Here is a 109,176-nt window from a genome sequence, read left to right as displayed (position 1 = left end):
AGCGGCGCTCGCTACCGCCGCCCCGACGTCCCGCGCCTTGCCGAATTCGAAGGCCGCGGCGTCTGGTACTGGGCCTCCGCCATCGAGGCGAAGATCTGCGCGCAGCAGGAGGTCGCGCTGGTCGGAGGCGGCAATTCGGCCGGACAGGCCGCGGTGTTCCTGTCGCGCCATGCGGCCAAGGTCAACGTGCTGGTGCGCGGGCCGTCGCTCGCTGCCAGCATGTCGCGCTACCTGATCGACCGGATCGAGGCCACGCCCAACATCTCTTTGCAGCCGCACACGGAACTCGTGCGCCTTCATGGCGGCTCCGACGAAGGCCTGACCGGCGCGACATGGCGCTGTCACACCTCCGGCAAGGAACATGACTGCGCGGCACGCAACATCTTCCTTTTCGTCGGCGCAGAGCCGGAAACCTCGTGGCTCGAAGGCTGCGGCGTGGCGGTCGACAAGCATGGCTTCGTGCTGACCGGCAACGCCGCCAGCCGCGGCTTTCCGGCGCAGCCATCCGCGGTGCTCGAGTCGAGCGTGCCCGGCGTCTTCGCCGTGGGGGATGTGCGCTCCGGCTCGGTCAAGCGCGTGGGCGGCGCCATCGGCGAAGGCGCCGCCGCGGTCGCCCAGATCCACCAGCACCTTTCGCAGGCCTCGGCAGTCGCCTGACGGGCGTCGGCTGCACACAAATAGAGAAGAAGGAGTTCAAAGTTGTCCATCAAACCCTGTGACCACGTGCCTGCCGAGATCGCGCAGCCTCATGCGCAGCAGCATCGCGGCTGCGAAGACTGCCTGAAGACGGGCGACACCTGGGTGCACCTGCGTCTTTGCGCGCACTGCGGACACATCGGCTGCTGCGACTCGTCGAAGAACCGTCACGCGACGCGGCATTCGCATGCCGAAGGCCACCCGGTCATCCAGTCGCTCGAACCCGGCGAGAGCTGGATGTGGTGCAACGCGCACCAGCGGCAGGTCGGCTGAGAGCTCCCGCATTTCGCCAGCCACACCGCAAATTCCCGCGCCTGCACGCGCCTGGATTCGCACGTATATGCTGCCGGGCTCGCATCCAACACATCCCGCACCGGAGAGCCAGACAACATGCCCACATCGCCCATCGACGTCTATTCCTGGCCCACACCCAACGGCCACAAGATCCACATCATGCTGGAGGAGTGCGGCCTGCCGTATCGCGCGCACCCCGTGAACATCGGCAAGGGCGACCAGTTCGCGCCAGACTTCCTGCAGATCAGCCCCAACAACAAGATCCCCGCCATCACCGACCCCGATGGTCCGGACGGCAAGCCGATCTCTCTCTTCGAGTCGGGTGCCATCCTCGTCTACCTCGCGGGCAAGACCGGCAAGTTCCTGCCGAACGGTGACCGCGAGCGCTACGAAGTGCTTCAGTGGCTGATGTTCCAGATGGGCGGCGTCGGTCCCATGCTCGGACAGGCGCATCACTTCCGCATGTACGCCCCCGAGAAGATCGCCTACGCGATCGACCGCTACAGCAACGAAGCCAGGCGCCTGTACGGCGTGATCGACAAGCAGCTGTCGCGGAGCAAGTTCATCGCCGGCAAGAGCTACTCGATCGCCGACATCGCCATCTTCCCGTGGCTGCGCAGCTGGGAAAACCAGGGCATCACCCTCACCGACTTCCCCCACCTGAAGGATTGGTTCGACGGCATCGCCGCGCGCCCGGCGGTGCAGCGCGGGGTGAAGGTGCTCGCAGACCTGCGCAAGCCGATCACCGGCGACAAGGAGCGGGAGATTCTTTTCGGCAAGACTCAGTACGAGAAACGCTGAGAGCCCCTTTATCCGGGCTAGAATAGAAGGCTTGTCGGGGTGTAGCGCAGCCTGGTAGCGCATCTGGTTTGGGACCAGAGGGTCGAAGGTTCGAATCCTTTCGCCCCGACCAAAAAATCGAAATGCACACAGTCACATTGCGGGCTGTGTGCATTTTTCGTTTGTATCTGCGCCGCGGGATGCGCGCGAAGGTGCCCCTGAGGGGATGCGGAAGGCCGATGACTCACCCGCACAGGCCGGAAGCCAGGAGCTGGAACTGTGCGGGATGAAAGTTGGCCTGCCCGGAGGGGATCGAACCCCCGACAACCTGCTTAGAAGGCAGGTGCTCTATCCAACTGAGCTACGGGCAGATTTGAGGCTGGAGAGAAGCCAGCAAAATCAATGACTTGAGCGTGAATGCTCTCACGGACGAGCGCGGATTCTACCGAGTTCCGCGTCTTGGTTCGGCGGGCAGGATGCATTGCGCTGCACGCCATCGGGCCCGTCAGCCAAGCGCGACAACCGTCTCCCAATTCCAGCCCAACTGACCGGATAAGCTGGATTTCATGCTTGCCGGGAGCGGTCCGACCTGCAGACGATCCACCGGCAAGATGCAGCCACCACCATCGCCGACCTCGCCCCGAGACGCCGCAGCCACCCCGCCGAAGGATCCTGAACTTGCTCGACGCACTCCGCGCCCTCTGGGCCGCACTGGTCGCCATCGGCCGGTTCCTGGCCTGGCTGCTGAACCTGCTTTCGTGAGGCCGATCAGCTGCTTGCGGCCTGCTGCGGCTCTCCGAGCGAAAGCATCAGCCGGTTCGCCCAGTTGAAGAAGGCCGCGCCGTGGATGACGTCGGCGATCGCGAGATCATCGAGCCCCTGCGCGCGCAGTTGCGCCACATGCTCCACCCCGAACACTGACGGCGTGGCGGACAGCGCGACCGAAGCCGCCACGATCGCGTTCCAGCGCTCGCCCAGGTCGGCCTTCACTCCTTCGTCGAGCAGCTTCTGCACGTCTTGCGTGCGCTGCGAGAAATGCGAGGCGAAGCGCGCGTGCACCGATGCGCAATAGATGCAGCCGTTGTAGCGCGAGGCGGCGGCGGCCGAGAGCTCGCGCTCGGCGCGCGGCAGGCCGGCTTCGGGGTTGTAGAAGATGTCCTTGTCGGTGCGCGTGCGTGCGCCGAGGATGTCCGGATCGCGCGCCAGCAGGCGGAAGTACGGCGACTTCGCGCGCGATGCGTCGACCAGCCCTTCGAAATGCCGCTCGGTCAGCTCGGCCTCGGGCAGCGGCTCCAGCCAGGGCAGCCATTCCAGCTGCGCCTGCGTGAAGGCGTTCGGATGGGCGTTGTCGGGATGGGTCAGCACGGTTTCGTCGCTCATGGTGTTTGTCGCTCTCTCTGCCTCAATGTCTCTTCGTCTCGCTTGCTCAATCGACGGCGGTGACGGGATGCTGCGCCAGCGCCCTCAGGCCGGCCACCACGCGGATCTGGAACGCGATGAAAGCGACGAGCTGCGACAGCGTCACGATCTCGGTGCTGGTCCATCCCGCATCCAGCAGCGATTTCAGCGCCGCGGCGCTCGCATCGCGCGGGTGAAAGACGAGCAGGTGCGCATGCGCGAGCGCGGCGGAGAGCTTCTCGCCCAGCGCCGCATGCCCTGCTTCGCTCACCGCGTATGAAGGGCCGGCCGCGTCCTCCGCGCTGAGCGGGCCGGCGGGATACCGGCCATAGGGGCCTTGCGCAGCGCCTCGCTGCGTCTCGCTGGCGATCGCGTCCGCCACGCCGGCGCGGGCGCCCTTCTCTACCAAGGCATCGGCATAGAAACGCGCCACCTCGGCCTGCCCGTGCAGCCCCGCGACGAAGGCCGCGACGGCGAACCGGTCCGCAACTTCGAAGTGCCCGAACACCGGAGGCGTCGGCGCGAACAGTGCGAGATAGCTCTGCTGCGCGTGGGTGCGTGCCTGCTCGCGATGCGCGCGAATGCGATCGAGGTGGCTGCCGGGCTCGATGCCGACCAGCCGATCGATGACGTCGAACACCGCCGGGACAGCGGAAGAAGAGACGATGGCGTTCATGAAGGGGAGGAAGAAAGAAAGGAAAAAGGCAAAAGGGGGAGGCGCAGCTACAGGAGTGCGAGGGATTGGAGGTCCTTCGCTTCTTCGGCGCCGCTCGTCCAGCCCAGGGCCGGCGCAACCACGGTGGCAGTCAGTTCGATGGAGCGCAGGATCGCCTCGTGCGGCGGATCGACGGAGTGCACCTGGCAGACCAGGTCGGTCACGCGCGCGAGCGTGCTGTCGGCGCGCAGGGAGGCGATCACGTCGTCGGGCGAGCCGACGTGCACGTCGTAGGCGGCAATCAGCTGTTCGAGCGGCGCCTCGGGCCCTGCGCGATCGGCGAGGCCGGACTGTCCCGCGGCAGCGAAGCGCGCGGCCGAGCGGCGCAGGCCGATGTCGGCCAGGCGCAGCGCCTCCTTGCGGGTGTCCGCCACGAACACGCTGCGCGAGCCCACGATGCGCGGCGTGCGCCCCGGAGGCAGCGCGGCCAGGTAGGCATCGACGATGGGGTTCTGGATCTCGGCGAGCGAGGCATGCGGCGCCTGCTCCGGACGCGGCTGGGTGCGCGAGAGCATCAGCCCGTCGCCGGCCTCCCCTGCCCGCGTGCCGCCGCCGACCGAGAAGGTGGCCTGCCAGATGCGGCCGAGCAGTTGTTCGCCCGAGGGGTACAGCGTGTCGCCGCCCTCCAGCGCCCGGCCGGCCCAGGCCGACCGCACCGCGGCCAGCTGCCTGGCGAAGATGGCCGAGCGGTCGTTCCCGTCCAGCCCGAAGGCTGCAAAGGATTCGGGCGTGCCGCCCGTCCCGACGCCCACCTCGAGCCGGCCGCCCGAGAGCAGGTCCAGCACGATCGCGTCCTCGGCGACGCGCACCGCGTTCTCCAGCGGCAGCGTGACGATGCCGGTGCCCAGGCGAATGCGCCGCGTGCGCGAGGCCACGTACGACAGAAAGACGAATGGCGAGGGCAAGCCACCCTCGTGCTCGTGGAAATGATGCTGCGCGACCCAGGCCGAGTCGAAGCCGAAGGCCTCGGCATGGGCGATCTGTGCCGCGACGAGGCGGTAGCGCTCAGCGGCGGGCGCATCGTCGAGCAGCCGGCTGAAGAAGCCGAGCCGAAGCGGGCGCGATGATTTGTCGGAAATGCCGGGCATCCGGAAAAGAAGGCAGTGTTGTGGCGGGCCTTCGAGTCTTGCCCGGGACGCGGCCCGAGGGAAATCCGGTTATCGCGCTTGCTTATGCGCTTTGCGCGTATCGGCGTGCGACCGGGCGTTCAGTCCGCAACGCGCTCGGCGGCCGTACAGACACGGTTGCGCCCTCCCATCTTGGCGGCGTACAAGGCCCGGTCCGCGGCCTGGATAAGCTCCTTAGGCGGCTGCCGCGTCTCGGCGGGACTCAAGGCATCCACACCGGCGCTCAAGGTGACGAAACCATCCGGCGCGCCTGCATGCACGATCTTCAGGTCGCGCACCGCGCTGCGGATCTTCTCCGCGAGCGCGGCCGCAGCCGCCACGTCGGTATTCGGCAGGAGAACGGCGAGTTCCTCTCCGCCGTAGCGGGCGGCCAGGTCGCCAGGGCGCCGGGCCGCAACGTCGGCGATCGTGCGGCCGATGGTCTGCAGGCATTCGTCTCCGGCCGTGTGGCCGTAGATGTCGTTGTACTGCTTGAAGCAATCCACATCGAGCAGGATCAGCGCCAGCGTGCTGGCGTCGCGCATGGCGCGGCTGAATTCGCTGTCGAGCGTCACGTCGAACTGCCGGCGGTTCGCGAGGCCCGTGAGGCCGTCTTCCATGGCAAGGGTGTTCAGCGTCTTGTTGAGCTTCTCGAGCGCGTCGCGCGCGCGCCGTAGTTCGGCCTCGGTCTTGTTCTGCAGCTCCATCTGCCTCACCAGGCGCCAGCCCACGAAGCCGACGATGGACACCAGAAGAATCACGCCGCCCGTATGCCTGAGCGTCTCGTCCCACCACGCAGCCAGGATCTCGTCCTTCGACAGCGCGGCCCCGACGAACAACGGATAGTTGGCAAGCCGCCTGAAGCTGTTCAGGCGCGTGACGCCGTCCTGCGAAGACTTGATCTCCGCCGTGCCGACCGGCCCCAGTGTCTTGTAGGCCCGGTAGAGATCGGTCTCCAGCATGTTGCGCCCGACCATCTCGGTGCTGAACGGGCGACGGGTCATCATCGTGCCGCTGTCGAGGATGAGTGCGACGGCGCCCGCCTGGCCGATGTCGAGGCTGTCGTAGAAGCGGGTGAAGAAGTCGACCTCGATGGTGGCGAGCGCGACGCCGCCGAAGCTGCCGTCGGGGTTGTCGATGCGCCGCGACACGGGAACCAGCAGCTTGCCGTTGGTGCGGCTCTTGACCGGTATGCCGATGTGCGGCCCGCGGTCGTCGTGCTCGCGATGGAAGATGAAGTATTCGCGCTCGGCGTTGTTCAGGTTCTGCGGCCGCACCTCCCGCGAGTTCACGATCCAGCCGCCGTCCTTGTCATAGACGTGGATCGCATCGAGCTGCGGGAGCGCGGCCACCCGCATGGCGAGCACCTTGTGAAGCCGCTCGACGGCCGCCGGCCCCGTGCCGTCGTGCTCCACGCGCTCGACGACGCCGATCAGCGCGGTGTCGGTCTCCTTGATCGTATCGTCCGCCTGCTGCGCCATCGCGCGCGCCAGGTTGGCCGTGGCGACGCTCATCTGCCTGAGCTGGACCGCACGCGACTGCCAGCTGTTCCAGCAGTCGAGCGCAACCAACGCGAGGCAGACGACGGTCACGAAAACCGTGGTCCGGAAGGTGATGGAGGGTCGACGAAACACTATCTGCTTTCGAGGCGTCGATGTCTGAAGCGCCTCGCAGACTTTGACACATCTGCGGCCGGATCGGCAGCGATCCGGCGACGCAGCAAGGCCCCGTTTCAGACCGGACGCACGTCGAAGAACGCCTCGTCGGTGTCGCCCAGGTCGCGAAAGCCCGCGGTGCGCGCCGCGTCGTAGGCCCTCGCCCAGCGCTTGGCCAGCGCGATCTCGGCCTTCGACAGATCGCTCTCGCTCGATTCGCTCGCGTTCTGGAAGGCTCGCAAGGCCTCGACCACGTCGCCGCCGAGCTGCCTGTCGATCTCGCGCCTGAAGCGCTGCTCGGCCACCTTGACCGCATCGGCCACGGGGTGGGAGTAGTCGGCGAGCCGGACGGTGTATGCGACCCGGTCTTCCACTTCGACGTTCTCGAAACGGAACGGCTCCTCGGGCGCAGCGCCTGGAAACGATGGCTCGGGCAGCACCATCGCCTCATGTTGCTGCGACAGGGCCATGGGAAAGGCTGATGCTGCCGCGGCAGCACCTCTGGGGAAGAAAAGCTCGAACTGGTTCATGGTTCATCGCCCCGGCACGCAGTTGCGCACCGATCCGGGCTCGTGGCCAAAGACTGGATGAATATACAGTCTTTGGCGACTCTTAACCAGCCCGCGGCGGGCCGGCGCCGCCGCTTGCGCTCAGCGGCCGTCGTAGATCATCCGCCAGACATTGCACCCGTTCGGGCACGCCGCTCTCGCCGGGCTCGGATTCGCCTGGGTGGCCGCGACTGGCGCGACGGGCGATGCAAAGAGGGAAAGATCGGCAGGATCGCTGCCCGGCGACGGAGTGCCGCCGACGACGAGTGCAGTCACGCTGACCGCCACCACTTTTGTAACCATCAACATGATCGTCTCCAGCAGTTGGTCACCAATCCAAGATAGACCTGCCGAAGACAAAAATCGCGAGGATTTACCCTCAAGGGATGTCGGGCGCGGAACGTTGGCCGGGAGACAACGAAGATCCAGGCTCCGCCGCCTCCCCCGCCTCCACGTAATTCAGCTCGACCGGATGCACGATGGAAGCCGCCGGCTCGCCATCGAAGCGCACCAGCAGGTACTCGCCGCTCGCGCCCGTGATCGCCCCGAACCTTCCTCGAAGCTCTACCCTGCCGCCGCGGCGTGCAGGAACCTTGAAGCGCAGGCGGATGTATGGAAGGCCCACGCGGAAATACTCGACCATGCGAACTCCCTGAATTGCCAATGCGGTCGTCGACGCTGCGGCGGTCCCACCGGGGCCGCGCAATGTCGACAACCGCTCGTTGCAATTTCCTCGCAGCCGGGTCGGCTCCTTGTCAGCCGGAATCGCTCGCCGCTGACAGCCACGGGTCATTCGGCAGGCACGCCGAAGCCGCTCAGCCGGGGTTGCCGAAGGCGTTTTCCTCTTCGGCCCCGATGTCCCCGTCGACCTCCTCACGGGGGCCGACGTTCAGGTCTTCCGAAAGCCCCTTCAGCACGACGTAGCCCGCCTGCAGTGCCTCGGCATAGGTAGGGAACCCCTTGGCCGCTTCCATCAAAGGCTCGAACTCCATGGAGTTGTCGAAGGACTCCAGCAGCACCCAGAAATAGTCGCCCTCGTCGTGCTGGTCGACGGTCAGGGCGATGGAGATAAGTTGACCGGCCATTCCGCGCATGGTGGCCCGCTCAGGTGACAGGCCCAAGTAGCGGCGATGAACATTCGGCTTCGTGCATGAGTGCTCGAAAACACTACGTCCCTTCACGCAACAAGCCTTCACGGCGTCACGGCGGATCGGCGATGCTCGGGGCATGCCCGCAGCAAATTCACGTCCACCAGTGCGCCGCGGATGGCGCGCCGCCGCGCTGACCTACACGGTCGCCGGCGTCGTCTGCATCCTGGGCTGCGCCATCGCGCCCGACAGCGAGCTGAGCCTGCTGGTCGCCATCGCGGGCGGGTTGCCGTGGTCGCTGAGCCTGCTGACGCTGGGCCTGTCGCCCGGCGTGGCCAACACGGCGCTGCTGATGCTCGCCGCAAGCTGGACGGTCAATGCCGCGCTGCTGTGGTGGCTGGCGCTGCGCCGCCCCGGGCGGCACGGCACTTCGCATCCGGCCTGACGAGGTCGCCGCGCACAGTCATTGCGCCGGCGCATCACAGATATATCGCCCGCCCCCTTCCGGCCTGGCGGCCGCGCGCGCAAGCTCCTTGCGACCGTTCATACAACCGGATTCACAAGGAGCTATCCGATGTTCGCGATGCAGTATTCGCACAGGCTTCCCGCCGACTACGACATACAGATCATTCGCCAGCGGGCCGCACGGCGCGGCCTGCTGTGGGACGACACAGAGGGACTGGCATTCAAGGCCTTCGTCTCGCGGGAACGCGGCCGGCACGGGGCCGTCGGGCATGTCTACGCCTCGATGTATTTGTGGCTCGACGCCTCGGCGGCGGCGCGCTTCCTGATGGGGGAGCGCTTCCAGTCCGTGATCGATTCGTTCGGGCGGCCTCGCGTGGAGACATGGCTGCCGCTGGATGCGCGCGCCGGCACCGGCAGCACCCTCAAGGCGGCATGGCTGCTGCGCGAGGAGCACCCGCTCGACGCAGGCGTCGACCGCGCGATACTGCTCGCGGCGCAAGCCGAGGCCAATCGGCAGTGCGCCGCCGGAGCCGGAACGGTCGCGGTCTGGACGGCGCTCGACCTCGACGCGTGGCGGCTGGTCCGCTTCACTCTCTCGGCGGATGCGCCCGAAGCCTCCGGGGGCGGCACGCTCTACGAAGTGCTGCACCTCGCCCGGCCGGGCATCGGGGCTCTGGCATGAAGCCGCCGCGCCCCTCGGAGATGTGGCTGGCGCACCTGGCAGCCGTGTGCATAACCGGCGCCCTGCTGTGCTGCGCGGCCGTTCTGTCAGCCGCCGTGATGCACCGCCTTGCCGCTTCGTAGATGGCAGCCGGCGGCTAGACCGCGGTCGAGCGGATCGCCGCCGCCAGGGCGCCCAGCGCACCGCGCGCCTGCGCATCGGTCGCGCTGGCATGCATCACCACGTCGCGCGAAGGCAGGGGCGGCAGCCCAAGCACCGGCCCGACGTCGGCAGTGCCGACCGGCGCCACGCGGCGCCCGAGCGCAGCCACCGCAAGCCCCGCCGACACGGCCGCGCCCACCGTCAGCACGCCACCGCCCACGAATACCTCGGTCCAAGGCACGCCGCCTTCGGCCAGCGCGGCCACGGCCATGCTGCGCACGCTGCAGGGCTCGGCCTGCGTGGCCAGGCGCAGCGGCTCGCCGGAGCGATGCACGAAGTCGGGCGCGGCCATCCAGCCGAACTGCTCCTTCAGCAGCACCTCACCATCGAGGCGGCGGCTGTCGTGCCGCAGGATGACGACCGCATCAATGGCGCCACGGTCGAAGACGTCGAGCAGTTCGCGCGAGGTGGAAATGCGCACTTCCATCATCACGCCCGGCTCCGCCTCCTTCACCTGCCGCAGCAGCAGGGGCAGTTCTGCGCCGACGATGTGATGGCTGATGCCGACCACCAGGCGGCGCCGCTGCGCGCCGAAGGATTCGAGCGCACCATGGTGCGCCGCCAGCAGGAGCCGCGCAGACGGCAGGAAGGCCAAACCCTCCGCGGACAGCCGCACCAACCGCGGCGTGCGCTCGAGAAGACGGCGAGCCAGCGTCTCCTCGAGACGCTTGACCTTGAGGCTGACGGCCGACTGCGAACTGTCCATCGCCTCGGCCGCGCGCGTGAAACTTCTGAGATCGGCAACGTGCACGAAAGCCTGCACCGCTTCGATGTCGAGCGCCTTCATCCGGCGCCTGCCATTTGGGAAACTACGATGGATCGGTCTGACATTTCGATGCGATCATTTCACAGCGTCGGCATTCGCGCATCGCCCGCGTCGCGGGCAAGCCCTCGCGAAAACCATTCCACGACTCCACTCCACAACTTCCAACAGAGGTTCCTCTCGATGTTCCAGGACCAGCAAGTCAACGCGCCGCTGATCGGCGTTCCCGGCGGCCGCCATCTGCTCGACACCCCCGCCCTGCTGATCGACCTGCCCGCGATGACGCGCAACATCGAGCGCATGGCCGCCTTCGCCAAGTCGCGCGGCGTGAACCTGCGCCCGCACGTGAAGACGCACAAGTCGGTCGAGATCGCGCGCCGCCAGGTGGCGGCCGGCGCCATCGGCGTGAGCTGCGTCACGCTGGGCGAGGCAGAGGTGATGGTCCAGGGCGGCATTCCGGGCGTGCTCATCACCTCGCCGGCGGTCACGCCGAGCAAGATCGCGCGGCTCATCAAGCTGGCGCAGCAGGCGCGCCCGGGCGACGTGATGATGGTGGTCGACAACCCGCAGAACCTCGCCGAACTTGCGCGCGCCGCCAGCGAGCTCACGCATCCGCTCGACGTGCTGGTGGACTACGGCGCAGGCTACAACCGCACCGGCGCCGCCACGCAGGCCAAGGTGCTCGAGCTGGCCGCGCTGGCCGCCGCCGAGCCGCGCCTGCGGCTGCGCGGGCTGCAGGCCTATGCGGGCAACCTGCAGCACATCGTGGCGCGCGATGAGCGCAGCGCGGCCGCCGCGGGCCTGCGCGAGACGGTGGCGGGCATCGTCGCGGCGGCGCGGCGCCAGGGCCTGAACTTCGACATCGTCACCGGCGCGGGCACCGGCACGCACGACCTCGATTCGCAGGAAAACGCGTTCACCGAACTGCAGGCCGGCTCGTACGTTTTCATGGACGCCGAGTACAGCCGCGTGCTGGCCGACGGCGACCGGCCCTCGCCCTTCGAGACGTCGCTCTTCGTGCAGACGGCCGTGGTCAGCACCAATGCAACCGACTGGGTGACGGTGGACGGCGGCACCAAGTGCTTCTCCACGGACAGCGGCGTGCCGGTGGTGGCCAAGGGTGCGGATGCCGCGAGCCGCTACGCCTTCTTCGGCGACGAGCACGGCAAGCTGATGCCGCCTGCGGGCTCTCAAGCCTCGCAGGCCCCAAGACCCGCGCTGGGTGCCCGGGTGGAGTTCGTCACGCCGCATTGCGATCCGACCGTGAACCTGCACGACGCCTACCACGTGGTCGAGGGCGGCACCCTCGTCGCGATCTGGCCGGTGGACGCGCGCGGCAGGCGATAGCCGCCGAGCGCGGCCGGAAGAAGCCATCGGCATAAGAAAACGCGAAAAGCGTATTTCACAAGCGCCGCGCCGCGGGGGACAGTCGGGCGCTGTCCCTCTTTTCCCGGGCGTGCCTTCAGGCCGCCCCGCCCCCATGGAATCCATCCAAGCCAAGACGCGCCCCGCGGCGCAAGCGCCGCTCGCACAGGCGCCGTCGTTCCAGCAACTCGCTGCCCGCTTCCGCCCCGTCTTCCAGCGCATCGCCGAGCGCTCCGCCCAGCGCGAGACCGATCGCGAACTCGCCTACGAACCCGTGGCCTGGCTCAACGCCGAGCGCTTCGGCGCGCTGCGCGTGCCGCTCGAGCACGGCGGCCTGGGCGGCTCGGTGGAGCAGCTCTATGACCTGCTCATCGAACTGGGCGAGGCCGACTCCAACCTGCCGCAGATCCTGCGCGCGCACTTCGGCTTCATCGAGCGGCTGCTGGCGGAAATCGACCCCGCCCTGCACGGCCCGTGGATGCGCCTTGCGGCCGAGGGCGTGATCTTCGGCAACGCCACCACCGAACTCGGCGACGGCTCGCTCAAGACGCTGCAGACCACCTTGAAGCGCGACGGCGACGCCTGGCGGCTCGACGGCGACAAGTTCTACAGCACAGGCACGCTGTATGCCGACTGGATCTCGGTCTCGGCCCAGCGCCTGAACGACGACGGCAGCAGCGACCGCGTGATCGCGCTCGTGCCCGCCGAGGCGCAGGGCGTGGAGCGCGTGGACGACTGGCGCGGCTTCGGCCAGCGGCTGAGCGCATCGGGCACCACGCGCTTTCGCAACGTGCGCGTGAAGCCCGAGAACGTGCTGCTGTACGTGCGCGACCAGCCCACCCCGCTGACAGCGCATTTCCAGCTCACGCACCTTGCAACGCTCGCCGGCATCGCGCGCGCCATCGTGCGCGACGCGGTGGCCTTCGTGCAGCCGCGCAAGCGCGTCTACAGCCATGGCAGCGGCGACACGCCGCGCGAAGACCCGCTGGTGCAGCAGGTCGTCGGACAGCTCGCGAGCACCGCATTCATCGCGACCTCGACCGTGCAGGCCGTGGCACGCGGCCTGGGCGAGGTCGACCGCTTCCGCGAGCGCGGCGAGGCCGTGCCCGAGAGCCTGCTGTTCGAGGTGGAGCTGAACACCGCCAAGGCGCAGGCCGGCATCGTCGATGCGGTGCTGCAGGCCGGCACCCGGCTCTTCGACATCGGCGGCGCCTCGGCGCTGCAGGGAGACCGCCAGCTCGACCGGCACTGGCGCAATGCCCGCACGCTCGCCTCGCACAATCCCACGATCTACAAGGGACGCGTGGTGGGCGAATACCTTCTCAACGGAACAAGGCCGACTTTCTACTGGGCCGTGGGGAGCGCTTAAAGTCGCGGGTTCTCCAACGGACCTGCTTCTTCCATGCGCCGACTGCTGCCAGCCCTTCTCCCACTCGTCGTCCTCGCCGGCTGCGCGGCGCCGCAAACCGGCGTGCTGCGCCTCAACGACGGTGTATTCAGGGCGGCGAGCGAGCAGGAGGCGCAGGCCTATTGCCGCATCGATGGGAACCCGATCCGGTTCCTGCAGCCGGCCGACGCACCGGCCACAGCGGCTACAGCGGCCAGCGGCGTGCTCTTCAGGTGCGACTGAAGAAGACTCGGGGAGTCAGGGGCGTCGCCTCTTCAGACGCGCGGGAGCGCCGCAAGGAAGGTGGACACGACGATCGCGGCAGCGCGGTCCAGCTGCAGGATGTCAGCGACGTCGAAGGCGTGCGGCGCGGTGCGTCCGCTCGAGCCGAGCGGCTTGCGGATCTCGACGAGGACTTCGGCCGCCAGCTCGCGGTCGCTGCGGGGCCGGCCGTCGGGGTGCATCACCCATTCATCGACCTGATCGAACGGAATGCTCCGAAAGACTCCCACGATGGGGACGTACTTGTAGCGATCCTCGCCCACCAGGATGGGCACGCTGAGGTTACAGAAAAACGTGGTCGTCGACATGCAGGATCGCCGTCGCTAGGCAAAGCATTCAATTGTTAATGAGTGAGCTGTCCGGAGCCATCCTCTGAGGGAGCCGTGACGGGGGGAGACGTGACCTTCTGCACACAAATTGCCTCCATCCTTGTCCATTTGGGCTACAAAACAACCACTTTATTCTTACATAAAGATACACCGAACGGGATTCTTTGATGTTTTCGGCTGGTCGAGCCCCGAATTGAAGGCCGCTGAAGGGGCGCTCTTGTAAACACGCGCTGGCAAAACCCGGCACGCGAAGGCCGGCGAAGAGTGGCTGCGGCGCCCGGGCGGGCGCCCGCCTCGCTCACCTCGCAGCGATGGTTTCAGCAGGATCGGCCGCAGCGCGGCCCCGTCACACCCAGGCGGCTGTCAGCCCGGCGTGCCGAAGCGCGGTGCGCGCCGCTCGATGTTGGCCTTCACGGCCTCGACCTGGTTGGGGCTGCCGATCAGCGCCTTCTGCTCCACCGATTCGGCCAGCAGCAGCTCGGCCGCGCTCTGCGAGAGCGATGCGTTCAGCAGGCGCTTGCCCGCGCGGATCGCGTCGGGGCTCTTGCCGGCGATCTCGTGCGCCATCTGCAGCGCCTCGGCCAGCGGGTCCGCGCTGACGCGGGTGGCGAAGCCCAGTCGAAGCGCCTCTTCGCCCGAGAAGATGCGCCCGGTGAAGGTGAGTTCGCGCACCACGTCGCTACGGGCGAGTTCGCGCATCAGCACCATGCCGGCCATGTCGGGCACCAGGCCCCACTTGATCTCCATCACCGACAGCTTCGTGTCGGGCGCGACGATGCGGATGTCCGCCCCCAGCGCCACCTGCAGGCCGCCGCCGAAGGCCACGCCGTGCACAGCGGCGATGACGGGCACCGGCACCTCGCGCCAGACCATCGCGACCTGCTGGGCGGCATTCGCGATGCCGTGCGTGCGCACGACCAGGTCGGCACCGGCGGCGCCCTCGCCCAGCACGTCGGCGCCCGCGCCCTGCTGCTGCATGCGCTCGAAGGAGGCCATGTCGAGCCCCGCGCAGAAGGCCTTGCCGCGGCCCGAGATCACCACCGCCCGCGCCGTCTTGTCGCCGCGCAGGGACTCGCCGGCCTCGATGAGCGCATCGAACATCGCCGGATCGAGCGCGTTCATCTTGTCGGCGCGCGAGAGATGCAGTTCGACCACGCCGTCGGCGTGGCGGGTGCGTTCGATGCGGTCGGTCATTCGATGTCTCCTGGGCGGTTGCTGCGCCAGTATCGCCGGGCACGGGCTCAGGCGATGATGGCGGCTGTCGCCAACACAACACCGAAGCCATGCCCCTGGACCGCCGCCATTTCCTCATTCAATCGGGTTCCGCCGCCGCCGTGGTCGCGCTGTTCGGTCAGGGCTGCGCCTCGACGCCAGCGCCTCCATCCGCCGGACCCGGCGAGACGCTGGGCTTCACCGGCGTGCCGGCGTCCCTGCGCGACGGCATCGTGGTACCGCCCGAGTACGAATGGCAGTTGCTCTACCCCTGGGGCTCCCCCACCGGCGTCGCCGGCCGCATGCCGACCTTCGCGCCCGACGCCGGCAACAGCGCCGACGACCAGGCCGTGCAGGCCGGCATGCACCACGACGGCATGCATTTCTTCGCGCTCGACGTGGCCGGCGAACGCGGCCTGCTGGTGATGAACCACGAGTACACCGACGAGCAACTGCTGCACACCGATGGCGTCAAGGAATGGACTGCCGGCAAGGTCCGCAAGTCGCTGCACGCCATGGGCGTCTCGGTGATCGAGATCCGGCGCAGCGGCCAGGGCTGGCAGCAGGTGCTGCCCTCGCCCTTCGCACGCCGCGTGCACGGCAACACGCCGATGCGCATCGCCGGCCCCGCCGCCGGCACGCCGCTGATGCGCACCGCCGCCAATCCTGCCGGCGACGCGGTCTTCGGCACCTTCGCGAACTGCGCCATGGGCGTCACCCCGTGGGGCACCTACCTCACCTGCGAGGAGAACTTCCACGGCTATTTCGGCGGCCCGAAGGACGCGGCCCGCAACGCCACGCCGGCCCAGCGCCGCTACGGCACGGTGGCCGGCTCGCAGTGGGTCGAGTACTGGCGCTTCGACGAGCGCTTCGACCTCAGCCGCCATCCGAACGAGCCCCACCGCTTCGGCTGGGTGGTCGAGATCGACCCGTTCGACCCCACGGCCACGCCCGTCAAGCGCACCGCGCTGGGCCGCAAGCGCCAGGAAAGCGCCACCTGCACCGTCGCGAAGGACGGCCGCCTCGTGGTCTACATGGGCGACGACTCGCGCTTCGAATACATCTACAAGTTCGTCAGCCGCGACAAGGTGCGCCCCGGCACCGACGCCGCCGCGCGCGCCGCCAACCGGCACCTGCTCGACGAAGGCACGCTCTATGCCGCGCGCTACGACGCCGGCGGACGCGGCCAGTGGCTCGAGCTCACGCACGGGCGCAACGGCCTGGACGCGGCGAACGGCTTCGCCGACCAGGCGGAAGTGCTGATCCACGCGCGGCTGGCCGGCGACCAGGTCGGCGCCACGAAGATGGACCGGCCCGAGTGGATCGCCATCCACCCGCAAAGCGGCGAGGTCTACGTCACGCTCACCAACAACAGCCAGCGCGGCGACGCCGGCAAGCCCGCTCCCGATGCGGCCAACCCGCGCGCCAACAACCTCTTCGGCGGCATCCTGCGCTGGCGCGAGGACGCGGGCGATGCGGCCTCCACCGGTTTCTCGTGGGACCACTTCGCGCTCGCCGGCGACCCCGCGCAGCCCGGCAGCGGCGCGCGCTATCCCTCGGCCGGCGCCGACGCATTCGGTGCGCCCGACGGGCTGCACTTCGACCGCGGCGGCCTGCTGTGGATCCAGACCGACCTGAGCGGCCAGGTCATCGGCAAGCCGCCCTACACCTCGCTGGGCAACAACCAGATGCTGTGCGCCGACCCGGCCTCCGGCCGCATCAAGCGCTTCCTCACCGGGCCCAACGGCTGCGAGATCACCGGCTGCGTGGTCACGCCCGACCGGCGCACGCTGTTCGTCAACATCCAGCACCCGGGCGAGGCGCGCGACGACGGCGACACGAAGCACAACAGCGCCTGGCCCGACGGCACGACGCCGGGCAGCGCCCGGCCCCGCTCGGCAACGCTGGCCATACGCCGGCGCGATGGGGGTATCGTCGGCACCTGAGACAGCCAACAGGCGCAAAAAAATGAGAAGGGCCCCAGCATGAGCATCCGCATCGTCCGCCTCGGCACACCGCGCGCGCCCGACGAGGGCCTTCGCGTCGGCACCGTGCGCCGTCCGCCGCGCGGCGTTCCGAAGACCGAATTCGCCTCGCAGGACTGGTACGACGTGTGGTATCCCAACCTCGCCCCCTCGGTCGAGGCGATGAAGCAGGCGCAGGAAGCCCAGAAGGCGGAATCGCCCGCGCAGTGGAATGCCTTCGTGCGCAAGTTCAAGGCCGAGATGGCCGAGCCCGATGCGAGCCGCAGCCTCGACCTGCTGGCCGCGCTGTCGCATGGCACGTCGCTCTCGGTGGGCTGCTACTGCGAGGAGGAATCGCGCTGCCACCGCTCGGTGCTGCGCAGCCTGCTGGCGGAGCGCGGCGCGAAGATCGTCGACTGATTCCGCTCAGACCATCGGCGCGCCGACGAAAACCGGCAGCCGCTCGGCTTGCGCGGAGTACGCGGCCAGCACCGGGAAGTCGGTCGGCGAAATCGCATCGGGCGTCAGCAACTGCGTGAACGCCCAGGCCACGGCCGTCGAGACGCCGGCCTGCGTCATCGTCTCTTCACTGGCCGACAGCGGCTCGGCAGCGAGCTCGCCTTCGAGCGCCGAATACGCAGCGGCGAGCTGGCCCCGCACACGGTCCATCCACGGCTGGTGCAGCTTCTCGGCCGGGCGCAGCTGGCGCTCGTAGACGATCTGGACCGTCTTCTCGCAGGCCGCGAGCGCGAGCCCCGTGAGCCGCAGCTCGCGCAGCCGCCGCGCCGGGTCCGGCGACAGCAGGCTGCGCCCGCTGAGCGCCTGGGCGTAGTCGATGACGAGCGTCGAATCCATCAGCACCGAACCGTCGTCGCAGACCAGCGTGGGCGCCTTCACCACCGGGTTGATCGCGCGGAACTGCTCGAAGGTGCTGAAGACCGAGATCGAGCGGTGTTCGAAGGGAACGCCGAGCAGGCGCATCGAGATGGCGGTGCGCCGCACGTAGGGCGAGTCGAGCATGCCGACGAGTTGCATGGATGTTTTCTCCTGGAAGACGGCCCACGATACCCGCCGCAGCGGCAGCGCCGAATGGCAAGGCATCGAAAATGGCGGCCGCAAACCGATCAACCATCGGCGGCCATGCGCCTGCCCTCTTCCGCTCATGAACATCGACAAGAAAGACCGCCTGATCCTCGAAGCACTGCAGACCGACGCGCGCCAGAGCCTGGCCGCCATCGGCAAGCGCATCGGCCTGTCGCAGCCGGCCATGAGCGAGCGGGTGCGCAAGCTCGAGGAAGCAGGCGTGATCGAGGGCTACGGCGCGCGCGTCAACCTGCGCGCGCTGGGCGTGGGGCTGCAGGCCATCATCCGCATCGACACCACGCATGCGGGCATTGCCAGGTACCTGAAGCTGTTCGACTCGATGCCCGAGGTGCTGAGCGCCGACCGCGTGACGGGGGAAGACTGCTTCTTCGTGCGCTGCGCGATCGCCGAGCCGGCCGACCTGGAGCGGGTGGTGGACGCGCTGGCGGTCGATGGTTCGGTGACCACGTCGCTGGTGCTGTCGAGCCCCGTGAACAAGCGGGTCACCGTGCACGCGGCCAGGCCGCCGAAGAAATAGGCGGCAGCCTTCAGCGCTGCGCCTTGTCCTTCTGGTTCTGCGCCTCGATGCGTTCGCGCGCGGCCAGCCAGTCGGCGTCGCTCCACTGGCGCAGCTCGTAGAAGTTGCCGCCGGTGGCCAGTGCGTTGCCGCCGTCCATCATGATGCTCTGGCCGGTGAGCCAGTCGCACTGGCCCGGCGCCATCAGGAAGGAAGCCAGGTTCTGCAGCTCGCTCATGCGGCCGGTGCGCGCCATCGGGTTGTTCTGCTTGCTGCGCGCGCCGGGCTCCTCGCCGGGGTTCAGGCGCTTGCTCATGCCTTCCGTCGGAATCTCGCCGGGGCCGACGGCGTTCAGGCGGATGCCGTAGCGCGCCCATTCGACCGCGAGCGACTTGGTCATGACCTCGATGCCGGCCTTGCTCATGGCCGAGGGCACCACGTAGGGGCTGCCGTTGTCGACCCAGGTGACGATGATGCTCATCACGCTGCGGAAGGCGTCTCCCTGCTTCCATTCGCCCGACTTCGCCTGCGCCACCCAGCGCTTGCCCACCGCCTGCGTCACGTAGAAGCTGCCGTGGAACACGATGTTGGCGATGGCGTCGAAGGCGCGCGGCGAGAGGGCCTCGGTGGGCGAGACGAAGTTGCCTGCCGCGTTGTTCACCAGCCCGGTGAGGCCGCCGCTCTGGAACAGGCTCTCGACCATCTCGTCGACCTGCTGCGCGATGCGGATGTCCACGCCGAAGGTGTCGATGCGCCGCTGCGGAAACTGCTTGCGCCATTCGGCTGCCGTCTCCTCGCAGACCGACTGGCGCCGGCCGCAGATGGCCACGTCGGCGCCGAGGCTCAGGAAGCGCTCGGCCATCGCCCGGCCGAGGCCGGTGCCGCCGCCGGTCACCAGGATGCGCTGGCCGCTCATGAGGGAAGTCTCGAACATGAATCGTCTCCTTGGTCGATGGAAAGGCGGCACCCGCCGCCACCGGCACATGCTACGCGCGCGGCGCCCTTGCGGCTTGCGTGAGGTGGTTCCGTCCCCGGGGCGAGAATGCGCGAAACGAAATTTCCGGAGACGACGACCGATGCCCAGCCCCGCCGACGACCAAGCCTTCGCACCGCTGGAGGGCGTTCGCGTCCTCAGCCTCGCGCTGAACCTGCCCGGGCCCGCCGCGCTGCTGCGCTGCCGCCGGATGGGCGCCAACTGCCTGAAGCTGGAGCCGCCGGGCGGCGACCCGATGGCGCTCTACAACCGGCCCGCCTACGCCGCGCTGCACGAGGGCATCGAGATCCGTACCCTCGACCTCAAGACCGAGGCCGGCCAGCAGCAGCTGCACGCCGAGCTGGCATCCACCAACGTGCTGCTCACCTCGTTCCGGCCCTCGGCGCTCGCCAAGCTGAAGCTCGACTGGGCCACGCTGCAGGCGCGCCACCCTTCGCTGTCGCAGGTGGCCATCGTCGGCGCGCCCGGCGAGCGTGCCGAGGAGCCGGGCCACGACCTGACCTACCTGGCCGAAAGCGGCCTCGTCACCGGCACCGAACTGCCGCCCACGCTCTACGCCGACATGGGCGGCGCCCTGCTCGCGAGCGAGGCGGTGCTCAAGGCCATGCTGCTGCGCTCCCGAAAGGCTGGCGGCGTTTACCTGGAAGTGGCACTGAACGCCTCGGCCGACTGGCTCGCCCTGCCCCGCACCTGGGGCCTGACCCAGCCCTCGGGCGCGGTCGGAGGCGCGCATGCGGGGTACCGCGTCTATCCCTGCGCCGATGGCCGCGTGGCGGTTGCGGCGCTGGAGCCGCATTTCGCGAAGCGGCTCTGCGAAGCCGCGCAGATCGCCCCGCACGACATGCTGGCGCCGGCCACCCGCGAGGCACTGGCGGCCTGGCTGCTGACGCGCACGCGCGCCGAACTCGATGCGATGAGCCGCGAGCGCGACGTGCCGCTGCTCACGCTGGCTGACTAGGACTCAGCGAGCGGGGCCGTCGCGCTGCCGGTCTTCGCGCTTGAGCGCGAGGTAGGTGTCGAGATCGATCTCGTGCAGCTGGCGCGGGTACTGTTCGGCGCCCGCGAACCATCGGCGCTGGCGGCGCTCGGCCTGATCCGGCCCCGGTGCCGAGAGGTAGGCGTCCAGCGTCAGGAAGTAGCGCATCGCATTGCGCTCCACCAGTCCGCGCAGGCCTCGGATGTAGTCGGGCTGGCCCTCGGGCGTCTTGCCGACAACGGTGAAGCCCACCTTGTCGCTCCCGAAGGTCGCCAGGTAGGCCATGGTGCCCAGGCGCACCATGGTGTTGTGGTCGTAGCTGTAGCTGAAGTGCAGGAAGCTCTTGTGTTCGTCGAGCGCCACGGCCTCGAGCGTCACGCGATAGTTGCTGGTGCCCAGGGGGCCGCTTTCGGCGGAGAGCTCCACAAGCAGGTGATCGGGCGAGCTGCTGCTGACCCGGTAGACGAAGGGCAGCTCGAAGGCCTGGTCCACGGGCTTGTCGTAGCGTCGCACCACGTAGAGCGTGAGCATCTCGCGCCCCTGCGGGCCGCTGGAGGTGCGGCAGCGCCGGTTGTTGACGTGCAGGGTCAGCACGTCGCACCAGTGGGCCGAGCCCTTGAGCGCGGTCGCGATCTCGGAGAGCGGATGCTCGACCACTGCATGGACGTCTCCCTGCAGGCCGTCGGCAGTCTCCATCGAGTCCAGCTGAATGGCCCGGCCGAAGCCGCTGTGCGCGAGCTTGTCGCTCATGCGCTGATGGACGTCGCGCAGCGCCTGGGCGGAGGAGCTCTCCCCGGAGGCGGCCGCGAACGCCTGCGCCGAGGCAAGCACCAGCGACAACGCTGCCGCCAGGATGCGCATCCACGAAACCGGCGAGTGGGGCGAACTGCTCATGGGGCCACACCATACAACGGAGCGCCCCACCCTTGGCATCAGTCGGACTGTACCGGCTTGCTGCGCCGCACCAGCAGCAGCATCGCGCCGGCCAGCAGCAAGGCCCCGGCCCACTGGCGCGGCGTCATCGCCTGCGAGAACAGCGCCGCAGCCAGCAAGGCCGCCACCAGCGGCTCGATCAGCGTACCGACCACCGCCGCCGTCGGCGACAGCCGCCGCGCGCCCCAGGCGAAGGCCAGATAAGCCACCGAGGTCGTCACCACGCCCGTGTAGCCCACGCCCAGCCATTGCGCGCCGCCGGCCGGCCAGGTGATGCCCGCGGGCACGGCGACGGCCAGCATGCACACCGCCGCCGCGGTCATCCCCCAGGCCGAGGCCGTGACTGCCGGCACCCGCGCGGGCATGCGCGCGTTGCCCAGCACCACCATCGCGTAGCAGAAGGCGGAGCCCAGCGACCATGCCACGCCGGCCGCATGCCCCGGCGCCAGCGGGCCCCATCCTCCCGCAGGCATCACCAGCAGGAGCACGCCCGCCAATGCGAGCATCAGCCCCGCGACAAGCTTCGGGCCGAGGCGCTCATAGCCGCGCAGCACCGACACCAGCGCGACGATCACCGGCGCGCAGCAGATCGAGATGACCGTCGGCAGTGCCGCCCCCAGGTGCACGATGCCGGCGAACCAGCAGCTCACGTTGAGCGCCATCGCGGCGCCCGTGGCCAGCATCTGCAGCCGCTCGCGGCCGCCCAGGTCAGCCCAGCCGGTCCCCGGTATCGCAGGCGCCCGCCAGTGCAGCCACCACAGCAACGGCAGCCCGAGGGCGAAGCGCGCCAGCGACAAGCTCTGCGGCGCGATGCCGCCATCGATCAGGAATTGCGCCACCAGCGCACCGCCGCCCCAGAGGGCGCCGGCCAGCAGCACGCCGCCCCAGGCCAGGGCGGCAGACGTTCTTGCGTTCATTGATGAAAGTTCTTTCTCCATGACGCCCGCCATGGCCTATGGCCGATCGCTTCAGGATCGGGGTTCAGGCAGCGGGCGTGACCATCCGAGCCGCCGGCCGGCCCTTGGGGCACGGCTGGCGGCAACCGCTTGGGTCCGAGCGCGAGCGCGCTTCAGCAGCGGACGGCGGACGGGGGAGAAAGATGGCGGGCCATGTCGCGTATCTTATGCGCCCAAGACTTTTTCGAGGAACGGCCCATGCCACTCGTGCGAATCGACCTTTCCAGCGACACCCCCGAAACCCTGGGCCCGGCCATCGGCGACCTGGTCTACCAGGCCATGCGGGACACCATCAACGTGCCGGAGCACGACAAGTTCCAGGTCATCACGCGGCACGCCCCGCAAGAGCTGGTGCATCCGGCAAGCTACCTCGGCGTGTCGTATTCGCCGGGTTTCGTGCTGATCCAGATCACCCTGAACCAGGGGCGCACGACCGAGATGAAGAAGGCCTTCTACAAGCGGGTGGCCGACGACCTCCACGGCCGCCTGGGCATCCGGCGCGAGGACGTGTTCATCAACCTCGTCGAGGTGGCGAAGGAGAACTGGTCGTTCGGCAACGGGGAGATGCAGTACGCATAGCGGCGAAAATCCTGCCGATGAAACGCCAGGGCACGCTCGTTCGATGGGAGAAAGACCGGGGCTTCGGCTTCATCCGCTGCCCCGAAATCTCCGCCGATGTCTTCGTGCACCTGCGCGACTTCGCAGACCGCGGCACCACGCCGCAGGTCGGCATGCGGCTGGACTTCGATGAGATCCATGTGGGCGGCAAGGGTCCGCGCGCGGTGGCGGTCCGAGCGGCAGGCGCTCCGCAGCAGCGTCCGCAAGGGCGCGTGAAGCAGCAGCCCCCGCGCCGCGGCCCTGCCCCTTCGTCTTCAGGATCGTCATCACTGCCGATGGCGCTGCTGCTCGTCGGTTACGCGGTGCTGCTCGGCCATGGCGTATGGACCGGCCGGATCCCGCCGATCGCCCTTGGCGTGTTGCTGCTGCTGAGCCTGTCGACGCTGTTCATCTATGGCTTCGACAAGAGCGCGGCTCAGGCGGGCCGGTGGCGCACTGCGGAAAGCACCCTGCACATGCTCTCGCTGGCCGGCGGCTGGCCGGGCGCGTGGATCGCGCAGCGGCTGTTCCGCCACAAGGTGAGCAAGAAAAGCTTCATGGCCGTCTACTGGGCCACCGTGCTGGCGCACATCGCTGCCGTCGGCGCCTGGGTCGGCCGGCTCGTGCCGGCCCTTTGACGGACTCTGACCCGGCTCAGCGCGGCTTGCGGATGTTGCCGCGCACCGGGCCGGCAGGCTTGCGCCCGGCCGTACCCGTACCCGAGCCGTTGTCGCGCGGCGGCAGGCCGGTGTGCTGCGTGAGGATGCGGCCCTTCGAGGGCTTCACCGGTGCCAGCCTGACCGGTGCGGCCTTGGCGGCAACGGGTGCCGCCGTCGAGTTCTTGCGGCGCGCGCTGGTGTAGCCGCCGTCGGTCATCGGCTGCCAGGTCGGGATGAGGTGGTGCTTGCCGTTGCCGATCAGGTCGGCGCGGCCCATGCTCTTGAGGGCCTCGCGCAGCAGCGGCCAGTTGTTGGCGTCGTGGTAGCGCAGGAAGGCCTTGTGCAGGCGGCGGCGCTTGTCGCCGCGCACGATGTCCACCGTCTCGCTCTCGCGCGTGATCTTGCGCAGCGGGTTGCGGTTGGAGTGGTACATCGCGGTGGCGGTGGCCATCGGGCTCGGGTAGAAGGTCTGCACCTGGTCGGCGCGGAAGCCGTTCTTCTTGAGCCAGATCGCGAGGTTCATCATGTCCTCGTCGCTGGTGCCCGGATGTGCGGCGATGAAGTACGGAATGAGGTACTGCTTCTTGCCAGCCTCGGCCGAGTACTTCTCGAACATCTGCTTGAACTTGTCGTAGCTGCCGATGCCGGGCTTCATCATCTTCGTGAGCGGGCCCTGCTCGGTGTGCTCGGGCGCGATCTTGAGATAGCCGCCCACGTGGTGCTGCACGAGCTCCTTCACGTACTCGGGCGACTGCACCGCCAGGTCGTAGCGCAGGCCGGAGCCGATCAGGATCTTCTTGATGCCCTTCAGCGCACGCGCCCGGCGGTAGATCTTGATCAGCGGGTCGTGGTTGGTGTTGAGGTTCTGGCAGATGCCCGGGTACACGCAGCTGGGCTTGCGGCAGGCGGCCTCGATCTCGGGCGACTTGCAGCCGATGCGGTACATGTTGGCGGTGGGTCCGCCGAGGTCGGAGATGGTGCCGGTGAAGCCCTTCACCGAATCGCGGATGGCCTCGACCTCCTTGATGATCGAGTCTTCGGAGCGGCTCTGGATGATGCGGCCCTCGTGCTCGGTGATGGAGCAGAAGGTGCAGCCGCCGAAGCAGCCGCGCATGATGTTCACGCTGAAGCGGATCATCTCCCACGCGGGAATCTTGGTCGCGCCGTCGTGGCTGCCGTTCTCATCGGCGTAGCGCGGATGCGGGCTGCGCGCGTACGGCAGGTCGAACACGTGGTCCATCTCGGCCGTGGTGAGCGGAATCGGCGGCGGGTTGATCCACACGTCGCGCGCCGTGGTGCCCTCGCCGTGCGCCTGCACCAGCGCGCGGGCGTTGCCGGGGTTGGTCTCCAGGTGCAGCACGCGGTTGGCGTGCGCGTAGAGCACCGGGTCGCTGCGCACCTGCTCGTAGGACGGCAGGCGGATCACCGAGCGCTCGCGCGGAGGCACCTTGGTCTTGCCCTTGCCCTGCAGCGCGGGGTTGGGCACGAAGTTCAGCGGCTTGATGGCGGGGTTGACGGCCGCAGAGCCCGCCGCCTCGGCTGCCTTCGCGACTGCCTCGGCCTCGTCTTCCTTTGCGCAGGTGGCGCCGTGGGCCTTGGCCTGGTCGGACACCATGAGGTACGGATTGACGTGCGCCTCGACGCGGCCGGGCTCGTCGACGCTGGTGGAGACGATCTCGAACCAGCCTTCCGGCGTCTCGCGCCGCACGAAGGCGGTGCCGCGCACGTCGGTGATCTGCTGGACCGGCTCCTTGGCTGCGAGGCGGTGCGCGATCTCGACGATGGCGCGCTCGGCGTTGCCGTACAGCAGCAGGTCGCACTTGGAGTCGACCACGATGGAGCGGCGCACCTTGTCCGACCAGTAGTCGTAATGGGCGATGCGGCGCAGCGAGCCCTCGATGCCGCCGAGGATGATCGGCACGTCGTTCCAGGCTTCCTTGCAGCGCTGCGAATACACGATGGCCGCGCGGTCGGGGCGCGCGCCGCCCACGTCGCCGGGGGTGTAGGCATCGTCGCTGCGGATCTTCCGGTCGGCCGTGTACCGGTTGATCATCGAATCCATGTTGCCGGCGGTGACGCCGAAGAACAGGTTCGGCTTGCCCAGCGCCTTGAAGGGCTCGGCGCTCTGCCAATCGGGCTGCGCGATGATGCCCACGCGGAAGCCCTGCGCCTCCAGCATCCGGCCGATGACCGACATGCCGAAGCTGGGATGGTCGACGTAGGCATCGCCGGTGACGACGATGATGTCGCAGCTGTCCCAGCCGAGCGCTTCCATCTCCTTGCGCGAGGTCGGCAGGAATTTCGCCGTGCCGAAACGGGCCGCCCAGTACTTGCGGTAGCTGGTCAGCGGCTTGGCGGCACGCGCGAAAAAGGAGACGTCGACGGGAGCGTTCATCGGTGGGAGTTGACAGCGCCGCGGGAGCGCCGTTGTGGGCAACCCTCGATTTTAGGGTTTTCCACCATGCCTGTCGCCCTGCGTTACCTGTGACCGGACTTTCCCGAAGGACTCATGCGCCGGCAATTTGATTGCCAAAGTCAACCAACCGAATGACAATGGCAACCATGTCCACGACTTCGCCTCCCATAGATACCGCCGCCGTCAAGGCGATCCGCCAGTTCAACCGCTTCTACACCCGCCGTATCGGCGCGCTCGACCCCTACCTGGGCAGCGCCATGTCGCTGACCGACGTGCGTGTCCTGTACGAGCTGGCGCACCGCGAGGTACCCGTCGCCAGCGAGATCGGACGTGACCTCGGGCTGGACGCGGGCTACCTGAGCCGCATCCTTCGCCGCTTCGAGAACGAAGGCTGGCTGGTGCGCGAGCCGCATCCGCGCGACGCGCGCCAGAGCGTGCTGCGCCTGACCGAGGCGGGCCACGCCGCTTTCGCGCCGCTGCAGCAGAAGTCGCGCGAGGAGGCAGCCGCCCTGCTCGCCTCGCTGGCCCCGGCGCAGCGCCAGCAGCTGGTGCACGCCATGGGAACGGTTCAGTCGCTGCTCGATCCCCAGGCGCCGCCGGAGAGGCCGCAGGCCGCCATCCTGCGGGAGCCCGGCCCCGGCGACATCGGATGGGTGGTGCAGCAGCACGGCGAGATCTACGCGCGAGAGTACGGCTGGAACAGCACCTTCGAGGCGCTCGTCGCGAACATCGCGGGCGAGTTCCTGCTCAAGTTCCAGCCCGAATGGGAGCGTTGCTGGATCGCCGAGCTCAACGGCGAGCGGGTCGGCTCGATCTTCGTGGTGCGCAAGTCGGCCACGGTGGCGCAACTGCGGCTCCTGATCCTCACGCCCGGCGCGCGCGGGCTGGGCCTGGGCGGCAAGCTGGTGGACGAATGCATCGCCTTCGCGCGCCTGAAGGGCTACCGCAAGATGGTGCTGTGGACCAACAGCTGCCTGACGGCCGCGCGCGGCATCTACGCCAGCCGCGGCTTCCAGCTCACAGGTTCCGAGCCGCACGAGGGATACGGCACGCCGCTGGTGGGCGAGACCTGGGAATTGAAGCTGTAGCAGGCCCTGCCTGACTGGCCCCTCCCCCTCTGGGGGAAGGTTGGGATGGGGGCAGGCAGAGCTTTCCATGGATACGCCGCGTGCCCCACCCCGGCCCTCCCCCAGAGGGGGAGGGAGAAGGCTCACTGCATGAACCAGCCGTGGCTCACCACGAGCGATTGACCCGTGAGCGCATTGGTCGGGAACCCCGCGAACAGCAGCGCCACACGCGCCACGTCTTCCGTGGTCGTGAACTCCCCGTCGACCGTCTCCTTCAGCATCACGTTCTTGATGACCTCCTGCTCGGTGATGCCCAGCGTCTTGGCCTGCTCGGGAATCTGCTTTTCCACCAGCGGCGTGCGCACGAAGCCCGGGCAGATCACGTTGGCGCGCACGCCGTGCTTGGCTCCTTCCTTCGCGACGGTCTTGGCCAGGCCGATGAGGCCGTGCTTGGCCGTCACGTAGGGCGCCTTCAGCAGCGAGGCCTCCTTGGAGTGCACCGAGCCCATGTAGATCACGCTGCCGCCGCGGCCCTGCGCGTACATGTGCTTCAGGCAGGCCTTGGTGGTGAGAAAGGCGCCGTCGAGGTGGATGGCGAGCATCTTCTTCCAGTCGACGAAGCTGAACTCCTCGACCGGATGCACGATCTGGATGCCGGCGTTGCTGATCAGGATGTCGATGCCGCCGAAGGCCGCGGCGCCCTCTTCCACCGAGGCGTTGACCTGGTCTTCGTTCGTCACGTCCACGCCCACGCCGATGGCCTGCGCGCCCGTGGCCTTGAGTTCGGCCGCGGTGGCGCCGGCCGCTTCCTTGTTCAGGTCGGCGATGATGATCTTCGCGCCTTCCTGGGCGAACAGGATGGCGATTTCCTTGCCGATGCCGCTGGCCGAGCCGGTGATGTAGGCGACCTTGTCCTTGAGTTGCATGGTGATGTCCTTGAGGGTTGAGGAGAGAGAAGGATGAATTCCTGCGCCGTTTCCGAATCGGGAGACACTGCGGATCCGGCTTGGCCGGGCCGCAAGTGTCGCGCCCGGCGAGGGGATTGGCGAAGCGACACGAAGTGCGCGCAGCCTGGGGCCGTGCTCATTTCATGTAGTCGTGTTCCACGGTGCCCAGCGCGAGCGTCATGTCCGCGATGTAGTGCACCGCCGACTCCACCTTGCGCACCGGCAGGTCGGCCACCGGCGCCAATGCGTGCGGATGCAGTTCGAGCGAGCCGGGCCCGCCCCACGCGCCGTGCAGCGTCACGTCGACCATGTGATAGCGCACCAGCTCGCAGATGCGCGCGGTGCCGTCGACGTGCGGAATGATCTTGAGCAGGAAGTTCGGCTGCGCGATGCCCGCGAGGATGGGCGCCGGATCGAGCGTGCGGTGCTTGAAGCCCATCGTGGCCTTCGCCACGCGCACCTTGCCGTAGTCGAGCGTGCCGACCACCACGTCGGTCTCGTAGTCGAGCACCGGAGATGCGAGCTTCTTCGGGAAGCCCCAGAGCTCGCGCCCGCCTGCAATGGGCGGATGGTCGTTCAGGTACATCGCATGCACGTAGGCGCCCTTCTCCACGCCCTTGTCGGTGCGCAGCTGCACCGGAATGACCTGGCCCGACTCGGTGTAGTCGCCAAAGCCGGTGGAATCGGGCATGCGGATGAACTCGTACTTGACCAGCGGCTCGACGACTTCGAGCGGCTCGGGCACCACCGCGCGCAGAGCCTCGATGTCGGTGCGGTACGTGATGATCAGGAATTCGCGCCTGATGAATCGGTAGGGACCCGGCGGAAAGGCGGGGCTGGTCAGCGGCATCGCGAATGCCGTTCGTCGCACGTCTTCAATGTTCATGATGCAAACATTTCCTCCTGGTGAAGCTGAAGCGTTGAATTGACGGCCCAGTCTCGCGCTGGTTTCTTAGCCGGGGCTGAATCGCCGCTCGCCCAGGCGGCTCATCGCGACAGCCCCGGCCGCTTGACGCGCCCCGAGCCGTGCTCGCCGAGGTCGAAGGTGGTCACGCCGTTCACGGTCGCATCGGCGCGCAGCGTCTCGGGGTGGGCCAGGGTCACGCGCATGTCGCGCGCGCCGGTCTCCCAGTGCTCTTCGACCGCGGCGCGCGAGAACTCGTAGTCCTTCGATTCCAGTTCGTAGGGCTTGTCGCGGTAGATCAGGTGGAAGATGTCGATCGGCTCGTGCGTGAGCTGCGACTGCACCTCGTGGACGCTGGGATCGTTGCGCAGGTTGGCGGGCAGCTTGGAGATCAGGTCTGCAATGGCCTGCTGCAGGTTCATGTTGGCGGCCAGCGCGTCGGTGTTCATGCGGGTGCGGCTGGAGTAGGTGATGTCCTTCTGCCGCTCCATCACGCCAGCCATGTTGCGGGGCATCTCGCCGCGGGCGTTGAACAGGTCGACCTGCAGCACCACCAGTGGCTCGTTGCGCGGGTGCGTGTCGAGCACGTACTGCAGCGGCGTGTTCGAGACGATGCCGCCGTCCCAGTAGTCGTCGCCGTCGATGCTCACCGGCGCGAAGCCGGGTGGCAGCGCGCCGCTGGCCATGATGTGCTCGGGCCCGATGCGCTGGCGCGTGTTGTCGAAGTACACCGAGTTGCCGGTGCGCACGTTCACCGCGCCCACGCTGAAGCGGGCCTCGCAGGCGTTGATGCGGTCGAAGTCGACGAGGCGCTCCAGCGTCGACTTCAGCGGCGAGGTGTCGTAGTAGCTCAGCAGCGGCGCGGCGCCCCCGAGCAGGAAGGCCGGCGAATAGCGCGGCTCGAAGAAACCCGGAATGCCCACCAGGGAAGCCATGGTCGCGCTGTACTGGTTCTGCATGGCCCGGTCGCCCAGCCATGAAGGCAGCCGCTGCGAAGGCCCGGAGGACACGAGGTGCCAGAACTCGCGCAGCCGGTCGACCCGTTTTTCCTGCGCGTTGCCTGCGATCAGCGCGGCGTTGATGGCGCCGATGGAGACGCCGGCGATCCAGTGCGGCTGCAGGTCGGTCTCGCTGAGCGCCGCGTACACGCCGGCCTGGTAGGCGCCGAGCGCGCCGCCGCCCTGCAGCACCAGCGCCTTGCGGGCGGTACGCATGTCCTCGCGGCGCGAGGCGAAGGGGTCGAGGGGCTTGGAGGCGGCACGGGTTTTCTTCTTCGGGGGTGTCGTCGTCATGCGTTCATTTGACACCACTCCCGATACAAAAACCTGACCAGGGGTCGCCGCCCCCGGCACGATCTCACATCTTCGGCAGCAGCTGCCCGCGGATCTCGCCGCCGGGGTTGGCGGCCGTGTGGACGTTGGCGTACCACTTGCCAGCCGACAGGTCCGCGGCCTGGGCCGGCGTGAGCGTGGCCTGGCCTTCGATCGGGCTCGCCGGGTTGGCGAAGGGCAGCACCACGCCCGCATTCGCGCCCGCCGCGGCCGGGCCATGGAAGTGCGCCATGGTGGCCGGCCCGCTCAGGCCCGTGTAGGTGATCTTGTACTTGAGCACGTTGGTGTCCCGGTCGAGCCAGGCCTCCGCCATGCCGCTGCCGCGGGTCATGTTCGGCGGTACTTCGCTGGCCGCGTTCATCGCACCGCTGAAGCTCGCGACGTTCGACTTCGACATCATTCCGCAGCCGGCCAGCGCGGCACCGGCAACGCCGGCGACGAGCGCCGCACGCAAAAGAGAGCCATATTTGGTCATGAGCGTGATCTCCTGGTTGTGAATGCGACGACAGCATAGGCAGCTGCACGGGATCTGTCCTGTCGGCCATCGCCCCGACTTGGGGCTGCGCGCTCGACCTGAAAGAGAATGTGTCGATGACCTCCCCCGCTTCCACGACCCTCTCCAACTCGCTTCCCCCGGCCCGCGACGTCGTCGATTTCTGGACCGAAGCGGGCCCCGAGCGCTGGTTCGCCAAGAACGACGCCTTCGACGCCGCCTTCATCTCCCGCTTTGCCGACGCCCACCAGGCCGCAGCCCGCGGAGAACTCGACCACTGGGCCGCCGACGGCCAGGGCGCATTGGCGCTGATGGTGCTGCTCGACCAGTTCCCGCGCAACGCCTGGCGCGGCAATCCGCACATGCTGGCCACCGACGGAAAGGCCCTGGCGGCGGCGAAGCAGGCGATCGAGGCAGGCTTCGACCGGGAGTGCGACCCTGCACTGAGACGCTTCTTCTACCTGCCCTTCATGCATTCGGAAGTGCTGGCCGAGCAGGAGCGCTCGGTGGAACTCAACGCCGCGCTCGACGACAACACCCAGCGCTTCGCCGTGCTGCACCGCGACATCGTCGCGCGCTTCGGCCGCTTTCCACACCGCAACAGGATGCTCGGGCGCCCCAGCACGGCGCAGGAGCAGAAGTTCCTGGACGAAGGCGGCTTCGCGGGCTGACCCGCGCAAAGCGTAGAGGTGGCGCTCAGTCGTCGTTGTGCGGCAGCGGCAGCTCGCGCGTGGGCGAAGGGTTCAGCTCGGCGATGCCCTCGGTGTTCTTCATCGAGCCGTAGGTGCGCGCATAGACCCAGGTGAACTCCGCGCCCAGCAGGAAGATCTGCGCCGAGTAGTACACCCACACCAGCACCACCACCAGCGAGCCCGCCGCGCCATAGCCCGAGGCCACGCTGCTCTTGCCGATGTACAGGCCGATCAGGTGCTTGCCGACGGTGAACAGCAGCGCCGTCACCGCCGCGCCCACCCACACGTCGCGCCACTGCACCTTCACGCGCGGCATGATCTTGTAGATCATCGCGAAGATCACCGTCACCATCGCGAAGCTGAAGACGAAGTTGACGACCTGCGCCGTCGTCTCCCAGGCGCCGAACATCGGCGACCACCACTTGCCCAGCGCCGCGAGCGCCGCGCTCGCCACCAGCGACACCATGAGCAGGAAGCCGATGCCCATGATCATGCTGAACGACAGCAGCCGCACACGCAGCATGTTGAACAGGCCCTTGTTCTTGACGCGGGCCGGCGCGCGCCAGATGCGGTCGAGCGCGTCCTGAAGTTCGCCGAAGACGGTGGTGGCACCCACCACCACCAGCCCGATGCCGATCACCGTGGCGACGATGCCCTCGGCCGGCTTGTTGACGGCCTTCAGCATGCCCTGCACCGCCGCCGCGCCCTGCTCGCCCATCAGGCCCGAGAGCTGGGCGAAGATCTCGCCGCGCGCGGCGTCCTGCCCGAAGACCAGCCCGGCCACCGCGATCACGATCAGCAGCAGCGGCGCGATCGAGAACACCGTGTAGTAGGCGAGCGCGGCGCCCATGCTCGGGGCGTAGTCGTTGGACCACGAATTGAAGGCCCGGCGGCAGAGATCGAAGAGCGCGCGCAATTGCGTGACCATGCTGGAATGTCCTCCTTGAAACCCTTGAAGCGGCCGGGCACCGCCGTGTCGCGGCGGCGCCCGGCATGTCGAATGCCTGCCTACGATAATCGCTCGACATGCAACCGTCTCCTCCTGCAGCCCATCCCCAGTCGCCGCGCGACCTTTTTGTCTCGTTCACCTGGCTCGCGCTGCAGGGCTTCGGCGGAGTCCTCGCCATCGTCCAGCGCGAGATGGTCGAAAAGAAGAAATGGCTCACGCCCGAGCAGTTCCTCGAGGACTGGGCCGTGGCGCAGGTGATGCCGGGGCCCAACGTGATCAACCTCGCGCTGATGATCGGCGACCGCTACTTCGGCCTGCGCGGCGCGCTGGCGGCGGTGGCGGGCATGCTGACCATTCCGCTGGTGGTGATCCTCGCTCTGGCCGTGCTGTACGCGCACTATGCGGGCAATCCGCAGGTGGCGGCGGCGCTGCGGGGCATGGGGGCCGTCTCGGGCGGGCTGATCGCCGCCACGGGCGTCAAGCTGGTGCCGCAGCTGCGCAAGCACCCGCTGGGCTTCGCGACCTGCCTGGTCATCATGGCGCTGGTGTTCGTGGCCATCGCGGTGCTGAAGATTCCGCTGGGCTGGGTGCTGCTGGTGCTCGGCGGCGCGGCCTGCATCTGGACCTGGAAGAGGATCGCCCCATGACCATCGCCATGCAATGGCACGACTGGCTGGCCCTCCTCGGGCAGTACATGCTGCTGTCGCTGCTTTCGATCAGCGGCGCCATCACCACGGTGCCCGACATGCACCGCTACCTCGTCACGCAGCACGGCTGGCTCACCGACGCGCAGTTCAGCTCCTCGGTCGCAATCGCGCAGGCGGCGCCCGGGCCCAACGTGCTGTTCGTGGCGCTGATGGGCTGGAACGTGGGGCTCAATGCCGGCGGCGGCATCGGCGCCGGGCCGCATGCCTGGGTGCTCGGGCTCTTCGGCCTGCTGGTCACGATGCTGGGCATCATGCTGCCGAGCACCACCCTCACCTACTTCGCCACCCGCTGGGGCCACCGCAACCGCACGCGCCGCGAGGTCCGCGCCTTCAAGCAGGGCATGGCGCCCGTGGTGGTCGGGCTGCTGATCGCCACCGGCTGGGTGCTGGCAGCAGGAAACCATGCCGGCGATGCGCCCGCGTGGCACCTGTGGCTGCTGACCGGCGCTGCCGCGCTTATCGTCTGGCGCACGCGCATCCACCTGCTCTGGCTGCTCGGCGCCGGCGCGGTGCTGGGCGCCGTGGGCTTCGTCTGAACTTTCCCATCCTCTTCATCAGGAACACATCGACATGTCGCAACTTCGCCCGCTCGGCCGCTCCGGCCTCCAGGTTTCCCCGCTCGCCTTCGGCGGCAACGTGTTCGGCTGGACCGTCGACGAGGCCGCCTCGTTCAAGCTGCTCGATGCCTGGCTGGACGCCGGCTTCAACTTCGTCGACACCGCGGACGTGTACTCGGCCTGGGTGCCGGGCCACACCGGCGGCGAGTCGGAGACCATCATCGGCAAGTGGCTCAAGCAGAGCGGCAAGCGCAACCGCGTGGTGCTGGCCACCAAGGTCGGCAAGCCGATGGGCGAAGGCAAGGTGGGCCTCGCGCCCAAGTACATCCGCGAAGCCGTGGAGGCCTCGCTCAAGCGCCTGCAGACGGACTACATCGACCTCTACCAGTCGCACGACGACGACGCCAACACCCCGCTGGAGGAGACGCTCGGCGCCTTCGACGAGCTGATCAAGGAAGGCAAGGTGCGCGCGATCGGCGCATCGAACTACACCGCGCCGCGCCTGGCCGAGGCGCTCGACGTGTCGGAACGCCTGGGCATCGCCCGCTACGAGAGCCTGCAGCCGCTGTACAACCTCTACGATCGCGCGGTGTTCGAAGACGAGCTGGAGCCCCTGTGCATCAAGCGCGAAGTGGGCGTGATCAACTTCTACGCACTGGCCGCAGGCTTCCTCACGGGCAAGTACCGCACCGAGGCCGACGCGTCCAAGAGCGCGCGCGGCGCCAACACCACCAGGAAGTACCTCAACGAGCGCGGCCTGCGCATCCTCGATGCGCTCGACAAGGTGGCCCAGCAGTACAACGCCAAGCCGGGCCAGGTGGCTATCGCGTGGCAGATCGCGCGCCCGGGCGTGACGGCGCCGATCGCCAGCGCCACCTCCATATCGCAGCTCGAGGAGCTCGTGGTCGCGACGCAACTCAAGCTGGACGCAGGCACCATCGAGATGCTCGACCGCGCCAGCGCCGAAATGGCGAAGCCCGCAGCCTGACCCGATGAGCACCTTCGACGCCATCGCCGCTCCCAAGCTGGAGCATTTCGCCGACCTGAGCATCCAGGTGGGCGTGCCGCAGGTGCTGGGCAGTAGTCCGCGCGGGCTGCGCCGCGTGGTGCCGATCCTCGGCGGCGAGGCCACCGGCCACGGCTGGCGTGCGCGCGTGCTGCCGGGCGGCAGCGACTTCCAGCTGATCGTGAGCGACACGCTCTCGGAGCTCGACGCGCGCTACGGCCTCGAGACCGACGCGGGCGACCTGATCTACGTGCACAACAGCGCGATGCGCAGCGCCTCGCCCGAGGTGATGGCCAGGCTGCTGCGCGGCGAGCCGGTCGATCCCTCGCAGGTGTATTTCCGCTGCAGTCCGCGCTTCGAGACCGCGTCGGCGTCGCTGAAGTGGATCAACGAGCGCATGTTCACCGGCGCCGGCGTGCGCAACCCGGCCGAGGTGGTGATGCGCTTCTTTGCCTTGAACTAGCCGTCGACCGGGTTCAGCGGCGTGGCGAGGATGCGCTGGTAGAAGGCCACGTCCAGCCAGCGCCCGAACTTGAATCCCGCCTGGCGCACCGTGCCCGAGTGCTCGAAGCCCAGGCTCTGGTGCAATGCAATGCTGCCGGCGTTGGCCGCGTCGATGGCGCCGACCATCACGTGGACGTCACGCTTGACCGCCTCTTCGACGATGGCCTCCATCAGCGTGCGGCCCAGGCCCTTGCCGCGGTGCGCGCTGTCGACGTAGACCGAGTGCTCCACCGTGTACTTGTAGGCGGGAAAGGCGCGGAAAGTGCCGTAGCTCGCGAAGCCCAGCAGCTTGCCGCTTTCGTCCTCGACCCCGATCACCGGAAAGCCGTTGGCGCGCTTGGTGGCGAACCAGGTCACCATGTTCTCGGACGTGCGCGGCTTGTAGTCGTACAGGGCGGTGGAGGTGACGATGGCCTCGTTCAGGATGGCCAGGATCGCGGCGGCGTGGGCTTCTTCGGTGCACGTGATGAGACGCATGGTGCGGGTCCTCGTTCGGATTTCATTGAAACTTCGTTCAATATATGAGAATAATAATCTCATATGGGAAACGATTCATCTCCTGATCCAGCTTCCGCCAGCATTGCCGGCCGGAGCATCGACCTGCTGATAGCCTCCCGGCTGCTGGCCCTGCGCCAGTCGCAGGGCCTGAGCCTCGCGGACCTGGCCGAGCGCTCGGGCGTGAGCAAGGCCATGATCTCCAAGGTGGAGCGCGCCCAGAGCAGCCCCACGGCGGTGCTGCTTGGCAAGCTGGCCGCGGGGCTGGGCGTGCCGCTGGCGCAACTGCTGACGGAGGAAAAGGCGCAGCCCCAGCGGCTGCGCAGGCGCACCGAGCAGGAGGTGTGGCGCGACCCGCAGGCAGGCTACCTGCGGAGGCAGGTCGCCGAGCGCCAGGCGGGCAGCGGAGTCGAGATGGTCGAGATCGAATTGCCGCGAGAGGCTCGGGTCGACTATCCACGCTGGAGCGGCAAGCCGTACCGGCAATGCCTCTGGATGCTCGAAGGCGAATTGCAGGTGGACTACGGCGACGAGCGCTTCGAGCTCGCACCGGGCGACCGCCTGGACTTCGGCGTGGACCGGCCGCTGGTCTTCAAGGCGCTCGGCGGCAGCGCCTGCCGCTACCTGCTGGTGGCGAGCCCCGAGTAGGTCCGCAGCGCGCGGAAATCGCGTACCCACTCGGTAGGCACCCTCCCACAAGCACATCCGGCACGCACCGGTGCTGCGCGCCGCGGCGCCGGGAATACTGCGAGGCATCCAGACTTTAGGAGGAACACGATGTCTTTCGCGCTCTACATGATCGGTTTCCTGATCTTCCTGGCAGGCGTCGCCTGGGGTGCCTCGGTGGCCGGCGTGCCCACGCTCTACATCGGCATCGGTGCGGTGATCCTGCTGGGCATCGGCATCTTCAGCGCGGTGGGCCGCACGCGAGGCAAGGACCCGTCCTGAGCCTGGTCCTGAGTTCACGCGGGCTTCACGCCGCCCGCACATCGGGTCGCTAACTTCGCAGCGCGCATCGCATCAAGCGATGCGCGTTGCTTCAAGTCAGCGGCCCCATGCATACATCCACCAGCCTCTTCTCCCCGCTTCTCCCCTCCGCCTCTTCCGCGGCACCCGCACCGGCTTCCTATGCCGGCAGTGGCACGGGAACCCTCAAGGTGGACCTGCTCGTCGTGGGCGCGAGCTTCGCGGGCCTCGCCTGCGCCCGCGCCGCAGCGCTCGCCGGACTCAGCGTGATGGTGCTGGAGAAGAAGACCGCTGCGGGCGCCAAGCTCCACACCACCGGCATCATCGTCAAGGACGCGGTCGACAGCGTGCCATGGCTGGCCGAGGTGCCTCCAGCGCTGGTCCGCCGCATCGAGGGCGTGCGGCTCTATGCCCCCGACATGCACCACGTCGACCTGCATGCGCCGGGCTACTGGTTCTGGGCCACCGACGCACCCGCGCTGCTCGACTGGATGGTGGACTCGGCCCGGAACAGCGGTGTCGACGTGCGGCTGGGCACGCTGTTCGAACAGGCGCTGTGGCTCGACGGCCACTGGGAAGTGCCGTTGACGCAGGGTCCCTGCATCAAGGCGACATACCTCGTCGGCGCAGACGGTCCGCATTCGCGCGTCGCCAAGGCGCTGGGCCTGTCGCGCAACACGCGCTTTCTCTACGGCGTGGAGCACGAGTACCAGGGCGCGAAGATGGCACCCGACCTGCTCCATTGCTTCATCGACCGCAAGCTGGCACCCGGCTATATCGGCTGGGCGCTCAAAGGCGTGGGCGTCAGCCAGATCGGGCTGGCACGTCGCGTGGGGCACAGCGACGCGGGCGCGCTGAAGCTCGATCCGCTGCTGCGAAAGATCGCCCCTGCCGTCACGCCCGGCGATGCGCCGCCCGTCGCGGTTCGCGCGGGCATGATCCCCTGCGGCGGGGTGCTGCCCGTGGTGGCGCGCGATCGGGCGCTGCTGGTGGGCGATGCGGCCGGCATGGTGTCGCCGGTGACTGCGGGCGGCATCCACACCGCCCTGCTTCATGGGCAGCGCGCAGGCGAGGCGGTGGCGCAGTTCATCCGGGGCGAGGTGGGCGACCCGGCCACGTGGTTCGTGCGCGGCTACCCTGGCTTCAGGCTCAAGCGCGCGCTGCGCTGGGCCTTCGACCATTTCCAGAACGACTGGATGTTCAACCGCCTGCTGGGCACGCCGCAGATGCGGCGGGTGGCGGAACTGATCTATTTCCACCGCAAGGGTGGATCGCCGAGGGATTAGGCGCTTCGCTGGCGCAACGCCTCGTACAGGCACACGCCGCTGGCCACCGAGACGTTCAGGCTCTCGACCGCCCCGGCCATCGGAATGCTGACGAGCTCGTCGCAGGTCTTGCGCGTGAGCTGGCGCATGCCCTCGCCCTCGGCGCCCAGCACCAGCGCCAGCGGGCGCTTGAAGTCGCTCTGGTAGATGGTGCCCGGCGCGTCGTCGCTGGTGCCCACGCACCAGATGTTGCGCTCCTTGAGTTCGTTCAGCGTGCGCGCAAGGTTGGTGACCATGAAGTACGGCACCGTCTCGGCCGCGCCGCTCGCCACCTTGGCGACGGTGGCGTTGATGCCTGCCGCATGGTCCTTGGGGGCGATGACCGCGTGCGCACCGGCGCCGTCGGCCACCCGCAGGCAGGCGCCGAGGTTGTGCGGATCGGTCACCCCGTCGAGCACCAGCAGCAGCGGCACGGTGCCGGCCTCTTCGAGGCCTTCGAGCAGTTCGTCCAGGGAGCGGACCTGGGCGACGGGCTCGACCCGCGCCACCACGCCCTGGTGGCCGTGGCTGCCGCTGAGCTTGGAAAGCCGGGCACCGTCGGCCTCGATCAGGCGCACGCCCGTTTCCTGCGCGCGGGCCAGGAACTGTTTCATGCGCGCATCGCGGCGGCTGGCGTCGAACAGGACTTCGAGCACCGACTTCGGCGCGGTCTTGAGGCGCACGCCCACGGCATGGAAGCCGAAGATCACTTTGGGGGAAGACATCCGTGGATTATCCCTGCCCCCTCGGGGTGGCCCCGTGCGCCTGTTCGCTCAGGCGATCGGCAGGCCGCTGAGCGCGCGGGTGCGCTCGTCGTGAAGCTCCTGGACCGCCTGCGCCTTCGGATGCACCTTCGCGCCGTTGCCCACGCTCTCCAGGTACTGGCAGGCGGCGTGACCTTCGGCAGCCTTCTCGTAGCGAGAGATCCAGGCGTCGCGCACGGGCAGCTTGTCCGGCGACACCGGCCATACGCCCGGCCGCGGCCGGATGTGGTCGCCGATGCCGATGCGCCAGGGCTTGGCGCTCACGCGGGCGCGAAAGCAGTTCTGGTTGCGGCACATGCGCGCGTAGACCTTGTCGACGCCCAGCGCGTGGAAGCAGTCGGCCACCGCGGTGTCGGAAGGATTGAACACGTCGTGCATCGCCAGCAGCCGGAAACCCGCGGGTGTGCGGTAGACGCGCAGGTGCCAGTCGGGATGCTGATGGACGAAACGCGCGATGCGCTCGGCGGCGCGCTTCTCGGGCGACGGGTTGCCGCTGGGCTCGCCGCGCTTCTTGCGCTGGCCGATGAACCAGGCCACGGCGAAGACGATGAGGCCCGCGATCAGCCCGCCCAGCCACGTCCTGGCGGCCCAACCGCCGACCACGCCTGCGATCAGTGCCGGCACCAATGCGAAGCCGAAAACGCTGCCGCGCAGAGGCTCCTCGAAGTCGATGTCGACGAACAGCACGTCGGGTGTGTTGAGGCAGCGCGCGCCGTAGCCGTTGCGCGTGACGACGGCGTCGCCCTGGCGCTCGACGATCTCCTCGCGGATCGGAACGCCCTCGGCGCCGTTGTATGCCAGCTTGCGCTCGCGACGCTCGAGGTCCTCGCCCTTGTGGGCGATGCGGTCGAAGGCCTCGCGGGTGCGCTGGTCGGCATGCGCCTGCGCGGCCACGGGGCTCTCGTCGGACCAACCGTAGCGGCGCACGGTGATCTGCTTGCCGGCCACGCGCTCCTGGATGCGGCCTTCGGCCCAGAACTGGGGAACGATCATCTATGGGTCTTCTCGATTCAGGCCTTCGGGCCGAACAGCAGCCACACCATGACCGCCGCCAGCAGGACGATGAGCACCGGCAGCCACTTGTAGCCGCTGTCGTGCACGCGGCCCGGCTCGTCCATGGGACGCCGGGGCATGTGCTGGGTCAGGGGGCCGAAGGCGCCCAGGGTCGGATCGTCATGGTTGTCGACCAGCCGCTTGGCCGCCGCGAGGCTCAGGCCGGTGGCCTCACGCGTGAGGCGGATCGCCTCGATCTTGTTGCCCTGTGCCAGCGCCGTGAGGGCAGTGGAAGGCATCGACGCGAAGCCGCGGTCCTGCCTTGCCGCGGTGGGGCCGCCCTGACCGCCTGCCACCATGGGATCGCCTTCGCCCGCCTCCTGCCGATCGACGAAGCGATCGACCGCCTCCTTGCACGACTTCAAGTCCATGCCCGTGCGGTCGCGCACGATCTTGATGGCCTCGATCATCCTGCCCCGCTGCAGCGCCAGGACGGCGTCGGGCGGAAGTTCCTCCATGAACATCTCCTTTGAATGTGGCCTGCTATTTATTTAATAGCTTATTGCTCTTGTCAGGCAGGCGCCAGAGCCACTTTTTCATTAAGTGCGACGCGTCCGGCCTCGATGGTGATGCGCCGTTCGCAACGCGCCGCGATGCCGCGGTCGTGGGTGACGAGCACGAGCGTGGTGCCCAGTTCGCGGTTGAGGTCGAACATCAGCTGCATGACCTGCTCGCCGGTGGCGAAGTCCAGGCTGCCCGTCGGTTCGTCGGCCAGCAGCAGCGCAGGCTGTACGACGAAGGCACGGGCCAGCGCCACGCGCTGCTGCTCGCCGCCGGAGAGCACCTTCGGGTAGTGGCTCAGGCGCTGGCCGAGGCCGACGCGGCCGAGCATCTCGGTGGCGGCCTTGCGGGCGTCCTTGCGGTTGGCCAGCTCCAGCGGGAGCATCACGTTCTCGAGAGCGCTCAGGTTGCCCAGCAGCTGGAAGCTCTGGAACACGAAGCCCACGCGCTGCGCACGGACGGCGGCGCGCTCGTCCTCGTCGATGGCGAAGATGTCCTGCCCCGCCAGCTTCACGGTGCCGCGCGTGGGCGTATCCAGCCCGGCGATGATCGACAGCAGCGTGCTCTTGCCCGAGCCGGAGGCGCCGACGATGGCGGCGGTTTCCCGCGCGCCGAGGGTGAAATCGATGTCCTGCAGAATGTCCAGCGTGCCTGCCGAATCGGTGACGGACTTGAACACATGCTCGACGGCGACAATGGCATCAGACGGGGGTTGGGACATGGAAAGGCTCTGGTTTTGAATCGACGTGACTTTATCTTGACCACCACCGCGCTCGGCAGCGCGGGGATATGGACGACGGCGGCGCAGGCCCAGGCCTCGTCTTCCACGGCTGCCTCGGGCAAGCCGGTGATCCTGGTGCTCGGCGATTCGCTGAGCGCAGAGTACGGCCTCAAGCGCGGCGAAGGCTGGGTACCCTTGCTCGAGAAAAGGCTTGCGCAGCAGAAGATTTCTGCAACCGTGGTCAACGCCAGCATCAGCGGCGACACCAGCTCCGGCGGCCGCGCCCGCTTCGCGCCGCTGCTCGCGCAGCACAAGCCCAGCCTGGTGGTGCTCGAACTCGGTGCCAACGACGCGCTGCGCGGGCTGCCGCTTTCCGACACCGAGAGCAACCTGATGCAGATCACCAAGGCCGCCCAGGCCGCGGGCGCGAAGGTGCTGATCGTCGGCATCCAGGTGCCGCCCAACTACGGGGCCGACTACACGCGGCGCTTCGAGGCGGTGTTCTCCAAGGTGGCCACAGCGACCAAGTCGGCGCTCGTGCCCTTCCTGCTCAAGGGCGTGGCCGACGCGCCCGATGCGCTCTCGCTGTTCCAGGCCGACCGCATCCACCCGACGGCGGCTGCGCAGCCCCAGCTGCTCGACAACGTCTGGGCCGAGCTGCGCAAGATGTTGCCCAAGCAATGAAAAAGCCGCCGCGGGCGATTGCCTGCGGCGGCTTTTTTGATGGATCGGCGAGCTGGGTGGATCAGCCGTTCTTGGTGGGCAGGTCCGGCACCGTGGGCGGATCGCGCTCGAGCGAGGCAACGTCGGTTTCGGGATCTCCGGGCGCAAGCCCTTCGCTGCTGGGATTGAGCTTGCGGTTCGCCTTCTCGCGAAGCTTTTCTTCCTTCTTCTTCTTCTTGGCCAGCTCCTTCTGTCGCTTTTCGTAGCCGTAGTTGGGTGTTGCCACTGCTTCTCCTTGAGGCGAGGCGGTCGGGTTGACTGCCGTGTCCTACTGTAAGCGATAAAGGTGCAGTCTCAAGGAGGTACCCCATGACGCGATCGAGGCAACAGGACGCCGGCTGCGCGATGCGATTTCTTACATCCGCGCCAGCGCCTGCTGAAGATCGGCGCGCAGGTCTTCCACGTCCTCCAGGCCGATGGAAAAACGCACGAGCGTACCCTTGTAGGGCCAGCGCGCCACGCTCGCGTCGCGCATCAGGCCGATGTCGTAGGGCACGACGAGGCTGATCGGCCCGCCCCACGAATAGCCGAGGCGAAAGAGCTGCAGGCCGTCGCAGAAGCGGTCGACCTGCTCGGTGCTGAAGCGCTCGTCGAACACCACCGAGAACAGGCCGGCAGCCAGGTTGGTTTCGCCGCACAGCGCGCGCCAGTGGGCATGGCCGGGCGAGTCCTCGAGCGCAGGATGCAGCACCTGCGCGATCTCCTCGCAGCCGTTGAGCCAGCCGGCCAGCTCGCGCGCCGCGCGGTCGTGGGCCGCGTAGCGCAGCGCGATGCTGGGCAGCGAGCGCAGCAGCGTCTCTACGTCGCCCACGCCGATGCCGAAGCCCATGCGCATGTGCGTGAGCTTGAGCGCGCGGTGCAGGCGCTCGTCGCGCGTGGTCACGCTGCCCATGAGCACGTCGCCGCCGCCGCTGGGGTACTTGGTGAGCGCGTGCACCGAGATGTCGACGCCCTGCCCGCTGCCGTTGAAATCGAAGGGTGCGAAAGCCAGGCCTGCGCCCCAGGTGTTGTCGAGGGCGGTCAGCACGCCGCGCGAGCGGCAGATGCTCGCCAGCGCTGGCAGGTCGGGGAACTCCATGGTGACCGAGCCGGCCGCTTCCAGCCACACCAGCCGCGTGCGATCGGAGAGCTTGGCGGCGAGGTCGGCCGGGTTCATCGCATCGTAGAGGCGGTGTGTGATGCCGAAGTTGGCCAGCTCGCCGGTGGCCAGCGCCTTGTTCGGGCCGTAGGCGTTGTCGGGGATCAGCACCTCGTCGCCGGTCTTGAGAAAGGCGAAGGAGACCAGGGAGATGGCGGCCAGCCCGCTGGGCACGAGCAGGCATTCGGTGCCGCCCTCGAGCGTGGCCAGTCGCTCTTCCAGGGTGAAAGTGGTGGGCGTGCCGTGCAGGCCGTAGGTGTAGCCGGCCTTGGTGCGCCAGTCGCGCGCGCGCATGGCGGCCACGTCGGCGAAGAACACGGTCGATGCCTTGAACACGCCGGGCTGCGGCGCGGAGAAGGTGGCGGGCGGGACGTAGGGGTGATGGATCAGGTTCGTGGAAGGCTTGCTCATGGGTGCATGCTAGCGCGAGCGGCCTTGGAGGCTTTCCGGGACCTATTGGGTAGCCTCCGGCGGCCCTTGCGCGAAGCTTCGGTCGCACAATGGGCCGATCGGCCGGTGCCCCGTTCCGCCCTTCATGAAGGAAGCCCCGAGACAGTGCAGCTGACGCGCCCCCCTCCTCCCCGCCTGCGGCCCTTCGTGCGGCTGATGTGGGCTTCATCGCCCGACGGCGCGCCAGCGGAGCGGCCGGGCGCGCGGGAGCACGTGCTGCCCACCGGCGGCATGCACCTGGTCTTCCGGCTCTCGGGGCCCTCCCTGCGCCTCTTTCGCGGCGATGCCGATTCGCTCGGCTTCACGGTGGGCCACGCGATGGTGGGCGGAACCCGCTCGGTCTTCTACGTGCGAGACGTCTCGGTGGTTACGCGCTCGGTCGGCGTCATGCTGCAGCCGGGCGCGGCCATGGCACTGCTTGGAGCGCCGGAAGACGCGCTGGCCGAGCAGCACACCCCGCTCGAAGCACTCTGGGGCGCGGACGCGGGCTTCGCGCTCGAGCGGCTGCAGGCGGCCGATTCCCTGCCGCGTCAGCTCGACATCGTCGCCGCGCTGCTCGAAGCGCGCCTTGCCTCTTCCGCAGCGCACGGAATGCATCCTGCGGTGGCGCAGGCACTGGCCCGGATGTCCGGCGCGAGCGCCACGGACGACGACGAGCAGGCAATCGCCATCGGCCGGCTGGTGAAACAGAGCGGCTACAGCCACAGGCGCTTCATCGCGCTCTTTCGCGGCATGACCGGGCTGGCGCCCAAGCAGTACGCGCGCATGCTGCGCTTCGATCGCCTGCTCGGGCAGTTCGCCATCGCTCCCGGGCGGCCCTGGGTCGAGCTGGCGCTGGAAGCCGGCTACACCGACCAGGCGCATCTCAACCGCGACTTCCGGGCCATCGCGGGCATGTCGCCGCAGACCTATCGGCGTGCGGCGCCGGCTTCCCCGAGGCACGTGCGCATCGAGGCAAAAGACTGAGCCCCGGGTAGCGGCAGGTCAAATTTGTCCAAGACGGCACGCGCGACGAACACCAGAATCGCGCCCACTCCACTCAACCGAAGGAACACGCAGGCCATGGCAATCCACGAACTGTTCCCGTACCTCTGCGTCCACGATGCAGGCGCGGCCATCGATTTCTACTGCAAGGTCTTCGAGGTGAAGGAGATCTTCCGGCTCACCGAGCCGAGCGGGCGCATCGGCCACGCGGAACTGGACTTCCACAACGGCGCGATCCTGATGATTTCCGACGAGTTCGCCGAGTGCAACATCCACAGCGCCCGGACGCTGGGCGGCACGGCCGTCACGCTGCACCTGCATGTGGACGACGCCGACGCCGTCGTGGCGCGCGCCGTCGAGGCGGGCGCCACGCTCGACATGGCGCCGCAGGACCAGTTCTATGGGGAACGCTCCGGCGTCTTTCGCGACCCCTTCGGCCATCGCTGGAACGTGGGGCACAGCATCGAGAAGCTGACGCCGCAGGAGATGCAGCGGCGCTACACCGCCATGTTCACCGACGCCGGGTGACCGTGCGCCGGCAGGGTCGGATCAGACCGACCACTTCTCGATCAGCTTCTCGGCGCCGAGCGAGTCGTAGCCCTCGAAGGGCTGATGGATCCAGGGGTTGGTCGGCAGGTACTCGACCGAGTAGTCGGGCGTGAAGGTCGACAGTGCCTTGGTCCAGATCACCGCGCTGCGCAGCTCGGTGATCGGCTTGTAGTTGTTGCGCAGCATGTCCATCACCGCGTGCAGCGTGTGGCCGGAGTCGGCCAGGTCGTCGACCAGCAGCACCTTGCCTGCGATCTCGCCCTTGGGCGTGGTGATGTAGCGGGCGATGTCGAGATGGCCCTGCACCGTGCCGGCATCGGCGCGGTACGAGCTGGTCGACATGATCGCCAGCGGCTTGTCGAAGATGCGCGAGAGCACGTCGCCGGGGCGCATTCCGCCGCGCGCCAGGCACAGGATGGTGTCGAACTGCCAGCCCGACTGGTGCACCTTGATCGCGAGCTTCTCGATCAGGTTGTGGTACTCGTCGTAGCTGACGTAGAGATGCTTGCCGTCTTCAGTCAACATAGCGTGGGTCTTCCTTCAATGTCTCTTCTTTGGGAACACCGCGGAACCGGCCTTGCCGGGCCGCTGGTGTTGCCCCCTGCAAGGGGTTTGGCGGCCGCACGAAGCGGGCAAGCCTGGGAGGTTGGCCTGATCCGATCGATCAGTCGGCCAGGTAGGGGTGGCGCATCATGATCGTGTGGTCGCGGTCGGGGCTGGTCGACACCATGTGGATCGGCACGCCGGTGACCTGCTCGATGCGCTGCAGGTAGAGGCGCGCATTGATCGGCAGCTTGTCGTACTGCGTGACGCCGACGGTGCTTTCGCTCCAGCCTTCCAGCGTTTCGTAGATCGGCGTGCAGCGCTCGATCTCGTCGGCGCCCATGGGCAGGATGTCGGTGGTCTCGCCATCGAGTTCGTAGCCGGTGCACAGCTCGAGCTTCTCGAGGCCGTCCAGCACGTCGAGCTTGGTGATGCAAAGGCCCGACAGGCCGTTGACCTGCGCCGAGCGCTTGAGCAGGGCCGCGTCGAACCAGCCGCAGCGGCGGCTGCGGCCGGTGGTCACGCCCTTCTCGGCGCCCACGGTGCTCATGTGGTAGCCGGGCGTGCCGGGCGTCGCCCAGTCGAGCTCGGTCGGAAACGGACCGCCGCCCACGCGGGTGCAGTAGGCCTTGGTGATGCCCAGGATGTAGTGCAGCATGCCAGGGCCCACGCCCGAACCGGCAGCGGCGTTGCCGGCCACGCAGTTGCTGGAGGTGACGTACGGATAGGTGCCGTGGTCCACGTCCAGCAGCGTGCCCTGCGCGCCTTCGAACAGCAGGTTGGCGCCGTTGCGGTTGGCGTCGTTCAGTTCGCGCGACACGTCGGCCATCATGGGCTTGAGCAGCTCGGCGTGCTTCATCGCCTCGTCGAAGACCTGGTCGAAGTCGATGGCGGGCGCGCCCAGCACCTGGGTCAGCACGTGGTTGTGCAGCTCGAGCAGCACGCGCAGCTTGGCGGCGAAGCGCTCGGGATGCTTCAGGTCCTGCACGCGCAGCGCGCGCCGGGCGATCTTGTCTTCATAGGCCGGGCCGATGCCGCGACCGGTGGTGCCGATCTTCTCGATGCCGCCCTTCTCGCGGTAGGCCTCGCGCGCGATGTCCAGCGCGGCGTGGAACGGCAGGATCAGGGGGCAGGCCTCGCTGATGCGCAGGCGCGAACGCACTTCGACGCCGGCCTTCTCCAGCCCTTCGATCTCCTCGAACAGCTTGGCGGCCGACAGCACCACGCCGTTGCCGATGTAGCACTTGACGCCGGGGCGCATGATGCCGCTCGGAATCAGGTGCAAGGCGGTCTTCACCCCGTTGATGACCAGCGTGTGGCCCGCGTTGTGGCCGCCCTGGAAACGGACCACGCCCTGGGCGCTCTCCGTCAGCCAGTCGACCAGCTTGCCCTTGCCTTCGTCGCCCCACTGGGTGCCGACGACGACCACGTTTCTTCCGGTGGTTACGCTCATGCTCGTTCCATTACTTCAAAAAATCAGATCGCTCGGACACTCCACTGGCCGGCCTGCTCGACGAGCTCGCGGTCGCAGTGGAATTCATCGATTTCGCTGCCATGGCCCGGCAGCACGCAGACTACCGTTTCGCCGGCCTTGCGCAATTGGGCAATGGCCTGACGCAGGCCGGCCGCGTCGCTCCAGGGCGCGCGGATGGCGGCGCGCAGCGGACGGGCCGGCAGCACGCCGACCAGCTCGCGCACGTCGAGGCTGAAGCCGACGGCCGGGCGGTTGCGGCCGAACACGGCCCCCACCTCGTCATAGCGGCCGCCGCGTACCAGCGAATCGGCCGCGCCTGGCACGTAGATGCCGAAGCGCATGCCGCTGTAGTACGCATAGCCGCGCAGGTCGGCCAGGTCGAAGCTGATCTGGCGTCCGGGCACGCCCTGCAGGCCCGTAGCGAGCTGCTTGAGGTCGGCCAGCGCGGTGCCGACCGCGGGAGTGCCCTTCAGGGCCTTCGCCGCCTCGTCGAGCACCGCCTCGTCGCCATAGAGCTGGATGAGCGCGCGCAGGCCGTCGCGCGAGGCGGCGGGGAAATTCCTGGTGAGGGATTCGAGCTCGCTGGCGTCCTTGGCCGCCAGCGCCGCATGCACCTGCGCCAGGGTGGCACCGTCGACCGGCACGCCGGCGAACAGCGCACGCACGATGCGGGCATCGGCCAGGTCGACGATCACGCCCTCGCGCAGGCCGGCGGCATCGAGGCAGTCGAGCGCCAGCAGCAGGGTTTCGGTGTCGGCCTCGAGGCCCGCGTGGCCGTAGATCTCGGCGCCGAACTGCAGGGGCTCACGGGTCGCGTGCGGGCGGTCCGGGCGGGTGTGGAGCACCGGGCCGCAGTAGCACAGGCGGGCCACGCCGTCGCGGTTCAGCAGGTGGGCATCGATGCGCGCCACCTGGGGGGTGGTGTCGGCGCGAAGGCCCATGCTGCGGCCGGAAAGCTGGTCGACGAGCTTGAAAGTCTGGAGGTCGAGCGCCTCGCCGGTGCCGGAGAGCAGCGACTCGAGATGCTCGAGCAGCGGCGGCATCACCAGCTCGTAGCCGTAGCCACGGGCGGTGTCGAGCAGCTGGCGTCGAAGTTCTTCGATGTGGCGGGCCTCGGAGGGCAGCACATCGGCAATGTGATCCGGGAGGACCCAGGCGGACATGGGGATCGGGGGCGTGGTTAAAACGGGATTCTACCGGCACCGGGCAACCGGCCCGGCCAGGCGTCGATCGGCGGGCCGAATCAGGCCAGGATCCAGAGCAGGACCAGCCCCAGAAGGATGCTGCAGAGCCCGAAGAAGCGCAGCTGGCCGTCGCGCAGCTGCATGAGCTGGCCGAAGCCGCGCCGCCACCCTCCCGGCGACACGAAGGGCAGGATGCCCTCGATCACCAGGACGAGCGCCAGCGCGCTCCAGAAAGTATCGGCGCTCACGGCTCCTGAGGACGGCTGAGGCCTGGCGTGGTCAACGGCGAGGTGCGGCGGTGTTCGAGCCCGAGCCCTGCATGGCGCGGAAGAAGTCCGACGACGGGTCGAGCACCATCACATCGCTCTTCTTGTTGAAGCTCTGCTTGTAGGCCTCGAGGCTGCGATAGAACTGCGCGAACTGGGGGTCGCGCCCGAAGGCCTCGCTATAGGCGGCAGCAGCCTGGGCATCGCCCTCGCCCTTGATCTTCTGGGCGTCGCGGTATGCATTCGCCACGATCACCTCGCGCTGGCGGTCGGCATCGGCGCGGATCTTCTCGCCCTCGGCCGTGCCGGTGGAACGCAGCTCGTTGGCCACGCGCTTGCGTTCGGCTTCCATGCGGCGGTAGACCGACTCGGTGATGGCTTCCACGTAGTCGACTCGGGTGATGCGCACGTCGACAACGTCCACGCCCCAGGGCTTGCTGCCCTTCACCACCGACAGCACCTCGCGCTGCACGTCCGCCATCAGGGCCTCGCGGCGCACCGAGATCAGGTCGCGCACAGTGCGCTTGTTGATGTTTTCCTGGAACGCGTTGCGAACCACGCGGTTGAGCTGCATCGCGCCGGCGTTCTCGTCGAGGCCGACATTGCGGATGTAGGCCTGCGGGTCGCTGATGCGCCAGCGCACGTACCAGTCGATCACCACGCGCTGCTTCTCAGCCGTGAGCATGGGCTCGGTGTCCACGCTGGAGAGCGTCAGCAGGCGCTTGTCGATGTACGACACGTTCTGGAACGGCGGCGGCAGCTTGAAGTTGAGGCCGGGCTCGGTGATGACCTGCTTGATCTGGCCGAGTGCGTAGACCACGCCGAACTGGCGCTGGTCGACCACGAAGAGCATCGAGCTTGCCAGGACGAGCAGCACGAGGATCGAGGTGGCGATGAATCCGATTCTGTTCATGTTCTTGCGGGCCTTTCTCAACGCACGTCACGGTCACGCGAGCGGCCGTCGCGGCCGCGCACGTCGCTCGTGGTGGGGGCCACCGGGATGACCGAGGACTGTGCCGGCGCCGTGCCGGCGACGCTGGGGCTGGCCGCATCGACCGGCGTGGCAGCGTTGCCGCCGCTCATCTGCATGAGCTTGTCGAGCGGCAGGTACAGCAGGTTCGAACCCTGCTTGCTGTCGACCAGCACCTTGGTCGTGCTGGCGTAGATCTGCTGCATGGCGTCGGTGTACATGCGGTCTCGCGTCACCTGAGGGGCCTTCTGGTATTCAGACAGCACCGCGCTGAAGCGGCCCGCATCACCCTGAGCCTGCGCCACGATCCGCGCCTTGTAGGCCTCGGACTCCTCCTTCAGGCGCGAGGCCGTACCGGTGGCCAGCGGCACCACGTTGTTGGCGTAGGCCTGTGCATCGTTCTTGGTGCGCTCGCGCTCCTGGCCGGCCTTGAGCACGTCGTCGAACGCGGCCTGCACCTGCTCGGGCGGGCGCACGCCGCCCTGCTGCAGGTTGATGCCCACGACCTCGACGCCGATCTTGTAGCGGTCGAGGATGGTCTGCATCAGCGTACGCACGCGCGGCGCGATCTGGTCGCGCTCCTCGGCGAGCGCCGCGTCCATCTTCATCTTGCCGACCACCTCGCGCACGGAGGTCTCGGCCACCTGCACGACGGTGTCGGCGGGCGACTTGCTCTCGTAGAGCCAGGCGCGCGGATCGCTCAGGCGGTACTGCACGGCGAACTTGATCTCGACGATGTTCTCGTCCTCGGTCAGCATGGCCGACTCGCGCAGGCCGGTGGAGCGCACGATGGCATCGCGGCCGACGTCGGCGGAGCGGATCTGCGTGGTCACCACGACTTCGTGGCGCTGGATGGGATATGGCAGGCGCCAGTTGAAGCCCGCGCCCACGGTGCTCTTGTACTTGCCGAACTGGGTGATGACGGCCTGCTGGCCTTCGTTCACGATGAAGAAGCCGGTGCCGAGCCAGATCAGCACCGCCACCGCCGCGACCAGGCCGATGCCGAAGCCGGCGTTCTTCATGTCGGGCTTGTAGCCGTTGCCACCACCGCCGCCGTTGGGGCGGTTGCCGCCGCCCTTGCCGCCGAAGAAGCCGCCGAGCTTGCGGTTGAGGTCGCGCCAGAGTTCATCGAGGTCGGGCGGGCCCTGGTTGGGTCCCTGGCCGCGGGGACGGTTGTCGTTGCCGTTGTTGCTGCCGCTATTGCTGCCTTGTGGCGGGGGCGTGGGGCCGCCGGGGGGATTGGCATCGGGGGGCCGGTTTCCGGCCGGGCGGTCGCCGCTGGAGGAGGACGGCTCGTCGCCGCGACCCCATCGGCCGTCGTTCAGGTTGAACATGCCCAGAAACCCTCTCCGCGCTGGCTTTGAATTCATTCGCTTCGTTCTCTTGTCAGTGGCGGGATTGTGCCCAATCCGTCGGTGGCGTCGTGCAATTCAGCGTCCGCCGCAGGGGTCATCGTATCGGTTGCGCAGCCCGATTGCCGGGCGAGCTCGGCACGCAGCAGCGGCACGCCCTCACCCGTCCTGGCGCTGAGGAAGATGCGCGGAACCTGGACGCCGTCGATTTCCATCACGTCCTGCAGATGCAGCGGATGCTGCGTGCTTTCAAGGGCGTCGAGCTTGTTGAAGACCAGCAGCTGCGGCACGGCGTCCGCGCCGATCTCCTGCAGGACCGACTGCACCTCGGCCATCTGCTCGGGGTAGTGCGGATTGGAGGCATCGATCACGTGCAGCAGCAAGTCGGCATCGACCGCCTCCTGCAGCGTGGCCTTGAAGGCATCGACCAGCCCGTGCGGCAGGTCGCGGATGAAGCCCACCGTGTCGGAAATCGACACCTGCCTGCGCGCATCGCCCAGGTAGAGGTGGCGCGTGGTGGTGTCGAGGGTGGCGAACAGCTGGTCGGCCGCATAGGCGCGCGCCTTGACCAGCGCGTTGAAGAGCGACGACTTGCCCGCGTTGGTGTAGCCCACCAGCGAGATGTTGAAGGTGTCGCGGCGCTCGCGCTGGCGCCGCTGCGTGCCGCGCTGCTTCTGCACCTTGGCGAGGCGCTCTCGCGTGCGCTTGATCGACTCGCTGATCATCCGGCGATCGAGCTCGATCTGCTTCTCGCCCGGGCCGCCGCGCACGCCCGCGCCACCGGTCTGGCGCTCCAGGTGCGACCAGCGGCGCACCAGCCGCGTGCTGAGGTACTGCAGGCGGGCAAGCTCCACCTGCAGCTTGCCTTCGTGCGAACGCGCGCGCTGGGCGAAGATTTCGAGGATGAGAAAGGTGCGGTCGTAGACCGCCACGTCGAGCTGGCGCTCTAGGTTGCGCTGCTGCGCGGGGCTCAGGGCCTGGTCGAAGATGACCTCGCTCGCCCGATGAAGGGCAGCCAGCTCCTTGATTTCTTCGGCCTTGCCGCTTCCGACGAACAATGCCGCATCTGGCGCCTTGCGCTTGCACGCGAGGCGGGCGACGGGCGTCAGGCCCGCGGTCTGCGCGAGCAGGCCGAGTTCCTCTAGTTCGCTGTCGAAATGGGGCAGCCCGAAATCGACGCCGACGAGAACGGCGGCGCCTTCCTGGCGGGGAATCAGTTCAGACAAGCGGGATCAGAAATAGGGAAAAAGCGCGGCGGGGTTGCCGCCGCGCTCCGCGCGATCAGGCGGCGTTGTCGTCGTTCTCGGTAGCCGAGAAGTTGACGGCACGGCCTGGCACGATGGTGGAAATGGCGTGCTTGTAGACCATCTGCGTCACCGTGTTGCGAAGCAACACGACGTACTGGTCGAAAGACTCGATCTGGCCTTGCAGCTTGATACCGTTCACCAGGTAAATGGAGACCGGCACATGCTCGCGACGCAAGGTGTTCAGAAACGGGTCTTGTAGAAGTTGCCCTTTATTGCTCACGATATTCTCCGTGTTCAAGAGTAGTTGTTGGAGGAGAAGACCTTAACACAGGGTTTCCGCGCCGCAGCAATCGCGCTCAAAAGCCTTTGAAAAATAACGTCTCTCAAAAGCCGGAACTTCAACCCTGGCCGGGACTCAACGGCGGCCATCCGCCGCCAAATTCTGTCAGTCGTCCTTGTCGACGAAGGGATTGTGGGAGCTCTTGAACTCGATGCGCAAGGGGGTACCCACGAGATCGAACTCCTTGCGGAAGCGCCCTTCGAGAAAGCGCTTGTAAGCATCCGTCACATGTTCGAGCGAATTCCCATGGATCACGATCACCGGCGGATTCATGCCGCCCTGGTGCGCGTAGCGCAGCTTGGGACGGAACATGCCGCTTCTCTTGGGCGCCTGGAACTGCACCGCCTCGAGCAGCAACCGGGTCAGCACCGGCGTGGACATCTTGCGCGTTGCCGACTTGTGGGCCTGCGCGATGGCCTGCCACACGGGGCCCAGCCCCTGGCGCTTGATGGCCGAGATGAAATGCAGCGCCGCGAACTTCAGGAACGCAAGCCGGGTCTCGATCTGCCTCTGGATCTGCTCGCGCTGGTAGCTGTCGACCGCGTCCCACTTGTTGATCGCGATCACCACCGCGCGGCCGCTCTCGAGGATGTAGCCCGCGATGTGCGCGTCTTGGTCGGTCACGCCCTGCGTGGCGTCGAGCAGCAGCAGCACCACGTTGGCCGACTCGATGGCCTGCAGCGTCTTGACCACCGAGAACTTCTCGATCGCCTCGAACACCCTGCCCTTGCGGCGCAGGCCGGCGGTATCGATCAGTTCGAAGCGCTGACCGTTGCGCTCGAAAGGCACGGAGATGGCATCGCGCGTGGTGCCGGGCATGTCGAAGGCCACGAGGCGCTCTTCGCCCAGCCAGGTGTTGATCAGCGTCGACTTGCCGACGTTCGGACGGCCGGCCACGGCGAGCTTGATCGGCTTGTTGACCTCGTCCTCTTCTTCCTCGTCGTCGGGATCGGGAAGGTTCAGCGGCTCCAGCGCCAGCTCGACCAGGCCCCGGATGCCCTGCCCGTGCGCGGCGGACACGCCATGCACCTCGCCCAGCCCCAGCTCGTAGAAGTCCACCAGCTTGGTGCCATCGTGCATGCCTTCGGCCTTGTTGGCCACCAGCACGCAGGGCTTGCCGATGCGGCGCAGTTCGTTGGCGATGTCGTGGTCCTGCGCAGAGAGCCCCTCGCGTGCGTCCACCACGAAGATCACGACGTCGGCCTCGGCGACGGCCTGCCGCGTCTGCTTGGCCATTTCCTTGTAGATGCCGCTGCCGGCATCGGGCTCGAAGCCGCCGGTGTCGATGACGATGAACTCGCGCTTGCCCAGGCGGCCGTTGCCGTAATGGCGGTCGCGCGTGAGGCCCGCGAAGTCGGCGACGATGGCGTCGCGCGTCTGCGTCAGCCTGTTGAAGAGGGTCGACTTGCCGACATTCGGCCGCCCGACCAGGGCCACGACCGGCTTCATGGCCGGCCTTTCGAGGGCGCGGTTTTCATGGTCGGGCCTTGGAAAGAGAAAAGAACGGAGAAAAGGAAATTACTCGGGGCGGTAGCCAAACACGCCACCCTTGGCGGTCACCACGACCACCGTGTTGCCTGCGAGCACCGGTGCCACGGTGATGGCAGAGCCATCGGGCGTGATGCGATTGAGCAGCGCACCGTCTTCGCGCGACACGAAGTGCAGCGTACCGGTGTCCTCGCCCATGATGAGCGAGCGGCCCACGGCCAGCGGCGAGGTCAGGACGCGGTTCTTGAGGCGGGACATCTGCCAGGCGCGCTCGCCATCAGCACGGCGCCAGGCCACGACGCTGCCGTCGGACTCGGTGCCATAGATGAAGCTCTCGTTGCCGCTGACGCCGTCTGCGCCCGAGGCGGGCTTGCTCCAGACCAGCGAACCGCGCAGGGTGTCGACGCAGCCGACGCTGGCGTAGTAGGCACGCGCGCAGATCGTGTCGCCGAAGCGGCTCACGCTGCCGGTCAGGTCGACCAGGCGTTCGACGTCGTTGGTGCCGCGCGGCGCCGCGATGGGCGATTCCCAGCGCGAGGTACCGTTGGCGGGGTTGATGCCCACCAGACGGCCGCCAATGCCGGCCACCAGCGTATCGCCCACGGCGAGGAGCACGCCCGACTTGCGCAGCACGAGGTTCTCGCCAGCGCGCTGCTGGATCCACAGGCGGCGGCCGCTCTGGCCGTCCCAGGCGCTGACGCTGCGGTCGGCGGTCTGCACGAACACGCGGCGACCCGCCACCAGCGGTGCAGTGAAGGCCTGGGCCGAAAGCTTCTGCTTCCACAGCACCTTGCCGTTCTCGAGGGCGACCAGTTCGTTGTCGGTGGTGACGACCGCCGCCACCTGCCCGTCGCTGCCGACGCCGGCTGCCAGCCCAGCGCCGGCCTTGCCACGCCAGATCTCGCGACCAGCGCGCGCATCGATCGCGACCACGGTGCCGTCGCTGCCGGCCACGGTGATCGTGTCGCCGCTCACGTCCGTGGTCAGCGGGAACTGCACTTCCGGAATGCGCACCGTCCACGCCTGGCGCACACCCATCAGGGCCGGATTGGCGGGCAGCGGATCCGGCTTGGGCTTGGACGAGCCCGAGCAGGCCGCCAGGAGCGCTACCAGAACGAGAGCTGATCCCGCACGCAGGGCGGTGGATCCAGGCATGAGGCGCTTGAAATTCATGATGCGGTCAGGGAGTCTTGGGGGCTGCGGGAGTGACGGTGATCACGGGGGCAAGGCTCTTGGGATCGACGCCGACCGCATTGAGCTTGATCTCCACCAGGCGGCGGTAGTCGGACGTGGGGCCCAGGCCGGTCCAGGCCTTGCGGTATTCGGCCTGCGCCTCGGCGCGCTTGCCCTGCGCCAGGTAGATGTCGCCCTTGCGGTCGGCCACCAGCGGTTCGAATTCCTTGGGCACGCTGCCGTCGAGCTGCTTGAGCGCGTCGTCGTAGGACTTGCCGTCGAGCAGTTCGGCCGCCAGCCGCAGCCGGGCGACGGCCTTGTAGCCGGGATCGATGGCGTTCTGCGCCACCCATTCGAGCTCGGCACGCGAGCCAGCGGCGTTGCCCTTCTCGTACAGGGTCTTGGCGACCAGCAGGCCGGCCTGCTGCGCGTAGGTGGTGCCCGAGAAGCGCTTCTTCATGTCGTCGAGCACGAGCGCGATGCGCGCCGGATCGCCCGCCTGCGCGGTCTTCTCGATCTCGTCGTAGAGCGACGAGGCCTGCGCCGCCTTGTTGCGGCCATACCATTGCCAGCCGTTCCAGGCCACGAAGGCGCCGGCAACGAGCAGCACGACCGAGGTGATCAGGGTGCCGTAGGTATTCCAGAAATGCTTGAGCTGGTCGAGCTGTTCCTGTTCTTCGAGGTCGAGATGGGTTGCCATGCGTGTCAGGTGTTGGGAGCCGGCGATTGTAGGGTGGCGGCCCAGGCGGCCACTTCCGAAAGAGACCGGGCGGTCTGTGCGCCGGTTCCGTCACGCAGCGCCTTGAGCGTGACTTCGCCGCGTGCGAGCTCGTCGGCGCCGAAGATCAGGGCGTAGGTGGCGCCGCTGTTGTCGGCTCGCTTGAACTGCGACTTGAAGCTGCCAAGGCCGTCGACCGTGGCGGCGTGCATCTGCACGCGCACCCCTGCATCGCGCAGCTGCTGCAGCGTTCGCAGCACCACCGGCATGGCAGCAGCATCGGGAACCACCGCATAGACGTCGGGGGTCGGCTGCGGGATCTCCGTCCCCTGCTCTTTCATCAGGTCCAGCACGCGCTCGACACCCATGGCCCAGCCCACGGCAGGCGCTGGCTTGCCACCGATCTGCGCGATCAGGTCGTCGTAACGGCCGCCCGCGCACACCGTGCCCTGGGATCCGAGGCGGTCGGTCACGAACTCGAAGACCGTGAGGTTGTAGTAGTCCAGCCCGCGCACGAGGCGCGGATTGATCGTGAACGCGATGTCGTTGGCCTTGAGGATGGCCTGAAGCCCTTCGAAGTGCGCGAGCGACTCCGCGCCGAGAAAGTCGATCAGCTTCGGCGCAGCCTCCACCACTTCCTTCATCGCCGGATTCTTCGTGTCGAGGATGCGCAGCGGATTGCTGTACAGGCGGCGCTTGCCATCCTCGTCGAGCTTGTCGGCGTGCTTCTCGAAATGGGCGATGAGTTCAGCACGGTGCTGGGCGCGCTCGGCCGGCTGGCCGAGGCTGTTGAGCTCCAGGCGAACGTCGGTCAGGCCGATGGCCTTCCACAATGCGCTGGCCAGCAGGATCAACTCGGCATCGACGTCGGGTCCGGCAAACCCCAAGGCTTCGGCGCCGATCTGATGGAATTGGCGGAAGCGCCCGCGCTGGGGCTTCTCGCGACGGAACATCGGGCCGGTGTACCAGAGGCGCTTGCCGCCGTCGTAGAGCATGTTGTGCTCGATCACGGCACGCACGAGGCCGGCCGTGTTCTCGGGACGCAGGGTCAGATGGTCGTTGTCGCCATACTTGTCGGAGCGGTCCTGGAAGGAGTACATCTCCTTCTCGACTATGTCGGTCACCTCGCCGATGCCGCGCACGAACAGCGCCGTGTGCTCCAGGATCGGCGTGCGCACATTGCGGTACGCATAGCGCCCCATCAGGTCGCGCACGGTGGCTTCGAGCCACTCCCAGCGCGCCGATTCGGGCGGCAATATGTCGTTCATGCCTTTGACGGCATTCAGTTTTTCAGCCATGGTCTGCGGAGATGTCAGGCCGCGACAGCGTGTTCGCCGCCGAAGCGCTTTTCAATGTAGTTTTCGACGAGCTGATGGAACTCGTTGGCGATATTGTCGCCGCGCAGCGTGAGGGCCTTTTCGCCGTCGATGAAGACGGGTGCCGCGGGTGCCTCGCCGGTGCCGGGCAGGCTGATGCCGATGTCGGCGTGCTTGCTCTCGCCTGGGCCGTTGACGATGCAGCCCATGACGGCCACCTTGAGCGTCTCCACGCCCGGATATTTCTTGCGCCAGACCGGCATCTGCATGCGCAGGTAGTCGTCGATCTGCTTGGCCAGCTCCTGGAAGGTGGTGCTGGTGGTGCGGCCGCAGCCCGGGCAGGCGGTGACGCTCGGCACGAACACGCGCAGGCCCAGCGCCTGCAGGATCTCGGAGGCGATCACCACCTCCTGCGTGCGCGACTCGCCCGGCTGCGGCGTGAGCGACACGCGGATCGTGTCGCCGATGCCTTCCTGCAGCAGGATCGACAGCGCCGCGGCCGACGCCACGGTGCCCTTGGTACCCATGCCGGCCTCGGTGAGGCCCAGGTGCAGCGGATAGTCGCAGCGGCGGGCCAGCTCGCGATAGACCGAGATCAGGTCCTGCACGCCGCTCACCTTGCACGACAGGATGATCTGGTTGCCGGCCATGCCCATCGACTCGGCCAGCTTCGCGGACTCGATCGCCGAGGTGATGAGCGCCTCGTACATGACCTGCTTGGCGTCCCAGGGCTCGGTGCGACGGCTGTTGGCGTCCATCAGGCTGGCAAGCAGCTCCTGGTCGAGGCTGCCCCAGTTGACGCCGATGCGCACCGGCTTGTTCCAGCGCATCGCGGCGTCGATCATCTGGCCGAACTGCCGGTCCTTCTTGTCGCCCTTGCCCACGTTGCCGGGGTTGATGCGGTACTTGCTCAGCGCCTCGGCGCAGGCCGGATAGTCGGTCAGCAGGCGGTGCCCGTTGTAGTGGAAGTCACCCACCAGCGGCACGTCGACGCCCATGCGGTCGAGCTGCTCGCGGATGTAGGGCACCTGCGCGGCGGCCTCGGGCGTGTTGACCGTGATGCGGACCATCTCGGAGCCGGCCTGGGCCAGTTCCTTCACCTGGATCGCCGTGCCGATGGCATCGACGGTGTCGGTGTTGGTCATCGACTGCACGCGCACCGGGGCGTCGCCGCCCACCGTGACCACGCGCGGACCCCAGACCACGCTGGCCTGGCGCGAACGGCGCGGCTTGGGAGCCGCGGCCTCGATGGGGACGGGAAGGCAATCGCTGCTGCTGGCGGAAGTCACGGCTTCACCTCGAAACGCGCCACGCCACCGCTCTTGGTGAAGGGCTTCAGGTCAAAGGGCTGGCCGCGGACCTGCACGTCGACGCTCGACGCACGGCCGACCACGACCGACAGCGGCAGCGCACCCGACAGGCCCACCGTTTCGCCGGCCTGCAGGCTGCGGCGCAGCAGCTGCTTGCCGCCGGCTTCGGTCACGGTGATCCAGCATTCCTCGCGAGCCACGAAGACGAGCGGCTGACTGCTCGAAGCGGCGGCCACGGGCGTGACTGCCGGTGCCGCAGCAGTCGGCGCGGCAGCGGCGGGCGCAGCAGGAGCCGCAGGCGCACCTGGAGCAGGCGTTGCCGCAGGCGCATCGCTGGCCACCGGACCGCTGGGGGCCACGGCCTGCGTAGGCACGCTCTCGGCCACCGAACCGCCGCTCGAAGCCGCCGCGCCGGCAGAACCCGATTCGGCACTGGACTCGCTGCGCGCCGTGAGCCGCGCCACGGAAGCGCTGAGCTGGTCGAAAGCCGACTGCGGCAACCAGAACAGCGCACCCGCGCCGATCAGCAGCAGCAACACGACGATCAGCAGCGGCCGCGAAGGCAGCCCGCTGGAGCGGCTGCTGCCACCCCAGCGCGGCGTGCCCGAGCCGATGTTCGAGCGAAGGGTGCGGTCGGTCTCGGCCAGCGACACCTTCTGCGTGGTGGGGAGCTTCGCGAGCACGGGGGCCGGATCGATGCGCAGGGCGCGGCAGACGCTGCTGGCCAGCGCACGGGCGAAGACCGGGTCGGGCAGCGAGGCGATGTCGTCCGCCTCCAGCGCCATGAGCTTCTGCGGCGGCACCTTCAGGGCCGCCGCGACCATCTCGATGTGCAGGCCATGGGCCTCGCGCGCCTCGCGAAGCAGCTCGCCGGCCGTCTTGTTCGCGATATCGCCTGTTTCCAGTGGCAATGCGGCGGAAGTGCCGAACTCCGAAACCCGATCAGTCATTGAAATTCCCGCGCTCGTACGCTGTTGCCTCCCGCGACTGGGGGAAGCGTCGTTGCAGTTGGCCTCCCAACTGCGCGACTGCTTCGCGGTTGTTCAGCTTGCGTTCGATCTTGATGCCGAGCCAGAGCGTCTCGGGACTGGCCGCGGCGCTGTTGTTGACGCGGCGGATGTAGAACTGCGCGCGCGACCACTCCTCGCGCTGCGCCAGCACCGACGCCAGGTTGAAAGCGACGACCGGATTGCTGGCGTCGATCTCGTAGGCCTGCATGAGCGTGCGCTCGGCCTTTTCCCGCTGGCCGGCCTTGAGCTCGCACACGCCCTGGGTCATGAGCGTCTTGGCGCGCTCGGTGTAGGTCGGCACCGCCAGGGCCTCGTTAAACTGGGCAGCGGCGTCGCCATAGCGGTTCTGCTGGCACAGCAGCCAGCCGTAGTTGTGGCGCGTGTTCGGGTCGCGCGGATTGATCGCGATGGCGCGGCGGAAGCTGTCCTCGGCCAGGCCGGCGTCGTCGAGCCGCATGTAGACGAGGCCACGCAGGTTGTACGCGTCGGCGTTGTTGGGGTCGGCGGCCAGCGCCTGCTTGATTTCGTCGAGGGCCACCGTGGTCTGGCCGTGCTCGAAATAGCCGGCGGCCAGCTCCATGCGCAGGCGCGCGCGGCGCTGGCGGTTGGACTCGTCGGACTCGGTGACGATCTCGGTGCCCTTGGGCGAATTGCTGCTGTCGGCCAGGCTGGTGGTGGTGGTGCGCGTGCTCACGCAACCCCCAAGCAGCAGCGACACGGCGACGCCCGCGAAACCCACAGTCAGCATCCGCTGCACGTTCGCGGTCGTCATCGAAATGGCCATGCTCATCGGTTCAGTGCTCCTGGGAGACGGTCTTGGTCTTGCGGACCGGGTGCAAAACGACGGGGCGCTGCTCCGCCGCGCGGCGCTGCGCCATGCGCTCGGCCGCCCGGGTGCGGTCTTTCACGTCGCCGGCGAGCTGGCCGCAGGCGGCATCGATGTCGTCGCCGCGCGTCTTGCGCACGGTGGTCACGAGGCCGGCCTCGCTGAGCGTCCGGGCGAACGCCAGCACGCGCGGCTGCGGCGAGCGCAGCAGGCCCGAGGCCGGGAACGGGTTGAACGGAATCAGGTTGAACTTGCACGAGATGCCGTGCTTGCGGACCAGGTCGACCAGTTGGCGCGCATGTTCGGGCTGGTCGTTCACGCCGTCGAGCATGCAGTACTCGAAGGTGATGAAGTCGCGCGGCGCATGGGCCAGGTAGCGTTTGCAGGCCTCGATGAGCTCGTCGATCGGGTACTTGCGATTCAGCGGCACCAGGTCGTCGCGCAGCGGATCGTTGGGCGCGTGCAGCGAAACGGCGAGCGCCACGGGGCAATCGGCGCCCAGGCGGTCGATCATCGGCACCACGCCGGAGGTCGACACCGTCACGCGGCGGCGCGACAGCCCGTAGGCGTTGTCGTCGAGCATGGTGCGCAATGCAGGCACCAGCGCCGAGTAGTTCTGCAGCGGCTCGCCCATGCCCATCATCACCACATTGGAGATGACGCGTTCGTCGCGCTTCAGGTGCTTGCGCAGGAAGTGTTCGGCAAACCAGAGCTGGGCGACGATTTCGCCCGTGCCCAGGTTGCGGCTGAAGCCCTGATGCCCCGTCGAGCAAAAGCGGCAACCGACCGCACAGCCGGCCTGGGACGACACGCAAAGGGTGCCGCGGTCGTCCTCGGGAATGAATACGGCTTCGACGGCATTGCCGTCACCGACGTCGAACAGCCACTTGATCGTGCCGTCCTTGGATTCGTGCTGCGTGATGACCGGCAGGGCCTCGACGCGAGCGGTGGTCGCGAGCTTCTCGCGAAGCGACTTCGCCAGATCGGTCATCTGGGTGAAGTCGCTGGCGCCACGCTGGTGGATCCAGCGGTAAAGCTGTGTGGCGCGGAATTTCTTCTCGCCGAGTTTTTCGCAGAACGCAGCCAACCCCTCGAGATCGAAATCGAGCAGGTTGGCCGTGGTCATGGAATCAGGCGAGATCCGGCTTCAGCGTGCGTAGACGTTGAGGCCAGCGAAGAAGAAGGCGACTTCGTTCGCGGCGGTTTCGGGAGCGTCCGAACCGTGAACGGCGTTGGCGTCGATGCTGTCGGCGAAGTCGGCGCGGATGGTGCCGGCGGCTGCCTTCTTGGGGTCCGTAGCGCCCATCAGGTCACGGTTCTTGGCGATGGCGTTCTCGCCTTCGAGCACTTGCACGAACACGGGGCCGGAGATCATGAACTCGACGAGGTCCTTGAAGAAGGGACGCTCCTTGTGCACGGCGTAGAACTGTTCGGCTTCGTTGCGCGACAGGTGCACCAGCTTGGCGGCGACGATCTTGAGGCCGGCAGCTTCAAAACGGGAAACGATCTTGCCGATGACGTTCTTGGCAACTGCGTCGGGCTTGATGATGGAAAGGGTACGTTCGATAGCCATTGAAATGCTTCCTGGAGCTTTGATTTTGAATTGTTTTGTCACAACTGCAACGAGTTTGTTTCGTCACTTGTCGACAAAGCCTCTGATTTTAACCGGCGCGGCCTTGCGGATTGGTGAAAACCCCGCGAAAGGCCGCGATGCGACGGCAGCCTTTCAGCGCCCGCGGCGGCGTCCGCCGCCCTGGCCTCCGAAGCCGCCACCACCGCCTCCGCCGCCGCCGCGGCGCTGGCCTCCGCGCTGCTCCTTGCGCTGGCGCGAAAAACTGTCTGCGCCGATGTAGCCCAGCGAGGTCTTCATCGGATCGGGCTGGTTGGCGGCGCCCTGCTGGCGATCGCCACCCTGGCGGCCGCCGTTGCCGCGGCGTCCCTGCCCCTGGGGCTGACCACCGTTGCCGCCATTGCCGCGGTTGGGGCGCCCGCCCCGCTCGCCGCGCGGCGGACGGCCGTCGCCCAGCGGATTCGGGATCGGCGCCTCGCGCCCGCCATCGTCGCGCGCGGCCTGGCCGCCGCCTCCGTTGCGATTGCCGCGGCGCTTCTTGTTGCGGCCGCCGCGGCCGTTGCCGCCACCCTCTTGCCCCGGGCCGCGCTGCTGCTGGCCCGGACGCGCCACCGCGCCACCCGAAGCCTGGAACAGCGCGCGAATGTCACGGTCGTCGAGCTCCATCCAGGCACCGCGCTTCAGGCCGCGAGGCAGCACCATGGCGCCGTAGCGGATGCGGATCAGCCGGCTGACCGCATGGCCCACCGACTCGAACAGGCGCCGCACCTCGCGGTTGCGCCCTTCGGAGATGGTCACGCGGTACCAGCAGTTGGAACCTTCGCCCCCACCGTCCTCGATGGCCCCGAACTGCGCCATGCCGTCGTCGAGACGCACGCCGTCGAGCAGCTTCTGCTTCTCTTCGGCGGTGAGCGCGCCCAGCACGCGCACCGCGTACTCGCGCTCCAGGCCGAAGCGCGGGTGCATGAGCTGGTTGGCCAGGTCGCCGGAGCTGCTGAACAGCAGCAGGCCTTCGGTATTCAGGTCGAGACGGCCCACCGACTGCCACTTGCCCTGCTGCAGGCGCGGGAGCTTGCGGAACACGGTCGGGCGGTTCTGGGGATCGTCGTGCGTGACCACCTCGCCCACGGGCTTGTGGTACGCGATGACGCGCGGCGGCGGCGGTGCGATGCGGTAGCGGATCGGCTTGCCGTTGATCTTGACCTGGTCGCCGTACTGGATGCGCTGGCCGATGTGGGCCGGCTCGTTGTTGACGGAAATGCGTCCCTGGAGGATCAGTTGCTCCATTTCGAGCCGCGAACCCAGGCCCGCCTGCGCCAGCACCTTGTGCAGCTTGGGCGAATCGGCCTCGGGCAGCAGCACGCGCTTGAGCGGCGGGACCTCGGGGCTTTCCTCGTCGGCGTCGAACTGGCCGGAGATGACGTCCGCGAACCGGATCGGCTCGGGCGGAGGCGCGTTGCGCTGCTCGCGCTCGGCGGCGCGGCGCGCGCGGTCGAGGTCGTCCTCCTCCTCGTCGGGCTCTTCTTCGTCTTCTTCGTCCTCTTCGCCGTCGTCCCGCACCTCGTCGTTGCGGTCCTCGGCGCGCTCGGGCACCGGAGGCTGGGCCGCCACCACGACAGCCTCGGTCGGCACATCACCAGGGGCGGCTTCAGCAACCACTGGCGCCTGCTCGGTGGCCGGCGCCGCAACTTGCGGCTCAGCGGATTCGGCGGATTCGGCGGCCGGAGCGGCTACCGCTTCGCCTTCGACGGCAGGCTGCTCGACAACCTTCTTCTTGCGGGGCGCGCGCGGCTTCTTCGGCGCCTCGGCCACGGCCTCGGATGCGGGCGCCGGGGGCGCAACCGCCTCGACAGCTTCAACCGCAGCCTTTTTGGCCGTGGTCGCCCTTTTCTTCTTCTTGACTTCGGGCTCGACCGGCAGCATTGCTGCGTCTTCGGTGTCGGTTGTGCTCATGAGGTTTTTCCGGGAGAGGGAGCGTGAGGATCGGCCTCGTCCTCGGACGGGGCATCGGATTCCGACGCGGGTTCTTGTTCTTGCTCGGCGGCAGCGGATTCGGCGCCTGCCTCGTTCTCGGCGACCTGCGCCTGGGCGGCCTCGATGGCTTCGATCGCCTCGGCGGCTTCTGCCGCCTCGGAAACTTCGGGCGCGATATCGACGGCGGCAGGCTCTTCGGCTGCGTTCGTCACAGGTTCGGCTTCTTCGCCTTGCTGCGAAGCCGCAATCTCGGCATCGGGCACCGGCGCGTCGGCGGAGGAAAGCTCCAGCTCCGCCATTCCCGAGGCATCGGCGTCGCCCTCGGCGGCTTCGGGTTCCGCAGCCGCATCGATCGGCAGCCCCTGCTGCTCACCCGAGGCCTGCTCCAGCGCATCGACCAGCGCCGCCTGCTGTGCCGGCGTCTCGATCAGCGGCAGTTGATCGAGCGAGGCCAGCCCCAGATCGTCGAGGAACTGCCGCGTGGTCGCATAGAGCGCAGGTCGGCCGACCGTCTCGCGGTGGCCGATGACCTCCACCCAGCCGCGGTCTTCCAGCTGCTTGAGGATCATCGAATTGATCGTCACGCCGCGGATGTCTTCCATGTCGCCGCGCGTGGCCGGCTGGCGGTAGGCGATGATCGCCAGCGTCTCGAGCGCAGCACGCGTGTAGCGCGGCGGCTTCTCGGGGTGCAGGCGATCGAGGTGGTCGCGCATTTCAGGCCGGCTCTGGAAGCGCCAGCCGCTGCCGACGCTCACCAGCTCCAGGCCGCGCTGCGCCCAGTCTTCCTGCAGCTCGAGCAGCAGCGACTTGATGGTGTCCGCACCCAGTTCGTCGTCGAACAGCACGCGCATATCGCGCACCGGCAACGGCTGGCTCGAACAGATCAAGGCGGTTTCGAGAATGCGCTTGGCATCCGCCGTATTCATGGTTCGCGTTATCCGGGAAAAGGCGCCTGGGGGCGCTTGTTCAGAAGGATGGAAGGAGTAGGCGCTGCAGGCACGCGGCAGATGCAACGCGAGGCCGGTCTCGGGCGACCGGCGCGGCCCTCGGGCCGTCAGGCGCGATTGTAATCCAGGCCCCAGGCCTGCAAAGCCCGGACGAGGTCTTCCGGCAACGGCGAGCGGAACTCCAGCGCAGCCTGCGTGACGGGATGCACGAAGGCCAGCCTGAATGCATGCAGCGCCTGGCGCGACAACCCGGCGGCCGGCGCGCCGCCGTAGAGGGCGTCGCCCACCAGCGGATGGCCGATGGAGGCCATGTGCACGCGGATCTGGTGGGTGCGCCCGGTTTCGAGCGTGCAGCGCACGGCGCAGCCCTCGGCGTTGCTGTCGAGCCGCTCGATCAGCGTGCGGGCCGTCTTGCCCGCGTGACGTTCCAGATCGACCACCGCCATGCGCAGCCGGTTGCGCGGGTCCCGCCCGATGGGTGCGTCGACATGCCGCGCCGCCGCGCCCTCCCACTGCCTGTGGCCGATGGCCAGGTACTGCCGCTTGACCTCGCGCGCGGCGATCAGCGCCACCATCGCATCCATCGCGGCGCGAGTGCGCGCCACCACCATCAGGCCGCTGGTATCGCGGTCGAGCCGGTGCACGATGCCGGCGCGCGGCAGCAGCACGGCCTTGGGGTCGAGCGCCAGCAGGCCGTTCAGCAGCGTGCCGCTCCAGTGCCCAGGCGCCGGATGCACCACGAGGCCGGCCGGCTTGTCGACAATGCGCAGATGCTCGTCCTCGTACACGGTGACGATGTCCATCGCCTCCGGCCGGAAGGCCTGGCTCTGGGGCGTCGGGCGCAACTCGATGCGGCCGGACTGGCCCGCCTTGACGGGGGCCGAGGCCTTGGTGACCGTACGCCCCTGCAGTTCGACGACGCCCGCCTCGATCAGCTGCTGCAGGTAGCTGCGGGAGAACTCTGGCACCAGCGCGGCGAGCGCCCGATCGAGCCGCTGGCCGTGCTGGGCCGGGTCGATGACGAAGGGCCGCTGCTCGCTGGCCTCGACCGGGTCCGCGCCCTCTTCGTGCTCGGCCACCTCCGGGCTGTCGGGGATATTGCCCAGGGGGTCGGTCGATATAATTGAGGGCAACTGTTTCACGAAAGCCGTATGTGATGATTCGCGCCAAATTATCGGTCCCCGCCTGGATCGCGCTCAGCGCGGCGGCTCTGCTGGCAGCAGGCTGCTCGTCGACACCCTCCGCCGACAAGACCGCCACCTGGAGCCCCAACCGGATCTACTCGGAAGCCAAGGACGAGGCAGGCTCCGGCGCCTACGACAAGGCAATCCCGCTCTACGAGAAGCTCGAAGGCCGCGCGGCCGGCACGCCCCTCGCCCAGCAGGCACAGCTGGAAAAGGCGTACGCCCAGTACAAGTCGGGCGAAAAGGCTGCAGCCATCGCCACCGTCGACCGCTTCATGAAGCTGCACCCGGCGAGCCCGGCCCTCGACTACGCGCTCTACCTCAAGGGCGTGATCAACTTCAACGACGACCTCGGCATGTTCGCATTCCTGACGCGCCAGGACCTGTCGGAGCGCGACCAGAAGGCCGCGAAGGAATCGTTCGAGGCGTTCAAGGATCTGGTCACGCGCTTCCCCGATTCGCGCTATGCCCCCGACGCTCGCCAGCGCATGAACTACATCGTGAACTCGCTCGCTCAGTACGAAGTTCACGTGGCCCGCTACTACTACACGCGCGGCGCCTACCTGGCGGCCATCAACCGCGCGCAGGTCGCACTGGCCGACTACCGCGAAGTGCCGGCGCTCGAAGAGGCCCTGTACATCATGGTCAAGTCGTACGACGCCCTCGGCATGAAGGACCTGCGCGACGACGCCCAGCGCGTGCTGACCACCAACTACCCGCAGAGCACCTTCCTCGCCAACGGCTTCAAGGGCAAGGACGATCCCTGGTGGAAGGTCTGGTAAGCCAGAACCCTTCCTGAACCGGCAGGGCCGCAAGCGCCCTGCCGTAGCCTCCCGCTCAGTTCTTGAGCGCCTCCAGCGCGGCATCGAAATCGGCTTCGGTCTCGAGCCGCCGCATCGGAGGCAGGGCTGCCAGCAAGCGGCGCCCGTAACCCATCGCCACCAGACGCGTATCGCAGATCGCCAGCACGCCGCTGTCGGTCTCGCGCCTGATCAATCGGCCCGCGCCCTGCTTGAGCGCCACCGCGGCCTCGGGCAGCGAATAGTCGGCGAACGAACTCCGCCCCTGCGACTCCAGGCGCTGCGAGCGTGCCTCGACCAGCGGATCGTTAGGCGGCGGGAACGGCAGCTTGTCGATCACCACCAGTTGCAGCACGTCTCCCGGCGCATCGAACCCCTCCCAGAACGAGGCGGAGGCGACCAGCACGCAGCCGGCACGCCCTGCGCTCGAACCTTCGCGGAATCGATCCATCAGCACGCGCTTGGGCAGTTCGCCCTGCACGAGCACTTCGGGCCGCAGCTGCGCGTCGAGCAGCTCGAACCGCTGCCTCATTTCGTCGCCGATGGTGCGCAGCGCGCGCAGCGTGGTCGTCAATACCAGCGTGCGGCCGCCGAGCTCCGCCGCTCCGCGCGCCGCCAGCTGGGCGACCCGCTGGCTGTGGGAGGGATCGTTGGGCTTGGGAAAGGCTCGCGGCACGTAGATCGCGGCCTGCGAGGCGTAGTCGAAGGGGCTCTGCACGCGCAGCACCTCGGCGTCCTGAAGGCCGCAGGGCTCGGTGAACCAGCGCAGCGTAGGCTCGTCGCCCAGAGTGGCCGAGGTGAAGACCCAGGCGCGGCCGCCCTCTTCCCGCACATTGCCGGATCGCGCCGGCTGCTCGCCATAGGCGTCGAGTCCATCCTCCTGCTCGTCCTCTTCGAAACCGGCTTCATCGGCGTCGTCCGCGATCTTGAGGACCCGCTTGCGCATCGCATCGGCGATGTCCAGCGGCGATTCGATGAGCCGCAGCTGCGTACCCACGTCCACCCAGCGCACCGAATCGACCTCGCATCCCAACGCGAACTTCGACGCACGTTTCGCCAGCTGGCGCGCCCGCTCGTGAAGCCGCACGAAATCGGGCGAGATCTCGCTGACCGTGTCCAGCCCTTCCGCGGACGCCTGGAACGCGTGCAGCAGTTCGTCGAGCGCGCCTTGCCAGGCGTCTGGGTCGATGCCGTCGGGCGACGCCCCCAGCCAGCGCAGCTTGGCGCCGGGCCATTGCTTGCCGACCACCAGCCGCAGCTCGCGCGCGGCGCGCTCTGTCGCGGACACCAGCTTCTGCCAGTCGACGAGCCCGCGTGCATGCTGCAGGCCTGCGGCGAGCATGTCGCGGGCGAAGTCGAGCGCCTGCCCCGTTCCGAGCTGCGCGCCCAGGAACTGCACGCCTGTCTCGTTGAGCTGGTGGGCTTCGTCGAACACCACCACGCTCACCGTCGGCAGCAACTCGGCCATGCCGGTCTCGCGTACCGCGAGGTCGGCGAAGAAGAGATGGTGGTTGATGACGACGATGTCGGCCGCCAGCGCCTCGCGGCGCGCCAGGTTGACGTGGCAGGGTTTGAACTGCGGGCATTGGGCGCCCAGGCAGTTCTCGCGGGTTGACGTGATCAGCGGGATGAGCGGCGAGCGCTCGTCGAGCCCCGGCAGTTCGGCCAGGTCGCCTGTGCGGGTGGCCTTCGACCATTGCTCGATCTTGGCGAGCGTGCGCAGGCTGCCGCGCTCGGGCAGCGAAGCGTCGTGGCGCGCCATGTCGAGCCGGTGCAGGCACAGGTAGCTCGCGCGCCCCTTGAGCAGCGCCGTGCGCACCGGCAGGCCGAAGGCTTCGACGAGGCGCGGCAGGTCGCGGCCGAACAGCTGGTCCTGCAGGGTCTTGGTGGCGGTGGAGAGCAGCACGCGCTCGCCACTCAGGAGTGCCGGTACGAGGTACGAGAAGGTCTTGCCCACGCCGGTACCGGCCTCGACCACCAGCATGCCGCCGTTGTCGATGGTGCGGGCCACGGCCATCGCCATCTCGGTCTGCCCCGAGCGTTCGCGGAACTGCTCCGCGGCGCGGGAAAGGCCGCCGTCCTGCGCGAAGGCGTCGCGCACCTTGTCTTCGAGCGAACCCGTCACGCCGGCTCTTTCGGATCGAGGATGTTTTCGAGACGGGCGATCTGGTCGCGCAGCGCGAGGCGGCGCTTCTTGAGGCGCCGAAGCAGCAGCTCGTCCTGGGCCGAGCCTTCGGCCAGCCTGTCGATGGTGGCGTCGAGGTCTGCATGCTCGATGCGCAGTTCGATCAGCTGGCGGGAGAGGGAGTGAAGATTGGAGTCCAACGGTGGGAAGCGCCCGCGTGGTTTGCGTGCCGCATGTTCATTCGATAATACGTCCTGACACGAATCCCCGAGAAGACAGGAACCCGCGCCCCAGGCGCTCATTGCTTCATGACCCAAGGCTTTCGACTCGCAGCGGCCACCGGACTCCACAAGGGAGACCGACCGTACCAGCAGGACCAGGTGCTGCTGATGAGCCACCCGCGCGTGCAAGGCTGCATATTGGGCGTGGTGGCGGACGGCATGGGCGGCCGAAGCGGCGGGCGCAAGGCCTCCGACCAGGTCCTCATGACGGCACGGCAGCTCTTCACGCGCTACCAGCCCGGCAAGGAAGACCCCGAAGCCCTGCTCAAGCGGATCCTCGAGGACTCGCACACGGTCATCAAGCTCACCGCCGTTTCCGCCGAGCAGGAGCCGCACAGCACGATCGCGGCCTTCCTCATGAATCCCAAGGGCGACTGCGCCTGGATCCATGCCGGCGACTCGCGCATCTACCATTTCCACGACGGGCAGCTCGTCAAGCGCACGCGCGACCACTCTTACGTGCAGGTGCTGATCGACCGCGGCCAGATCACCGAGGCCGAGGCCAACATCCATCCGCAGGGCAACATCCTGCTGGGCTGCCTGGGCATGACGACCACGCCGCCGCCCATCGATCCCTACTACATCCCGAAGATGGCCCCGGGCGACCTGCTGATGGCATGCAGCGACGGGCTCTGGCACTACTTCAGCCCCGAGGAGCTGGCCAGCGTGCTCTTCGCACAGCCGCCGCGCGATGCGGTGGAGATCCTGGTGGGTGAAGCCCGCCGCCGTGCACGGGGAACGGGCGACAACATTTCCATCGCCGTCCTGAAGCTCGACGCGCTTCCCGCAGCCGCCGCCTGAGCGCGGGGCCGCGAAAAGCCTCTTTTTTCTCTTTATCAGGGCTTTACCGGTTCGGCAGGCGGCGGTGGCAGGGGCGCCCCGCGCGGCCTGTCGCGCTCGGCGTTGCGCCGTTCGCGATCGGCCTTGTGCTCGGCGGCGCGCCGCTGCTTCTCCTGGAAGCGCCGCACGGATTCAGGGATTTCGGCGCTACGCTGGGCCGCCTTGGCCTGCTCGTCGGCATGCGCCTGCTGCTTGGCCTGGAACTGGCGCTCGCGCTCAGCGGCTTCAGCGGCGGTGGCGGCACGGCTGGCCGCGTGGTCGGCCGCACGCTGCTCGCGGTCCTTCTGGTTCTGGATGGATTGCTGCTGCTTCTCGGGCGTGTCCGCCGGACGCTGCGTGCCCGCCTTCTCGTCGAGCTTCCTAAGCTCGGCCGCGCCGGCGCGCTGGCGCTGGATGTCGTTGATGGCGGTTTCCTGCCGCTTGATGTTGTCGGTTTCCTTGCGGCGGCGGCTGCGGCTTTCCTGCAGGCAGTCTTCCACCGCGAACTTCTTGTAGCAGGCGGCGCGCTCCTCGACGAAGCGCTTCTCTATCGCCTCGCGCTCGGCCGACAGGCGGCGCTTCTCCGCCTCGAGGTCGGCGTTGCCCGCCGCGGCATTGGACTGGGCCCACAGCGGCAGGCTGGCCAGCGCCATGAACACGGCAAGAACGATTTTTTTCATGTGAGTCGGGTGTCGACGACGCGGCGTTCCAGGGCGAGGAACTCGCTCGATTGCATTTCGGTGAGCCGGGAGACCGTGCGCGGAAATTCGTGCGACAGCGGACCCTCGGTGTACAACGCCTCGGGCGGAACCTCAGCCGACATGATGAGCTTGCACCGCCGGTCGTACAAGACGTCGACCAGCCAGGTGAAACGGCGCGCTTCGGAAGCCATGCGCACCGGCATGTGCGGCACGTCGGACAGCAGGATGGTGTGGAACTGGCTCGCGATTTCCAGGTAGTCGTTCTGCGAGCGCGGACCGCCGCACAGCGTCTTGAAGTCGAACCAGACCACGCCGCCCGCCTTGCGCCGCGCACGGATCTCGCGCTGCTCGATGTGCAGCACCGGGTTCTCGTCGGCCGTTTCGGCCAGCCTGTCGAACGCCTTGCGCATCTCCTTCTCTGCCGCGCCGTCGTTGGGCGTGAGGTACATGCGCAGCTGCTCGAGCGTGCGGCGCCGGTAGTCGGTGCCGTTGTCGACGCTCAGCACCTCGAGCTTCTCGTTGAGCAGCTCGATGGCGGGCAGGATGCGGTCGCGGTGCAGGCCGCCCGGGTACAGGTCGTCAGGCTTGAAGTTCGAGGTGGTGACGAAGCCCACGCCGTTGTCGAACAGGGACACCAGCAGGCGATGAAGAATCATCGCGTCGGTGATGTCGGCCACGTGGAACTCGTCGAAGCAGATCAGCTTGTAGCGCTTGGAGATGCGCAGGCCCAGTTCGTCGAGCGGGTTGACCGTGCCCTGCAGCTCGCGCAGCTCGCGGTGCACCTCGCGCATGAACTCGTGGAAGTGCAGGCGCGTCTTGCGCCGCAGCGGCACGGCGTTGAAGAACAGGTCCATCAGGAAGCTCTTGCCCCGCCCGACGCCGCCGTACATGTAGACGCCGCGCGGGAGCTCCGGCCTGTTGATGAGCTTCTTCAGCGCATTCGAGCGCTGGGCCTTGTACTCGGCCCATTCGCTGGCGCAGCGATCCAGCGCCTCCACGGCGCGCAGCTGCGCGGGATCGCTCTTGAACCCGCGCGCAGCGAGTTCCGCCTCGTAGGCCTGTTTGACGCTGGTCAAAAGATCGGCGGGATCAGAAGTTCAGCGTGCGCTTGTCGACGGCGAGCGCCGCTTCCTTCGTGGCTTCCGACAGCGACGGGTGCGCGTGGCAGATGCGCGCGATGTCCTCGGCGCTGGCCTTGAACTCCATCGCCACCACGGCTTCGGAGATCAGCTCGCTGGCCTGCGGGCCCACGATGTGCACGCCCAGGATCTCGTCGGTCGCGGCGTCGGCCAGGAACTTGACCATGCCGGTCGTGTCGCCCAGCGCGCGTGCGCGGCCGTTCGCGAGGAACGGGAAGGTGCCGGCCTTGTAGGCGCGGCCCGAGGCCTTGAGCTGCTGCTCGGTCTGGCCGACCCACGCGATCTCGGGGCTGGTGTAGATCACCCACGGGATCGTGTTGAAGTTGACGTGACCATGCTGGCCGGCAATGCGCTCGGCCACGGCAACGCCCTCTTCCTCGGCCTTGTGCGCCAGCATCGGGCCGCGCACCACGTCGCCGATGGCCCACACGTTGGGCAGGTTGGTCTTGCACTCGTCGTCCACCGCGATGGCGCCGCGCTCGTCGAGCTTCAGGCCCACGGCTTCGGCGTTCAGGCCGATGGTGTTGGGCACGCGGCCGATCGAGACGATCAGCTTGTCGACTTCCAGCGTCTGGGCTTCGCCCTTGGCGTCGGTCCAGGCAACGCTCACGCCCTTCTTCGACGACTTGATCTCGCCGACCTTCACGCCGAGCTCGATCTTGAGCTTCTGCTTGTCGAAGGCCTTCTTGGCTTCCTTCGCGATCTGCTCGTCCACCGCGCCGAGGAAGGTCGGCAGCGCTTCGAGCACGGTGACTTCAGCACCGAGGCGACGCCACACCGAGCCCATTTCCAGGCCGATGACGCCCGAGCCGATCAGGCCCAGCTTCTTCGGCACGGCGCCGATGCGCAGCGCGCCGTCGTTCGAGAGGATGTTCTCCTCGTCGAAGGGCGTGCCCGGCAGCGCGCGGGCGTTGGAGCCCGTGGCCACGATGATGTGCTTGCCGACGATCGACTCTTCGGCGGCGCCAGCCACCTTGATCTCGTAGCCGCCTGCGTCCGACTTCACGAACGAGCCGCGACCGTGGAAGAACGAGATCTTGTTCTTCTTGAACAGGTACAGGATGCCGTCGTTGTTCTGCTTCACGACCTGGTCCTTGCGGGCCAGCATCTTGTCGATGTCGAGGCCCAGGCCCTCGACCTTGATGCCGTGGTCGGCGAAGTGATGGCCGGCCTGCTCGAAGTGCTCCGACGACTGCAGGAGCGCCTTCGAGGGAATGCAGCCGACGTTGGTGCAGGTGCCGCCCGGTGCGGGGCCGCCCTTGCCGTTCTTCCACTCGTCGATGCAGGCCACGTTGAAGCCGAGCTGTGCGGCGCGGATGGCAGCGATGTAGCCGCCAGGGCCGCCGCCGATGACGATCACGTCAAATTGTTTGGACATAGGTTCTTTCGTAATTCGGTGTGCCGCTTTCAAACAGGGCCGCGCGAAGCGCCGGCCAGTTCGCAGGCACCCGCGGAACCGGCTCTGCCGGGCCGCCGGGTGCGCCCCCTCGAGGGGGGAGGCGGCTACACGAAGTGAGCAAGCAACGGGGGTGGATCAAATATCGAACAGCAGGCGCGACGGATCTTCCAGCGCCTCCTTCATGGCGACCAGGCCCAGCACGGCTTCGCGGCCGTCGATGATGCGGTGGTCGTAGCTCATCGCCAGGTAGTTCATCGGACGGATCACGATCTGGCCGTTCTCGACCACGGCGCGGTCCTTCGTGGCGTGCACGCCGAGGATGGCCGACTGGGGCGGGTTGATGATCGGGGTCGAGAGCATCGAGCCGAAGGTGCCGCCGTTCGAGATGGAGAACGTGCCGCCGGTCATCTCTTCGATGCCCAGCTTGCCGTCCTGGGCCTTCTTGCCGTATTCGGCGATCTTCTTCTCGATGTCGGCGAAGCTCATCTGGTCGGCATTGCGCAGGATCGGCACCACCAGGCCGCGCGGCGAACCGACGGCGATGCCGATGTCGAAGTAGCCGTGGTACAGGATGTCGTTGCCGTCCACCGAGGCGTTGAGCACCGGGTACTTCTTGAGGGCATGCACGGCGGCCTTCACGAAGAAGGACATGAAGCCGAGCTTCACGCCGTGTTCCTTGGTGAAGCTGTCCTGGAAGCGCTTGCGCAGTTCCATGACGGGCGCCATGTTGACCTCGTTGAAGGTCGTCAGGATGGCGTTGGTCGACTGCGACTGGATCAGGCGCTCGGCGATGCGGGCGCGCAGGCGGCTCATCGGCACGCGCTGCTCGGGGCGCTCGCCCAGGTCGGGGGCGCTCGCGGGAGCGGCGACCTGCGGCAGCGCGGGCTTTGCGGCCGGCACGGCGATGGTGGCTGCAGGTGCGGCAGGCTTGGCGCCCGAAGCGACCGCGGCGAGCACGTCGCCCTTGGTCACGCGGCCGTCCTTGCCCGAGCCGGCGACATCGCCGGTCTTCAGGTTGTTGTCGGCCAGCAGCTTGGCGGCGGCGGGCATGGCCACGTCGGCCTTCGAGCCGCCGGTGGCGGCGGCTGCAGCTGCCGGAGCGGCTGCGGGCGCCGGGGCTGCCGCGGCGGCGGGGGCTGCAGCAGGTGCTGCGGCACTGGCCTTGCCTTCGGTGTCGATCTTGGCGATCAGCTGGTCGGCGACCACGGTGGCGCCGTCGGGCTGGATGATTTCGGCCAGCACGCCGGCCGAGGGAGCAGGCACTTCGAGCACGACCTTGTCGGTCTCGATCTCGATCAGGATTTCATCGACGGCGACGGCTTCGCCGGCCTTCTTCTTCCAGGTGAGCATGGTGGCTTCGGCCACGGATTCGGAAAGCTGGGGGACTTTGACTTCAACGATAGACATTTGGAGTGGGCTCCGATTTGTTCTTCAGGGTGTTCGTGTGAAAGAGGACAGGTTTACTTGGTCAGCACGAAGCCCTTGAGCTTGGCGAATGCGCCGTCGACGAGCGCTTTCTGCTGTTCCTGGTGCAGGTGCGAGTAGCCCACCGCCGGCGAGGCCGATGCGGCACGGCCGGAGTAGCCGAGCTTCTGGCCTTCCTGCATGTTTTCGTGGATGTAGTGCTGCACGAAGAACCAGGCGCCCTGGTTCTGCGGCTCGTCCTGGCACCAGACCACGTCGACGAGATTCGGGTACTTCTTGATCTCGGCGGCGAATGCCTTGTGCGGGAACGGATAGAGCTGCTCGACGCGGATGATCGCCACGTCGTCGGCTTCCTTCTCCTCGCGCTTCTTGGCCAGGTCGTAATAGACCTTGCCCGAGCAGGCGATCAGGCGCTTGACCTTCTCGGCCTTCAGGTCGCGGCTGTCGGGGATCACGGTCTGGAAACCGCCCTTGACGAACTCGGACAGCGGCGAGGTCGCGTCCTTGTTACGCAGCAGCGACTTCGGCGTCATGATGATCAGCGGCTTGCGCAGGCTGCGCACCATCTGGCGGCGCAGCACGTGGAAGATCTGGCTGGCCGTGGTGGGCTGCACGATCTGCATGTTGGCGTCGGCGGCCAGCTGCATGAAGCGCTCCAGGCGGGCAGAGCTGTGCTCGGGGCCCTGGCCTTCGTAGCCGTGCGGCAGCATCATGGTGATGCCGTTGACGCGGCCCCACTTCACTTCACCCGAGGCGATGAACTGGTCGATCACGACCTGCGCGCCGTTGACGAAGTCGCCGAACTGCGCTTCCCAGATCACCAGGGTGTTCGGGTCGTTCGAGGCGTAGCCGTATTCGAAGGCCAGCACCGCTTCTTCCGAGAGGATCGAGTCGATGACGACGAACGGAGCCTGGTTGTCGGCCACGTTCTGCAGCGGCACGTAGGTGCCTTCGTCGAACTTCTCGCGGTTCTGGTCGTGCAGCACCGCGTGGCGGTGCGTGAAGGTGCCGCGGCCGGAGTCTTCACCCGACAGGCGCACCGGATAGCCGCTGGCCACCAGCGAGGCGAAGGCCATGTGCTCGCCCATGCCCCAGTCGACGTTGACGTCGCCACGGCCCATGGCAGCGCGGTCGTCCAGCACCTTCTTCACCAGCGGGTGCACGGTGAAGCCTTGCGGCACGGTGGTGATCTTCTCGGCCAGGCGCTTCCACTCGGTCGTGGGGATGGCGGTGTCGCCGGCGTCGGTCCACTTCTTGTTGAGGAAGGGGCTCCAGTCGACCGCGTACTTGCTCTTGAAGTTGGTCAGAACCGGGTCGATGGTGTGCTTGCCGGCATCCATGGCGGCGCGGTAGGCCTTGACCATGTCGTCGCCGAGCGTGTCGCCCAGGCCCTGCGCGGCCAGCTTGTCGGCGTACAGGCGGCGGGTGCCGGGGTGCTGGGCGATCTTCTTGTACATCAGCGGCTGGGTGAGCGAGGGGGTGTCCTGCTCGTTGTGGCCCAGCTTGCGGTAGCAGACGATGTCGACCACCACGTCCTTGTTGAACTCCTGGCGGAACTCGAGCGCGAGCTGCATGCACAGCACCACGGCTTCGGGATCGTCGCCGTTCACGTGCAGCACGGGTGCCTCGATCATCTTCACGATGTCCGAGCAGTACAGCGTCGAGCGGCTGTCGCGCGGGTCGCTGGTGGTGAAGCCGATCTGGTTGTTGATGACGATGTGGACCGTGCCGCCGGTGTAGTAGCCGCGGGTCTCGGCCAGTGCCAGCGTTTCCATGACCACGCCCTGGCCGGCGAAGGCGGCGTCGCCGTGCACGAGCACCGGCAGCACCGAGTCGCCTTCCTTGTCGCCGCGGCGGTCCATGCGCGCGCGCACCGAGCCTTCGACGACCGGGTTCACGATCTCGAGGTGGGAGGGGTTGAAGGCCAGCGACAGGTGCACCGGGCCGCCAGGGGTGCTGACGTCGGAGCTGAAGCCCTGGTGATACTTCACGTCGCCGCTGGGCAGCTCTTCGGGGGCGGTGTGGTCGAACTCGGCGAACAGGTCGGCGGGCATCTTGCCCAGCGAGTTCACCAGCACGTTCAGGCGGCCGCGGTGGGCCATGCCGATCACGATCTCCTGCACGCCCTTCTCGCCGGCGCGGTTGATGAGCTCATCCATCGCGACGATGAAGCTCTCACCGCCTTCGAGCGAGAAGCGCTTCTGGCCGACGTACTTGGTGTGGAGGAAGCGCTCGAGGCCTTCGGCCGCGGTCAGGCGGTCGAGAACGCGCTTCTTCTGCTCGGTATTCAGCTTGGGATTGGTGCGTGCGCTCTCGAGCTTCTGCTGCCACCAGCGCTTGTGGTTCTGGTCGGTGGTGTACATGTACTCGGCGCCGATGGTGCCGCAGTACGTTTCGCGCAGAGCGTTGAGCAGCTCGCGCAGGGACATCGTTTCCTTGCCGAAGAAGGTGTTGCTGGTGTTGAACACCGTCTCGAGGTCGGCGTCGGCGAAGCCGTAGAACGAGGGCTCGAGTTCGGGGATGGAGGGGCGCTCGGCGCGCTTGAGCGGATCGAGGTCGGCCCAGCGGGCGCCGACGTTGCGGTAGGCGGCGATCAGCTGCTGGACTGCCGTGCGCTTGCGGCCGAGTTCGGAGTCGGCGCCGCTGGCCTGCACGACCTTGGTCGTGCCCTGCTTCGCGAGTTCTGCGAAGGCATTGATGACCGGCTGGTGGGGGACGTCGCGGGTGTTGGAGCCGTCGGCGGCAGGCACGTTCTGCAGCGCGTCGAAGTACGAACGCCAGTTGTCGGGCACGCTGCCGGGGTTGGCGAGGTAGTTTTCGTACATTTCCTCGACATACGGCGCGTTGCCGCCGAAGAGGTACGTGTTGCCTTGATAGGCGGTGTACGCCGTGGGCGTGGAAGAATCGCTCATGATCCGCTGACCTTCGCTTCCCTGAGGGAAGCACTAGTTGGTTTAAGAAACCTTCCGCGACACGGCTGAACCGATTGGCGGATGCGACTGTGGCTGGGGAAGGGCCTGAGTACCTTGGCATTGTGCCACGTCAACCATATGACGGTCCAACCCGGCTTCGCAAGCCCTCCTGTTGCTCATTCCCCGCTCATTCGGACGAAGTGAGTAACTGTTTGATCTGCTGCAGGGTGGCCGGGTCGTCGATGGTGGTCAGGTCGCCGGGGTCGCGGTGCTCGCAGACGGCCTGGATGGCGCGGCGCAGCAGCTTGCCGCTGCGGGTCTTCGGCAGGCCCGAGACGAAGCGCACCCGCGCCGGCCGGGCCAGGGCGCCGAGCTGGTCGGCCACCACCTTCATGATCTCGCCCTCGAGCTTCAGGGCCGCATCGGCATCGGCCACGGCCTTGCCGTCCTTGGGCACGACGAAGGCCATCGCGACCTGCCCCTTCAGCGCATCGGCCACGCCGACGACCGCCACCTCGGCCACGTTGGAATGGCCCGAGATGCTCTCCTCGATCTCGCGCGTGCCGAGCCGGTGGCCTGCCACGTTGATCACGTCGTCGGTGCGCCCGAGGATGTAGAAATAGCCGTCCTCGTCGCGGATGCCCCAGTCGAAGGTCGAATAGACCATCTTGCCGGGCACGCTGTTCCAGTAGGTGTTGACGAAGCGCGCATCGTCCTTCCACACGGTCTGCATGAAGCCCGGCGGAGTCGGCCCCTCGACCACGACCACGCCCTTCTCGTTGGCGCCGGTCAGCTCCTCGCCGGTGGACTCGTGCAGTATCTTGATGCGGTAGCCGTACATCGGCACGCCGGGGCTTCCGAACCTGCTGGGCTTGGGCTCGACGCCGTTGGCGATGGTGATCATCGGCCAGCCCGATTCGGTCTGCCAGTAGTTGTCGATGATCGGCACGCCAAGACCCTCGCTGATCCAGCGGGCGGTCGGCTCATCGAGTGGCTCGCCGGCCAGGAACAGCGCGCGCAGGGTCGAGAGATCGTATTTCTTCAGCAGCGCCGGGTCCTGCTTCTTCAACACGCGCACGGCGGTGGGCGCGCTGAACATCACCGTCACCTTGTATTTCTCGACCAGCCGCCACCAGATGCCGCCGTCGGGCTGCCGGTCGATGCCCTGCGTGGGCAGGCCCTCGTACATGATCGTCGCCATGCCCGCTATCAGCGGGCCGTAGACGATGTAGCTGTGCCCCACCACCCAGCCGATGTCGCTGGTGGAGAAGTAGGTCTCGCCCGGCCGGCCGTCGAAGATGTGCTTCATGCTCGCAGCCAGCGCGACCGCGTAGCCGCCCACGTCGCGCTGCACGCCCTTGGGCTTGCCCGTGGTGCCGCTCGTGTAGATGGTGTAGCTGATGTCGGTGGAAGCCAGCCAAGTGCATGGCACCTCGGCGTCGAGGTGCTTGCGGCGCAGCTCGGCGGCCAGATGGTCGCGCCCGGCAGTCAGCTCCATGGGTGCGAGGCCGCGGTCGGTCAGCAGCACGGCCGAGGGCTTGTGCTTCGACAGCCGGATCGCCTCGTCGAGCAGCGGCTTGTATGCGATGACCTTGCTGCCGCGCGAGCCCGCGTCGGCGCTCACGATCACCTTGGGCTCGGCGTCCTCGATGCGCGTGGCGAGCGACCCGCTGGCGAAGCCGCCGAACACCACGCAATGGATGGCGCCGATGCGCGCGCAGGCCAGCATCGCGAAGGCGGCCTCCGGAATCATCGGCATGTAGATGAGCACGCGATCGCCCTTGCCCACCCCCAGCTCGAGGAGGCTGGCGGCGGTGCGCTGCACCTCGGCGTGCAGCTCGGCGAAGCTGTAGCTCTTCTCCACACCCGTTTCGGTGGACACGAAGATCAGCGCCGGCTGGTCACCCCGCTGCGCGAGGTGCCGATCGACTGCGTTGTGGCAGAGATTGGTGGTGCCGCCCACGAACCAGCGCGCGAAAGGCGGTTGGCTGGCGTCGAGGATCTGTTGCGCGGGCGTCCGCCAGTCGATCAGCTTCGCCTGCTCGGCCCAGAAGGCCTCGGGCGCGTCGACGGACTGGCGATAGAACTCTTCATAGCGGCTCATCTCGGTTTGTCTCCTGTCATTCGTTCCGTCCTGGCCGGCGCCAAAACTGAATTCATAATTATGGAGGCCGATCTTGCAGCAAGCTGACAGCCGGGGCAACCCGGCTTCAATCCACCCCCGGCTCAGCGGATCAGCGAGAGCACTTCGGGAAACGCCGGATGCTCTGCCGTGCGCAGCCATTCGAAGCCGACCATCTCGGTCGTCACCAGCTCGGCCCCGGCGCCAGCCAGGCGGTCGAAGGCGGCATCACGGTTGCGCTCGGTGCGCGAACTGCAGGCGTCTGTCACGACCCAGACCTCGAACTCGTCTTCCAGCAGGTCGAGCGCCGTCTGCAGCAGGCAGACATGGGCTTCGCAGCCGGCGATGACGATGCTGTTGCGCTCCTCGGCGGCTTGCTGCGGCTTCTGCAGATGCTTGGGCAGGCTGCGCGCATTGCCCTGCGGCGCCTTGGCCGGCACGCGCAGCCACTCGCCGAGGCCCTCCTCCACGCCACTGAAGTGCATCTTCGACAGGGTGCGCTGGCACTGCGCGCGGATGTCGGGCAGGTTCTGGCCCAGCTTGGAGGGGTTGTGCTCGGTGCCGAACACCGGCACCTGGAACAGCCTGGCCATCTTGCCGAGCCGCACGGCGTTCTGCGCAACCGCTTCTCCCTCGAAGATCGCCGGCATCAGGCGCTCCTGGTAGTCGACCAGGATGAGTTGGGATTGCGAGGCGTCGAGCAGCATGAAAAGGTTCTTTCTTCAGGAATCGGTTGAATCGGGCTGAACCGTACCACCGAAAAGACCCGGCTGACGCGAGCCGCCGGCCACGCGCGCGACGAGCTGCGCCACGTAGGACTTGAACAGCGCATCGGCCGACTGCCTGAACATGCGGATGCGCCCCGTATGCTGCATCAGCAGCAGGCCGACGCCGTGCGCGAAGAGCGCGGTGTTCTCGCGCAGGGCCGCGTCGGCGTCGAGCCCCAGTTCCTGCAGCGCTTCTTCGCAGGGTCGCAGGGCCTGGTAGAGATGGTCGTTCAGCTCGTGGTCGAGCTCGCTGGTCAGGCCGCGCGGGCGCATGCCCTGCACCAGATAGAAACCGAGGTCGAGCTCGCGCGGATTCGCCGCGTAGAAGTCGAACCAGGCCTGGGCCCTCGCAGCGAGCGCCTGTCCGGGGCCGTCCTGCGACGCAGAGGCCTCGGCCACCGCGGACTGCAGCCGCTGGATGGACTCGTTCAGCAGAGCGGCGTAGATCGCTTCCTTGCTCTCGAAGTACGAATAGATCGCACCCGGGGTGTAGCCCGCCCTCCTGGCGATTTCGCGAACGCTCGCGCCCTCGATGCCCGCCTCGAGGAAGACCGCCCGTGCAGCGTCGAGCACGAGCGCCCGGCGGGCATCGGTGAGCGCCTGTCGGCGTTGGAGCTTGGCATGCATGGGCGGGACTATAGCCCTCCGATTGATCGTCGATCCAGTTTTCTGATCGTTGATCGAAAAATTGAACAGTGTTTAAATCCCGGCAACAGCCAGGAGACAGACACGATGAACGCCCCGCTTTCCAGCGCCTCCCTCATGTCCGGCGCCGACTACCGAGAATCGCTGCGCCGCTACAAGCCCACGGTGTTCGTCGACGGCCGCCGCGTCGACAGCGTGGCCGACGAAGCCGCCTTCCAGCCCGGCATCAATGCCATCGCCCTCACCTACGACTACGCGCTGAGGAAGGAGTACGAGCCGCTCATGACCGCCGTGCAGCACACCAGCGGCAAGCGGGTCAACAGGCTCTCCCACATCAACACCAGCGCCGGCGACCTGCTCAACAAGCTCGAAGCGGTGCGGCTGGTCTGCCAGGAAACGGGCTGCGCCCAGCGCTACCTGACGCACGACGCGCTCAACGCCATCGCCCAGGTGTCGGCCCGCATCGACGACGCCCGTGGCAGCACCGAGCACACCGCCCGCTTCCACGAGTACCTGCACCGCGTGCAGGACCAGGACCTGACGCTCGGCGTCGCCATGACCGACGCCAAGGGCGACCGCAGCCGCCGCCCGCACGAGCAGGCGAACGTCGACAGCTACCTGCACGTGGTCGAGCGCAGCGCGCGCGGCATCGTCATCTCGGGCACCAAGGCGATCGTGACCGGCGCGCCCTATGTGCACGAGCTGCTCGTCATGCCCTGCCGCAACATGGAAAGGGAAGACGCCGACTTCGCCGTCTGCTGCGCCGTGCCGCTCGATGCGCCCGGCCTGACCATCGTCGCGCGCCCGGCGGGCAGGCCCGGCGAGAAGCTGGAGCATGGGGAGGCCCTCTTCAGCCGCAAGTACGGCCAGAGCACCGGCGTGTGCGTCTTCGACAAAGTCTTCGTGCCCTGGGAGCGCGTGTTCTACGCGGGCGAGTGGGAGCACTCCGGCCACCTGACCTACAGCTACGCCACGCACCACCGCCACAGCTGCATCGGCGCGCGCGCCGGCTTCGGCGACCTGCTGATCGGCGCGGGCGCGCTGATGTGCGAGGCCAATGGCTTCGACCCGGGCAAGGAGAGCCACCTGCGCGAGCAGATGGTCGAGCTCATCACCATCACCGAGAGCTTCTTCGCCTGCGGCGTGGCGGCCAGCGTCTACGGCAAGGCCGACGAGCATTGCGAGGTGTTCATGCCCGATCCGGTGTTCAGCAACATCGGCAAGCTGCTGCTGGCCACGAAGATCTACGACATGCACCGCATCGCGCACTACGTGAGCGGCGGCCTGATCGTCACCCTGCCCGGCCCCGACGAAGACCACAACCCCGAGACTGCCGCCCGCCTGTCCGACGTGCTGCGGGCCAACCCGGCCATTCCCTACGAACAGCGCATCGAGACGGCCCGATTCATCGAGGACCTGACGGCCGGCTACCAGGGCGGCTGGTACAGCGTGATCAGCCTGCACGGCGGCGGCTCGCCCGCGGCGATGAAGCAGGAGATCTGGCGCAACTACCCCGTGGGCTCCAAGGTCGAGCTGGTGGAGCGCATCCTCGAACGCGGCATCGCGGCCGATGGATCGCCCGCCGCCGCGCCGCACGACCCGGCCCGCGCCATCACGCGCAACCGCCAGCCCGGCAGGTGCTGCGACACCGGCTGCACCACGCCTGGCCAGGCCGTGATGGTCGAGCTGCCCGTCTCGCGACGCGCCTAGACTCCGGCGGATGAAGCTCTCATCGAAAAGGCTCTGCCTCGCGGCACTGGGGTTGGGTGCCGCGCTCCTCCTCGTCACCGCCTGCGGCGGCGTGCGCAAGACCACGGTGCCGATGACGACCTCGCTCGAAAAGAGCAGTTGCGCGCGCGGCAACGTCGACACGCTGCTGGTGATGCTCCCCGGCGCCTACTCGACGATCGACGAATTCGAGCGCGAGGGCTTCGTGCGCGCGGTCGGCGAGAACCGCATCGCGGCGGACGTGATGCTGGTGGACTCCCATCTCGGCTACTTCAACGACAAGACCATCCTCGATCGCCTCGGCGCGGACGTGGTGGCACCGGCGCGCAGCCAGGGCTACCGCCACATCTGGTTCGTCGGCATCTCCCTGGGCGGCTTCGGCAGCATGCTCTACGCGCAGACGCATCCCGGCGACCTCGCAGGCCTGGTGGCCCTCGCCCCCTACCTCGGCGAACGCACGCTCGCCACGGACATCGCCAATGCCGGCGGCCTCGCCAAATGGAAGGGGCCGCTGGTCGATCCGGCCGCGGCAAATCCGCGAACGCCCGACGAGACGCAGCTGTGGCAATGGCTGCGCGGCTACGAGGGCTTCACGAACACAGCGGGCGCCCGGCCCCCGCTCTACTTGGGCTACGGCCTCGACGACCGCTTCGCCTTCAGCCACCGTCTGCTGGCCGGCGTGCTGCCGCCCGAGCGCGTCTTCACGACCGAGGGCGGCCACGACTGGCCCGAGTGGAACCGGCTCTGGCGCCGGATGCTTCCGACATTGCCGCTGCCGGGCTGCCCCGGCTGAACGTCGATCGCGCTGAATTCGGCTCAGTTCGGCCGCAGGCGCAGCAGCTTGCCGTCGGCCTCATCGGTCAGCACGTAGAGCAATCCGTCCGGGCCCTGCTTCACGTCGCGGATTCGGGCCCGGCCTTCCGCCAGCAGCTTGTGCTCGGCCGCCACCTTGCCGCCCTTGATTTCGATGCGGTCCAGGTAGCCGAACTTGAGCGAGCCCACGAACAGGTTGCCCTTCCAGGCGGCGCCGTAGCGGTCGCTGGTCAGGAAGGCCATGCCCGATGGCGCGATCGACGGCACCCAGTAGTGCAGTGGCTGCTCCATGCCCTCCTTGGCCGTGATGCCGTCGCCGATCTTTCCGCCACCGTAGTTCTCGCCGTAGGTGATCACGGGCCAGCCATAGTTGCGGCCGGTCTGGGGGATGTTGATCTCGTCGCCGCCCTGCGGGCCGTGCTCCGTCATCCAGAGGCGGCCGTCGGGCGCGAGCGTGGCGCCCTGTCCGTTGCGGTGGCCATAGCTCCAGATCTCGGGCAGCGCGCCTTGCTTGCCGACGAAGGGGTTGTCCTTGGGCACCGAGCCGTCCTTGCCGATGCGCACGATCTTGCCCAGGTGGTTGTCGAGCTTCTGGGCGTCTTCCTTGCGGCTGAAGCGGTCGCCGAGCGTGAGGAACAGCGTGCCGTCGCGCGCCTCGACGATGCGGCAGCCGAAGTGGGCGCGGCTGGCCACCTTGGGCTGCTGGCTGAAGATGATCTTCAACTCCTCGAGCTTCGTGCCGTCGGCCGACAGATTGGCGCGCGCCAGCGCGGTGCTGTTGGCCGAGCCGCCCGCATCGGGTTCGGAGAAGCAGAAATACAGCGTGCGGTTCTTTTCGAAGCCGGAGTCGGCCAGCACATCGAGCAGGCCGCCCTGCCCGCCCGCCGCGATGGAAGGCAGGCCCGCGATGGGTGCGCCGATCCTGCCGTCGGCACCGACCAGCCGCATGCGGCCGGGCCGCTCGGTCACCACGAAACGGCCGCCTGGCAGGAAGGCGATGCCCCACGGGTTTTCGAGCCCGGTCGCCACGGTTTCGGGCCGGGTCTGCGCGGCAGCGAGACCGCAGAACCCGATTACCGTGACAAATGCCCAGCGGCGAAGGGATGTCGAAAGAGGAAGGCGCGGCAAGTTCATAGCTTTTCCGTGAAGTTGAAGCGATCTTGACGAGAAATAGCGACCGAATCCAGCATGAGAGTCGATCCACCCGAGGCCCGAAGGCCGTTCGGCCGTCAACCATTTATGGACCATAAACGTTCGCCGTTACATTTTTTCTTTGACCGGATCGAAATTTTTCATGTAAATCAATGACTTACAGAGGGATCCGCTAATTCTGTTTAAATTGACATAACCGCGCGTCATCAATATCCTACGCGCCATGCGTTTTTTCGTCCTACCCGCATCCCTCCTCTTTGCCGTTGCAGTCCATGCAGCCCCCCAACAGGAAAAAACCGATGACGAGCTGGCACGAATGCTTGCCGACAAAGGCCTGATCGGACAGCTCAAGCAGGTTCGCCAAACCGTCACAGAACGCACTTCCGACCTGGTCGTCACCGCCATCGGATTCCTGGGCGTCCCCTATCGCCGTGGCGGCAACACCGCCGAATCCGGCTTCGACTGCAGCGGCTTCGTCCGCGCCATGTACAACGAGACGGTCGGCCACATGCTCCCCCGCCGCGCCGAAGAGCAGGCCGCAGCCACCGAGAAGATCGACCGCAGCCAGCTCAAGCCCGGCGACCTCGTATTCTTCAACACCATGCGCCGCGCCTTCAGCCATGTCGGCATCTACGTCGGCGAAGGCAAGTTCATCCACTCCCCCCGCTCCGGCGCCCAGGTTCGCGTCGAGGACATGAACGGCAGCTACTGGCAGCGCCGCTTCGACGGTGCCCGCCGCGTGCTTGGCGGCTCGGCGGAAGAAGTGAAGGCAGCAGCAGTCGCCAACACCGGCAACTGAGCCCGCTCGAAATCCAACCACCTGGTCTTCAGAACGAAAAAAATCCCGCCTCGGCGGGATTTTTCATGGGCGCCTGAAAAACGGCGCCCTCGGATCGCTCGGCTTCTTCCTCAGCCCTTCTTCTGCGGCGGCAGGTCCGTGCAGGTGCCGTGCGCCACTTCCGCCGCCATGCCGATGCTTTCGCCCAGCGTCGGGTGCGGGTGAATGGTCTTGCCGATGTCGATCTCGTCGGCGCCCATCTCGATGGCCAGCGCGATCTCTCCCAGCATGTCGCCGGCATGCGTGCCGACGATGCCGCCGCCCAGGATGCGATGCGTCTCGGCGTCGAACAGCAGCTTGGTGAAGCCCTCGTCGCGGCCGTTGGCGATGGCGCGGCCCGAGGCGGTCCACGGGAAATGGCCCTTCTTGACCTTGATACCTTCGGCCTTCGCCTGGTCTTCGGTCAGGCCGACCCACGCCACTTCGGGGTCGGTGTAGGCCACGCTCGGGATCACGCGGGCGTTGAAGGCCGCGCTCGACAGTTCCTTGTCACCCTTGAGCTCGCCGGCAATGACTTCGGCCGCCACGTGCGCCTCGTGCACTGCCTTGTGCGCCAGCATGGGCTGACCCACGATGTCGCCGATGGCGAAGATGTGCGGCACGTTGGTGCGCATCTGGATGTCGACCGGAATGAAGCCGCGGTCGCTCACCGTGACGCCGGCCTTCTCGGCACCGATCTTCTTGCCGTTGGGGCTGCGGCCCACGGCCTGCAACACCAGGTCGTACACCTGCGGCTCCTTCGGCGCGTTCTCGCCCTCGAAGGTGACCTTGATGCCTTCCTTCGTGGCCTCGGCGCCGACCGTCTTGGTCTTGAGCATGATGTTGTCGAAGCGCGGCGCGTTCATCTTCTGCCAGACCTTCACCAGGTCGCGGTCAGCGCCCTGCATCAGGCCGTCGAGCATCTCGACCACGTCCAGGCGCGCGCCCAGCGTGGAATACACCGTGCCCATCTCCAGGCCGATGATGCCGCCGCCGAGGATCAGCATGCGCTTGGGATCGACGCCCATTTCCAGCGCGCCGGTCGAGTCGACGATGCGCGGGTCCTTCGGCATGAAGGGCAGGCTCACCGACTGCGAACCCGCCGCGATGATCGCGCTGCGGAACTTCACGGTCTGCTTGCTGCCGGTGGTGTCCCAGCTGGTGCCGGAGGTTTCCTCGACCTCGATGTGGTGCGGGTCGATGAAGTTGCCGACGCCGCGCAGCACCGTCACCTTGCGCATCTTGGCCATGGCGGTGAGGCCGCTGGTGAGCTTGCCCACCACCTTGTTCTTGTGGCCGAGCAGCTTGGCGCGGTCGACCGTGGGCGCGCCGAAGCTCACGCCGAGGTCGGCGAAGTGCTTGACCTCGTCCATGACCGAAGCCACGTGCAGCAGCGCCTTCGACGGGATGCAGCCGACGTTCAGGCACACGCCGCCGAGGGTGGCGTAGCGCTCGATCAGCACGACCTTCAGGCCGAGGTCGGCGGCGCGGAAGGCGGCCGAGTAGCCGCCGGGGCCTGCGCCGAGCACGATCACGTCGCACTCGACATCGACCTTGCCGCCGTAGCTGGACACGGCGACCGCCGGCGCAGCGGGGGCCGCAGCCGGGGCAGCCGCCTTCGGCGCAGGAGCTGCCGCCGCCGGGGCGGGCGCCGCCGCAGCGGGCGCGGGAGCCGCTGCAGCACCATCGACCTCCAGCGTCAGCACCACCGAGCCTTCGCTGACCTTGTCGCCCACCTTCACCGCGAGCGACTTCACCACGCCGGCGGCGGACGACGGGATCTCCATCGAGGCCTTGTCCGATTCGACCGTGATCAGCGACTGCTCGGCCTTGACCGTGTCTCCGACGTTGACCAGCACCTCGATGACCGCGACTTCGTCGAAGTCGCCGATGTCGGGCACCTTGATTTGTTGTTCGCTCATTTGGACACTTTCAGTTTGAGTGTGAGAACGTCGACCGGTGGGGCCGAATTGCGATCGAATTCGCAGGCGGCGGCGATGCCCGCCTCCGCCACGTCGCGCGAAGTGCGCGACTTGATGTCATATGCCGCGTGCATGGCGCCGAGCGCAAAGCTGCGTCCCGAGCCGATGGCCCAGAACTCCTTGAACTCGAACACCTCGCGGTAGCTGTAGATGCCGTAGATGCCGCTCTGGTTGGCCATCAGCATCGTGAACTGGCTCGACTCGTAGGGCTCGTGCTCGTCTTCCTTGGTCTGCATGAAGAACGAGTCCTTCAGCACCGGATGCAGCATCGTGAAGGTGCGGAAGATCTCGTGCTTGCTGCCGAACAGCAGTTGCTCGCGCGGCTGCGCAGCCAGCGCATGCTGCAGCACCAGGAAGTGCGCGGCGGCGCCGGCCATGGCGAACAGGCTGGAGCCCGCCGCGTCCTCGACGGTGAAGATCTTCTGGTTCGCCTCGGCGCGGTGCGAGAGCCGCGTGTCGCCGAAGGTCACCAGAGAATCCGCTGCCATCGTGACCTGGCCGCCCTTGCGGACGGCCACTACGGTGGTCATAACAGGATTCGACGGTAGTCCGCGAGCACCTGGCCCAGGTAGGCGTTGAAACGCGCAGCCAGGGCGCCGTCGATCACGCGGTGGTCGTACGACAGCGACAGCGGCAGCGTGAGGCGGGGCACGAACTGCTTGCCGTCCCACACCGGCTTCATCGCGCTCTTCGAGAGGCCGAGGATGGCCACCTCGGGCGCGTTGATGATCGGCGTGAAGTGCGTGCCGCCGATGCCGCCGAGCGAGCTGATCGAGAAGCAACCGCCCTGCATGTCGGCCGAGCCGAGCTTGCCGTCGCGCGCCTTCTTGGCGAGCTCGCCCATCTCGGCGCTGATCTGCAGGATGCCCTTCTTGTCGGCGTCCTTCAGCACGGGCACCACGAGGCCGTTGGGCGTGTCGGCCGCGAAGCCGATGTGGTAGTACTGCTTGTAGACGAGCTGGTCGCCGTCCAGGCTGGTGTTGAACTCGGGGAATTTCTTCAGCGCCGCGACCACCGCCTTGATGACGAAGGCCAGCATCGTCACCTTGACGCCCGACTTCTCGTTCTCCTTGTTGGTGGAGACGCGGAAGGCCTCGAGCTCGGTGATGTCGGCTTCGTCGTTGTTGGTGACGTGCGGGATCATCACCCAGTTGCGGTGCAGGTTCGCGCCGCTGAGCTTCTTGATGCGCGACAGCTCCTTGCGCTCGACCGTGCCGAACTTGGTGAAGTCGACCTTCGGCCAGGGAATGAGGCCCAGCGCAGCGCCATCGGCGCCACCGCCGGCCGGGGCCTTGGCCGCGGAGGCCTTGGTGCTGACCTGGCCGCTCATCACCGCCTTGGTGAAGCTCTGGATGTCTTCCTGCGTGATGCGGCCCTTGGGACCGGAGCCCTTGACCTCTTCGAGCGGCACGCCGAGTTCGCGGGCGAACTTGCGCACCGAGGGCGAGGCGTGCGGCAGCTTGCCGGTGGGCGCGACCGTCGGGTTGTGGGCCGGCGCCGCCGCTGCGGGAGCGGCTGCAGGCGCGGGAGCCGATGCCGCCGGAGCGGGAGCGCTGGCCGTGGCGGTCGCCGGAGCGGCGGCGGCTGCAGCCGGCGCCGGTGCGGCGGAGCCTGCCGCGCCTTCGAGCACGGCGATCAGGTCGCCGATGTTGACCGTATCGCCGACCTTGACCTTGAGTTCCTTGAGCACGCCGGCGGCCGACGAAGGAATCTCCATCGAGGCCTTGTCCGACTCGACCGTGATCAGCGACTGCTCGGCCTTGATCGTGTCGCCCACCTTCACCAGCACTTCGATCACGGCGACGTCCTTGAAGTCGCCGATGTCGGGCACCTTGACCTCGACCGGGCCCGAAGCTGCCGGCGCAGCGGCAGGAGCAGCCGGCGCGGGCGCTGCCGCGGCCGGCGCAGGCGCGGCGGCAGCCGGTGCCGCGGCAGGCGCCGGAGCCGGTGCAGCCGCACCCGAGCCTTCGGCCTCGAGCACGAGCACCACCGAGCCTTCCTTGACCTTGCTGCCGACCTCGACCTTGAGTTCCTTGACCACACCGGCGGCCGACGACGGGATCTCCATCGAGGCCTTGTCCGATTCGACCGTGATGAGCGACTGTTCGGCCTTCACCGTGTCGCCCACCTTCACGAGCACCTCGATCACCGCGACTTCATCGAAATCGCCGATGTCAGGCACCTTCACTTCCACTGCTGCCATATCGTTGTCTCCCGCCGTCAGGCGCCGTTCGTTCGTTGGTTGGTTGTTGATTGGGGATCAGGCGTAGAGCGGGTTGACCTTGTCGACATTGATGCCGTACTTCTTGATCGCTTCCACCACCTTGGCCACCGGCACGGTGCCGTCTTCGCTCAGCGCCTTGAGCGCCGCCACCACGATGTAGTGGCGGTTGACCTCGAAGTGCTCGCGCAGCTTGCTGCGGAAGTCGCTGCGGCCGAAGCCGTCGGTGCCAAGCACCTTGTAGTTGCGGCCCTTCGGAATGAAGGGGCGGATCTGCTCGGCGTAGGCCTTCATGTAGTCGGTCGATGCGACCACCGGGCCGGTCGTGGCGCCGAGCTGCTCGGCGACGAAGGGCACGCGCGGGGTCTGGTCGGGGTGCAGCAGGTTCCAGCGGTCGGCGTCCTGGCCGTCGCGGGTGAGCTCGTTGAAGCTCGGGCAGCTCCACACCGAAGCCGAAACGCCCCAGTCCTTCTCGAGCAGTTCCTGTGCCGCGAAGCTCTCACGCAGGATCGTGCCGCTGCCCAGCAGTTGCACGCTCGGCGCATCCTTGCCCTTGCCGGCCTTGATCGCGGGGCCCTGCTTCGACAGGTACATGCCCTTGATGATCTGCTCCTCGGTGCCGGGCTGCAGGCCGGGCATCGCGTAGTTCTCGTTGAGCAGCGTCAGGTAGTAGTAGACGTTGTCCTGCTTCTCGACCATGCGCTTCAAGCCATGGTGCAGGATCACGCCGACTTCGTGCGCGAAGGTCGGGTCGTAGCTCACGCAGTTGGGGATGGTGTTGGCCAGGATGTGGCTGTGGCCGTCCTCATGCTGCAGGCCTTCGCCGTTCAGCGTGGTGCGTCCCGAGGTGCCGCCCAGCAGGAAGCCGCGCGCCTGCATGTCGCCGGCAGCCCATGCCAGGTCGCCGATGCGCTGGAAGCCGAACATCGAGTAGTACACGTAGAACGGCACCATGATGCGGTTGTTGGTGCTGTACGAGGTGGCGGCAGCGATCCAGCTCGACATGCCGCCGGCCTCGTTGATGCCTTCCTGCAGGATCTGGCCGGCCTTGTCTTCCTTGTAGTACATGACCTGGTCCTTGTCGACCGGGGTGTACTGCTGACCGTGCGGGTTGTAGATGCCGACCTGGCGGAACAGGCCTTCCATGCCGAAGGTTCGGGCCTCGTCGACCAGGATGGGGACGACGCGCGGGCCCAGCGCCTTGTCGCGCAGCAGCTGCGTGAGGAAGCGCACGTAGGCCTGGGTGGTCGAGATCTCGCGGCCTTCTGCCGTCGGTTCGAGCACTGCCTTGAAGGTGTCGAGCGCGGGCACGGTGAAGCTCTCGTCGCTCTTCACGCGGCGGTGCGGCAGGTAGCCGCCCAGGGCCTTGCGGCGCTCGTGCAGGTACTTCATTTCCGGCGTGTCGTCGGCCGGCTTGTAGAACGGCAGCTCGGCGATCTGGCTGTCGGGGATCGGGATGTTGAAGCGGTCGCGGAAGGCCTTGATGTCCTCGTCGCCGAGCTTCTTGGTCTGGTGGACCGTGTTCTTGCCTTCGCCGATCTTGCCCATGCCGAAGCCCTTGACGGTCTTCACGAGCAGCACGGTGGGCTGGCCCTTGTGGTTCTGCGCGGCGTGGAAGGCGGCGTACACCTTCTGCGAGTCGTGGCCGCCGCGCTGCAGGTTCCAGATCTCGTCGTCGGTCATGTGCTCGACCATCTTCAACGTGCGCGGGTCGCGGCCGAAGAAGTTCTTGCGGACGTAGGCGCCGTCGTTGGCCTTGAACGACTGGTAGTCGCCGTCGTTGCACTCCATCATGATCTTGCGCAGCGCGCCGTCGTGGTCCTTCTCGAGCAGGGCGTCCCAGCCCTTGCCCCAGACCAGCTTGACGACGTTCCAGTTGGCGCCGCGGAACTCGCCTTCGAGCTCCTGGATGATCTTGCCGTTGCCGCGCACCGGGCCGTCCAGGCGCTGCAGGTTGCAGTTGATGACGAAGATCAGGTTGTCGAGGTTCTCGCGCGCTGCCAGGCCGATCGCGCCCAGCGATTCGACCTCGTCCATTTCGCCGTCGCCGCAGAAGACCCAGACCTTGCGGTTCTCGGTGTTGGCGATGCCGCGGGCGTGCAGGTACTTGAGGAAGCGCGCCTGGTAGATGGCCATCAGCGGGCCCAGGCCCATCGACACGGTGGGGAACTGCCAGAACTCCGGCATCAGCTTGGGGTGCGGGTAGCTGGAGAGTCCCTTGCCGTCGACTTCCTGGCGGAAGTTGAGCAGTTGCTCTTCGGAGAGGCGGCCTTCGAGGTAGGCGCGGGCGTAGATGCCGGGAGAAACGTGGCCCTGGATGTAGAGCAGGTCGCCGCCGTGGTTCTCGCTCTCGGCGTGCCAGAAGTGGTTGAAGCCGGCGCCGAACATGCTGGCCAGCGAGGCGAAGGAGCCGATGTGGCCGCCGAGGTCGCCGCCCTCGGCCGGATGATGGCGGTTGGCCTTGACCACCATGGCCATCGCGTTCCAGCGCATGTAGGCGCGCAGGCGCTGTTCGATCTCGAGGTTGCCGGGGCTGCGGGCTTCCTGCGAAGGTTCGATGGTGTTGACGTAGCCGGTGTTGGCCGAGAACGGCATGTCGACCGTGTTTTGGCGGGCATGCTCGAGAAGTTGCTCGAGGAGGAAGTGAGCCCGCTCAGGCCCCTCGCTCTGGATGACGGAAGACAGGGCATCCATCCATTCACGGGTCTCCTGGGCGTCCGCGTCGTTAGCGGCCGAGCCGAACAGGTTCTCGGGGTTTGCCGACATGCTTTGTCTCCTTTAGGGCTGTGGCAGTAATTTAAGTGCGCTCTGCAGCGAACGCGGCGGAGTTTCGCATAGAAACATCGTGATTTCAAATAGTGCTCATTGATTTTTCAATGTGAAATTTAAAGGAAATCGGAGCAGAAGCGGATGTCCCCATGGGGCATGGCAAGCCGAGGGGGCAAGCCTAGAATCCGCCCCATGCCTCTCTCCTCCCCGCTGGCGGTTGCCCGCAGTGCCGTGAACGCCTCGCCGCTGTCCTGGTGGCGCAGGTGGTGGCGACGCCAGACCCCGGTGCTGCAGGACGCGGTCGCCATGCTCGCTCCGATGGCGGCCGTGCTACTGTTCCTTGCCGCCATCGTTTCCGCCTTCTGGTACCTGCGCACCGAGGAAGTCGAGCGCGAGCAGGAATCGGTGCGCCGCGACGTCGAATACGCGCAGCAGCGCATGCGTCTGCGGCTGCTGGAGCGACAGGAGCAGCTGATGCGCATCGCGCGCGACGCCTCCAACCGCGAGATCGACCCGATCGAATTCACCAGCCGCGCCGAGTCGCTGGTGAGCCAGTTCCCCGAACTGCAGACCATCACCTGGATCGACGACCGCCGCCGCTTCAAGGCCGGCTATGCAGCGCCCAGCGTGCATCCGGCGCAGCAGCACCTGATCGGCGACGTGCTGCGCCCCGGCGACATCGAGAGCAACTACGCCCTGGCCCGCGAGCTGCGCCAGCCGGTCTTCTCGCAGCCCGTGGCAGGCGGCGACCCGCCAGCGATGCTTCAGCTGCACATCCCCCTTTTCGACCAGGGCCTGTTCGCGGGCGTCGTGCTTGGCGAGTTCTCGGTCGACGGGCTGCTGCGCTACGGCATGCCTTCCGAGGTGCAGGCGCGCTATGCGGTGTCGCTGCTCGACGCCAAGGGCCACGTGATCGCCGGCAACACCGCCAACCTGAAGGAAAGCGGCACGCGCCTGTTGCCCTGGTCCGAGCGCACCAACGAATATGAAGTGCCGGTGTCGCCGGTGGGCAATGCGCTGGTGCTGCGGGCACAGGCCTACCGCACCTCGCAGGGCGTGGTCGGCAACGGGCTCTTCTGGCTGGTCTGCGCGCTGAGCGTGCTCACGAGCTGGATGCTGATCGGCACCTGGCGCCACACGCGCCGGCGGCTGCAGGCGCAGCAGCGTCTGGTGGCCGAGACCAACTTCCGCCGGGCGATGGAGAACTCCATGCTCACCGGCATGCGCGTGCTCGACCTGCAGGGCCGCATCACCTACGTCAACGCCGCCTTCTGCGCGATGACCGGCTGGAGCGAGGAAGAACTGGTCGGCCAGTCGCCTCCCTTCCCCTACTGGCTCGAATCCGACCGCGAGGTGATGAACGAGAGGCTCGAGGAAGAACTGCACGGCCGCGCGCTGCCCGGCGGCTTCCAGGTGCGGGTGAAGCGCAAGAACGGCAGCGTGTTCAATGCCCGCCTGTACGTCTCTCCGCTGATCGACGCCCGCGGCCACCAGACCGGCTGGATGACGTCGATGACCGACATCACCGAGCCCACGCGCATCCGCGAGCAGCTCTCGGCCTCCTACGAGCGCTTCACCACGGTGCTGGAGGCGCTCGACGCGGCCGTGTCGGTGGCCCCCATCGGCAGCGAGGAGCTGCTGTTCGCCAACAAGCTGTACCGCCTCTGGTTCGGCTCCGACACCGTGGGCCACCTGGGCATGGTGGCGCAGGCGGGTGTGCCTGCGTCGAACGCGCACGACGAGGGTCTGGACGACGTGGACCCCTACGCCGGCCTGCCGATCGACACCCTCACCGCCGCACAGACCGCCAACAACGAGATCTTCGTGCCCCACCTGGGCAAGTGGCTCGAGGTGCGCTCGCGCTACCTGACCTGGGTGGACGGCCGGCTCGCGCAGCTCGTGATCGCCACCGACATCACGCCGCGCCGCGACGCCGAGGAACAGGCCGCCGCGCAGGCCGACAAGGCCCAGGCCGCCAGCCGCCTCATCACCATGGGCGAGATGGCCTCCAGCGTGGCGCACGAGCTCAACCAGCCGCTGACCGCCATCACCAACTACTGCAACGGGATGATGTCGCGCATCAAGGGCCAGTCGATCGACAACGAGGCCCTGCTGGCCGCGCTCGAGAAGACGTCGAAGCAGGCCCAGCGCGCGGGCCAGATCATCCAGCGCATCCGCTCCTTCGTGAAGCGCAGCGAGCCCAACCGCACGCCGGCCGACGTGGCCACCATGGTGAGCGAGGCGGTCGAGCTCGCGGGCATCGAACTGCGCCGGCGCAACGTGCGCCTGAACCACTACGTGGCGGCGCGGCTGCCGGTGGTTCGGGTCGACCCGATCCTCATCGAGCAGGTGATGGTCAACCTGCTGAAGAACGCGGCCGAATCCATCGACCTCGCCGACCGGCCGCTGGCGCGCCGCAGCGTGGAGCTGCGCGTGCTGCCCAAGGTGATCGAGGGCCACAACGCGATCGAGTTCTCGGTGCAGGACACCGGCAAGGGCCTAGCGCCCGAGGTGATGGACCGTCTGTACGAGGCCTTCTTCTCCACCAAGCCCGAGGGCATGGGCATCGGCCTGAACCTGTGCCGCACCATCGTCGAGTCGCACCGCGGCCGGATGCAGGCGGAGAACATCTACAATGGCCCGGATGTGATCGGATGCCGTTTTTCCTTCTGGATTCCGGTGTTGGACGCTATCAGTTCCGTAGCTAGCGACGAGGCAAAGGTACCTGCATGAGTTTGATTCCGAAGAAGGGCACGGTCTATGTCGTCGACGACGACGAAGCCGTACGCGATTCGCTGCAATGGCTGCTCGAAGGCAAGGACTACAGAGTCCGCTGCTTCGATTCCGCCGAATCCTTTCTCTCCCGATACGACCCGCGCGAAGTCGCCTGTCTGATCGTCGACATCCGCATGGCCGGCATGACCGGCCTCGAGCTGCAGGACCGGCTGATCGAACGACGCTCCCCGCTGCCCATCGTGGTCATCACCGGCCACGGCGACGTGCCGATGGCCGTCGACAGCATGAAGAAGGGCGCGATGGACTTCATCCAGAAGCCCTTCAACGACGAGGAACTCGTCACGCTGGTCGAGCGCATGCTCGAGCATGCGCGCGGCGCCTTCACGCAGCACCAGCAGTCGGCCAGCCGCGACGCGCTCCTGTCCAAGCTCACGGGCCGCGAGGCGCAGGTGCTCGAGCGCATCGTCGCCGGCCGCCTGAACAAGCAGATCGCCGACGACCTTGGCATCAGCATCAAGACGGTCGAGGCGCACCGCGCCAACATCATGGAAAAGCTCAACGCCAACACCGTGGCCGATCTGCTCAAGATCGCGCTGGGTCAGGCGGCGCCAGCAGCCAAGGCCTAGAAGCAGCTATCCGCCCGATAGCGACGAATGACCCCCACGCCTGCGAAAGCGGGCGTTTTTACTTGGAAAATCGAAACCGATGACCGCCCAACTGATCGACGGCAACGCCCTCGCCAAAACCATCCGCGCCGAGGTGTCCGGCCGCACCGCCGCACTCAAGGCCCGTGGCGTGAACCCGGCCCTCTCCATCATCCTCGTGGGCGAAGACCCGGCCAGCCAGGTCTACACCAAGCACAAGGTCAACGACAGCGCGCAGACCGGCCTCGACGCCACGCTCGAGACCTACCCCGCCGACATGAGCGAGGCCGACCTGCTGGCCCGCATCCGCACCCTCAACGACGACCCGAAGGTGCACGGCATCCTGGTGCAGCTGCCGCTGCCCAAGCACATGGACAGCCAGAAGGTCATCGAGACCATCTCGCCGGCCAAGGACGTCGACGGCTTCCACGTCGCCAGCGCGGGCGCGCTCATGACCGGCGCCCCCGGCTTCTGGCCCTGCACGCCGCACGGCTGCATGAAGATGCTCGAATCGATCGGCTACGACCTGCGCGGCAAGCATGCCGTGGTCATCGGCCGCAGCAACATCGTCGGCAAGCCGATGGCCATGATGCTGCTCGCCAAGAGCGCCACCGTGACCATCTGCCACAGCGCCACCAAGGACCTGGGCGCCATCACGCGCCAGGCCGACGTGATCGTCGCGGCGGTGGGCAAGCTCGACCTGCTGACCGCCGACATGGTCAAGCCCGGCGCGGTCGTCATCGACGTGGGCATGAACCGCAAGGCCGACGGCAAGCTCGCCGGCGACGTCGACTTCGATGGCGTCAAGGAAGTGGCCGGCTGGATCACGCCCGTGCCGGGCGGCGTCGGCCCCATGACGCGCGCGATGCTTCTGGTCAACACCCTTGAAGCTGCAGAGCGCGCCGCAAGATAAGAACCACATCGTTGCTTGCTCAATTCGTGTAGCCGCCTCCCCCTCAAAGGGCGCCACCGGCGGCCCGGCGAAGCCGGCTCCGTGGTGGCTCCCGCAATGGTCTCGTCAGCTCGAACAGGATTTTTCCAATGACCAACCCGCTCCTCGATTTCACCGATCTCCCGCTGTTCGACCGAGTCAAGCCCGAGCACGTCGCACCAGCCGTCGACGCCCTGCTGGCCGACGCCGAGGCTGCGCTGCAGACCGTGACGGCACCGGATTTCCCCGCTGACTGGAACGCGATCTCCAAGGTGCTCGACGTGGCATCCGAGCGCTTCAGCCGCGCCTGGGGCGCAGTCGGCCATCTCAACGCCGTGGCCGACACGCCCGAACTGCGCGCCGCCTACAACGAGGCCATGCCGCGCGTTACCGCCTTCTGGACCCGCCTGGGCTCCGACGAGCGCCTGTACGCCAAGTACAAGGCCATCGACGTCACCTCGCTCAATGCCGAGCAGCGCCAGGCACACAGCAACGCGGTGCGCAACTTCGTGCTGGGCGGCGCCGAGCTGCAGGGCGAGGCCAAGAAGCGCTTCGCCGACATCCAGGAGCGCCTGGCCGAGCTGAGCCAGAAGTTCAGCGAGAACGCGCTCGATGCCACCGATGCCTTCGCCTACTACGCCACGCTCGGCGAGCTCGAAGGCGTGCCCGAGGACGTGGTGAGCGCCGCGCGCGCGGCCGCCGAGGCCGACGGCAAGGAAGGCTACAAGCTGACGCTGAAGATGCCGTGCTACCTGCCGGTGATGCAGTTCGCAAAGAGCAGCGCGCTGCGCGAGAAGCTCTACCGTGCCTACGTCACGCGCGCCAGTGAGTTCGGCGACGCGGCCTTCGACAACACCGCGCTCATCACCGAGATCCTCGCGCTGCGCGAGGAAGAAGCCAGGCTGCTGGGCTACCGGAACTACGGCGAGCTGTCTGTGGTTCCGAAGATGGCCGAATCGCCCGAGCAGGTCGTGAAGTTCCTGCGCGACCTCGCGGCCAAGGCCAAGCCCTTCGGCGAACGCGACCTGGCCGACCTGCGCGTCTTCGCTGCAGAGCAATTGGGCATCACCGACCCGCAACCCTGGGACTGGAGCTACATCGGCGAGAAGCTCAAGGAAGCGCGCTACGCCTTCAGCGAGCAGGAGGTGAAGCAGTATTTCCCGGCACCGAAGGTCATGGCCGGCCTGTTCAAGATCGTCGAGACGCTGTTCGAGGTGTCCATCCGCCGCGATTCGGCGCCCACCTGGCACCCGAGCGTGGAGTTCTATCGCATCGAACGCGCCGGCCAGAAGGTCGGCCAGTTCTATCTCGACCCGTCGGCCCGCGCCGCCAAGCGCGGCGGCGCGTGGATGGACGACGTGCGCGCCCGCTGGCTGCGCCCCGACACCGGCGTTCTGCAGACGCCCGTTGCGCAGCTGGTGTGCAACTTCGCGAGCGGTGTCGACGGCAAGCCGCCGCTGCTCACGCACGACGACGTGACCACCCTCTTCCACGAGTTCGGCCACGGCCTGCACCACATGCTCACGCAGGTGAACGAGCGCGACGTCTCGGGCATCAGCGGCGTCGAGTGGGATGCGGTCGAACTGCCGAGCCAGTTCATGGAGAACTTCTGCTGGGAGTGGGACGTGCTCAAGCACATGACCGCCCACGTCGACACCGGCGAGCCGCTGCCGCGCGCCCTCTTCGACAAGATGACCGCCGCGAAGAACTTCCAGAGCGGCCTGCAGACGCTGCGCCAGATCGAGTTCTCGCTGTTCGACATGCTGCTGCACACCGAATACCACGCCGCCACCGCCAAGCCAGGCGACGTGATGGCGCTGCTGGGCCGCGTGCGTGCCGAAGTCGCGGTGATGCCCTCGCCGCCTTTCAGCCGCACGCCGAACACGTTCAGCCACATCTTCGCGGGCGGCTATGCGGCCGGCTACTACAGCTACAAGTGGGCCGAGGTGCTCAGCGCCGACGCCTATGCCGCCTTCGAGGAAACCGTGGGTGCCGACGGCGAGCCGAACATCGAGACCGGCCGCAAATACCGCCAGGCCATCCTCGAGGCCGGCGGCAGCCGCAGTGCCATGGACTCGTTCAAGGCCTTCCGTGGCCGCGAGCCCCAGCTTGATGCGCTGCTGCGACATCAGGGCATGGCCGAGCCCCAGCCGGCTTGATGCATCGCTGAAGCTTGCGATACTCGGGCGATGCATACGATTTACAAAATCTCACCATTGCATCGCCTGACCGGCCTTGCCCTCGTGCTCGTTGCCGCGGGCGCGATGGCGCAACCCATCTACCGCCAGGTGGACAAGAACGGCAAGGTCACTTTCTCCGACCGCGCCCCAAGCGCAAGCACCGAGCCGGCGCCGGCCGGCCAGCCGGGCTCCGCCCCGCCCTCCACCGCCAACACCTCGGGCCTGCCGTATGAACTGCGCCTGGTCTCGCAGCGCTATCCCGTCACCCTCTACAGCGGGGACGAATGCGGCCCCTGCGGGGCGGCGCGCACGCTGCTCACGACGCGCGGCATCCCGTTCGAGGAACGCACCGTCAAGAGCAACGCGGACGTCGAAGCCCTGCAGCGCCTGAGCAACCAGAATGCGTTGCCGCTGCTGACGATCGGTTCGCAGCAGCTCAAGGGCTTCTCGGACGTGGAATGGTCGCAGTACCTCGACGCGGCCGGCTATCCCAAGAGCAACAGCCTGCCCGCGGGCTACCGCAACGGCCCGGTCCGGCCGCTGGTGGCGCAGCAGGCGACGCCGGCGCCTCGCGCAGCCGAAGCGCCCGCACCTGCCGCGCAGCCCGTGGCGCCGCCGCCAGCATCGAGCGAGCCGACACCGAGTAACCCGGCCGGCATCAAGTTCTAGGCCGCCGATGGGCCTGGGCAGGACCTCAGGCCCCGAATTCCATCGTCTTCACACCGGCCGCGGTGCCCAGCAGGCACACGTCGGCCTTCTGATGCGCGAAGACGCCGACCGTCACCACGCCCGGCCATTGGCTCACGGTCGATTCGAAGCCCAGCGGATCGGTGATGCGCAGCCCCGTCACGTCGACGATGTGCTGGCCGTTGTCGGTGACCAGCGGCAGACCGTCCTTCTCGCGCACCTGGGCGATGCCGCCCATGGCTGCGAACTGGCGCATCACGCGCTGCGCGGCCATCGGGATCACCTCCACCGGCAGCGGGAACGCGCCCAGCACCTCCACCAGCTTGGACTCGTCTGCGATGCAGACGAACTTGCGCGACTGCGCCGCGACGATCTTCTCGCGCGTGAGCGCGGCGCCGCCGCCCTTGACCATGAAGCCGCGGTGATCGATCTCGTCGGCGCCGTCGATGTAGACCGACAGTTCCTCCACCTCGTTGCTGTCGAACACCGGAATGCCCAGCGCGCGCAGGCGTTCGGTCGAGGCGACGGAGCTGGAGACGGCGCCCTTGATCTCGTCCTTGATGGTGGCCAGCGCATCGATGAACTTGTTCACCGTCGAGCCGGTGCCCACGCCCACGATTTCGCCTCTGGCGACATAGGCCAGCGCGGCACGGCCGACCTGGGCCTTGAGTTCATCCTGGGAAAGCGGTTGGGAGGAGGTTGGGGAGGCGGGTGCGGTCATCACGGACAATCCTTGGCTCATTGAAGCCCTGAATTATCCGATGCCCCTGCTGATGCCCTCCTCGCTCTACGGCCTGGCCCGCCCCTTCCTGTTCGGCTTCGATCCCGAACATGCCCATGAAATCACGCTGGACGGGCTGGCGCGCACCCAGAACACCCCCCTGGCCTGCGCCTACTCGGCACCGCGCGTCGACGACCCGGCCCAGCTCGCCGGCCTGACTTTCCCGAACCGCGTGGGCCTGGCGGCCGGCCTGGACAAGAACGCCCGCTGCATCGACGCCTTCTCCGCCATGGGCTTTGGCTTCGTCGAAGTCGGCACGGTGACGCCGAAGGCCCAGCCCGGCAACCCCAAGCCGCGCATGTTCCGCCTGCCGCAGCGCGAGGCGCTGATCAACCGGCTCGGCTTCAACAACGAGGGGCTGGACGCCTTCCTGGCGAATGTGCAGAAGGCGCGTTTCCGCAAGAACGGCAGTGGAACGAAGCCGCCGATGCTGCTGGGCCTGAACATCGGCAAGAACGCCGCCACGCCGATCGAACGAGCGGTCGACGACTACCTGGCCTGCCTCGACGGCGTGTACCCGCACGCCGACTACGTGACGATCAACATCTCGAGCCCCAACACCGCCAACCTGCGTTCGCTGCAGAGCGACGAAGCACTCGACGCCCTGCTAGGCGCGGTGGCCGAGCGGCGCGAAACGCTGGCCACGCGCCATGGCGGCAAGCGCTCGCCGCTCTTCGTGAAGATCGCGCCCGACCTCGACGAAGCGCAGGTCGCGGTGATCGCCGCCACCCTCAAGCGCCACGGCATGGACGGCGTGATCGCCACCAACACCACGCTGGCGCGCGATGCGGTCAAGGGACTGCCCCACGCAGAGGAAGCGGGCGGGCTCTCGGGCGCGCCGGTGCGCGAGGCGAGCAACCGCGTGATCGCTCAGCTGCGCGCGGCACTGGGCGCGGACTTTCCGATCATCGGCGTGGGGGGAATCCTCAGCGGAGCCGACGCCAGGGCGAAGATCGCAGCAGGTGCGGACGTGGTGCAGATCTACACCGGCCTGATCTACCGCGGCCCGGCGCTGGTCCGCGAAGCGGCCCAGGCGCTGCTGCGCGATCGTGGCAGCAAGGCCTGAGCGCCTTCTCTTCGCGGTCTCTCAGCGCATGCGCCAGAGCACTGGCGCAATGACCGCGGCCCAGCGCAGCAGGCGCCTAGGCCGGACCACCACCACGGCGGCCGCAGCGGCCACGCCCGTGGCCACCGGATGCGCCCGGGCGATGCGCAGTGCGGCGGCAGCAGCCGACTCATTGGGCGGCGGGGCCTCCGCCTCGTCCGCCGGCTGGGTCTCGCGTCCGCCCTGCATCGTCTGGATGCGCTGGCGCTGGATCTCCATGCGGGCCAGCAGTTCTTCGCGCGTGGCCGGACGGCGGACGCGGCGCGGTGCCTCCTCGTCCTCCCCCGGATCCTTGCCAAGGCCGAAACGCTCCCGGGCCCAGGCCCAGTCACGCTCGAATTCCTGGCGAGCGGGCACGAAGCTGTTGGACGCGTTGCGCAGCGTCAGCAGCAGGCCGACGATGGCGGCGAGCCAGAGCACGATCCACACGCCGGCCACCGACCAGGCGGCGGTGACACGGTGAGGCGTGTCCCAGAAGTTCACCACCACCGCCACGGACAGCAAGGCCACCGTGACAGTGGTCAGCCCCAGCACGGCCAACCCGAGAAGAAGCATCAGCTTGAGCCGCTGCTTCTCGTCCTCCCAGGCCATGCGCAGCAGTTGCACCCGGTCCTCGGCCGCCAGGGCGCCCTCGGCCGCGGCGATGCGCAGCCGGCGGATGCGGCCGTTTAGTCCGAACAGGGAGAGCAGCCTCATCGGCTGGCTCCGGTCATGCCCGGGTGAACGGAAGTACTGCTGCTGCCGTACGCTCCCAGGTCAGCGGCGGCCAAGCAGCAGGCCCACCAGCACGCCGACAGCCAGTGCGGCACCGGCGATCTGCCATGGTTCGTCGTGGGCGTAGGCGTTGGCGGAGCTGGCCGCTTCGCGGGCCTTCTTGGCGGCGAGCTTGCTCTTCTCGGCCGCGAGTTCGCGTGCGATAGCCAGCTTGGTGTCGATGCGCTGGCGCAGCGCCTTGATGTGGGGAACCGAATCCAGCTCCTTGCTTGCCAGCACGCCGCGCACGTCGCTTGCAATGTCCTCGGCAGCTGCTTCAAGATTTTTGGATGCACTCATTGGAAACTTTCCTCCGTGATGACACCGGCACCGCGCCGGCGGCTTCGCGCCAGCAAGTGGCGTGCTGTCATGTTACAGGCTCGAAAGGCCCTCGGGCGCTACAGATGTGCAGACTTTGTCGCACGATGGGTATCGTCTGACATCCGAAGCCTCCTCGATCACGCTCCGGCCAGCATGCTGGCGACGTGTCGCCCGATGGCCAGGCTGCTCGTGAGGCCCGGCGACTCGATGCCGAAGAGGTTCACCAGCCCCTGCACGCCGTGCGACGCAGGCCCGTCGATCATGAAGTCGGCTGCCGGCTCGCCAGGTCCGGAAATCTTGGGACGCATGCCCGCATAGCCCGGTATGAGCGCCCCGTCCGGCAATGCGGGCCAGTACTTGCGAACCTCGGCATAGAAACCCTCGCCGCGCAAGGGATCCACCACCAGGTCGTCGGGCGAGGCCACCCATTGGACGTCGGGCCCGAACTTGGCCTGGCCACCCAGGTCGATCGTAAGATGAACGCCCAGCCCGCCCGGCTCGGGCACCGGGTAGACGAGGCGGCTGAAAGGCGCACGGCCCGACAGGGTGAAGTAGTTGCCCTTGGCGAAGTACTCCTTCGGTACCGACGATGCCGGCAGGCCCTCGAAGCGCCGGGCCAGTGCAGGAGCGCCCAGTCCCGCCGCATTGACCACGCTGCGGCAACGCAGCACGGTGCCGTCTTCCGCCGTCAGCACGATCGCGCCATCGCCGCACTCGGCGCGCGTGATGGGCGACTTCAGCGCCAGCATGCCGCCAGCGTTCTCCAGGTCGCCCAGCAGGCTCAGCATGAGTGCGTGGCTGTCGACGATGCCGGTGCTCGGCGAATGGAGCGCCGCGACGCAATGCAGTTGCGGCTCCATGGCAATGGCCTGCTGCGCCGTGAGCAGGACCAGATCGTCCACGCCGTTGGCAGCCGCCTTCTTCTGGATGGCTTCGAGCTGCGCCGCCTGCTCCGGAGAGGTCGCCACGATCAGCTTGCCGCAGCGCTGGTGCGGCACGCCGCGCTCGGCCGCATAGGCATACAGCATCTGCTTGCCCTCCACGCAGAGTCTCGCCTTGAGCGAACCCTGGGGATAGTAGATGCCGGCATGAATGACCTCGCTGTTGCGCGAACTCGTTCCCGTGCCGATGGCACCTTCGGACTCGAGCACCAGCACCTCCCGGCCCGCGAGCGCCAACGCGCGTGCGACAGCCAGCCCAACCACACCACCGCCGATGACGGCGCAATCTATTTCGTCCATCGCGCGAGCTTAGCGCGGCTCGCACCGGCAGCGGCGCGCCGCGGGCTCACAGCACCGAGGGCGGCGGCTCGGGATCGGTCGGCTCGTCGGGCTGCTTTTCTGGCCCTTCGTCGGGCTCTACGGGCAGATCCGGTGCGACAGGCGGCGGAATGTCGGGATGAGTGGCCATGGCAGTGCTCCTTTCACTCAGGTTCTAAGCCTCGCGGGAGAAAAGATCGACAGCACTCGGCTGCACTTGCCGTCGGCGCGTGCCGACAGTGGAGATCGAGGCTTCATGTCATGGTCATGACTGCGCTGCCGCAGTGTCGCTCGAGGGCAGCGTTACTACTTCCTGCGACTTGGGCATCGACTGCGGATGTGTTGTACTGCCTCGCGCTGCCGGCGCCTTCGGCAGACAAGCGTCATCGCACCGGCCATCGCGTCATTTTCTTCAGGGAGAAAAATGTCCACCATCGATGCAAACGGGATGCTGATCGACCCCAAGGTAATCCTCCGAAGATCGCCAGGAATCGAACACGGCACCCTCTCCGGCGTGGCCGCCATCGTGGTCCACCAGACCGATTCGCCCACTGCCGAATCCAGCCTCAACGGCTACCAGGTGGGCGGCAACGGCGCCCACTTCCTCATCGACAAGAACGGCCAGATCTACCAGACGGCGAGCGTCCTCGCGCGCTGCTACCACGTCGGCAAGCTCATCAAGTCGAAGTGCCTGACCATCGACAGGAGCACCTGCGACACGGGCGCCATGGCCAGGATGCTGGCGATGTCTTGGGTCAGCCAGATCAACGCGATCGACGCGCACGAGCGCGCGAAGCCCTACCCGGACCGCTATCCGGTGAACGGCGATTCGATCGGCATCGAGCTGGTCGGCATGCACATCGACGACAGGAACTACGAGGCCGTGACCGCGGCGCAGAACACTTCGCTTCAATGGCTCATCGACGTGCTGTACGCGCAGTTCAACCTCAAGCCGGAGGATGTCTACAGGCACCCGACGGTGTCGTACAAGAACCCTGGCGAAGCGAGCTCGGCGATATGGAAGTGAGACTCCGTGCTCTGGGGCTCGCGGTGGGCACGATGCTCCTCGCATCCTGCGCGACGACGCGCGACCCCGCGTTCAGCAACATCTACGTCGCCGACTTCCACTCGGACTCGCCGGCCACCTGCCGCAGCTCGGACGTGCCGCGCAACCACGGGCAAGCGCGGAAGTTCTTCTCGAAAGCCCGCGAGGTCGACTACAAGACGCTGCACGACAACTACGAACTGGCGCCCTGCTATGCAGAAGGCACGCTGCTGCGCCAGGGCAAGTCGTGCGACTGGCAGATCCGAGCGGGCGCGACGGGCTCGGTGCAATGCGGCGAGCAGAAGATGTACTTCGCGTGCGACGACTGCGGCGACCTGCTCGGCGACACGAAGTAGCCAGACGAGGCACGGAGAACAGCCCGCTGCGCGTTGGGCGCACAAAACAAAAAAGCGACCTGGAAATCCAGGTCGCTTTTTGATTTGGTGGGCGGTGGAGGCTTCGAACCTCCGACCCCAGCAGTGTGAATGCTGTGCTCTACCCCTGAGCTAACCGCCCTCGGCACCGCTGCTTTTTGCCTCAGTGCCTAGAAAACGTATCGCGTTCTGCGAAGCCTCAGATTATGCCATAGCTTTTCAGCTGCTTTCAAGAAACTGCAATGTTTTCGCGAAACAGCGTTCGGCCACCGCTGGATTTGTCGAGTTGGGCCAGTACGGCCTCGTGCGCGGTCAGCTCGTGCTCGGCCGCCATGATCACCGGCAGTTCGAACTGGCTCAGGTCGACGGCAACGACGGTCGTCCCCTGCACGGGCTCCGCGGCCGCCACGTCGATGAGCAGCGCATCCTGTCCGCGCGTGAGGTTGATGTAGACGTCCGCCAGCAGCTGGGCGTCGAGCTTGGCGCCGTGGAAGGTGCGGTTGGAGCGGTCGACGCCGAAGCGGTCGCACAGCGCGTCGAGCGAATTGCGCTTGCCCGGGTACACCTGCTTGGCCATCGCCAGCGTGTCGGTCACTTCGCTGACGAAGGTGCGCAGCGGCGGCAGGCCCACGCGCTCGAACTCCTTGTTGAGGAAACCGACGTCGAACGCCGCGTTGTGGATGATGATCTCGGCGTCGCGCAGGTACTCGACGATGTCGTTGGCCAGCGTGCCGAACTTCGGCTTGTCGCGCAGGAAGTCGGTCGTCAGGCCGTGGACCTTGAGCGCGTCCTCGTGGCTCTCGCGCTCCGGGTTGAAATAGATGTGCAGGTCGTTGCCGGTGAGCTTTCGGTTGAACAGCTCCACGCAGCCGAGCTCGATGATGCGATCGCCGTTCTCGGCGGAAAGGCCGGTGGTTTCGGTGTCGAGGACGATCTGGCGACTCATGTGCTCTCCCTGCTCATCAGTGGTTTTCCTTGGCGTGGTTGATCGAGTACTTCGGGATCTCGATCGTCACATTCTCCTGCGCAAGGATCGCCTGGCAACTCAGGCGCGACTGCGGCTCCAGGCCCCAGGCGCGGTCGAGCAGGTCTTCCTCGCCCTCTTCCGCCTCGTTCAGCGAGTTGAAGCCCTCGCGCACGATCACGTGGCAGGTGGTGCAGGCGCAGCTCATCTCGCAGGCGTGCTCGATGTCGATGTGGTTGTCGAGCAGCGCCTCGCAGATCGAGGTGCCGGCGGGCGCGGTGATTTCTGCGCCTTCGGGGCAGTACTCGGGATGCGGGTAGATCTTGATCGTGGGCATGTCGTTGTTCTAGAGAGATTCGACCTTGCGCCCGGCAAGCGCGCGCGCGATGCCCGCGTTCATGCGCTGTGCGGCGAAGGCTTCCGTGTCGTCGGCCAGCTTCTTGGTCGCTGCCTCGATGGCGGCGGCCTCGCTGCCGCCCTTGGCGGCTTCGCGCAACTGGGCCATCGATGCGTCGATGGCCGCGCGCTCCTCGTCGCTCAGCAGGTCGCCATCGGCATCGAGCGCGCTCTGCGTGGCCAGCAGCATGCGATCAGCATCGACGCGCGCCTCGACCAGTGCGCGGGCCTGCATGTCCTGCTGCGCAGTGGAGAAGCTCTCCTGCAGCATGGTCGCGATCTGGTCGTCCGACAGGCCGTACGAGGGCTTGACCGCCACGCTGGCCTCGACGCCGCTGGTCTGCTCCTTCGCGCTCACGCTCAGCAGGCCGTCGGCGTCGACCGTGAAGGTCACGCGGATGCGCGCCGCACCGGCGGCCATCGGCGGAATGCCGCGCAGCGTGAAGCGCGCGAGGCTTCGGCAGTCGGTCACCAGGTCGCGCTCGCCCTGCACCACGTGCAGCGCCAGTGCGGTCTGGCCGTCCTGGTAGGTGGTGAAGTCCTGCGCCATCGCGGTCGGGATGGTCTGGTTGCGAGGCACGATGCGCTCGACGAGCCCGCCCATGGTCTCGATGCCGAGCGACAGCGGGATCACGTCGAGCAGCAGCAGTTCGCCCGCACCGTTGTTGCCGGCGAGCTGGTTGGCCTGGATGGCGGCGCCCAGCGCCACGACTTCGTCAGGGTTCAGGTTCACCAGCGGCTCGCGGCCGAAGAAATCGGCCACCGCGCGGCGAACCTGCGGCATGCGCGTGGAGCCGCCGACCAGAACGATGCCCTTCAGTTCTTCCGCCTTGAGCTTCGCGTCGCGCAGCGCCTTTCGCACGGCAGCAATGGTGCGATCGGTGAGCGCTTGGGTGGTCGAGTAGAACTGCTCGCGCGTGACGTCGAGCGAAACCGTCTTGCCTGCGACTTCGGCCTTGAACACGACCGTCTCCGAATCGGTCAGCGCCTCTTTCGCGGCACGGGCGGCCACGAGCAGCGCGGCCTTGTCGGCGTCGCTGGCGGCTTGCACGCCCGTCTGCGCAAGCACGAAATCCGTCAGCGCATGGTCGTAGTCGTCGCCGCCGAGGGCCGAGTCGCCGCCGGTGGCGATCACCTCGAACACGCCCTGCGTGAGACGCAGGATCGAGATGTCGAAGGTGCCGCCGCCCAAGTCGTACACCGCGTAGACGCCTTCGCTCGCGTTGTCCAGGCCGTAGGCGATGGCCGCGGCCGTCGGCTCGCTGATCAGGCGCAGCACGTTGAGGCCGGCGAGCTGCGCGGCGTCCTTGGTCGCCTGGCGCTGGCCTTCGTCGAAGTACGCCGGCACGGTGATGACGGCGCCGTAGAGCTCGTCGTCGAAGGTGTCTTCCGCGCGGAAGCGCAGCGTGGCAAGGATCTCGGCACTGATCTCGACCGGCGACTTCTCGCCCGCGAGCGTCTGCACCTTGACCATGCCGCCGTCGCCGCTGCCGATGCGGTACGACATCGACTCACGGTTCGCGATGTCGGCCAGCCCGCGGCCCATCAGGCGCTTCACAGAGGTGATGGTGTTGGCCGGGTCCTGCGCGCGCGCAGCCAGCGCGTCGTACCCGATCTGGCGGCGATCGCCTTCGAGGTAGCGCACCGCCGAAGGCAGCAGCAGGCGTCCCTGGTCGTCGGGCAGGCATTCGGCCACGCCGTTGCGCACCGAGGCGACCAGCGAGTGCGTGGTGCCCAGGTCGATGCCGACTGCGATGCGGCGCTGATGCGGATCGGGCGCCTGGCCGGGTTCTGAAATCTGGAGAAGAGCCATGCGTCTATTGTCCCAACTGATCGAACTTGGCTTCGACGTCCTGCGCGAAGCGCTCAATGAACATGAGGGCTCTCACCTGCTTGGCTGCGGCGGGGTAATCGCCCTTCTCGTCGATGAGCCAGTCGAGCGACGACAGCGCCTTCGCGCGGCCGGCCTCCACCTCCGCATGGAGCTTTTCGAGCGAAGCGATGTCAGCCACCTCGTCGAGCGACTCGCGCCATTCCATCTGCTGCATCAGGAACTCGGGCGGCATTGCCGTGTTGTTCTCGGCGTCGAGCGGCGCGCCGTTCAGCTCGCAGATGTAGCTGGCGCGCCGGATCGGGTCCTTCAGCCGCTGGTAGGCCTCGTTGATGCGCACCGACCACTGCATGGCCACGCGCTGCGCCGCAGCGCCCTGCGCGGCGAAGCGGTCCGGGTGGGCCTTGCGCTGCAGTTCCTTCCAGCGCGCGTCGAGCACCTCGCGTTCCTGCGCGAAGGTCGCCGGGACGGCGAACAGTTGAAAGTCGGTGTCGTTCAGGTTCATGGCAAGAAAAAACCGCCAGCACATGACGTGTTGGCGGCCGTGGTCGCAGTCAGCGACGGCGCATCAGCTCAGATGCGGAAGCTTTCCCCGCAGCCGCAGCGGTCGCGTTCGTTGGGGTTGTTGAACTTGAAGCCCTCGTTCAGGCCCTCGCGTACGAAGTCGAGCTGCGTACCGTCGATATAGGCAAGGCTCTTCGGATCGACGAGCACCTTCACGCCGTGGTCTTCGAAGACCACGTCCTCCGGCGCCAGTTCGTCCACGTACTCGAGCTTGTAGGCCAGGCCCGAGC

Annotated in this window: 112 protein-coding genes and 3 tRNA genes (2 of these 115 only partly in view); 40 read left to right on the top strand and 75 right to left on the bottom strand. The window is 67.5% G+C overall.

From position 1 onward, the window contains the following. The 4 genes from ACTJLF_RS07815 to ACTJLF_RS07800 all read left to right on the top strand — a co-directional run. Positions 1 to 657, top strand: the 3' portion of a protein-coding gene (locus ACTJLF_RS07815) for an FAD-dependent oxidoreductase (protein ID WP_440882796.1). The gene continues 1,026 nt to the left of window position 1, outside the view; 657 of the gene's 1,683 nt are visible here — the last part of the coding sequence; its start codon lies beyond the left edge, outside the window; its stop codon occupies positions 655 to 657. 42 nt (positions 658 to 699) lie between these two features. Continuing rightward, entirely contained in the window at positions 700 to 969 is a 270-nt protein-coding gene (locus ACTJLF_RS07810) for a UBP-type zinc finger domain-containing protein (protein ID WP_440882795.1), read from the top strand. A 117-nt stretch (positions 970 to 1,086) separates the two neighbouring features. Beyond that, positions 1,087 to 1,791 carry a glutathione binding-like protein gene (locus ACTJLF_RS07805; protein WP_440882794.1) on the top strand — a complete coding sequence of 235 codons (705 nt, stop codon included), beginning with the start codon at positions 1,087 to 1,089 and terminating at the stop codon, positions 1,789 to 1,791. A gap of 35 nt (positions 1,792 to 1,826) precedes the next feature. Next, positions 1,827 to 1,903 (top strand) — tRNA-Pro (locus ACTJLF_RS07800). Between the two features lie 161 nt (positions 1,904 to 2,064). Here the strand turns inward: ACTJLF_RS07800 and ACTJLF_RS07795 are convergent. The 9 genes from ACTJLF_RS07795 to ACTJLF_RS07755 form a co-directional block, all read right to left on the bottom strand. Further along, positions 2,065 to 2,141, bottom strand: a tRNA-Arg gene (locus ACTJLF_RS07795). Positions 2,142 to 2,538: 397 nt separating this feature from the next. Further along, positions 2,539 to 3,150, bottom strand: a complete 612-nt coding sequence (locus tag ACTJLF_RS07790) for an alkylhydroperoxidase domain protein (protein ID WP_354408190.1) — start codon at positions 3,148 to 3,150, stop codon at positions 2,539 to 2,541. Between the two features lie 46 nt (positions 3,151 to 3,196). Next, complete coding sequence (locus ACTJLF_RS07785) at positions 3,197 to 3,844, bottom strand: CMD domain protein (protein WP_440882793.1); 648 nt, start codon at positions 3,842 to 3,844, stop codon at positions 3,197 to 3,199. 47 nt (positions 3,845 to 3,891) lie between these two features. Next, entirely contained in the window at positions 3,892 to 4,971 is a 1,080-nt protein-coding gene (locus ACTJLF_RS07780) for a putative FMN-dependent luciferase-like monooxygenase (RefSeq protein ID WP_184602902.1), read from the bottom strand. A gap of 119 nt (positions 4,972 to 5,090) precedes the next feature. Continuing rightward, positions 5,091 to 6,623 carry a GGDEF domain-containing protein gene (locus ACTJLF_RS07775; RefSeq protein WP_145759156.1) on the bottom strand — a complete coding sequence of 511 codons (1,533 nt, stop codon included), beginning with the start codon at positions 6,621 to 6,623 and terminating at the stop codon, positions 5,091 to 5,093. Between the two features lie 98 nt (positions 6,624 to 6,721). Then, on the bottom strand, positions 6,722 to 7,174 hold the full coding sequence (locus ACTJLF_RS07770) for a hypothetical protein (protein WP_019653063.1): 453 nt from the start codon (positions 7,172 to 7,174) through the stop codon (positions 6,722 to 6,724). Positions 7,175 to 7,294: 120 nt separating this feature from the next. Further along, complete coding sequence (locus ACTJLF_RS07765; RefSeq protein WP_145759154.1) at positions 7,295 to 7,501, bottom strand: hypothetical protein; 207 nt, start codon at positions 7,499 to 7,501, stop codon at positions 7,295 to 7,297. A gap of 70 nt (positions 7,502 to 7,571) precedes the next feature. After that, positions 7,572 to 7,835 carry a hypothetical protein gene (locus tag ACTJLF_RS07760; protein ID WP_440882792.1) on the bottom strand — a complete coding sequence of 88 codons (264 nt, stop codon included), beginning with the start codon at positions 7,833 to 7,835 and terminating at the stop codon, positions 7,572 to 7,574. Between the two features lie 172 nt (positions 7,836 to 8,007). After that, positions 8,008 to 8,277, bottom strand: coding sequence for a hypothetical protein (locus ACTJLF_RS07755; RefSeq protein ID WP_440882791.1), 270 nt, complete (start codon positions 8,275 to 8,277; stop codon positions 8,008 to 8,010). A gap of 169 nt (positions 8,278 to 8,446) precedes the next feature. Between ACTJLF_RS07755 and ACTJLF_RS07750 the strand changes: the two genes are divergently transcribed. Together ACTJLF_RS07750 and ACTJLF_RS07745 are read left to right on the top strand one after the other, a co-directional pair. Further along, entirely contained in the window at positions 8,447 to 8,725 is a 279-nt protein-coding gene (locus ACTJLF_RS07750) for a hypothetical protein (protein ID WP_440882790.1), read from the top strand. Between the two features lie 129 nt (positions 8,726 to 8,854). Further along, a complete protein-coding gene (locus ACTJLF_RS07745; protein ID WP_440882789.1) occupies positions 8,855 to 9,427 on the top strand; it encodes a DUF4865 family protein in 573 nt (190 codons plus the stop codon). Positions 9,428 to 9,563: 136 nt separating this feature from the next. On the opposite strand, the gene ACTJLF_RS07740 is transcribed toward ACTJLF_RS07745, so the two are convergent. Next, positions 9,564 to 10,415, bottom strand: coding sequence for a LysR family transcriptional regulator (locus ACTJLF_RS07740; RefSeq protein WP_440882788.1), 852 nt, complete (start codon positions 10,413 to 10,415; stop codon positions 9,564 to 9,566). Between the two features lie 159 nt (positions 10,416 to 10,574). Between ACTJLF_RS07740 and ACTJLF_RS07735 the strand changes: the two genes are divergently transcribed. From ACTJLF_RS07735 to ACTJLF_RS07725, 3 genes are all read left to right on the top strand, one after another. Further along, positions 10,575 to 11,738, top strand: a complete 1,164-nt coding sequence (locus tag ACTJLF_RS07735) for a DSD1 family PLP-dependent enzyme (RefSeq protein ID WP_440882787.1) — start codon at positions 10,575 to 10,577, stop codon at positions 11,736 to 11,738. 133 nt (positions 11,739 to 11,871) lie between these two features. Next, positions 11,872 to 13,125: an acyl-CoA dehydrogenase family protein gene (locus tag ACTJLF_RS07730; protein ID WP_019653068.1), complete on the top strand. Its 1,254-nt coding sequence runs from the start codon at positions 11,872 to 11,874 to the stop codon at positions 13,123 to 13,125. Positions 13,126 to 13,158: 33 nt separating this feature from the next. Continuing rightward, on the top strand, positions 13,159 to 13,386 hold the full coding sequence (locus ACTJLF_RS07725) for a hypothetical protein (RefSeq protein WP_019653069.1): 228 nt from the start codon (positions 13,159 to 13,161) through the stop codon (positions 13,384 to 13,386). A gap of 32 nt (positions 13,387 to 13,418) precedes the next feature. Here ACTJLF_RS07725 and ACTJLF_RS07720 read toward each other — a convergent pair whose 3' ends face one another. Further along, positions 13,419 to 13,733, bottom strand: coding sequence for a hypothetical protein (locus ACTJLF_RS07720; protein ID WP_019653070.1), 315 nt, complete (start codon positions 13,731 to 13,733; stop codon positions 13,419 to 13,421). Between the two features lie 384 nt (positions 13,734 to 14,117). Then, positions 14,118 to 14,948, bottom strand: a complete 831-nt coding sequence (locus tag ACTJLF_RS07715; protein ID WP_019653071.1) for a crotonase/enoyl-CoA hydratase family protein — start codon at positions 14,946 to 14,948, stop codon at positions 14,118 to 14,120. Between the two features lie 89 nt (positions 14,949 to 15,037). Between ACTJLF_RS07715 and ACTJLF_RS07710 the strand changes: the two genes are divergently transcribed. Next, entirely contained in the window at positions 15,038 to 16,912 is a 1,875-nt protein-coding gene (locus tag ACTJLF_RS07710; protein WP_440882786.1) for a PhoX family protein, read from the top strand. Between the two features lie 39 nt (positions 16,913 to 16,951). After that, on the top strand, positions 16,952 to 17,350 hold the full coding sequence (locus tag ACTJLF_RS07705) for a DUF488 domain-containing protein (protein ID WP_019653073.1): 399 nt from the start codon (positions 16,952 to 16,954) through the stop codon (positions 17,348 to 17,350). A gap of 6 nt (positions 17,351 to 17,356) precedes the next feature. On the opposite strand, the gene ACTJLF_RS07700 is transcribed toward ACTJLF_RS07705, so the two are convergent. Continuing rightward, the gene (locus tag ACTJLF_RS07700) at positions 17,357 to 17,965 is read right to left on the bottom strand and encodes a glutathione S-transferase (RefSeq protein WP_440882785.1); all 609 of its coding nucleotides are present in this window, start codon (positions 17,963 to 17,965) and stop codon (positions 17,357 to 17,359) included. Positions 17,966 to 18,092: 127 nt separating this feature from the next. On the opposite strand from ACTJLF_RS07700, the gene ACTJLF_RS07695 reads away from it, so the two are divergent. Beyond that, complete coding sequence (locus tag ACTJLF_RS07695) at positions 18,093 to 18,551, top strand: Lrp/AsnC family transcriptional regulator (RefSeq protein WP_126184315.1); 459 nt, start codon at positions 18,093 to 18,095, stop codon at positions 18,549 to 18,551. A 10-nt stretch (positions 18,552 to 18,561) separates the two neighbouring features. Here the strand turns inward: ACTJLF_RS07695 and ACTJLF_RS07690 are convergent, their stop codons facing one another. Continuing rightward, complete coding sequence (locus ACTJLF_RS07690; protein ID WP_019653076.1) at positions 18,562 to 19,464, bottom strand: SDR family oxidoreductase; 903 nt, start codon at positions 19,462 to 19,464, stop codon at positions 18,562 to 18,564. Positions 19,465 to 19,606: 142 nt separating this feature from the next. On the opposite strand from ACTJLF_RS07690, the gene ACTJLF_RS07685 reads away from it, so the two are divergent. Then, positions 19,607 to 20,482, top strand: coding sequence for a CoA transferase (locus ACTJLF_RS07685; RefSeq protein WP_354408146.1), 876 nt, complete (start codon positions 19,607 to 19,609; stop codon positions 20,480 to 20,482). Between the two features lie 3 nt (positions 20,483 to 20,485). Here ACTJLF_RS07685 and ACTJLF_RS07680 read toward each other — a convergent pair whose 3' ends face one another. Together ACTJLF_RS07680 and ACTJLF_RS07675 are read right to left on the bottom strand one after the other, a co-directional pair. Then, positions 20,486 to 21,394, bottom strand: coding sequence for a hypothetical protein (locus tag ACTJLF_RS07680; protein WP_019653078.1), 909 nt, complete (start codon positions 21,392 to 21,394; stop codon positions 20,486 to 20,488). A gap of 38 nt (positions 21,395 to 21,432) precedes the next feature. Next, positions 21,433 to 22,350: a DMT family transporter gene (locus ACTJLF_RS07675; RefSeq protein WP_440882784.1), complete on the bottom strand. Its 918-nt coding sequence runs from the start codon at positions 22,348 to 22,350 to the stop codon at positions 21,433 to 21,435. A 237-nt stretch (positions 22,351 to 22,587) separates the two neighbouring features. Here ACTJLF_RS07675 and ACTJLF_RS07670 point away from each other — a divergent pair, with 237 nt between their 5' ends. Next, complete coding sequence (locus tag ACTJLF_RS07670) at positions 22,588 to 22,968, top strand: tautomerase family protein (RefSeq protein WP_019653080.1); 381 nt, start codon at positions 22,588 to 22,590, stop codon at positions 22,966 to 22,968. Positions 22,969 to 22,985: 17 nt separating this feature from the next. Beyond that, positions 22,986 to 23,624, top strand: a complete 639-nt coding sequence (locus ACTJLF_RS07665) for a DUF1294 domain-containing protein (protein WP_440882783.1) — start codon at positions 22,986 to 22,988, stop codon at positions 23,622 to 23,624. A 16-nt stretch (positions 23,625 to 23,640) separates the two neighbouring features. Here ACTJLF_RS07665 and ACTJLF_RS07660 read toward each other — a convergent pair whose 3' ends face one another. Then, positions 23,641 to 26,040 carry a YgiQ family radical SAM protein gene (locus ACTJLF_RS07660; protein WP_440882782.1) on the bottom strand — a complete coding sequence of 800 codons (2,400 nt, stop codon included), beginning with the start codon at positions 26,038 to 26,040 and terminating at the stop codon, positions 23,641 to 23,643. Positions 26,041 to 26,198: 158 nt separating this feature from the next. Here ACTJLF_RS07660 and ACTJLF_RS07655 point away from each other — a divergent pair, with 158 nt between their 5' ends. Next, positions 26,199 to 27,149, top strand: coding sequence for a bifunctional helix-turn-helix transcriptional regulator/GNAT family N-acetyltransferase (locus ACTJLF_RS07655; RefSeq protein ID WP_440882842.1), 951 nt, complete (start codon positions 26,199 to 26,201; stop codon positions 27,147 to 27,149). Between the two features lie 122 nt (positions 27,150 to 27,271). Here ACTJLF_RS07655 and ACTJLF_RS07650 read toward each other — a convergent pair whose 3' ends face one another. The 4 genes from ACTJLF_RS07650 to ACTJLF_RS07635 all read right to left on the bottom strand — a co-directional run bounded on the left by ACTJLF_RS07650 (position 27,272) and on the right by ACTJLF_RS07635 (position 30,785). Continuing rightward, entirely contained in the window at positions 27,272 to 28,054 is a 783-nt protein-coding gene (locus tag ACTJLF_RS07650) for a 3-hydroxybutyrate dehydrogenase (RefSeq protein ID WP_440882781.1), read from the bottom strand. Between the two features lie 157 nt (positions 28,055 to 28,211). After that, a complete protein-coding gene (locus ACTJLF_RS07645) occupies positions 28,212 to 28,961 on the bottom strand; it encodes an acetoacetate decarboxylase (protein ID WP_019653084.1) in 750 nt (249 codons plus the stop codon). Positions 28,962 to 29,062: 101 nt separating this feature from the next. After that, positions 29,063 to 30,193: a patatin-like phospholipase family protein gene (locus ACTJLF_RS07640; RefSeq protein WP_051127550.1), complete on the bottom strand. Its 1,131-nt coding sequence runs from the start codon at positions 30,191 to 30,193 to the stop codon at positions 29,063 to 29,065. A gap of 142 nt (positions 30,194 to 30,335) precedes the next feature. Beyond that, entirely contained in the window at positions 30,336 to 30,785 is a 450-nt protein-coding gene (locus ACTJLF_RS07635; RefSeq protein WP_019653086.1) for a CHRD domain-containing protein, read from the bottom strand. A gap of 116 nt (positions 30,786 to 30,901) precedes the next feature. On the opposite strand from ACTJLF_RS07635, the gene ACTJLF_RS07630 reads away from it, so the two are divergent. Continuing rightward, positions 30,902 to 31,474 carry a DUF924 family protein gene (locus tag ACTJLF_RS07630; protein ID WP_440882780.1) on the top strand — a complete coding sequence of 191 codons (573 nt, stop codon included), beginning with the start codon at positions 30,902 to 30,904 and terminating at the stop codon, positions 31,472 to 31,474. A 25-nt stretch (positions 31,475 to 31,499) separates the two neighbouring features. Here ACTJLF_RS07630 and ACTJLF_RS07625 read toward each other — a convergent pair whose 3' ends face one another. After that, positions 31,500 to 32,423, bottom strand: coding sequence for a YihY/virulence factor BrkB family protein (locus ACTJLF_RS07625; protein ID WP_145759143.1), 924 nt, complete (start codon positions 32,421 to 32,423; stop codon positions 31,500 to 31,502). Between the two features lie 98 nt (positions 32,424 to 32,521). On the opposite strand from ACTJLF_RS07625, the gene ACTJLF_RS07620 reads away from it, so the two are divergent. From ACTJLF_RS07620 to ACTJLF_RS07605, 4 genes are read left to right on the top strand one after another with little or no spacing between them, the layout of a single operon-like run. Next, positions 32,522 to 33,091 carry a chromate transporter gene (locus ACTJLF_RS07620; protein ID WP_019653089.1) on the top strand — a complete coding sequence of 190 codons (570 nt, stop codon included), beginning with the start codon at positions 32,522 to 32,524 and terminating at the stop codon, positions 33,089 to 33,091. Further along, the gene (locus tag ACTJLF_RS07615) at positions 33,088 to 33,687 is read left to right on the top strand and encodes a chromate transporter (protein ID WP_019653090.1); all 600 of its coding nucleotides are present in this window, start codon (positions 33,088 to 33,090) and stop codon (positions 33,685 to 33,687) included. Before ACTJLF_RS07620 ends, ACTJLF_RS07615 begins: the two co-directional genes overlap by 4 nt. A 34-nt stretch (positions 33,688 to 33,721) precedes the next feature. Continuing rightward, positions 33,722 to 34,696: an aldo/keto reductase gene (locus ACTJLF_RS07610; RefSeq protein ID WP_354322828.1), complete on the top strand. Its 975-nt coding sequence runs from the start codon at positions 33,722 to 33,724 to the stop codon at positions 34,694 to 34,696. A 4-nt stretch (positions 34,697 to 34,700) separates the two neighbouring features. Next, on the top strand, positions 34,701 to 35,177 hold the full coding sequence (locus tag ACTJLF_RS07605) for a DUF3237 domain-containing protein (RefSeq protein ID WP_354322826.1): 477 nt from the start codon (positions 34,701 to 34,703) through the stop codon (positions 35,175 to 35,177). Here the strand turns inward: ACTJLF_RS07605 and ACTJLF_RS07600 are convergent. Further along, positions 35,174 to 35,695 (bottom strand): N-acetyltransferase family protein, encoded by a 522-nt coding sequence (locus tag ACTJLF_RS07600; protein WP_440882779.1) that lies wholly within the window; start codon positions 35,693 to 35,695, stop codon positions 35,174 to 35,176. The genes ACTJLF_RS07605 and ACTJLF_RS07600 overlap by 4 nt on opposite strands. Before the next feature lie 63 nt (positions 35,696 to 35,758). Between ACTJLF_RS07600 and ACTJLF_RS07595 the strand changes: the two genes are divergently transcribed. From ACTJLF_RS07595 to ACTJLF_RS07585, 3 genes are all read left to right on the top strand, one after another. After that, positions 35,759 to 36,361 carry a helix-turn-helix domain-containing protein gene (locus ACTJLF_RS07595; RefSeq protein WP_440882778.1) on the top strand — a complete coding sequence of 201 codons (603 nt, stop codon included), beginning with the start codon at positions 35,759 to 35,761 and terminating at the stop codon, positions 36,359 to 36,361. 129 nt (positions 36,362 to 36,490) lie between these two features. Next, complete coding sequence (locus tag ACTJLF_RS07590; protein WP_019653095.1) at positions 36,491 to 36,661, top strand: hypothetical protein; 171 nt, start codon at positions 36,491 to 36,493, stop codon at positions 36,659 to 36,661. Between the two features lie 107 nt (positions 36,662 to 36,768). Beyond that, a complete protein-coding gene (locus ACTJLF_RS07585; protein WP_440882777.1) occupies positions 36,769 to 37,965 on the top strand; it encodes an NAD(P)/FAD-dependent oxidoreductase in 1,197 nt (398 codons plus the stop codon). Here ACTJLF_RS07585 and rlmB read toward each other — a convergent pair. The 4 genes from rlmB to ACTJLF_RS07565 are packed head-to-tail and all read right to left on the bottom strand — an operon-like array spanning position 37,962 to position 41,022. Next, entirely contained in the window at positions 37,962 to 38,708 is a 747-nt protein-coding gene (gene rlmB / locus ACTJLF_RS07580; protein WP_093201517.1) for a 23S rRNA (guanosine(2251)-2'-O)-methyltransferase RlmB, read from the bottom strand. The two genes, ACTJLF_RS07585 and rlmB, sit on opposite strands and share 4 nt — an antisense overlap. A 48-nt stretch (positions 38,709 to 38,756) precedes the next feature. Then, positions 38,757 to 39,740 (bottom strand): hypothetical protein, encoded by a 984-nt coding sequence (locus tag ACTJLF_RS07575; protein ID WP_440882776.1) that lies wholly within the window; start codon positions 39,738 to 39,740, stop codon positions 38,757 to 38,759. A gap of 17 nt (positions 39,741 to 39,757) precedes the next feature. Continuing rightward, positions 39,758 to 40,258, bottom strand: a complete 501-nt coding sequence (locus tag ACTJLF_RS07570) for a hypothetical protein (protein WP_440882775.1) — start codon at positions 40,256 to 40,258, stop codon at positions 39,758 to 39,760. Between the two features lie 53 nt (positions 40,259 to 40,311). Further along, complete coding sequence (locus ACTJLF_RS07565) at positions 40,312 to 41,022, bottom strand: ABC transporter ATP-binding protein (RefSeq protein ID WP_126184329.1); 711 nt, start codon at positions 41,020 to 41,022, stop codon at positions 40,312 to 40,314. A 36-nt stretch (positions 41,023 to 41,058) separates the two neighbouring features. Here ACTJLF_RS07565 and ACTJLF_RS07560 point away from each other — a divergent pair, with 36 nt between their 5' ends. Beyond that, positions 41,059 to 41,706 carry an arylesterase gene (locus ACTJLF_RS07560; RefSeq protein WP_240650030.1) on the top strand — a complete coding sequence of 216 codons (648 nt, stop codon included), beginning with the start codon at positions 41,059 to 41,061 and terminating at the stop codon, positions 41,704 to 41,706. A 61-nt stretch (positions 41,707 to 41,767) separates the two neighbouring features. Here the strand turns inward: ACTJLF_RS07560 and ACTJLF_RS07555 are convergent, their stop codons facing one another. Both ACTJLF_RS07555 and ACTJLF_RS07550 read right to left on the bottom strand, forming a co-directional pair. Next, complete coding sequence (locus tag ACTJLF_RS07555; protein ID WP_019653102.1) at positions 41,768 to 41,971, bottom strand: hypothetical protein; 204 nt, start codon at positions 41,969 to 41,971, stop codon at positions 41,768 to 41,770. A gap of 129 nt (positions 41,972 to 42,100) precedes the next feature. Then, on the bottom strand, positions 42,101 to 43,294 hold the full coding sequence (locus tag ACTJLF_RS07550) for a PLP-dependent transferase (protein ID WP_126184330.1): 1,194 nt from the start codon (positions 43,292 to 43,294) through the stop codon (positions 42,101 to 42,103). Positions 43,295 to 43,438: 144 nt separating this feature from the next. Here ACTJLF_RS07550 and ACTJLF_RS07545 point away from each other — a divergent pair, with 144 nt between their 5' ends. Together ACTJLF_RS07545 and ACTJLF_RS07540 are read left to right on the top strand one after the other, a co-directional pair. Continuing rightward, entirely contained in the window at positions 43,439 to 44,299 is an 861-nt protein-coding gene (locus ACTJLF_RS07545) for a helix-turn-helix domain-containing protein (RefSeq protein WP_440882774.1), read from the top strand. Positions 44,300 to 44,395: 96 nt separating this feature from the next. After that, on the top strand, positions 44,396 to 44,845 hold the full coding sequence (locus tag ACTJLF_RS07540; RefSeq protein WP_019653105.1) for a VOC family protein: 450 nt from the start codon (positions 44,396 to 44,398) through the stop codon (positions 44,843 to 44,845). Positions 44,846 to 44,866: 21 nt separating this feature from the next. Here the strand turns inward: ACTJLF_RS07540 and ACTJLF_RS07535 are convergent, their stop codons facing one another. The 20 genes from ACTJLF_RS07535 to ACTJLF_RS07440 form a co-directional block, all read right to left on the bottom strand. Then, positions 44,867 to 45,391 carry a phosphoribosyltransferase gene (locus ACTJLF_RS07535; RefSeq protein WP_019653106.1) on the bottom strand — a complete coding sequence of 175 codons (525 nt, stop codon included), beginning with the start codon at positions 45,389 to 45,391 and terminating at the stop codon, positions 44,867 to 44,869. Positions 45,392 to 45,530: 139 nt separating this feature from the next. Beyond that, positions 45,531 to 46,862, bottom strand: coding sequence for an adenylosuccinate synthase (locus tag ACTJLF_RS07530; protein WP_019653107.1), 1,332 nt, complete (start codon positions 46,860 to 46,862; stop codon positions 45,531 to 45,533). A gap of 23 nt (positions 46,863 to 46,885) precedes the next feature. Continuing rightward, positions 46,886 to 48,046 carry an ATP phosphoribosyltransferase regulatory subunit gene (locus tag ACTJLF_RS07525; RefSeq protein WP_019653108.1) on the bottom strand — a complete coding sequence of 387 codons (1,161 nt, stop codon included), beginning with the start codon at positions 48,044 to 48,046 and terminating at the stop codon, positions 46,886 to 46,888. An 80-nt stretch (positions 48,047 to 48,126) separates the two neighbouring features. Beyond that, entirely contained in the window at positions 48,127 to 48,315 is a 189-nt protein-coding gene (locus ACTJLF_RS07520) for a DUF2065 domain-containing protein (protein ID WP_019653109.1), read from the bottom strand. Between the two features lie 31 nt (positions 48,316 to 48,346). Further along, positions 48,347 to 49,246 (bottom strand): protease modulator HflC, encoded by a 900-nt coding sequence (gene hflC, locus ACTJLF_RS07515; protein WP_019653110.1) that lies wholly within the window; start codon positions 49,244 to 49,246, stop codon positions 48,347 to 48,349. 17 nt (positions 49,247 to 49,263) lie between these two features. Next, complete coding sequence (gene hflK / locus ACTJLF_RS07510) at positions 49,264 to 50,637, bottom strand: FtsH protease activity modulator HflK (protein WP_019653111.1); 1,374 nt, start codon at positions 50,635 to 50,637, stop codon at positions 49,264 to 49,266. 32 nt (positions 50,638 to 50,669) lie between these two features. Continuing rightward, entirely contained in the window at positions 50,670 to 51,881 is a 1,212-nt protein-coding gene (hflX, locus tag ACTJLF_RS07505; RefSeq protein ID WP_440882773.1) for a GTPase HflX, read from the bottom strand. Between the two features lie 55 nt (positions 51,882 to 51,936). Continuing rightward, complete coding sequence (hfq, locus tag ACTJLF_RS07500) at positions 51,937 to 52,182, bottom strand: RNA chaperone Hfq (protein WP_026346229.1); 246 nt, start codon at positions 52,180 to 52,182, stop codon at positions 51,937 to 51,939. 165 nt (positions 52,183 to 52,347) lie between these two features. Next, positions 52,348 to 53,691 (bottom strand): ribosome biogenesis GTPase Der, encoded by a 1,344-nt coding sequence (der, locus tag ACTJLF_RS07495; protein ID WP_019653114.1) that lies wholly within the window; start codon positions 53,689 to 53,691, stop codon positions 52,348 to 52,350. A 69-nt stretch (positions 53,692 to 53,760) separates the two neighbouring features. Continuing rightward, positions 53,761 to 54,903 (bottom strand): outer membrane protein assembly factor BamB, encoded by a 1,143-nt coding sequence (gene bamB / locus ACTJLF_RS07490; protein WP_126184332.1) that lies wholly within the window; start codon positions 54,901 to 54,903, stop codon positions 53,761 to 53,763. A 7-nt stretch (positions 54,904 to 54,910) separates the two neighbouring features. Further along, positions 54,911 to 55,603 carry a YfgM family protein gene (locus ACTJLF_RS07485; RefSeq protein WP_126184333.1) on the bottom strand — a complete coding sequence of 231 codons (693 nt, stop codon included), beginning with the start codon at positions 55,601 to 55,603 and terminating at the stop codon, positions 54,911 to 54,913. A 5-nt stretch (positions 55,604 to 55,608) separates the two neighbouring features. Then, positions 55,609 to 56,919: a histidine--tRNA ligase gene (gene hisS / locus ACTJLF_RS07480; RefSeq protein WP_126184334.1), complete on the bottom strand. Its 1,311-nt coding sequence runs from the start codon at positions 56,917 to 56,919 to the stop codon at positions 55,609 to 55,611. Between the two features lie 14 nt (positions 56,920 to 56,933). Continuing rightward, a complete protein-coding gene (gene ispG, locus ACTJLF_RS07475) occupies positions 56,934 to 58,226 on the bottom strand; it encodes a flavodoxin-dependent (E)-4-hydroxy-3-methylbut-2-enyl-diphosphate synthase (protein WP_126184335.1) in 1,293 nt (430 codons plus the stop codon). Then, a complete protein-coding gene (locus tag ACTJLF_RS07470; protein ID WP_440882772.1) occupies positions 58,223 to 59,197 on the bottom strand; it encodes a helix-turn-helix domain-containing protein in 975 nt (324 codons plus the stop codon). The genes ispG and ACTJLF_RS07470 overlap by 4 nt, the downstream gene beginning before the upstream one ends. Then, entirely contained in the window at positions 59,190 to 60,047 is an 858-nt protein-coding gene (gene pilW, locus ACTJLF_RS07465; protein ID WP_019653120.1) for a type IV pilus biogenesis/stability protein PilW, read from the bottom strand. Before pilW ends, ACTJLF_RS07470 begins: the two co-directional genes overlap by 8 nt. Before the next feature lie 4 nt (positions 60,048 to 60,051). Continuing rightward, positions 60,052 to 61,209 (bottom strand): 23S rRNA (adenine(2503)-C(2))-methyltransferase RlmN, encoded by a 1,158-nt coding sequence (gene rlmN, locus ACTJLF_RS07460; RefSeq protein WP_019653121.1) that lies wholly within the window; start codon positions 61,207 to 61,209, stop codon positions 60,052 to 60,054. 21 nt (positions 61,210 to 61,230) lie between these two features. After that, the gene (gene ndk / locus ACTJLF_RS07455) at positions 61,231 to 61,656 is read right to left on the bottom strand and encodes a nucleoside-diphosphate kinase (RefSeq protein ID WP_019653122.1); all 426 of its coding nucleotides are present in this window, start codon (positions 61,654 to 61,656) and stop codon (positions 61,231 to 61,233) included. Between the two features lie 153 nt (positions 61,657 to 61,809). Next, complete coding sequence (locus tag ACTJLF_RS07450; RefSeq protein WP_440882771.1) at positions 61,810 to 63,606, bottom strand: pseudouridine synthase; 1,797 nt, start codon at positions 63,604 to 63,606, stop codon at positions 61,810 to 61,812. After that, a complete protein-coding gene (gene scpB / locus ACTJLF_RS07445) occupies positions 63,603 to 64,553 on the bottom strand; it encodes an SMC-Scp complex subunit ScpB (RefSeq protein ID WP_440882841.1) in 951 nt (316 codons plus the stop codon). The genes ACTJLF_RS07450 and scpB overlap by 4 nt, the downstream gene beginning before the upstream one ends. Positions 64,554 to 64,681: 128 nt before the next feature. Then, positions 64,682 to 65,707 (bottom strand): RluA family pseudouridine synthase, encoded by a 1,026-nt coding sequence (locus ACTJLF_RS07440; RefSeq protein ID WP_440882840.1) that lies wholly within the window; start codon positions 65,705 to 65,707, stop codon positions 64,682 to 64,684. 23 nt (positions 65,708 to 65,730) lie between these two features. Here ACTJLF_RS07440 and ACTJLF_RS07435 point away from each other — a divergent pair, with 23 nt between their 5' ends. Then, positions 65,731 to 66,540, top strand: coding sequence for an outer membrane protein assembly factor BamD (locus tag ACTJLF_RS07435; RefSeq protein WP_019653126.1), 810 nt, complete (start codon positions 65,731 to 65,733; stop codon positions 66,538 to 66,540). Between the two features lie 55 nt (positions 66,541 to 66,595). Here the strand turns inward: ACTJLF_RS07435 and ACTJLF_RS07430 are convergent, their stop codons facing one another. Together ACTJLF_RS07430 and ACTJLF_RS07425 are read right to left on the bottom strand one after the other, a co-directional pair. Beyond that, positions 66,596 to 68,683 carry an ATP-dependent DNA helicase gene (locus ACTJLF_RS07430; protein WP_440882770.1) on the bottom strand — a complete coding sequence of 696 codons (2,088 nt, stop codon included), beginning with the start codon at positions 68,681 to 68,683 and terminating at the stop codon, positions 66,596 to 66,598. Beyond that, positions 68,680 to 68,883, bottom strand: coding sequence for a YdcH family protein (locus tag ACTJLF_RS07425; RefSeq protein ID WP_019653128.1), 204 nt, complete (start codon positions 68,881 to 68,883; stop codon positions 68,680 to 68,682). Before ACTJLF_RS07425 ends, ACTJLF_RS07430 begins: the two co-directional genes overlap by 4 nt. A gap of 108 nt (positions 68,884 to 68,991) precedes the next feature. Here ACTJLF_RS07425 and ACTJLF_RS07420 point away from each other — a divergent pair, with 108 nt between their 5' ends. Beyond that, entirely contained in the window at positions 68,992 to 69,765 is a 774-nt protein-coding gene (locus ACTJLF_RS07420; protein WP_019653129.1) for a PP2C family protein-serine/threonine phosphatase, read from the top strand. Positions 69,766 to 69,800: 35 nt separating this feature from the next. On the opposite strand, the gene ACTJLF_RS07415 is transcribed toward ACTJLF_RS07420, so the two are convergent. From ACTJLF_RS07415 to ACTJLF_RS07380, 8 genes are all read right to left on the bottom strand, one after another. Further along, positions 69,801 to 70,463, bottom strand: coding sequence for a hypothetical protein (locus ACTJLF_RS07415; protein WP_440882769.1), 663 nt, complete (start codon positions 70,461 to 70,463; stop codon positions 69,801 to 69,803). Continuing rightward, the gene (gene zapE, locus ACTJLF_RS07410) at positions 70,460 to 71,560 is read right to left on the bottom strand and encodes a cell division protein ZapE (protein ID WP_019653131.1); all 1,101 of its coding nucleotides are present in this window, start codon (positions 71,558 to 71,560) and stop codon (positions 70,460 to 70,462) included. Before zapE ends, ACTJLF_RS07415 begins: the two co-directional genes overlap by 4 nt. Before the next feature lie 13 nt (positions 71,561 to 71,573). Continuing rightward, a complete protein-coding gene (gene lpdA, locus ACTJLF_RS07405; protein WP_019653132.1) occupies positions 71,574 to 73,001 on the bottom strand; it encodes a dihydrolipoyl dehydrogenase in 1,428 nt (475 codons plus the stop codon). Between the two features lie 156 nt (positions 73,002 to 73,157). Further along, positions 73,158 to 74,429 carry a 2-oxoglutarate dehydrogenase complex dihydrolipoyllysine-residue succinyltransferase gene (gene odhB / locus ACTJLF_RS07400; protein ID WP_019653133.1) on the bottom strand — a complete coding sequence of 424 codons (1,272 nt, stop codon included), beginning with the start codon at positions 74,427 to 74,429 and terminating at the stop codon, positions 73,158 to 73,160. A gap of 53 nt (positions 74,430 to 74,482) precedes the next feature. Beyond that, positions 74,483 to 77,359, bottom strand: coding sequence for a 2-oxoglutarate dehydrogenase E1 component (locus ACTJLF_RS07395; protein ID WP_019653134.1), 2,877 nt, complete (start codon positions 77,357 to 77,359; stop codon positions 74,483 to 74,485). A gap of 187 nt (positions 77,360 to 77,546) precedes the next feature. Beyond that, on the bottom strand, positions 77,547 to 79,643 hold the full coding sequence (locus ACTJLF_RS07390; protein ID WP_440882768.1) for a propionate--CoA ligase: 2,097 nt from the start codon (positions 79,641 to 79,643) through the stop codon (positions 77,547 to 77,549). Beyond that, positions 79,586 to 80,188, bottom strand: coding sequence for an isochorismatase family protein (locus tag ACTJLF_RS07385; protein WP_126184342.1), 603 nt, complete (start codon positions 80,186 to 80,188; stop codon positions 79,586 to 79,588). The genes ACTJLF_RS07390 and ACTJLF_RS07385 overlap by 58 nt, the downstream gene beginning before the upstream one ends. A gap of 15 nt (positions 80,189 to 80,203) precedes the next feature. Beyond that, positions 80,204 to 80,875: a TetR/AcrR family transcriptional regulator gene (locus ACTJLF_RS07380; RefSeq protein ID WP_126184343.1), complete on the bottom strand. Its 672-nt coding sequence runs from the start codon at positions 80,873 to 80,875 to the stop codon at positions 80,204 to 80,206. A 105-nt stretch (positions 80,876 to 80,980) separates the two neighbouring features. Here ACTJLF_RS07380 and ACTJLF_RS07375 point away from each other — a divergent pair, with 105 nt between their 5' ends. Both ACTJLF_RS07375 and ACTJLF_RS07370 read left to right on the top strand, forming a co-directional pair. After that, a complete protein-coding gene (locus ACTJLF_RS07375; protein ID WP_440882767.1) occupies positions 80,981 to 82,603 on the top strand; it encodes a 4-hydroxyphenylacetate 3-hydroxylase family protein in 1,623 nt (540 codons plus the stop codon). A gap of 10 nt (positions 82,604 to 82,613) precedes the next feature. Beyond that, on the top strand, positions 82,614 to 83,414 hold the full coding sequence (locus ACTJLF_RS07370) for an alpha/beta fold hydrolase (RefSeq protein ID WP_440882766.1): 801 nt from the start codon (positions 82,614 to 82,616) through the stop codon (positions 83,412 to 83,414). A gap of 23 nt (positions 83,415 to 83,437) precedes the next feature. Here ACTJLF_RS07370 and ACTJLF_RS07365 read toward each other — a convergent pair whose 3' ends face one another. Beyond that, complete coding sequence (locus tag ACTJLF_RS07365) at positions 83,438 to 84,568, bottom strand: PQQ-dependent sugar dehydrogenase (RefSeq protein ID WP_440882765.1); 1,131 nt, start codon at positions 84,566 to 84,568, stop codon at positions 83,438 to 83,440. 241 nt (positions 84,569 to 84,809) lie between these two features. On the opposite strand from ACTJLF_RS07365, the gene ACTJLF_RS07360 reads away from it, so the two are divergent. Continuing rightward, complete coding sequence (locus ACTJLF_RS07360; RefSeq protein ID WP_019653141.1) at positions 84,810 to 85,385, top strand: C40 family peptidase; 576 nt, start codon at positions 84,810 to 84,812, stop codon at positions 85,383 to 85,385. A gap of 110 nt (positions 85,386 to 85,495) precedes the next feature. Here ACTJLF_RS07360 and lpdA (ACTJLF_RS07355) read toward each other — a convergent pair whose 3' ends face one another. From lpdA (ACTJLF_RS07355) to aceE, 4 genes are read right to left on the bottom strand one after another with little or no spacing between them, the layout of a single operon-like run. Further along, positions 85,496 to 87,325, bottom strand: coding sequence for a dihydrolipoyl dehydrogenase (gene lpdA / locus ACTJLF_RS07355; RefSeq protein WP_019653142.1), 1,830 nt, complete (start codon positions 87,323 to 87,325; stop codon positions 85,496 to 85,498). Continuing rightward, positions 87,322 to 87,915: an MFS transporter gene (locus ACTJLF_RS07350; protein ID WP_019653143.1), complete on the bottom strand. Its 594-nt coding sequence runs from the start codon at positions 87,913 to 87,915 to the stop codon at positions 87,322 to 87,324. The genes lpdA (ACTJLF_RS07355) and ACTJLF_RS07350 overlap by 4 nt, the downstream gene beginning before the upstream one ends. After that, a complete protein-coding gene (gene aceF / locus ACTJLF_RS07345; RefSeq protein WP_440882764.1) occupies positions 87,912 to 89,588 on the bottom strand; it encodes a dihydrolipoyllysine-residue acetyltransferase in 1,677 nt (558 codons plus the stop codon). Before aceF ends, ACTJLF_RS07350 begins: the two co-directional genes overlap by 4 nt. A 57-nt stretch (positions 89,589 to 89,645) precedes the next feature. Continuing rightward, entirely contained in the window at positions 89,646 to 92,372 is a 2,727-nt protein-coding gene (gene aceE, locus ACTJLF_RS07340) for a pyruvate dehydrogenase (acetyl-transferring), homodimeric type (RefSeq protein ID WP_126184348.1), read from the bottom strand. A 195-nt stretch (positions 92,373 to 92,567) separates the two neighbouring features. Between aceE and ACTJLF_RS07335 the strand changes: the two genes are divergently transcribed. The 5 genes from ACTJLF_RS07335 (at position 92,568) to ACTJLF_RS07315 (ending at position 99,535) form a co-directional block, all read left to right on the top strand. Beyond that, positions 92,568 to 95,108, top strand: coding sequence for a PAS domain-containing sensor histidine kinase (locus ACTJLF_RS07335; RefSeq protein ID WP_019653146.1), 2,541 nt, complete (start codon positions 92,568 to 92,570; stop codon positions 95,106 to 95,108). Continuing rightward, complete coding sequence (locus tag ACTJLF_RS07330; RefSeq protein WP_012747279.1) at positions 95,105 to 95,737, top strand: response regulator transcription factor; 633 nt, start codon at positions 95,105 to 95,107, stop codon at positions 95,735 to 95,737. Before ACTJLF_RS07335 ends, ACTJLF_RS07330 begins: the two co-directional genes overlap by 4 nt. A 79-nt stretch (positions 95,738 to 95,816) precedes the next feature. After that, positions 95,817 to 96,668 carry a bifunctional methylenetetrahydrofolate dehydrogenase/methenyltetrahydrofolate cyclohydrolase FolD gene (gene folD / locus ACTJLF_RS07325; RefSeq protein ID WP_093201637.1) on the top strand — a complete coding sequence of 284 codons (852 nt, stop codon included), beginning with the start codon at positions 95,817 to 95,819 and terminating at the stop codon, positions 96,666 to 96,668. A gap of 128 nt (positions 96,669 to 96,796) precedes the next feature. Then, positions 96,797 to 98,845: a M3 family metallopeptidase gene (locus ACTJLF_RS07320; RefSeq protein ID WP_440882763.1), complete on the top strand. Its 2,049-nt coding sequence runs from the start codon at positions 96,797 to 96,799 to the stop codon at positions 98,843 to 98,845. 30 nt (positions 98,846 to 98,875) lie between these two features. Beyond that, positions 98,876 to 99,535: a glutaredoxin family protein gene (locus tag ACTJLF_RS07315; RefSeq protein ID WP_026346232.1), complete on the top strand. Its 660-nt coding sequence runs from the start codon at positions 98,876 to 98,878 to the stop codon at positions 99,533 to 99,535. Between the two features lie 25 nt (positions 99,536 to 99,560). Here the strand turns inward: ACTJLF_RS07315 and rpiA are convergent, their stop codons facing one another. After that, a complete protein-coding gene (gene rpiA, locus ACTJLF_RS07310; protein WP_019653150.1) occupies positions 99,561 to 100,274 on the bottom strand; it encodes a ribose-5-phosphate isomerase RpiA in 714 nt (237 codons plus the stop codon). 40 nt (positions 100,275 to 100,314) lie between these two features. On the opposite strand from rpiA, the gene ACTJLF_RS07305 reads away from it, so the two are divergent. Then, the gene (locus ACTJLF_RS07305) at positions 100,315 to 101,400 is read left to right on the top strand and encodes a quinone-dependent dihydroorotate dehydrogenase (RefSeq protein WP_440882762.1); all 1,086 of its coding nucleotides are present in this window, start codon (positions 100,315 to 100,317) and stop codon (positions 101,398 to 101,400) included. Positions 101,401 to 101,421: 21 nt separating this feature from the next. Here the strand turns inward: ACTJLF_RS07305 and ACTJLF_RS07300 are convergent, their stop codons facing one another. From ACTJLF_RS07300 to ACTJLF_RS07285, 4 genes are all read right to left on the bottom strand, one after another. Continuing rightward, on the bottom strand, positions 101,422 to 102,135 hold the full coding sequence (locus ACTJLF_RS07300; protein WP_440882761.1) for a phage holin family protein: 714 nt from the start codon (positions 102,133 to 102,135) through the stop codon (positions 101,422 to 101,424). Between the two features lie 60 nt (positions 102,136 to 102,195). Further along, positions 102,196 to 102,492 carry a glycine zipper domain-containing protein gene (locus ACTJLF_RS07295; protein ID WP_019653153.1) on the bottom strand — a complete coding sequence of 99 codons (297 nt, stop codon included), beginning with the start codon at positions 102,490 to 102,492 and terminating at the stop codon, positions 102,196 to 102,198. Between the two features lie 158 nt (positions 102,493 to 102,650). Then, positions 102,651 to 103,754, bottom strand: coding sequence for an NAD(P)/FAD-dependent oxidoreductase (locus tag ACTJLF_RS07290; protein ID WP_126184352.1), 1,104 nt, complete (start codon positions 103,752 to 103,754; stop codon positions 102,651 to 102,653). A gap of 46 nt (positions 103,755 to 103,800) precedes the next feature. Continuing rightward, positions 103,801 to 103,923, bottom strand: coding sequence for a hypothetical protein (locus ACTJLF_RS07285; RefSeq protein ID WP_019653155.1), 123 nt, complete (start codon positions 103,921 to 103,923; stop codon positions 103,801 to 103,803). Positions 103,924 to 104,196: 273 nt separating this feature from the next. Between ACTJLF_RS07285 and ACTJLF_RS07280 the strand changes: the two genes are divergently transcribed. After that, positions 104,197 to 104,799, top strand: coding sequence for a peptidoglycan recognition protein family protein (locus ACTJLF_RS07280; protein WP_440882760.1), 603 nt, complete (start codon positions 104,197 to 104,199; stop codon positions 104,797 to 104,799). Beyond that, positions 104,790 to 105,173: a hypothetical protein gene (locus ACTJLF_RS07275; RefSeq protein ID WP_354408043.1), complete on the top strand. Its 384-nt coding sequence runs from the start codon at positions 104,790 to 104,792 to the stop codon at positions 105,171 to 105,173. Before ACTJLF_RS07280 ends, ACTJLF_RS07275 begins: the two co-directional genes overlap by 10 nt. A gap of 85 nt (positions 105,174 to 105,258) precedes the next feature. Here ACTJLF_RS07275 and ACTJLF_RS07270 read toward each other — a convergent pair. The 6 genes from ACTJLF_RS07270 to iscA form a co-directional block, all read right to left on the bottom strand. Next, positions 105,259 to 105,333, bottom strand: a tRNA-Val gene (locus tag ACTJLF_RS07270). 87 nt (positions 105,334 to 105,420) lie between these two features. Then, positions 105,421 to 106,137, bottom strand: a complete 717-nt coding sequence (gene dnaQ, locus ACTJLF_RS07265; RefSeq protein ID WP_019653158.1) for a DNA polymerase III subunit epsilon — start codon at positions 106,135 to 106,137, stop codon at positions 105,421 to 105,423. A 16-nt stretch (positions 106,138 to 106,153) separates the two neighbouring features. Next, entirely contained in the window at positions 106,154 to 106,492 is a 339-nt protein-coding gene (gene fdx / locus ACTJLF_RS07260) for an ISC system 2Fe-2S type ferredoxin (RefSeq protein WP_019653159.1), read from the bottom strand. A 9-nt stretch (positions 106,493 to 106,501) separates the two neighbouring features. Next, positions 106,502 to 108,364, bottom strand: a complete 1,863-nt coding sequence (gene hscA / locus ACTJLF_RS07255) for a Fe-S protein assembly chaperone HscA (RefSeq protein ID WP_440882759.1) — start codon at positions 108,362 to 108,364, stop codon at positions 106,502 to 106,504. Positions 108,365 to 108,368: 4 nt separating this feature from the next. Then, a complete protein-coding gene (gene hscB / locus ACTJLF_RS07250) occupies positions 108,369 to 108,887 on the bottom strand; it encodes a Fe-S protein assembly co-chaperone HscB (RefSeq protein ID WP_440882758.1) in 519 nt (172 codons plus the stop codon). 68 nt (positions 108,888 to 108,955) lie between these two features. Beyond that, positions 108,956 to 109,176, bottom strand: partial view of an iron-sulfur cluster assembly protein IscA gene (gene iscA, locus ACTJLF_RS07245; protein WP_026346233.1) — the 3' portion only. Its footprint extends 103 nt past the window's final position; only the last 221 of its 324 coding nucleotides appear in the window; its start codon lies off the right edge, out of view; the stop codon is at positions 108,956 to 108,958.

Origin of the sequence: Variovorax sp. 22077 (assembly GCF_052044195.1) — a bacterium.
Classification (GTDB): Bacteria; Pseudomonadota; Gammaproteobacteria; order Burkholderiales; family Burkholderiaceae_C; genus Variovorax; species Variovorax atrisoli.
Note: the sequence above shows the minus strand (reverse complement) of the source record. Positions and strands in the feature narration are given on the sequence as shown.

Bases quoted from the DNA above. Each gene is read 5' to 3' on its own strand.
- scpB (WP_440882841.1), bottom strand. From the start codon at position 64,553: ATGAATACGGCGGATGCCAAGCGCATTCTCGAAACCGCCTTGATCTGT.
- der (WP_019653114.1), bottom strand. From the start codon at position 53,691: ATGAAGCCGGTCGTGGCCCTGGTCGGGCGGCCGAATGTCGGCAAGTCG.
- pilW (WP_019653120.1), bottom strand. From the start codon at position 60,047: ATGAGCATGGCCATTTCGATGACGACCGCGAACGTGCAGCGGATGCTG.
- ACTJLF_RS07650 (WP_440882781.1), bottom strand. From the start codon at position 28,054: ATGCAACTCAAGGACAAGGTCGCCTACATCACCGGCTCGGCCAGCGGC.
- ACTJLF_RS07645 (WP_019653084.1), bottom strand. From the start codon at position 28,961: ATGAACATTGAAGACGTGCGACGAACGGCATTCGCGATGCCGCTGACC.
- ACTJLF_RS07275 (WP_354408043.1), top strand. From the start codon at position 104,790: ATGGAAGTGAGACTCCGTGCTCTGGGGCTCGCGGTGGGCACGATGCTC.
- ACTJLF_RS07740 (WP_440882788.1), bottom strand. From the start codon at position 10,415: ATGAAGGCGCTCGACATCGAAGCGGTGCAGGCTTTCGTGCACGTTGCC.
- ACTJLF_RS07420 (WP_019653129.1), top strand. From the start codon at position 68,992: ATGACCCAAGGCTTTCGACTCGCAGCGGCCACCGGACTCCACAAGGGA.
- lpdA (WP_019653142.1), bottom strand. From the start codon at position 87,325: ATGAGCGAACAACAAATCAAGGTGCCCGACATCGGCGACTTCGACGAA.
- ACTJLF_RS07770 (WP_019653063.1), bottom strand. From the start codon at position 7,174: ATGAACCAGTTCGAGCTTTTCTTCCCCAGAGGTGCTGCCGCGGCAGCA.
- ACTJLF_RS07320 (WP_440882763.1), top strand. From the start codon at position 96,797: ATGACCAACCCGCTCCTCGATTTCACCGATCTCCCGCTGTTCGACCGA.
- ACTJLF_RS07780 (WP_184602902.1), bottom strand. From the start codon at position 4,971: ATGCCCGGCATTTCCGACAAATCATCGCGCCCGCTTCGGCTCGGCTTC.
- ACTJLF_RS07395 (WP_019653134.1), bottom strand. From the start codon at position 77,359: ATGAGCGATTCTTCCACGCCCACGGCGTACACCGCCTATCAAGGCAAC.
- ACTJLF_RS07295 (WP_019653153.1), bottom strand. From the start codon at position 102,492: ATGAGTGCATCCAAAAATCTTGAAGCAGCTGCCGAGGACATTGCAAGC.
- ACTJLF_RS07485 (WP_126184333.1), bottom strand. From the start codon at position 55,603: ATGGCAACCCATCTCGACCTCGAAGAACAGGAACAGCTCGACCAGCTC.
- ACTJLF_RS07640 (WP_051127550.1), bottom strand. From the start codon at position 30,193: ATGCGTACCGCCCGCAAGGCGCTGGTGCTGCAGGGCGGCGGCGCGCTC.
- ACTJLF_RS07680 (WP_019653078.1), bottom strand. From the start codon at position 21,394: ATGAGCAGTTCGCCCCACTCGCCGGTTTCGTGGATGCGCATCCTGGCG.
- ACTJLF_RS07305 (WP_440882762.1), top strand. From the start codon at position 100,315: ATGCCCCTGCTGATGCCCTCCTCGCTCTACGGCCTGGCCCGCCCCTTC.
- ACTJLF_RS07350 (WP_019653143.1), bottom strand. From the start codon at position 87,915: ATGACCACCGTAGTGGCCGTCCGCAAGGGCGGCCAGGTCACGATGGCA.
- ACTJLF_RS07600 (WP_440882779.1), bottom strand. From the start codon at position 35,695: ATGCGTCTCATCACGTGCACCGAAGAAGCCCACGCCGCCGCGATCCTG.
- fdx (WP_019653159.1), bottom strand. From the start codon at position 106,492: ATGCCCACGATCAAGATCTACCCGCATCCCGAGTACTGCCCCGAAGGC.
- ACTJLF_RS07610 (WP_354322828.1), top strand. From the start codon at position 33,722: ATGTCGCAACTTCGCCCGCTCGGCCGCTCCGGCCTCCAGGTTTCCCCG.
- ACTJLF_RS07620 (WP_019653089.1), top strand. From the start codon at position 32,522: ATGCAACCGTCTCCTCCTGCAGCCCATCCCCAGTCGCCGCGCGACCTT.
- ACTJLF_RS07765 (WP_145759154.1), bottom strand. From the start codon at position 7,501: ATGTTGATGGTTACAAAAGTGGTGGCGGTCAGCGTGACTGCACTCGTC.
- ndk (WP_019653122.1), bottom strand. From the start codon at position 61,656: ATGGCTATCGAACGTACCCTTTCCATCATCAAGCCCGACGCAGTTGCC.
- ACTJLF_RS07590 (WP_019653095.1), top strand. From the start codon at position 36,491: ATGTCTTTCGCGCTCTACATGATCGGTTTCCTGATCTTCCTGGCAGGC.
- ACTJLF_RS07585 (WP_440882777.1), top strand. From the start codon at position 36,769: ATGCATACATCCACCAGCCTCTTCTCCCCGCTTCTCCCCTCCGCCTCT.
- ACTJLF_RS07665 (WP_440882783.1), top strand. From the start codon at position 22,986: ATGAAACGCCAGGGCACGCTCGTTCGATGGGAGAAAGACCGGGGCTTC.
- ACTJLF_RS07360 (WP_019653141.1), top strand. From the start codon at position 84,810: ATGCGTTTTTTCGTCCTACCCGCATCCCTCCTCTTTGCCGTTGCAGTC.
- hflC (WP_019653110.1), bottom strand. From the start codon at position 49,246: ATGAACAGAATCGGATTCATCGCCACCTCGATCCTCGTGCTGCTCGTC.
- bamB (WP_126184332.1), bottom strand. From the start codon at position 54,903: ATGAATTTCAAGCGCCTCATGCCTGGATCCACCGCCCTGCGTGCGGGA.
- ACTJLF_RS07285 (WP_019653155.1), bottom strand. From the start codon at position 103,923: ATGGCCACTCATCCCGACATTCCGCCGCCTGTCGCACCGGATCTGCCC.
- ACTJLF_RS07365 (WP_440882765.1), bottom strand. From the start codon at position 84,568: ATGAACTTGCCGCGCCTTCCTCTTTCGACATCCCTTCGCCGCTGGGCA.
- ACTJLF_RS07530 (WP_019653107.1), bottom strand. From the start codon at position 46,862: ATGAGCGTAACCACCGGAAGAAACGTGGTCGTCGTCGGCACCCAGTGG.
- ACTJLF_RS07280 (WP_440882760.1), top strand. From the start codon at position 104,197: ATGTCCACCATCGATGCAAACGGGATGCTGATCGACCCCAAGGTAATC.
- ACTJLF_RS07450 (WP_440882771.1), bottom strand. From the start codon at position 63,606: ATGAGCACAACCGACACCGAAGACGCAGCAATGCTGCCGGTCGAGCCC.
- ACTJLF_RS07630 (WP_440882780.1), top strand. From the start codon at position 30,902: ATGACCTCCCCCGCTTCCACGACCCTCTCCAACTCGCTTCCCCCGGCC.
- ACTJLF_RS07570 (WP_440882775.1), bottom strand. From the start codon at position 40,258: ATGGAGGAACTTCCGCCCGACGCCGTCCTGGCGCTGCAGCGGGGCAGG.
- ACTJLF_RS07525 (WP_019653108.1), bottom strand. From the start codon at position 48,046: ATGTCCGCCTGGGTCCTCCCGGATCACATTGCCGATGTGCTGCCCTCC.
- ACTJLF_RS07635 (WP_019653086.1), bottom strand. From the start codon at position 30,785: ATGACCAAATATGGCTCTCTTTTGCGTGCGGCGCTCGTCGCCGGCGTT.
- ACTJLF_RS07720 (WP_019653070.1), bottom strand. From the start codon at position 13,733: ATGTCGACGACCACGTTTTTCTGTAACCTCAGCGTGCCCATCCTGGTG.
- odhB (WP_019653133.1), bottom strand. From the start codon at position 74,429: ATGTCTATCGTTGAAGTCAAAGTCCCCCAGCTTTCCGAATCCGTGGCC.
- ACTJLF_RS07605 (WP_354322826.1), top strand. From the start codon at position 34,701: ATGAGCACCTTCGACGCCATCGCCGCTCCCAAGCTGGAGCATTTCGCC.
- ACTJLF_RS07735 (WP_440882787.1), top strand. From the start codon at position 10,575: ATGTTCCAGGACCAGCAAGTCAACGCGCCGCTGATCGGCGTTCCCGGC.
- ACTJLF_RS07660 (WP_440882782.1), bottom strand. From the start codon at position 26,040: ATGAACGCTCCCGTCGACGTCTCCTTTTTCGCGCGTGCCGCCAAGCCG.
- ACTJLF_RS07575 (WP_440882776.1), bottom strand. From the start codon at position 39,740: ATGATCGTTCCCCAGTTCTGGGCCGAAGGCCGCATCCAGGAGCGCGTG.
- ACTJLF_RS07595 (WP_440882778.1), top strand. From the start codon at position 35,759: ATGGGAAACGATTCATCTCCTGATCCAGCTTCCGCCAGCATTGCCGGC.
- ACTJLF_RS07300 (WP_440882761.1), bottom strand. From the start codon at position 102,135: ATGAGGCTGCTCTCCCTGTTCGGACTAAACGGCCGCATCCGCCGGCTG.
- ACTJLF_RS07390 (WP_440882768.1), bottom strand. From the start codon at position 79,643: ATGGCTGCGCACGGCAGAGCATCCGGCGTTTCCCGAAGTGCTCTCGCT.
- ACTJLF_RS07705 (WP_019653073.1), top strand. From the start codon at position 16,952: ATGAGCATCCGCATCGTCCGCCTCGGCACACCGCGCGCGCCCGACGAG.
- aceE (WP_126184348.1), bottom strand. From the start codon at position 92,372: ATGTCGGCAAACCCCGAGAACCTGTTCGGCTCGGCCGCTAACGACGCG.
- ACTJLF_RS07760 (WP_440882792.1), bottom strand. From the start codon at position 7,835: ATGGTCGAGTATTTCCGCGTGGGCCTTCCATACATCCGCCTGCGCTTC.
- hscA (WP_440882759.1), bottom strand. From the start codon at position 108,364: ATGGCTCTTCTCCAGATTTCAGAACCCGGCCAGGCGCCCGATCCGCAT.
- ACTJLF_RS07535 (WP_019653106.1), bottom strand. From the start codon at position 45,391: ATGTTGACTGAAGACGGCAAGCATCTCTACGTCAGCTACGACGAGTAC.
- ACTJLF_RS07540 (WP_019653105.1), top strand. From the start codon at position 44,396: ATGGCAATCCACGAACTGTTCCCGTACCTCTGCGTCCACGATGCAGGC.
- aceF (WP_440882764.1), bottom strand. From the start codon at position 89,588: ATGGCAGCAGTGGAAGTGAAGGTGCCTGACATCGGCGATTTCGATGAA.
- rlmB (WP_093201517.1), bottom strand. From the start codon at position 38,708: ATGTCTTCCCCCAAAGTGATCTTCGGCTTCCATGCCGTGGGCGTGCGC.
- ACTJLF_RS07370 (WP_440882766.1), top strand. From the start codon at position 82,614: ATGAAGCTCTCATCGAAAAGGCTCTGCCTCGCGGCACTGGGGTTGGGT.
- hflK (WP_019653111.1), bottom strand. From the start codon at position 50,637: ATGTTCAACCTGAACGACGGCCGATGGGGTCGCGGCGACGAGCCGTCC.
- ACTJLF_RS07330 (WP_012747279.1), top strand. From the start codon at position 95,105: ATGAGTTTGATTCCGAAGAAGGGCACGGTCTATGTCGTCGACGACGAC.
- ACTJLF_RS07335 (WP_019653146.1), top strand. From the start codon at position 92,568: ATGCCTCTCTCCTCCCCGCTGGCGGTTGCCCGCAGTGCCGTGAACGCC.
- ACTJLF_RS07715 (WP_019653071.1), bottom strand. From the start codon at position 14,948: ATGACCGACCGCATCGAACGCACCCGCCACGCCGACGGCGTGGTCGAA.
- ACTJLF_RS07690 (WP_019653076.1), bottom strand. From the start codon at position 19,464: ATGTTCGAGACTTCCCTCATGAGCGGCCAGCGCATCCTGGTGACCGGC.
- rlmN (WP_019653121.1), bottom strand. From the start codon at position 61,209: ATGACCACGGCCAACCTGCTCGATTTCGATCTCGAGGGGTTGGCTGCG.
- rpiA (WP_019653150.1), bottom strand. From the start codon at position 100,274: ATGACCGCACCCGCCTCCCCAACCTCCTCCCAACCGCTTTCCCAGGAT.
- ACTJLF_RS07550 (WP_126184330.1), bottom strand. From the start codon at position 43,294: ATGAGCAAGCCTTCCACGAACCTGATCCATCACCCCTACGTCCCGCCC.
- ACTJLF_RS07655 (WP_440882842.1), top strand. From the start codon at position 26,199: ATGGCAACCATGTCCACGACTTCGCCTCCCATAGATACCGCCGCCGTC.
- ACTJLF_RS07700 (WP_440882785.1), bottom strand. From the start codon at position 17,965: ATGCAACTCGTCGGCATGCTCGACTCGCCCTACGTGCGGCGCACCGCC.
- ACTJLF_RS07670 (WP_019653080.1), top strand. From the start codon at position 22,588: ATGCCACTCGTGCGAATCGACCTTTCCAGCGACACCCCCGAAACCCTG.
- ACTJLF_RS07380 (WP_126184343.1), bottom strand. From the start codon at position 80,875: ATGCATGCCAAGCTCCAACGCCGACAGGCGCTCACCGATGCCCGCCGG.
- ACTJLF_RS07315 (WP_026346232.1), top strand. From the start codon at position 98,876: ATGCATACGATTTACAAAATCTCACCATTGCATCGCCTGACCGGCCTT.
- ACTJLF_RS07730 (WP_019653068.1), top strand. From the start codon at position 11,872: ATGGAATCCATCCAAGCCAAGACGCGCCCCGCGGCGCAAGCGCCGCTC.
- ACTJLF_RS07435 (WP_019653126.1), top strand. From the start codon at position 65,731: ATGATTCGCGCCAAATTATCGGTCCCCGCCTGGATCGCGCTCAGCGCG.
- ACTJLF_RS07415 (WP_440882769.1), bottom strand. From the start codon at position 70,463: ATGAAAAAAATCGTTCTTGCCGTGTTCATGGCGCTGGCCAGCCTGCCG.
- ACTJLF_RS07290 (WP_126184352.1), bottom strand. From the start codon at position 103,754: ATGGACGAAATAGATTGCGCCGTCATCGGCGGTGGTGTGGTTGGGCTG.
- ACTJLF_RS07625 (WP_145759143.1), bottom strand. From the start codon at position 32,423: ATGGTCACGCAATTGCGCGCGCTCTTCGATCTCTGCCGCCGGGCCTTC.
- ACTJLF_RS07805 (WP_440882794.1), top strand. From the start codon at position 1,087: ATGCCCACATCGCCCATCGACGTCTATTCCTGGCCCACACCCAACGGC.
- ACTJLF_RS07710 (WP_440882786.1), top strand. From the start codon at position 15,038: ATGCCCCTGGACCGCCGCCATTTCCTCATTCAATCGGGTTCCGCCGCC.
- ACTJLF_RS07675 (WP_440882784.1), bottom strand. From the start codon at position 22,350: ATGAACGCAAGAACGTCTGCCGCCCTGGCCTGGGGCGGCGTGCTGCTG.
- ACTJLF_RS07685 (WP_354408146.1), top strand. From the start codon at position 19,607: ATGCCCAGCCCCGCCGACGACCAAGCCTTCGCACCGCTGGAGGGCGTT.
- ACTJLF_RS07385 (WP_126184342.1), bottom strand. From the start codon at position 80,188: ATGCTGCTCGACGCCTCGCAATCCCAACTCATCCTGGTCGACTACCAG.
- ACTJLF_RS07755 (WP_440882791.1), bottom strand. From the start codon at position 8,277: ATGGCCGGTCAACTTATCTCCATCGCCCTGACCGTCGACCAGCACGAC.
- ACTJLF_RS07470 (WP_440882772.1), bottom strand. From the start codon at position 59,197: ATGACTGATCGGGTTTCGGAGTTCGGCACTTCCGCCGCATTGCCACTG.
- folD (WP_093201637.1), top strand. From the start codon at position 95,817: ATGACCGCCCAACTGATCGACGGCAACGCCCTCGCCAAAACCATCCGC.
- ACTJLF_RS07695 (WP_126184315.1), top strand. From the start codon at position 18,093: ATGAACATCGACAAGAAAGACCGCCTGATCCTCGAAGCACTGCAGACC.
- hscB (WP_440882758.1), bottom strand. From the start codon at position 108,887: ATGAACCTGAACGACACCGACTTTCAACTGTTCGCCGTCCCGGCGACC.
- dnaQ (WP_019653158.1), bottom strand. From the start codon at position 106,137: ATGAGTCGCCAGATCGTCCTCGACACCGAAACCACCGGCCTTTCCGCC.
- ACTJLF_RS07785 (WP_440882793.1), bottom strand. From the start codon at position 3,844: ATGAACGCCATCGTCTCTTCTTCCGCTGTCCCGGCGGTGTTCGACGTC.
- ACTJLF_RS07565 (WP_126184329.1), bottom strand. From the start codon at position 41,022: ATGTCCCAACCCCCGTCTGATGCCATTGTCGCCGTCGAGCATGTGTTC.
- hisS (WP_126184334.1), bottom strand. From the start codon at position 56,919: ATGGCTGAAAAACTGAATGCCGTCAAAGGCATGAACGACATATTGCCG.
- ACTJLF_RS07745 (WP_440882789.1), top strand. From the start codon at position 8,855: ATGTTCGCGATGCAGTATTCGCACAGGCTTCCCGCCGACTACGACATA.
- lpdA (WP_019653132.1), bottom strand. From the start codon at position 73,001: ATGTCCAAACAATTTGACGTGATCGTCATCGGCGGCGGCCCTGGCGGC.
- ACTJLF_RS07790 (WP_354408190.1), bottom strand. From the start codon at position 3,150: ATGAGCGACGAAACCGTGCTGACCCATCCCGACAACGCCCATCCGAAC.
- ACTJLF_RS07375 (WP_440882767.1), top strand. From the start codon at position 80,981: ATGAACGCCCCGCTTTCCAGCGCCTCCCTCATGTCCGGCGCCGACTAC.
- ACTJLF_RS07615 (WP_019653090.1), top strand. From the start codon at position 33,088: ATGACCATCGCCATGCAATGGCACGACTGGCTGGCCCTCCTCGGGCAG.
- ACTJLF_RS07725 (WP_019653069.1), top strand. From the start codon at position 13,159: ATGCGCCGACTGCTGCCAGCCCTTCTCCCACTCGTCGTCCTCGCCGGC.